The organism is Klebsiella sp. JB_Kp042, assembly GCF_040065275.1.
Taxonomy (GTDB): Bacteria; Pseudomonadota; Gammaproteobacteria; order Enterobacterales; family Enterobacteriaceae; genus Klebsiella; species Klebsiella quasipneumoniae.
Map to the genome: position 1 here is coordinate 1 of NZ_JBEAJL010000082.1, position 115,343 is coordinate 115,343.

Consider the following 115,343-nt stretch of genomic DNA (forward strand, 5'->3'; position numbering starts at 1 on the left):
GATGCGTGATCTGATCCTTCAACTCAGCAAAAGTTCGATTTATTCAACAAAGCCCCTTTCTGGCGCAAAAGGCGGTGATATCTATTCCTATCACGCCGCAGGTTACCGGAGTAGTTGACAGCGTCACCGACAAAGCGAATCAGCGCGTCAAAAAGGGCGAGGTGCTTTTTACTATTGACCCGGCGCGCTATCAGGCGCGGGTCGACCGTCTGCAGGCCGACCTGGTGACAGCGCTGCACAGTATTAACACCCTCAAGGCGCAGCTCTCTGAAGCCCAGGCCAACACCACCCGCGTATCGGCGGAACGCGATCGCTTATATAAAGACTATCAACGTTACCTGAAAGGGAGCCAGGCCCGGGTGAATCCGTTCTCAGAAAGCGACATCGATAACGCCCGGCAGAATTATCTGGCCCAGGACGCGCTGGTCAAGGCGTCGGTGGCGGAACAGGCGCAGATCCAGAGCCAGCTGGATAGCATGATCAACGGCGAGCAGTCGCAGGTGGTTAGCCTGCGCGCCCAGCTGGCGGAGGCGAAGTACAATCTCGACCAGACTACCGTGCGGGCGCCCAGCGATGGGTATATCACTCAAGTGTTGATCCGTCCGGGGACCTACGCTGCCTCGCTGCCGCTGCGGCCGGTGATGGTGTTTATCCCTGAGCAAAAAAGGCTGATCGTCGCCCAGTTCAGGCAAAATTCGCTGTTAAGGCTGGAGAAGGGCGACGACGCGGAAGCGGTGTTTAATGCCCTGCCCGGACAGGTATTCCACGGCAAACTGGTGAGCATTTTACCGGTGGTGCCGGGGGGAACCTATCAGGCGCAGGGGGCGTTGCAGTCGCTGACCGTGACGCCGGGCAGCGATGGCGTGCTGGCGACCATTGAGCTCGATCCGAATGCCGAAATCGATGCACTACCCGATGGCATCTATGCGCAGGTGGCGGTCTACTCCGACCATTTCGCCCACGTTTCGGTGATGCGTAAAGTGCTGCTGCGCATGACCAGTTGGATGCACTACCTCTATCTCGACCATTAATGCGATCGGCGGCAGGTTGAGCGGGATGCTCACCTGCCTTTTACCTCGCCCTGAGCCATACTCATATCTTTGTTGGCGATAAGGAGCAGGCTATGAAACTGATCGGCAGCTACACCAGTCCCTTTGTGCGCAAAATATCGGTGATCCTGCTGGAAAAGCGCATCCCTTTTGAATTTGTCAACGAATCCCCCTACAGCGAAAGCAACGGCGTGTCGCGCTATAACCCGCTGGGCAAAGTGCCGGCGCTGGTGACAGATGACGGCGAATGCTGGTTTGATTCTCCGGTTATCGCGCAGTATCTCGAGCTGCTGGGCGTGGCGCCGCCGATGATTCCCGCCGATCCCAGAGCCGCTCTCAGGATGCGCCAGCTTGAGGCGCTGGCAGATGGGGTGATGGAGGCCGCCCAGGCGCTGGTGCGCGAAAAAGCTCGCCCTGCGGCCCAACAGTCAGAGCAAGAGCTGCTCCGCCAGCGGGAGAAAGTGGCGCGCGGCCTCGACAGGCTGGAAGCCTGCGCGGCGGACGGAACGCTACGCGGCGACGAGGTCAATCTGGCGACCATCTCTACGGCCTGCGCCATTGCCTACCTGAACTTTCGCCGGGTGGCGCCGGGCTGGTGCGCCACCCGGCCGCAGTTGGTGAAGTTGGTGGATGCGCTGTTCCAGCGCGCCAGCTTTGCGCGCACCGAACCGCCGCGGACTTGACCTAGGCAGGTAACAGTTTGCGCAAGGAGGCGTTACAATCGCCGCTGATTGTTGACTCCCTCTCCCGTCGGGAGGGGGGAAAATAACTTACTGCCAGGCCCATTCATGACTACCGAAATTCGTGCGCTTTATACCCGGCTTCCGGCCATTGACCGCTTACTCCGCGACCCCGCTTTTTCCTCCCTGCTGGCGCAGCACGGCCATTCGCAGGTGGTGACGCAGCTGCGCCAGATGCTGGACGAGGCGCGGGAACAGATCCGCCAGTGTCAGACACTGCCTGACTGGAGCCATGACTGGCTGAGTGCCTGCGCGCAGCGGCTGACCGCCAGCCGGCAGAGCGCCCTGCGTCCGGTGTTTAATCTCACCGGTACGGTGCTGCACACCAATCTCGGGCGCGCCATCCAGGCTGAGGCGGCGGTGGAGGCGGTCGTCAGCGCGATGCGCGCGCCGGTGACGCTCGAATATGATCTCGACGACGCCGGGCGCGGCCATCGCGATCGCGCTATTGCCGATCTGCTGTGCCAGATCACCGGCGCGGAAGATGCCTGTATCGTGAACAACAACGCGGCGGCCGTGCTGCTGATGCTGGCGGCCACCGCCAGCGGCAGGGAGGTGGTGGTCTCCCGCGGCGAGCTGGTGGAGATCGGCGGGGCGTTCCGCATTCCCGACGTGATGCGTCAGGCAGGTTGTCAGCTGCACGAAGTAGGCACCACCAACCGCACCCACGCCAAAGACTATCGCCAGGCGGTGAATGACAATACCGCCCTGCTGATGAAGGTCCACACCAGCAACTACAGCATTGAAGGCTTTACCAAAGCCGTCGACGAAGCGGAGCTGGCGGTCATCGGCCGCGAGCTGGACGTCCCGGTAGTGGCCGACCTGGGCAGCGGGTCGCTGGTGGATCTCAGTCAGTATGGCCTGCCGAAAGAGCCGATGCCGCAAGAGATGATCGCCGCCGGGGTGAGCCTGGTCAGTTTCTCTGGCGACAAGCTGCTCGGCGGCCCGCAGGCCGGAATTATCGTTGGCAAACGCGCGCTGATTGCCCGCCTGCAGAGCCATCCGCTGAAGCGGGCCCTGCGCGCGGATAAAATGACTCTCGCGGCGCTGGAAGCCACGCTGCGCCTCTATCAGCATCCGGAAGCGCTGCGGGAAACCTTACCGACGCTGCGCCTGCTCACCCGCCCGGCGGACGAGATCCGCCGGCAGGCTGAACGCCTGCAGCCTGCCCTGGCGGCACACTATGCTGATTTTGCCGTCAACGTGGCAGCCTGCCAGTCGCAGATTGGCAGCGGCTCGTTACCCGTCGACCGTCTGCCTGGCGCGGCGTTGACCTTTACCCCCCATGACGGCCGCGGCAGCCGGCTGGAGGCTTTGGCGGCCCGCTGGCGCAGGCTGCCATGCCCGGTGATTGGCCGCATTTATGACGGCCGGCTCTGGCTGGATCTGCGCTGTCTGGAAGATGAAACCCGGTTTATGGAGATGTTGTTACGATGATTATTGCCACCGCTGGACATGTTGACCACGGCAAAACGACGCTGCTGCAGGCGATAACCGGCGTGAATGCCGATCGTCTGCCGGAAGAGAAAGCGCGGGGAATGACGATCGATCTCGGCTATGCCTACTGGCCGCAGCTGGACGGGCGGGTGCTGGGGTTTATTGACGTGCCCGGGCACGAAAAGTTTTTGTCCAACATGCTGGCGGGGGTGGGTGGGATCGACCATGCGCTGCTGGTGGTGGCCTGCGATGACGGGGTGATGGCGCAAACCCGCGAACACCTGGCGATCCTGCAGCTGACCGGAAAGCCGACGCTGACCGTGGCGCTCACCAAGACGGACCGCGTGACGGCCGCCCGGGTGGCGGAGGTTCAGGCGGAGGTCGAGCAGGCCCTGCGCGAACTGGGCTTTGACGCCGCCGCTTTCTTCCCCACCGCGGCGGTGGAAAACCTCGGTATTGCCGAACTGCGCAGCCATCTGCTGCAGCTTGCGGAGCGCCCCCATCCGCAGCAGCGGCGTTTTCGCCTGGCGCTGGATCGCGCCTTTACCGTCAAAGGGGCGGGGCTGGTGGTCACCGGGACGGCGCTCTCCGGCGAAGTACGGGTCGGGGATACCCTGTGGCTCACCGGCGTCAACACGCCGATGCGCGTCCGCGGTCTGCATGCCCAGAATCAAGCGGTTGAGCAGGCGCACGCCGGGCAGCGCATTGCGCTGAATATTGTCGGCGATGCGCAGAAAGAGGCATTGCACCGCGGCGACTGGCTGCTCTCCTCACCGCCGCCGGAGCCTGCAGAGCGGGTGATTGTCGAACTGCAGTGCCATACGCCGCTCAGCCAGTGGCAGCCGCTGCATATTCACCACGCTGCCAGCCACATCACCGGCCGGGTGTCGCTCCTGGAGGGCGGCCTGGCGGAGCTGGTGCTGGATACTCCGCTGTGGCTGGCGGATAACGACCGGCTGGTGCTCCGCGATATCTCCGCTCGCTTGACGCTGGCCGGCGCACGGGTGGTGACGCTGGATCCCCCGCGCCGCGGCAAGCGTAAACCGGAGTATCTGCAGTGGCTTCACGCCCTGGCGGCGGTCGGCGCTGACGATGCGCAGGCCCTGGAGCTGCATCTGCAGCGGGACGCCGTCCGGCTTGAGCGCTTCGCCTGGGCGCGGCAGCTGAGTGAAGCCGGAATGGCGGCCTTGATCCAGCGACCGGACTATCTGCAGGCCGGACAGCGCCTGCTTAGTGCGCCGCTTGCCGCCCGCTGGCAGCGAAAATTGCTGGATGCCCTGGTGCGCTACCATGAGCAGCATCGCGACGAGCCGGGCCCTGGCCGGGAGCGCCTGCGTCGCATTGCGCTGCCGATGGAAGAGGAAGCGCTGGTGCTGCTGCTGATTGAGCAGATGCGCGAGAGCGGATTAGTCCACAGCCATCACGGCTGGCTGCATCTGCCCGAGCATAAAGCCGGGTTTACCGACGAGCAGCAGGCGGTCTGGCGGAAGGTGGAGACCCTGTTCGGCGATGATCCCTGGTGGGTGCGCGATCTCGCGCGCGAAGTCCATGTTGAAGAGTCCCTGATGCGCGCGGTGCTGCGCCAGGCGGCGCAGCAGGGGATGATTACCGCGATCGTCAAAGATCGTTACTACCGCAACGATCGCATTGTGCAGTTCGCCCAGCGGGTGCGCGAGCTGGATCAGCTGCGCGGCTCAACCTGCGCGGCGGATTTTCGCGATACCTTAAACGTAGGGCGGAAGCTGGCGATCCAGATCCTCGAGTATTTCGATCGGATTGGCTACACCCGCCGTCGCGGCAACGATCATATCCTGCGCGATAAGGCATTGTTTCTCTGATCGTTAACGCCTGCTCCCCGGCGGACAGCGAACGGTGTGTTGCCGGGGAAGAGGGGGGTCGCGTTGTGCCTGGCCTTATTCGGCTTCCCGAACCCAGATACGCATTTCGCCTTCTCCGCGGTTTGCCCAGCTAAACCAGGGAATAAAGGTCAACGTCTGGGAATGGGGGGTGGCCAGAGGGTGATCGTAGCTCCACAGCTTCTGCGCATCGGCGTTTTCTGCATGTTTTCTATAGCCTGGGGCCTGAATCAACATTTTGTGAGCAAACAGCCCCTTTCCTTCAAACACCGTGAACCTGGCATCGCGTGGCAGCAGTAGGTTATGCAGCGCCTCACCGTTATCAGCTTGTTCTAGACAATAAACCAGTGGACCGCGTTGCAGCGCCACCTGGCCTGCCTGGTGGCGAACCAGCGGATTACCATATACCCGGCGAACCGGCATCGGCAACGTTAGCATCAGGGTGTCGCCTTCCTGCCAGAGATGTTGGATATGCAGATAGCCCTGGCGTATATCCTGCGTGACCGGCGCGCCGTTCAGGGTGAGCTGTGCCCCCTCGCACCAGTCCGGGAGACGCAGCGCCAGCGTATGGTTCAATGCTGACGGAGACTCGATGACAATTTTGACCTGTTCCTGCCAGGGATAGTCACCGCTGATACGCAGACGTAACGTCTTTTCTCCTACCGGGATCTCAGCCTGATTACCGACGTAGAGATTGATATATAACGCCTCTTCGCGTGGCGTATAGATATAATGTCCCAGCGAGGTCAGGAGACGAGCGATATTCGGTGGGCAACAGGCACAGCCGAACCAGCGCTGACGAACAGGCTTAACATGGTCATAATTATGATTGAATTTTAAAGCCTTGGGCTGCACTTCCAGTGGGTTGACGTAGAAGAAATGTTTACCGTCCAGCGCCATACCGCCCAGGACGGTATTGTAAAGCGCGCGCTCCATCACATCAGCATATTGGCTGTCGGCTTCCAGTTCCAGCATGCGGCGCGCGAACATCATCAGCCCGATAGAGGCGCAGCTTTCCGCATAAACGGTATCATTCGGCAGATCGTAATCGCTGCTGAAGGCTTCCCCGCTGCTCTGTGAGCCAATGCCGCCCGTAATATACAACTGACGCTGGACCATGTTTTTCCATAACCGCAGGCAGTCCTGGCGTTTGCCTTCGTTCTTGCTCAGGCGTGCAAGGTGCGCTACGCCGGCCATTAAATAAACAAAGCGAACCGCGTGACCCACAGCGGTGGTCTGTTCGGCAAGCGGCAAATGCGCCTGGCTGTAGGGTTTATCCATCACCATCCACGCCGGCCCATAGGTATTCCAGAAGGAGGTTTTGCCGCGTTTTTCATATTCGATGTCATAGAAATGCGGCTGTGTCCCACGCTGTTCAACGAAGTAATTAGCCAGCGCCATATAGCGTGGTTCCTGAGTCACATCGTACAAACGCATTAACGCCAGCTCTATTTCAGGGTGTCCCGGGTAGCCGTGCAGTTGATTGCCGTCCGGACCAAAGACGCTGTCGATATGATCGGCGAGGCGACATACCACCTCCAGCAGGCGGCGTTTACTGGTTGCCTGGAAGAATGCCACCCCAGCCTCAATCAAGTGACCGGCACAGTACAATTCATGGCATTCGGCGAGATTAGTCCAGCGTTCCCCGGGCGCTTTCACCGTAAAATAGGTGTTCAGATAACCATCTTCACATTGCGCGGCGGCAATCAGCTCGATCACCTCGTCGGCGGTTTTTTCCAGTTCCGCATCTGGCTTCTGACACAATGACCAGGCGACTGCCTCCAGCCATTTCGCCACATCGCTGTCCTGGAACACCATTCCGTAGAATTCCCCTGCCTGCTGACCTGCGGCGATACGGAAGTTTTCTATCGCATGGCTGGGTTCAGCCTCGGCGATCCGGTCATTGAGGGCATCCCACTGATAGGGAATGACGACATCACGCACCAGTTGCTGATACTGACCCAGAAACGGATCGTTAACTTTCAGTTTGTGCAGATCGACTTCCATGATTTCTCCTTAAGACTGAATGTGACGTGCGCGCAGATCGGTTGCAATGCGCGACATCATGGGATTGTTGAGCTTACAGGCGCGGATAGCGAAGGCCAGCAACAGATGGAACAGCGCGGGCAGCAGGGTTTCCATCGCCGTGATCCCCGATAGTGAGGATGGAGTCTGGTTGCTGGCGCCGGGTTGATAAGCAACGTAGATAAATACCAGGCTGATAATGCCCGCACTGGAGGCCCATGCCAGCTTGATAAAGAACAGGTTGAAAGCAAAGTTCATCCCTGACGAACGGACACCCGTCTTCCATTCACCATAATCATCAGAGAAGGCCATCAACGAAAAATGCAGCGGTAGGGTAAAGCCCAGGATGATGCCATTGCCGAGAATGACCGCCAGCCATAGCGTTTGCCAGGACGGACCGGTTGGCAGGAACCACATCCCCACCGCCAGTAAGGCCAATACCAGATTGGTGTAGTAATAGAGCTTGACGGTATCAACGTGGCGCGACAGCCAATTGACGATCGCGGCGCCCAGAATCGAGGAAAAGGTGACCATGGTGAAAAACAGCGATGTATAGCCAGTAGAGCCGCCCAGTACATAGGTAATAAAGTACATGTAGCCGCCACCGCGAATATTAAACACGTTGATCAACAGGAATGACATCGCCAGCATGAGTAACAACTGATCGTTTTTACGCAGACCGGCGATATGTTCGCGCAGGGTGAATTTGCCGAGCATCTCCAGGGAAACACGCTCACGTACCCAGAAAAAGCAGCACAAAAACATCACCGCCGCGATGGCGCAGAGTACGCCGACACCATACTGATAACCCTGGGCGGTATTCCCCTGACCGAGCGCTTTAACCAACCACGGCAGGCCCACGGAGACCAGGAATCCTGCCACGCCGCACAGTACAAAGCGCCATGCCTGGCAGGATATCACCTCGCTATGGCGAGTGGTCATCGTATTAATGAGCGCGCAGTAGGGGACGTTAATCGCGGTATAGCTGACTGAAAGCAGCAGGTAAGTGCCGAAGGCCCAGGCGATTTTTACCCCCATGCCGGCATCCGGCACGGTAAAGGTCAGCACCCCGATCGCTGCAATGGGAACCGCAATCCATAGCTGCCAGGGGCGAAAACGTCCCCATCGGCTTTGGGTCCGATCGGCGAGGACGCCCATGATCGGATCGGAAATAGCATCAAACACGCGCAGCGCAAGGAACAGAGTACCGACCAGCGCCGGGGTGAGCCCAAAGACGTCAGTATAGAAAAAAGTGAGAAAGTTCATGATCAGGCAGGTGATGACCGTTCCACCGGCGTCGCCCAGACCATAGCCTATTTTTTCACGGAGAGATAATTTGGCGTCCTGCACGTGCTTCGTGAGGTCGCTTGTCGTAATCGGAGCCGTAGTCATAAATAACTCCCGAAGATGATGTTCAGAATTATTCCGCTGTCTGACCGGCGGACATTTTTTGTCTTTTGCAAATACATTAATTATTTTGCACCGAATAAACGAGGCAACAAGGGAAGGGAAAAGTATAAAAAGAGGACGATTCCGACTTCGTCATAAAAGTGTGATTCCGATCCGGAAAGGCGTTAATTTATGATTAATAATCAATTGGAAAGAGATTTTTTATCGTTTCGTTAGCGGAAAATTAAATATATATGCTTGAATTATCCATGCCTCTCCCGATTCGCGTACAAAATGGCGGCTTATTTATTTCCCGTGGCGTCGGCAGTCATCCGGCGCGTAAACTGCAGTCCTGGGAAATTATTTTTGTCGAAAAGGGGACGTTAACGATTTGCGAGGAGGGTGAAATATTTAACGTTAATGCAGGGGAGAGTTTACTGCTGTGGCCAGTACGTTCTCATGTTGGGGTGGGGGAATTTCCCGCCGACCTGAAATTTTATTGGCTGCATTTTGAAGTACTGACGGAGAGTGTCCGGTCTCTGCCGCCTGCGCTGCTTAACGTTCCGCAACATACCCGCGTCAGCGATCCACAATACATTATTTCGCTGTTTCGCCAGTTTCTTCGTGAACAGGAGAATATTCACCGCAGCCTGGCGCTGGAGCTCCTGTTATTGCTGATACTGCAGCAGATTGCCGCGGCGGCAAGCGAAAAACCGGACGACAGTCCCGGCGCTGCGCTGGCCTGGAAAGCGCAGCAGATCATCCATACCCGTTACCACTTGCCTGTTTCAGCATCGACACTGGCGAAAGAGCTGCACTGTAATGCGGACTATTTAGGACGCGTCTATCGTCACGTTTTTCGCGTGACGTTGACCGAAGCGCTGCATCGTCAGCGGGTCAGAGCGGCGGAAAAGCTATTGATCAGTGATTCACTGTCGTTGACCGAAGTCGCGAGCCAGTGCGGCTTTAATGACGTCGGTTATTTTCGCAAGATCTTTCGCAAGCACACCAGCCTCACGCCTGCAGCCTGGAAGCGCCGCTACTGTAAGGAGCACATTAATTCAGCGTAATGAAAAATCACTTGTGCTAGTGACTAAAAACAGCGCTGATTCCATTCAGGATCAAAGCGCGGGCAGGGATTATTCTGGCACCCTGCGGTTTTATCCCCAGGGAGCAGAGGATGAACCGGTTTCTTATTGCCAATGCCCAGCAGTGTATTGGCTGTCGTACCTGTGAAGTGGCCTGCGCGGTGGCGCACCAGCAGGCGCAGGATGTCTCCATGCTGTCGACAGGCCATTTCACGCCGCGTATCCGGGTGGTGAAAAGCGGCGAGATATCAACGGCGACGGCCTGTCGGCAGTGCGAGGATGCGCCTTGCGCCAGCGTCTGCCCGCAGGGGGCGATTCGTCGGGAGGAGGACGTTTGGTGGGTCGATCAGCGCCGCTGCATCGGCTGTAAAAGCTGCATGGTGGCCTGCCCGTACGGCGCAATGACCGTCACGGTGGTGAACCAGCAGGCGCAGGCGCTGAAATGCGATTTATGCCACCACCGCGCCGAGGGGCCGGCCTGCGTAGCCGCCTGCCCGACGCAGGCGCTGCGGGTGATGGCTCCCGCGGAGCTGGAGGCGCTATGCGCGCAAAAACGCCAGCGGCTGGCGCTGGCGTGAGCGGGTCCGCTAACGGGCGTTAGCCGTCAGCGGCGTCAGGGATTAGGCTTCCTGTTCGCGCCAGGCGAATTCAACCTCTTCGGCGAGAATTTTCACCCCGGCCTCGATTTTTTGCGGGTCCGGCACATAGTTCATGCGCATGCACTGGTGAGTATGCGGCCACGGTTTATCGAGTCCCGGGAAGAAGAAATCCCCCGGCACCATCAGCACGCCGCGCTTTTTCAGCCGCTGATACAGCAGCTCGGTGGAGATCGGCAGATCCTTAAACCACAGCCAGAGGAAGATCGCCCCCTCCGGTTTGTGAATAAGGCAGCGCTCCTCCGGCAGATAGCGGCGAATAATGGCGATGGTCTCCTGCACCCGCTGGTAATAGAAGGGTTTGATCACTGTCTCTGACAGGCGCAGCAGATCCTGACGTTTAATCATTTCACACATCATTGCCGGCCCGATACCGCCGGGCGCGAGGCTGATAATGCCGTTCATGTTGCTGATGGCGGTGATGATTTTCTCGTTGGCGATGATAATCCCGCAGCGGCTGCCCGGCAGGCCCAGCTTGGACAGGCTCATACACAGCACGATGTTCGGATTCCACAGCGGTCGGGCGTCGCTGAAAATAATGCCCGGGAACGGCACGCCGTAGGCGTTATCAATCACCAGCGGGACCCCATGCTGATTCGCCAGCGCATCCAGTTTGATCAGCTCTTCATCAGTGATGACGTTGCCGGTCGGGTTGGTGGGACGCGAGACGCAGATCATCCCGGTCTCTTCCGTCACCTGCAGATGCTCAAAATCAACGTGGTACTTGAACTGGCCTTCCGGCAGCAGTTCGATATTCGGCCGGGTGGCAACGAACAGATCCTCTTCCAGGCCGGCATCGGCATAGCCGATATATTCCGGCGTCAGCGGGAACAGCACCTTACGGGTGGTGCCATCTGCCCGACGGCCTGCGAACAGATTAAACAAGTAGAAAAATGCGCTCTGACTGCCGTTTGTTAGCGCAATATTCTGTGGTTCGATCTCCCAGCCCAGCTCGTCGCGCAGCATCTTCGCCAGCAGGCTCAGCAGCTCGCTTTTGCCCTGCGGACCATCATAATTACAAAGCGCATCAAGGGCTTTGCCATTATCCAGCATGTCGGAGAGCAGCTGCTGGAAGTAGTCATTCATCTCCGGGATCTGAGCGGGGTTGCCGCCGCCCAGCATAATAGCGCCCGGCGTGCGCAGACCGTCATTAAGGTCTTCCATCAGGCGGGTAATGCCTGAATGACGGGTGAATTTGTCGCCGAAAAGGGAAAATGTCATCGCGAATCGTCTGTCGGTGGTTCTGGAAAGTGGCTAACCATAACGCCAGCGCCAGCGTGGTGCAAATCGAAGGGAAGGGGGATGTTTTTGTTTTTATCCTGTGAATCGATCTTTTATCAGCGTATTGTGCTGACTGGCTCCCCGCCGGGCAGGGAGCCACTCCTGCTTTACTGCTGTTGTCCGGCCCAGATGACCATCACTTTGTCTTCACCGCTCTCGCGCACGAATCCGTAACCTCGCGGCATTGACAGCGTTGTCTGTTTGCCCATACCGATCGCCGGATGGCGCGCGCGGAACTGGCCGATCTTCTGCCAGTGGGTAACGCTGCGGGCCGCTTTACCGTTGACATCCTGCCAGTTCATCTCTGAACGGGTGCCCTGCAGCGGGTCCGAGCCGGTGGGGCCGAACGGGCGCGACGACTCGTCACCATAGAAGATCTGCACGGCGCCAGGGGCCAGCAGCAGCAGCTCTGCCGCCGTGGTGCCGCCTTCGCGGAACAGGCGCGTATCGTGCGAGGAGAGGTAGCTCAGGACGTTAAAGCTCTGCAGCTTGTCCGCCATTTGCTGCCAGGTGAGGTCAATGTTGGCCATGCAGTTAGCCGCTTTCGCCGCCTGGTCCTGGTAGTCGAAATTGATCATCGCATCAAAACCGTGGCGATAGTAATCGCTCTCCATCACCCCGTGTCCCCAGGCTTCCCCGGTCATCCAGAACGGCGCCGCATCCAGCGCTTTATCCGGATTGGCTTTTTTCCACTCCGCCAGCGCGGCGGTGGCCTGGGTTTTTAACTGCTGCCAGGCATCCATCTCCACATGTTTAGCGGTATCGACGCGGAAGCCGTCGATGCCGTAGTCGCGCACCCACTGGCTCAGCCAGTGCGTCAGGTAGTCGCGCGGCGTATAGCCCGGGATCGCCTTCGCCGCAGTGTCCGGTTTATGGCTATAGAAGTTCGGCAGGCCCGACGCCTCCTTCGATTCGGTTTTCAGGTCCGGCAGGAAGGCCAGCGACATGGTGAGGTCGTCATAGCCCGGGTTGTCGTAATCGCCGATATCGGTGCGGATCCACTTCTTACCCCACCATTTCTCCCAACCGGCCTTGTCGCTGAAGTTGATATAGTCGTTAAAGCTGTGCCAGGTCTGGCCCGCGCCGGGCTTCCAGTCCGTCCAGCGCTCGCCGAGGGTTTTTTTCAGCTCATCCCCTTGCAGATACAGGGAGCCGAACTGGAACTCCTGCATGTCGGCCAGGGTGGCGTAACCGGTATGGTTCATCACCACGTCGAACAGAATACGTATTCCGCGCTTATGCGCTTCATCCACCAGCCGGCGGAGATCCGCTTCGGTCCCCATGTTGGCGTCCAGTTTCGACCAGTCCTGAGTGTAATAGCCGTGGTAGGCGTAGTGCGGGAAATCGCCTTTCGTCCCACCGCCGACCCAGCCGTGGATCTGCTCGAGCGGGGAGCTGATCCACAGGGCATTGACCCCCATCTGCTGCAGATAATCCAGCTTGCTGGTTAATCCCTGCAGGTCGCCGCCGTGGAAGGTGCCGATCTCCTGCATGCCGTCTTTGTGTCGGCCATAGCTATTGTCGTTGGCCGGATTACCGTTCACGAAGCGGTCGGTCAGGACGAAGTAGACGGTGGCGTTGTGCCAGTCGAACGGCGCCGGCGCGGCCGTCTCGGCGCGCTCGAGCAGCAGCAGACCATTGCTGCCGAAGGCGGGCTGCAGCGTGATTTTGCCGCCGCTGACGGTCGCGACATTGCCGCTGTAGAAATCGCGAACTTTGCTGCCCTCGGGGAAGGTTTTACTAACGTCGAGGGTGAGAGGTTTTCCATCCCACTTCGGACACTGGCGGATCTGCGGCGCCGCGGCGCTGGCCTCTTTTTCTTCCAGCGAAATCATCATCGTCGGCGTGCCGGAGCGGGTATCCACTTCCAGGGTATACAGACCCTGGCGGAAGATGCGCCATTGCGGCGGCGTGCCGCGACAGGGTTCCATGGAGAGCATCTGGTTGAGCTTAATGCCGCCGGAAGGCTGCCAGCACTGTTGGTCAAAATTTAGCTGCAGGGGACGTGTACCCTTCTCAACCACTTTCTGGCTGATGAAGCGACCCGTCCCTTCTTCGGTAAAAGCAGGGAAGTCGGCGGTAGTCCAGGCGGCAAAGGCCATCCCAGGCACGAATAACGTGGCAAGCGCAGCGAGTTTCATTGCGGGATCCTTGAGCGGTTTTTAGCTAGTGTGCCTTGTTGCCGCGCGAGTGAACTCCTCCCGGCGAACGTTTTACCAGGAGGATGAAAAGGGGTGAGTGACACCGCTCAAAAAATAGGCTAAAAATGAGACGAAGCTAGCATTTTCGCGCTAGCGATGCGGCGCAGAAACCGATTTCAGATGACAGCAATTCGGAATTGGACTATTTCTGTTGATGCTCTCAGTGCGTATTTTTGATACTATTAGCGATTCAGCTATCGTTTTTTTGTGAAAAACAAGGTGTTGGAATGCATATATCCGACCAGGAGACCTGATGATATCGAATCCCATACGACGATATGGGGCCGCCATACTTATGTTACTAACCTGCGTCTTTTCAGGTAGTGTGTTGGCAACAACGCACACAGCAACAAAGAGTCATAAAGCCCCAACGGTTAAGAAGATAAGTAGTACTAAGGTAAGCAGTAAACAAGAGTATTCTCGCAATAGTGTAAAGAGCAGTTCACTTCCTGACTTGCGAAAATACCCTTCCGGAACACCAAGGAAAAAAGCGTTTCTCCGGACGGTCATGCCTTATATTACCAAGCAGAATCAGGCGATTACTGCGGATCGTAACTGGCTTGTATCCAAGCAGTACGATGCTCGCTGGTCGCCGAGTGAAAAGGCGCGCCTGAAAGACATCGCGACACGTTATAAGGTGAAGTGGTCAGGCAATACGCGTCATGTGCCCTGGAACACGCTACTTGAGCGTGTCGACATTATTCCGAACAGCATGGTCGCGACCATGGCGGCGGCGGAAAGTGGCTGGGGTACTTCCAAGCTGGCGCGTGAGAACAACAATCTGTTCGGCATGAAGTGCGGCGCTGGTCGCTGCCGCGGCGCGATGAAAGGCTACTCGCAGTTTGAGTCGGTGGAGCAGTCGGTGCAGGCTTACGTCACAAACCTGAACACCCACCCGGCCTATTCCTCTTTCCGCAAATCGCGCCTGCAGCTGCGCAAGGCGGATCAGGAAGTAACGGCTAGTACCATGATTCATAAGCTGAAGGGCTATTCGACCAGAGGGTCGAGCTACAACAACTATCTCTTCGCGATGTATCAGGATAACCAGCGGTTAATTGCCGCGCACATGTAATGTGCTTATCTACGTGATTATTCATGCCCGGCGCGCAAGCCCGGGCATTTTTCTTTGCTCTCTACATCATGACTTCGCTGTGCCGGTCACGGTACTCCTTCGGCGTCACGTCGTACTCTTTCTTAAACACCGAATAGAAATATTGCAGCGACGGGTAGCCGCACATCTGTGAAATTTCATTGATCGACAGGCTGGTGGACACCAGCAGGCTGCGCGCCTTTTCCAGTTTCTCGCTGTGGATCACCGTGTGGATGGTCTCTCCGACCTCCTCTTTAAAGCGTTTCTCCAGGTTGGAGCGTGAAATGCCGACGGCGTCGAGCACCTGCTCCACCTTGATGCCTTTGCAGGCATTGTTGCGAATGTAATGCATCGCCTGAATCACGGAGGGATCGTTTAACGACCGGTAGTCGGTGGAACGTCGTTCAACGACGCGCATCGGCGGGATCAGCTGGCGCTGCAGCGGGAGCGCCTCGTTATTCAGCAGCCGGTGGAGCAATTTTGCCGCCTGATAACCCATCTGGCGGGTGCCCTGGGCGACGGAGGAGAGGGCGACGCGCGAGAGGTAGCGGGTCAGCTCCTCATTATCGATGCCAATAACGCACAGTTTCTCGGGCACCGGGATATGCAGCAGCTCGCAGGCCTGCAGGACGTGGCGGGCGCGCGCGTCGGTGACGGCGATAATGCCGGTTTGCGGCGGCAGCGTTTGCAGCCAGTCGGCGAGCCGGTTTTGCGCGTGCTGCCAGTTTTCCGGCGCCGTCTCCAGCCCCTGGTAGACCACGCCGCGGTACTTCTCCTTCGCCACCAGCTGGCAGAAGGCATACTCGCGCTCTACCGCCCAGCGTTTACCGCTGGAGGTGGGCAGTCCGTAAAACGCGAAGCGGTGTACTCCTTTTTCCTTCAGATGAAGAAAGGCGCTTTCCACCAGCGCGGTGTTGTCCGTGGCGATATAGTGGACCGGCGGGTACTGCTCTGGCTGATGATAAGAGCCGCCGACGCCGACGATGGGGACGTTGACATCGGCCAGTAGCTTTTCGATTTCGGGATCGTCATAGTCGGCGATAACGCCATCGCCTAACCACTCTTTGATGTTTTCGATTCGTGCTCGAAAATCCTCTTCAATAAAGATATCCCACTCCAGCTGAGAGGCCTGCAGATACTCACCGACACCCTCAACCACCTGGCGGTCATAAGCTTTGTTGGCGTTAAATAACAGCGTAATACGGTGACGCTTTTCAAACATAGATGATGTTCCTGCTCTAACCCCGGTCATACCCCTTCATTCATGATGTTGCCGATGGCCTGGCTTTCTCATTCACCCCAGCCACGTACGCGATACGCGGCTGGGATGCGCCGTCTGCAACCCGAATGCTGTTGGGTATACACTACCGGCTAATGCCCGAGATATTTCAAGCGCCTTATGGCGAAGTTTGGTGGTAGCGCAAAGAATTCAGACATTCTTCAGAGAGCGCTTCCTTACGCGCGCCGCTTGGTGGCGGAGTCCATCCACACCGCCAGCAGCAAAATGGCGCCTTTGACGATATATTGCCAGAAGGTGGCAACGTCCATCATGCTCATGCCGTTATCCAGGGCCGACATAATAAACGCCCCCATTACCGCCCCGGCGACACTGCCGATACCGCCCGCCAGGCTGGTACCGCCGATGACGCAGGCGGCGATGGCGTCCAGTTCGGCGATGTTGCCCGCCGAGGGGGAGCCCGCGCCAAGGCGCGAGCTGAGGATCAGTCCGGCAATGGCGACCATCAGGCCGTTAATGGCAAACACCGCCAGCTTGGTACGCTCGACGTTAATCCCGGACAGGCGTGCCGCCTCCAGGTTGCCGCCGATGGCGTAGATGCGGCGGCCAAAGGCGGTGCGAGTGGCCATGAACAGGCCTGCCAGCAGCAGGGCGGCGAGGATCAGTACCGGCGTCGGCACGCCGCGATAGTCATTGAGCAGCCAGATTGCGCCCAGCACAATCACCGCGGTAATGGCCTGGCGGCCAACGGCCGCGGTGGAGGACGCGGTCGCCAGACCTAACGCCTGCCGACGCATCCGTCCGCGCCACTGCCAGATAATGAACGCCGCCATGCCGACAACGCCGATGCCAAAGCCAATGCCATCTGGCAGGTAGCTTTGGCCGATCTGCGCCATCGCCGGGCTGGTGGGCGAGACGGTGGTCCCGTTGGTGATGCCGATCAGAATGCCGCGAAACGCCAGCATCCCGGCGAGGGTGACGATAAACGAGGGGACCTTGCGATAGGCCACCCACCATCCGTTCCACGCGCCGAGCAGCAGCCCCATCACCAGCGTCACCAGAATGGTGAGCGGCAGCGGCCAGCCGAGCCAGACGTCAAAGATCGCCGCGGCGCCGCCCAACAGCCCCATCATCGAGCCGACGGAGAGGTCGATTTCTGCCGAAATAATCACAAACACCATGCCGACGGCGAGGATGCCGGTGATGGCCGTCTGGCGCAGCAGGTTGGAGATATTGCGCGCGCTCAGGTAGGCGCCATCGGTAACCCAGGTGAAAAACAGCATAATGACGACGATCGCGGCGATCATCACGAAGACCTGGAGGTTAAGCCCCTTCAGCGCCGGCAGGGCGGTGGGGGCGGTTGGGGTAAGTTTGATTTCAGACGACGTGTTCTTCGACATGGCGTTCGCTCCTCAGCGCGGCTTCCATCACCTGTTCCTGGGTCAGATGTTGATTAACCAAATTGGCTTTTAGCCTGCCTTCGTGCATGACCAGCACCCGATCGCTAAGACCAAGCACCTCGGGCAGTTCGGATGAAATGACAATGACCGCGATGCCCTGCTGCACCAGCTGGTTAATCAGTTTATAAATTTCATACTTCGCCCCGATATCGATGCCGCGGGTGGGTTCGTCGAGGATCAGAATGCGTGGATTCAGCAGCAGACAGCGGGCCAGAATCGCCTTTTGCTGGTTGCCGCCGCTCAGGCGGCCAATCGCCAGCTCCGGCGAGGAGGTTTTAATTTTCAATCGCTGAATGGACTGCTCAATACAGTGCTGCTCGGCGGCGTCGTCCAGGCTGCTCATCGCGCCGGTGAACTGGCTGAGCGCCGCCAGGGTAATGTTCTTACCCACCGCCATCACCGGCACGATACCGTCTTTTTTGCGGTCTTCCGGCACCATGGCGATGCCGTGGCCAATGGCCTGCTGACAGTTAGTGATGCTGACCGGCTGGCCATCAATGAAGATCTCCCCCTGCCAGCGCCCCGGCCAGACGCCGAACAGGCACTGCACCGCCTCGGTCCGTCCGGCGCCGACCAGCCCGGCGATGCCGAGGATCTCCCCGCGATGCAGGGAAAACGAGACGTCGTTGACCCGTTTAATATGACGGTTTACCGGGTGCCAGGCGGTTAAATGTTCGACCCGCAGGATCTCTTCGCCGTGGGCGTGCGGTTCGCTGGGATAGAGCGCGGTGAGCTCCCGCCCAACCATCATGGTGATGATGTCGTCTTCGCTCATGCCGCTGGCGTCGCGGGTGCCGATATGCTGGCCATCGCGGATCACGCAGATCGTATCGGAGATCGCTTTGACCTCATTGAGCTTGTGCGAAATATAGATGCAGGCGATATCGTGGTTTTGCAGATCGCGAACGATCGCCAGCAGCGTCGCGGTCTCTTGTTCGGTTAAGGAGGCGGTTGGTTCGTCGAGGATCAGCAGGCGCACCTGTTTATTCAGCGCCTTGGCGATCTCCACCAGCTGCTGCTGGCCGAGGCCGAGGTCGCCGACGCGGGTGTCGGGCGAAATGGGCAGATTGACCTGCGCCAGCAGCTTCTGGCAGCGCAGCGTCATGGTTTCATAATCCAGCAGGCCGTGGCGGGATATTTCGGCGCCGAGGAAAATGTTCTCCAGCACGGTGAGATGTTTCACCAGCGCCAGCTCCTGATGAATAATGGCGATGCCTTTACGTTCGGTATCGCGAATATGGTTTGCCTGCAGCGTTTCGCCGGCAAAAATAATCTCGCCCTCATAGCTTCCGTGCGGATAGATACCGCACAGCACCTTCATCAGCGTCGATTTTCCCGAACCATTTTCACCGCATAACGAGACCACCTCGCCAGCGTTCAGGCGCAGGCTGACATTATCCACGGCCTTAACGGCGCCGAAGGTTTTGGTGATGTTCTTCATTTCGAGTAGCCAGGCCATAAAGACTCCGCAAAAGTGATATCCGGCGGGATGAAAATGACGCCCCTTAGCGGGGCGTCAGCCATTACAGTTCACTCTTTTTATGGAAACCGTCTTTTATCACCGTGGCGTCGATATTCTCTTTATTCACTTCAATTGGCGTTAACAGGCGCGAAGGGACATCTTTTAAGCCGTTATTCAGCGTGGTGTCAGACTTCGGCTGCTTATCGTTGCCCAGCTCAACGGCGATTTCGGCGGCGTTGGTGGCCAGGGTGGTAATCGGTTTATAGACGGTCATCGTCTGGGTACCGGAAATAATGCGCTTCACGCCCGCCAGGTCAGCATCCTGACCGGAGATCGCCACTTTGCCTGCCAGCCCCTGGGCGGTTAAGGCCTGGATGGCGCCGCCGGCGGTTGCGTCATTGGAGGCCACCACGGCATCGATTTTGTTATTATTCGCCGTCAGCGCGTTTTCCATTATTTTCAGCGCGTTTTCCGGCAGCCAGCCGTCAACCCACTGATCGCCGACAATCTTAATTTTGCCCTCATCGACATACGGCTTGAGGATCTTCATCTGGCCGGCGCGGAACAGCTTGGCGTTATTATCCACCGGCGAGCCGCCCATCAGAAAATAATTACCCTGCGGCACTTTGTCGACCAGGCTTTGCGCCTGCATTTCGCCGACTTTTTCATTGTCGAAAGAAATATAGAAATCAATATCGGCATTATTAATCATGCGATCATAGGCCAGCACTTTAATACCTTCCTGCTTGGCCTCTTTAATAACGTTACTGAGCACCTGACCGTTATAAGGAATAATCACTAAGACATCGACGCCGCGGTTGATCATGTTTTCAATTTGCGACATCTGCGTTTCTTCATTGCCATTGGCGGACTGGACAAAAACTTTGGCGCCTAAGGATTCCGCTTTATTGACGAAAATATCGCGGTCTTTCTGCCAGCGTTCCAGACGCAGATCGTCGATGGCCATGCCAATCTTCACTTCTTTCGCCATCCCCGCCATGCTGGCGAGCAGGAGGGAGCTGGCGCAAAGCGTAAGGCAAAGGTTCTTTATCTTCATAATAACGATACCTTTTTTGTAAGGGTAGGTAAGACGAACGGAAAAATAATGTTTGATACATGAGGTTGCGGATACGTTACAGATTCTTAACGCGGAAAGCAGGGCTGGCAATTACCGGTTCTTATTTTGCGGTTATGAAATTTCGTTTAATGCGCAAATTATGACGGCGATCGTATTTTATTCATGCACACTCTTATTATTGCACTGGACCTCTCTGACAGGACGGCAGAAGAACGCGCCGATATTATTTTTTGCGAGCTGGCGCACGTTTGTGGATTCTCTCAATGGCGGTGTGAAATAACGTAATTGAGGAAAATGAAAGCGAAATTCTATATTGGCTTAAACCCGTCATACTTCAAGTTGTAGGTGTGTTGGTGACATTCGTTGCTTCGCCCCCTGGTTATCGGGGACTCGCGCTCCTGCCGCCTTCCTGCAACTCGAATTATTTAGGGTACCTGATTGGTTATTCGCCGCATCTCTGAATATGGAGTTCTCTATGCAGACCTATTTCGATCAACTCGATCGCGTTCGTTACGAAGGCCCGAAATCCGCTAACCCGCTGGCTTTCCGTCATTACAACCCGGATGAACTGGTGCTGGGCAAACGGATGGAAGATCATCTGCGTTTTGCGGCCTGTTACTGGCACACCTTCTGCTGGAATGGCGCCGATATGTTTGGCGTGGGCTCCTTCGACCGCCCATGGCAGCAGCCTGGCGACGCCCTGGAGATGGCCAAACGCAAAGCCGATGTGGCGTTCGAATTTTTCCATAAACTCAACGTGCCTTACTACTGCTTCCACGACGTTGACGTCTCGCCGGAAGGGAGTTCGCTCAAGGAGTACAGCAATAACTTCGCCCGGATGGTCGAGGTGCTGGCGGAGAAGCAGCAGCAGAGCGGCGTCAAGCTCCTGTGGGGGACCGCAAACTGCTTCACCAACCCGCGCTACGGCGCCGGCGCGGCCACCAACCCGGACCCGGAAGTGTTTAGCTGGGCGGCCACCCAGGTGGTTACCGCCATGAATGCCACCCATCAGCTGGGCGGCGAAAACTATGTCCTGTGGGGCGGTCGCGAGGGCTATGAAACCCTGCTGAATACCGACCTGCGCCAGGAGCGTGAACAGATAGGGCGCTTTATGCAGCTGGTGGTGGAGCATAAGCATAAAATCGGCTTTAAAGGCACGCTGCTGATCGAGCCCAAACCGCAGGAGCCTACCAAGCATCAGTATGATTATGACGCCTCTACCGTGTACGGCTTCCTCAAGCAGTTTGGTCTGGAAAAAGAGATTAAACTGAACATTGAAGCCAACCATGCGACCCTTGCCGGCCACTCGTTCCATCATGAGATCGCGACGGCCATCGCGCTAGGGCTGTTCGGTTCCGTCGACGCCAACCGCGGCGATCCGCAGCTGGGCTGGGATACCGACCAGTTCCCGAACAGCGTCGAAGAGAACGCGCTGGTGATGTATGAAATTCTCAAAGCGGGCGGCTTCACCACCGGCGGCCTCAATTTTGATGCGAAAGTGCGCCGTCAGAGCACCGACAAATACGATCTGTTCTACGGCCATATCGGCGCGATGGATACCATGGCGCTGTCGCTGAAGGTCGCGGCGCGGATGATCGAAGACGGTGAGCTGGATAAACGCGTGGCCAAACGCTACGCCGGCTGGAACGGCGAGCTGGGGCAGCAGATCCTTAACGGGCAGATGACCCTCAGCGACATTGCCCAGTACGCCGCTCAGCATCAGCTGGCGCCGCAGCATCGCAGCGGCCAGCAGGAACAACTGGAAAACCTGGTCAACCATTATCTGTTTGACAAGTAATCATGCGGCGGCGCCCGGCGTGACCGGGACCGCCACCAGGATGCTCTGTTCGCGCCACGCTCAGCCGTGGCGCGCGTTTAAGGAGAGGTAGTATGTATATCGGCATCGATCTGGGGACATCGGGCGTCAAAGCCATTCTGCTCAATGAGCAGGGTGATGTGGTGGCATCGCATACCGAAAAACTCACCGTCTCGCGTCCGCATCCGCTGTGGTCGGAACAAGATCCCGAGCAGTGGTGGCAGGCTACGGACACGGCGATGAAAGCCCTGGGCGCGCAGCATAGTCTGCGCGACGTGAAGGCGCTGGGGATCGCCGGGCAGATGCACGGCGCCACCCTGCTGGATAAATCGCTACAGGTGCTGCGTCCTGCCATTTTATGGAATGACGGCCGCTGCGGCGAAGAGTGCCAGCTGCTGGAGGAAAAAGTCAGCGCTTCCCGGCAAATCACAGGCAACCTGATGATGCCGGGCTTTACGGCGCCGAAGCTCTTGTGGGTGCAGCGCCACGAGGCGGCGGTGTTCAGCCAGGTCGATAAAGTGCTGTTGCCGAAGGATTATCTGCGTCTGCGGATGACCGGCGAGCTTGCCAGCGATATGTCTGACGCCGCCGGTACCCTGTGGATGGATGTCGCCCGACGCGACTGGAGCGATGAGATGCTCGCCGCCTGCGATCTCAGCCGGGACGCGATGCCGGCGCTGTTTGAAGGCAGCGACGTCACCGGGCAGCTGCGTCCGGAGGTGGCGCAGGCGTGGAATATGCCACAGGCGCTGGTGGTGGGGGGCGGCGGCGACAACGCCGCCGGCGCGGTCGGGGTCGGCATGGCCGATGCCGGTCAGGCGATGCTGTCGCTGGGCACTTCTGGTGTGTATTTCGCGGTCAGCGAAGGGTTCCTCAGCAAGCCTGAAAGCGCAGTGCATAGCTTTTGCCATGCGCTGCCGGGCCGCTGGCATCTGATGTCGGTGATGCTCAGCGCGGCCTCCTGTCTGGACTGGGCGGCGAAATTAACCGGTCTCGCCAGCGTGCCGGCGCTGATTGCGGCGGCGCAGTCAGCCGTCGAGAGCGCCGGTCCGGTGTGGTTCCTGCCCTATCTGTCGGGCGAACGCACGCCGCACAACAACCCGCAGGCCAAGGGCGTCTTCTTCGGCCTGACGCATCAGCATGGGCCGGCAGAGCTGGCGCGGGCGGTGCTGGAGGGGGTGGGCTATGCGCTGGCGGACGGCATGGACGTGGTTCACGCCTGCGGCATCAAGCCGCAGAGCATCACCCTTATCGGCGGCGGGGCGCGTAGCGCTTACTGGCGACAAATGCTGGCGGATATCAGCGGCCAGCAGCTCGATTATCGTACCGGGGGCGACGTCGGCCCGGCGCTGGGGGCGGCCAGGCTGGCGCAGCTGGCGGTGCACGGCGAAGCCGACCGCGCCGGGCTGTTGTCGCCGCTGCCGCTTGAGCAAGCGCATCGCCCGGACGATCGCCGAGTGGCCCACTATGCGCCACAGCGGGAAACCTTCCGCCAGATTTATCAGCAGCTGAAACCGCTGATGTCATAGCCTCAGTCCGTCCGGCAACGCCGGGCGGATTACTTCCCTGAATGTCCCGGCTACATCCATCCCAAAAAGCGTATTTGTTTATTCCGAAATCTCCGTTTGGCCGTGCGTAACCTGAGGCATCGCCGGGGGAGTCGGTCATAATCAGCCCCTGTCGACCAGGGAGGTGAGATGAACACAAAACGCAATATTGCCAGGGTGATGATGGCAGCAGGATCGCTGGTTTATCTGCTCGGTATCTGGCGAACCTGCCCGTTGTTTAGCGGTAAAGGTTATTTTCTCGGCGTACTGGTGATGGGGATGTTTGCCGTCCTCGCCCATCAGCGCGCCAGACGGTGGCAGGAACAGGACGACGGTTTTATTGCCTTATGCCGGTTGGTGCTGCTGCTATCGGTCGGCCTGCTGCTGGTGGGCGCCTGGTATGTGCCGGCAGGCTGGCATGAAAAAGCCGTCTATATCGCGGCATGGTTTGTCTGCTTATATGGCGCATCGGCAACCCCCGAACGGATCCGCGTCGCCTGCGCGATGCAAAAAACGGAATAAGCGCCATCCGTGGGCGCGTAAGAGGTAAAAGTAATGGAAAACAAGCACGCGACGTATTCTCCGGCCTTTCATTTAATCTCCTGGATTGCCCTGATCGGCGGCATCGCCACCTATCTGGTCGGCCTGTGGAATGCGGATATGCAGTTGAATGAAAAAGGCTATTATTTTGCTGTCCTGGTGCTGGGGTTGTTTGCCGCAGCGTCTTATCAGAAGACGGTGCGCGATAAATATGAAGCCATTCCGACCACCGCGCTGTACTACACCACCTGTCTGGTGGCCTTCGTCATCGCCGTTGGCCTGCTGGTTATCGGGTTGTGGAACGCCAGTCTGCTGCTCAGCGAGAAAGGGTTCTATGGACTGGCGTACTTTTTGAGCCTGTTTGGCGCCGTTGCGGTGCAGAAAAACGTGCGTGATGCCTGGGACCCGACCCGTGTAAGAGAGCCTCTCAGCGTGCCGGAAGAGGGGCCTGAACTGTGAGTCAGGCCCGCTCTCGGCGGCAGGTCGTTAACTGACCAGCCGCCGGCTATCAACCCGCTGCACCAGGCCGGACAGCAGCAGGCTGCCGAGCAGGGCGGCGCTGAAAATCCACACAATATCCAGCAGCGGCCAGCGGCTCAGTTCCAGATGGCTGGCGCGCAGCGCATGCACAATCAGGGCATGGAAGCCGTAAATTCCCAGAGAATGACGTGCAATACATTCGATACCGGGCAGGGGACGCGCGTTCAGCCAGTTTTTGGCGAGCGTCAGCAGGGCGACCGCGCAAACGAACACCGCCGGCCCGCAGTAGAGATACCAGGTGTCGCCGAAGTCCCCGCGCCAGCGCAGCTCATGCAGCGTGCCGCGGGAGATGACCCACACGGCGGCGAGGAACAGCGCGGCGCAGAGCGGGGTCAGCCATTTTTTATCGGTATCCAGGGTGCCAATAGCCCTGCCCAGCACGCCGTAGAGCACGTAATAAAAGGTGTCGCCATTGATATAGAGGTTGACCGGCAGCCACTCAATCCCGGCGGCTTTGACGCCAACCATGTTGGGGTTGGCCAGAATGCCGAGGATCGCCATCAGCGCCAGCAGCATTTTGCCGTTGACGGATTTAACCTGAATAAGCGGCGAGAGCAGATAGATAACGGCGATAGCAAAGAAAAACCACAGGTGGTAGAAGACAGGCTTCTGCAGCAAATTCTTTAACGACAGCCCGACGTTGATATGGGTAAACAGCGCGATATACAGCAGAGACAGCGCGCTATAGAACGCAATGCACAGGCCAATCCGCCAGAAATGGCGGGGCTGAGCGCTGCGTTCCCCAAAAAACAGATACCCCGAGATCATAAAAAACAGCGGCACGCTGACGCGGGAGGCGGAATTGAGCAGATTGGCGATATCCCATTGCAGCAGGGTAATCGTATGCGGATGAGTGATATACCAGCTGGTACTGTGGATCATTACCACCATCATGCAGGCAATGCCGCGCAGGTTGGTGATCCAGTGTATCTTTTCTTGCATCAGTCCCTCAAAGTCTACTGGCGATATAAGGTCTGACCCGCCTTATGCCCCGGTGTCGCACGAGATTAGTCTGAGTTTTTGATCACAGACTTGTCGCTGTTTCATGATATTCGCAAAATACCTGTAATACTGGATCTTTGCGATAACAACTTGCTGACAAGGCGGTGGAGGAGAACGTGGTGAAAGGTGTCGTTTCCATAATGCTGGCGCTGCTCCTTGCGGGCTGCAGCGAGACCGTTTCCCCGCCGGCGCAAAAGGCGCAGCGCGCGCATATTACACCGCAAACTACGCTCAATATGGCGCAGCTTTGCAAGGATCAGGCCGCTATCCGCTATAACACGCAAACGCAGTTAGTTGACGTGAACCATCTTGAACAATTCCAGGCGAGCTATGAGCTGTCGGGTCGTACCGGCAAGAATGAACGTTTCATCTGTTCCTTTGACCCCGACGGCCAGTTTATGCATCTTTCGATGCGCTGAATCGACCCCGCCTGGCGTAAATTTCGTCCGTTTTCCTGAAACTACGCCGTTTCGTACTGTATATCTCGCAGCCAGCGGGTATACTGACTCCTTCCTTTAAATCCACACGTATCCAGCACGAAATCATATGCAAAAGTTTGATACCAGGACCTTCCAGGGCCTGATCCTGACCTTACAGGATTACTGGGCTCGTCAGGGCTGCACCATTGTTCAACCACTGGACATGGAAGTCGGCGCCGGCACCTCTCACCCGATGACCTGCCTGCGCGCGTTAGGGCCGGAGCCGATGGCGACCGCCTACGTACAGCCTTCCCGTCGTCCAACCGATGGCCGCTATGGCGAAAACCCGAACCGTTTACAGCATTACTATCAGTTCCAGGTGGTGATTAAGCCTTCTCCGGACAACATCCAGGAGCTGTACCTCGGGTCGCTGAAAGAGCTGGGTATGGACCCGACCATTCACGACATTCGCTTCGTCGAAGACAACTGGGAAAACCCGACGCTGGGGGCCTGGGGTCTGGGTTGGGAAGTGTGGCTCAACGGCATGGAAGTGACGCAGTTCACTTACTTCCAGCAGGTGGGCGGCCTGGAGTGTAAGCCGGTGACCGGCGAGATCACCTACGGCCTGGAGCGTCTGGCGATGTATATCCAGGGCGTCGACAGCGTCTACGACCTGGTCTGGAGCGATGGCCCGCTGGGTAAAACCACTTACGGCGACGTGTTCCACCAGAACGAAGTGGAGCAGTCCACCTATAACTTCGAATACGCCGACGTCGATTTCCTCTTCTCCTGCTTCGAGCAGTATGAGAAAGAGGCCCAGCATCTGCTGGCGCTGGAGACCCCGCTGCCGCTGCCGGCCTACGAGCGTATTCTGAAAGCGGCTCACAGCTTCAACCTGCTGGATGCGCGTAAAGCCATCTCCGTCACCGAGCGTCAGCGCTATATCCTGCGCATTCGCACCCTGACGAAAGCAGTGGCGGAAGCGTACTACGCTTCCCGTGAAGCGCTCGGCTTCCCGATGTGCAACAAGAATAAATAAGAGGCGGCCATGTCTGAGAATACTTTTCTGGTGGAAATCGGCACTGAAGAGCTGCCACCAAAAGCGCTGCGCAGCCTGGCGGAATCTTTTGCTGCGAACGTGACCGCGGAGCTGGATAACGCCGGCCTCGCGCACGGTAAAGTGGAATGGTTTGCCGCCCCGCGTCGTCTGGCGCTGAAGGTGGCCAACCTGGCGGCGGCGCAAGCCGATCGCGAAGTGGAAAAACGCGGCCCGGCCGTTGCCCAGGCGTTCGATGCCGAAGGCAAGCCAAGCAAAGCGGCCGAAGGCTGGGCGCGCGGCTGCGGTATTACCGTCGATCAGGCCGAACGTCTGACTACGGACAAAGGCGAGTGGCTGCTGTATCGCGCCCATGTGAAGGGCGAAAGCACCGAAGCGCTGCTGCCGAACATGATTGCCAGCTCGCTGGCGAAGCTGCCGATCCCGAAACTGATGCGCTGGGGCGCGTCTGACGTCCACTTCGTGCGCCCGGTTCACACCGTCACGCTGCTGCTGGGCGACAAGGTGATCCCGGCTACTATCCTCGGTATCCCGTCCGATCGCGTGATCCGCGGCCATCGCTTTATGGGCGAGCCGGAATTCACCATCGACCATGCCGACCAGTACCCGCAGATCCTGCTGGAGCGCGGTAAAGTCATCGCCGATTACGAACAGCGTAAAGCCAAAATCAAAGCCGATGCGGAAGAGGCGGCGCGTAAGATTGGCGGTCAAGCCGATCTGAGCGAAAGCCTGCTGGAAGAAGTCACCTCGCTGGTGGAATGGCCGGTGGTGCTGACGGCGAAGTTCGAAGAAAAATTCCTCGCGGTGCCGTCTGAAGCGCTGGTTTACACCATGAAGGGCGACCAGAAGTACTTCCCGGTTTACGACAACGCCGGTAAGCTGCTGCCGAACTTTATCTTCGTCGCCAACATCGAGTCGAAAGATCCGCAGCAGATCATCTCCGGTAACGAGAAGGTGGTCCGTCCGCGTCTGGCCGACGCCGAGTTCTTCTTCAACACCGACCGTAAAAAACGTCTGGAAGACAACCTGCCGCGTCTGGAAACCGTGCTGTTCCAGCAGCAGCTGGGTACGCTGCGCGACAAGACCGATCGCATTCAGGCGCTGGCGGGCTGGATTGCCGAGCAGATTGGCGCTGACGTGAACCACGCGACCCGCGCGGGCCTGCTGTCCAAGTGCGACCTGATGACCAACATGGTCTTCGAGTTCACCGACACCCAGGGCGTGATGGGGATGCACTACGCGCGCCACGATGGCGAAGCGGAAGATGTGGCCGTGGCGCTGAACGAACAGTATCAGCCGCGCTTTGCCGGCGACGCGCTGCCGTCTAACCCGGTGGCCTGCGCGGTGGCGATTGCCGATAAGATGGACACCCTGGCGGGTATCTTCGGTATCGGCCAGCACCCGAAAGGCGATAAAGACCCGTTTGCGCTGCGCCGCGCCGCGCTGGGCGTCCTGCGTATCATCGTCGAGAAGAACCTGAACCTCGATCTGCAAACGCTGACCGAAGAAGCGGTGCGTCTGTACGGTGAGAAGCTGACCAACGCCAACGTGGTTGATGACGTGATCGACTTTATGCTGGGCCGCTTCCGCGCCTGGTATCAGGACGAAGGCTACGGCGTCGACACTATCCAGGCGGTACTGGCGCGTCGTCCAACCCGCCCGGCGGATTTCGATGCGCGCATGAAAGCCGTATCGCACTTCCGTACCCTGGAAGAGTCCTCCGCGCTGGCGGCGGCGAACAAACGTGTCTCCAACATCCTCGCGAAATCCGACGAGACGCTGAACGACATCGTTCACGCTTCCGTGCTGAAAGAAGCGGCGGAAATTAAGCTGGCGGGCAATCTGGTGGTGCTGCGCGACAAGCTGCAGCCGTACTTCGCCGCAGGCCGCTATCAGGATGCGCTGATTGAGCTGGCCGCCCTGCGCGAGCCGGTGGATGAGTTCTTCGAAAACGTGATGGTCAACGCCGAAGACAAAGATGTCCGCATCAACCGTCTGACGCTGCTGTCCAAACTGCGTGAACTGTTCCTGCAGGTGGCGGATATTTCTCTGCTGCAGTAAGCGTATCGGTAATAAAAAAACCTGCCTCAGGGCAGGTTTTTTTATACCTGAAATATAAGTAGTCGAACCGCTAATAATTCAGGCGTTGATATTTTCATTATTTTCATTGATCAATAAAAAATATTTTAAGAATATATAAACATAATTCCGCAAGTTATTTACGCTAGAATGGCGGCGGGTGCTTGAGACTGTGTGTCTCAGGTATTCAGCGGGAGACAGACAGAGAAAAGCCCCACCTGATAGTCATCAAAGTGAGGCTCCCCTAATGCATGAACACCATAAGCGTAGCCTCTTACTTGTTGAAAATCAACACGGGAGGCGAGGAGTGTCGCGAAAGTATCTGTTGTTTGGCTTAATAGTGATTTGCTTCACTGTTTTATTATTGACCTGGATGGTTCGTGATTCGCTATGTGAATTACAGCTCAGGCAGGGAAATAGTGAGCTGGTGGCATTCTTAGCCTGTGATAGTAAACAGTAAGAGCATCTGGTGGGGATCTATCCCCACTATGCTTGCAGTGTCAGGCATTCTCAATGCACCCTTTCATTGTTCACCAAATAAATCATTTGCCTCCTGATATCAGGAAGCCTTTTTATTTTTAAACGATTGTTGAATTAAACGGGCTTGAAATTCATAGCGGAGTGTGGCTATCCTATGCCCCGACGAATCCCTCGTCTCACTGGAGCGCGCCCTACAAATGAACAAACACGACTGATGAACTTCACGCCTTACCTCGCAGACGTTGCGGGTAGGGGAGTATTGATTTCATTCAGGAGTGCTTATGGCTCATTGCGCCCACATCCCCGCTTTTGTTTTACATCAGGTCACCTGTCAGTTTGCGACGGGGCAGACCCTGTTTGGTCCTCTCAACGTCTCGCTGGAACCGTCCCTTTGCGGTCTGGTCGGCCGGAACGGCGTCGGTAAGTCGCGTCTGTTGCGCCTGCTGGCGGGCCTGGATTCTCCTGCCGGTGGCCATATCGAGCGCGCGGCTTCCATTGCCTGGGTGGCGCAGCAGCCGACGCTTACGCCGGAGACCACCCTCGCTACGCTGCTGGGCTATGCGCCGGTCTTTGACGCCTTGTTCCGCCTTGAGCAGGGCCATGGACTGGCCGACGATTTCGAGCTATTGGATGGCCACTGGGATCTCCCCGATCGGCTGAGTTTAGCTTTCCGTGATGCCGGTCTCCCGCCGTTCTCTGCCGATCGTCCCGCTTTTTCACTCAGCGGCGGCGAGCGGATGAAGGCCCTGCTGTGCGGCGCCTTCGTCTCGGGCGCCGATTATCTGCTGCTGGATGAGCCCACCAACCATCTGGACAGTGAGGGGCGAGAGTGGCTCTATCAGCAACTGGAAAACTGGCACGGCGGAGCTTTGATCGCCAGCCACGATCGTCAACTGCTGGCGCGGATGCCGAGGATCATCGAGCTGACGCCGACGGCGCTGCGCAGCTACGGCGGCAACTATGACGAATATCAGCGGCAGCGCGAGGCGGAGCAGCAGGCGGCGCGCGCGGCGCTGGACCATGCGACGACCGAGCGGCGACGCACCCGCGCGCGAATGCAAAAAGAGCATGATGCTGCCCAGCGGCGCTCGGCGCAGACACTGCGTACCGTTGATACCCTGAATATCGCCTCTTTCGAACGCGTGAAGTACAAAGGCGCGGCAAAAGAGCGTCCGGGAACGCTGCGCCGTCAGCATCGTGAACAGAACAGCAGTCTGAATGGCGCTGTGCAGCAGGCGCGAGAGCGGGTGGAAGAGGATACGCCGGTGATGTTCACCCTGCCAGGCAGCGAAGTGGCGGCGGGCAAGCAGGTGCTGGTCGTGGAAGCATTGCAGCTCGCCCATTCCCCCGCTGCGCCGCTGGACTGGCGCATGGATGGTCCGATGCGCGTTGCGCTGCGAGGGCCGAACGGCTGCGGCAAAACTACCTTGCTGAAAACGCTGCTGGGGCTGGAGCAGGCCGCCTCAGGCGATGTCCGGCTGTCGGTGAGCGCCGCTTATCTGGATCAACATCTGACGCAGCTGGATCTGTCGTTATCGGTGATAACGCATCTGAGCCTGGAAGATACTCCGCTGGATGAGGGGCTGCTGCGGACCCGTCTGGCGCAGCTGCAGCTGGGCGCCGATAAGGTCAACCTGCCGCTGGCGGCGCTCAGCGGCGGCGAACGCCTGAAAGCGGCCCTGGCCTGCGTGCTCTGGCGACGCGATCCGGCCCAGCTGCTGTTGCTCGATGAGCCGACCAACCATCTCGATTTAGCGTCGACACAGGCCATTGAGTGTGCGCTGGCGACGTTTCCCGGCGCGTTGGTGGTGGTGTCGCATGACGAGGCGTTTCTGCAGGGGTTGAAACTCACCCACAGCCTGACGTGGGGGGAAACGGGCTGGCACGATACCCGACTCTGAATGCCCGGCAGCCGCCATCGTATGCTGGCGGCGGCTGGCGACAGATAAAAAAAATCCCCGCCATCAGGCAGGGATTCTCGATTCTTAGCGGCTTGAACTTACAGAGAAGTTACGTTGCCAGCTGCCGGGCCTTTAGCGCCGCTTTCGATGGTGAAGGAGACTTTCTGACCTTCGTCCAGGGATTTGTAGCCATCGTTCTGGATAGCAGAGAAGTGTACGAACACGTCTTTAGAGCCATCGTCAGGAGTGATGAAGCCGAAGCCTTTGTCAGCGTTGAACCATTTTACGATACCAGTCATTTTACCGGACATAGTGAATTACCTTTAAAAAAATAAGTGAGCCTTGCGGCGTAGCGGTCTGGACTACAGATTTAAAGCGATAAAGGGAAAGTTCACTACGGGGGTATCTTTGGATAACCTTAGAAGGACTGCTCTATTCGACTGCTCTGTGGTCTGTACATCAAACCTGCGAGCATTAACGCACGTTCAGCACCTGATAGCAAACTTTTTTTTACGGCGCAGCGGCAAAAGCTCCCTTACTGGCCCTTGCCGCTGCGCGCTGGATTAATCGAGTAACTGTCTTGAAAGCTGCGGATTGGCCTGAATCAGGCGCATTAATTTCAGCTCTGTGGGGGACGGTCTTACCCGTCTCGACTCCCACTCTCTTACCATGGCGACGCTCACGCCCATGGCGTTGGCGAAGTCGTCAATCTTAAGTCCAGTGCCTTTACGCAGCTGTTCAAATTCACTAAACACAGTGGACTTACGGTTTGAGGTAAGTGTCTGATTATCGTCCTTAAAAACGATGTGTTCCAGGCTGCTCAGCAGTTCAAACACGGGATCTTTATATTCCATTGAGAACTCCTTTTATCACACAGCGGAAGAGATTTTTCTAAAGCTCTTTAAGAATAGTCAGAAAAAGGCGTAAAGGATGGTAACGTCCGTGATTATTTGCCAGCAGGTTATCGAATCGGCCCCGTCAGCCAAACGGCAACGGGGCCTAAGAGAATGATTACTAACGCGATGGCGTGGCTTCGAAAATTTTTGTAAACGGATAAGAAAAAAGCGGCAAAGCCGGCGCGGGCCGCCGGCTTATCGATCAGGCTTTCTGCAGACCTCTCGCGTCCTCTGTCGCCACGGGCGCTGATTTACTGACCCGGTATTTAATCAGCAGCGCGATGGCTGACAGGAACGCCGGGATGGCCAGCAGGGTGAAAATGGTCTCAAAAGAGAGCTGGGCCTGCATCAGGAAGGCGCCGCTGAACGCACCGAGGATCCCGCCGAAGCGGCCGATACCCAGCATCCAGGCGACGCCGGTGGCGCGCCCTTGCGTCGGGTAGAAGCCTGCCGCCAGCGCCGGCATCGACGACTGCGCGCCGTTCATAATACTGCCGGCGATAAACACCATCACTCCCATCAGCGCCAGGCTGCTGGTGGAGAAGCCGACCAGACAGACGAAAACGCCGGTCAGCAGCCAGCCGACGGCCACCACCTTATTGGGGTTGATCTTGTCCATCAGGGCGCCGAGGATCAGCACGCCAATTCCGCCGCCGAGCGGGAACAGAGCGGTGATAATTGAGGCCTGACTCATCGATGCGCCGGTTTCACGGATCAGCAGCGGCAGCCAGCTGGTCAGGAGATAGAAGATCAGCAGACCCATGAAGTAGGTCAGGCACAGCATCACGGTACCCACTGCGTAGCGCGGGGAGAAAATGACGCCGATAGCCGACTTCTCTTTCACCTGGCCTGCTTCGCGCAGCTCAAATTCCACCGCCTCCGGCAGCGGCGCGATACGCCGCAGGATGGCGGCAATGCGCTGCGCCGGCTGACGCTTCACCACCAGATAGCGGGCGGACTCCGGCAGCAGAAAAATTAAAGCCACCGCCAGCAGGAGAGGCATCACGCCGCCCAGCACCAGCACGCTCTGCCAGCCATAGTGCGGGATCATCCAGGCGGATAAAAAGCCGCCCAGCGACGATCCCATCGGAAAGCCGACGAACATCAGGTTCACCAGCAGCGCCCGACGGCGCTCCGGCGCATATTCGCTCATTAACGTGGCGGCATTGGGCATCGCTGCGCCAAGGCCCAGGCCGGTCAGAAAGCGCAGCAGCGTCAGCTGGTTAAGGCTGGTGGCAAAGGCGGTGAGCAGGCTGAATCCGCCGAACACCACGATCGACATAATCAGCACTTTCTTGCGGCCGATACGATCAGCCAGCGGTCCCGCGGTTAACGCGCCGACGGCCAGGCCCACCAGCGCGGCGCTCATCACCGGGCCGAGGGCGGATTTTTCCACGCCCCACTCCTGGACCAGGTCGGAGGCGATGAATCCGATGATCGCGGTGTCGAACCCGTCCATCGCGACGGTGATGAAGCAGAGCGCGAGGATCATCCACTGGTAGCGGGTGAAGGGGTGCTCGTTGATAAAGGCCTGAATGTCGATGGTTGTCTTAGTCATACGGCTTTCCTGGCAGACTGAGCGAGGGACAGAGGTTTGTTATTATCGTCGCCTTCGCGTCATTGAGTTTGATTTGTGCGATAATCGAACGCATCGCCGTTAATCGCTCATTCATCAAATCATTGAAGCGCTGACCAGGCAATCCGGGCGCGCGCCAAAGCGTGCGATTATCGTCCGCTTCCGGGCGAGGCGCCGGTTGATGGATTTTTTGTTTAAAGAATATCAATAAGTTACGTGATATGCGTCGGCCTGATTTAAAGCGCATATTTGTGATGCGCATAACAGACGCGCCAGGCGGCGATAGCGGCGTATGGAATGGCGTTTTTCCTGCGTAAGATTAGCAGTAAAGGGTATCCTGCGAGGCCGAGCTGGACTATCCTTGTCAGCGTCTGGCACGTGTGTGTCTTTGTGCGCTTTTTTTGGCTGAAAGGAGTAAAAAAATGGCGACAGGAAAGTCCTGCTCTCGCTGGTTTGCGGCTATGGCGGCCTTATTAATGGTGGTTAGCCTGAGTGGGTGTTTTGATAAAGAGGGCGATCAGCGCAAAGCGTTTATCGACTTCCTGCAGAATACGGCGATGCGTAGCGGTGAACGACTGCCGACGCTGACCGCCGATCAGAAAAAACAGTTTGGGCCGTTTGTCTCTGACTACGCGGTGATCTACGGCTACTCGCAGCAGGTGAGCCAGGCGATGGACGCTGGTCTGCGCCCGGTGGTGGATAGCGTCAATGCGATCCGCGTTCCGCAGGACTATATGACCCAGCGCGAGCCGCTGCGTCAGGCGAACGGCGCGCTGGGCGTGCTCAGCCAGCAGCTGCAGAATGCCAAAATGCAGGCTGATGCCGCGCATGGCGCTCTGAAGCAGGCTGACGATCTCAAGCCGGTCTTCGATCAGGTATACGCCAAGGTCGTCACCGCGCCAGCCGACGCGCTGCAGCCGCTGATCCCGGCCGCGCAGATCTTTACCCAGCAGCTGGTTCAGGTGGGGGATTTTGTCGCTCAGCAGGGGACCCAGGTGAGCTTTGTGGCCAACGGCATTCAGTTCCCGACCTCGCAGCAGGCCAGCCAGTATAATGCGCTGATTGGGCCGCTGGCGGCGCAGCATCAGGCGTTTAATCAGGCATGGACGGCGGCGGTGAACGCCACCCGCTAATGCCCCGTCTGGCTGACGTGAGCTGCGGCGAACGGGCTGGATGACGGACAGAATGCAAAAAGAACCCGGGGAGGGCGATGGCCGCCGCTACCCGGGTTTTTTTATGGCTTATTTTACCTGCGGATTGACGCAGTTTTTCTCGACCTTGCCGTTCAGGGCATCGATCAGGTTATCCACCGCGCAGGCCGCCATGTTGTAGCGCGTCTCATGGGTGGCGGAGCCGATATGCGGCAGCGCGACGACGTTCGGCAGGCTCAGCAGCGGCGAATCTTTAGCCAGCGGCTCGTGCTCGAAGACATCAAGGCCGGCAGCGTGTATCTCCCCCGCCTGCAGGGCGGCGATCAGCGCCTGCTCATCGACCACCGGGCCGCGCCCGGCGTTAATAAAGATGGCGGAAGATTTCATTTTGGCGAACTGCGCCTGACCGAACAGATGGTGGGTCTCTTCGCTCAGGGGCAGGATCAGGCAGACAAAATCGGCTTCCTGCAGCAGGGTATCGAGATCGCAATAGCGGGCGTTGAAGCGCTCTTCTGCCTGCGGATGCTGGCGGCGCGCGTTGTACAGGATCGGCATGCCGAACCCGAAGTGGGCGCGCTGCGCCAGCGCCATGCCGATGCGGCCCATGCCGACGATACCTAAGGTTTTATGGTGTACGTCGGTGCCGAACCAGTCTGGCCCAATGCTCTTCGTCCACTCGCCCGCTTTGACGCGCTCCGCCACTTCCACCACCCGGCGGGCGGTGCTCAGCACCAGCGCCATGATCGTATCGGCGACGGTCTCGGTCAGCACGGTCGGGGTATGCATCAGCAGCACCCGGCGGGCGTTCAGCGCCTCGACGTCGAAGTTGTCATAGCCAACGGACACGGTGGAGGTCGCACGCAGCTTCGGCATCTTCTCCAGCAGCGCGGCGTCAACCTTTTCGCTGGAGCCCAGCAGGCCCTCAGCCTGGGCGAAGGCCTCAGCGTGCTGCGAAACGGTCTCCGGCCGCAGGTTTTTCACCTGAGTGACGGAAAAGTGCTCCTCCAGACGCTGTAGCAGGTCGTCGGGAAGCGTTTTATAGAGAATGACAGACGGCTTCATGCGAATCTCCGTAGTGTGAGTCGTTCAGGCGTGATGAGCGCCAAGTGGAAGGTTTTGATTATTAGCAGGCTTAACAATCAAAGTCAGCCATACTGAGGCGAAAAGCGCCACCCCCATAAAAATATAGGAAGCTGCGGGGCTGCCGGTGGCGCCGTTCAGGTAGCCGACAAACCACGAGCCGCAGAAGGAGCCCAGGGCGCCCATGCTGTTGATCAGCGCCATCGCGCCGCCGGCGACGTTGCGTGGCAGCATTTCCGGAATAATGGCGAAGAAGGGGCCGTAAGGCGCATACATTGCCGCACCAGCCACCACCAGCAGGGTGTAAGAGACCCAGAAGTGGTTGGCGCCGACCGCCCAGGAGCCGATGAAGGCCAGTCCGCCAATCAGCAGCAGCGGCCAGACGAACAGCTTACGGTTCTGCATTTTATCGGAGGCCCAGGAGACCACGATCATGGCGATAGTCGCCGCCAGGTACGGAACCGAAGAGAGCCAGCCCACTTCCACCATCCCCATATTTTCGCCGCCGCTGCGGATAATCGACGGCAGCCACAGTACAAAGCCGTACACGCCGATGCTCCAGGCAAAGTACTGAGCGCAGAGCAGGATCACGTTGCGGGAGCGGAAGGCCTCGCCATAGTTACGCACCGCTTTGATGCCCTGCTGTTCACGATCCAGTTGTTCCTGCAGCGCGGCTTTTTCACTCTCCGCCAGCCAGGATACCTGCGACGGTTTATCTTTCACCAGCACCCACCAGCAGAAGGCCCAGATCACCGCCGGCACCCCTTCGATGATGAACATTTCCCGCCAGCCGAAGGCCTGAATCAGGTAGCCGGAGACCACCGACATCCACAGGACCGTCACCGGGTTGCCGAGGATCAGGAAGGTGTTGGCCCGCGAGCGCTCGGATTTGGTGAACCAGTTGCTGATATAGATCAGCATCGCCGGCATCACCGCCGCTTCGACGACGCCGAGGATAAAGCGAATGGCCGCCAGCGCCGGGATATTATGCACAATCCCGGTCAGGGAGGCGCAGCCGCCCCACAGGATCAGGCAGATAAAGATCAGTTTGCGAACGCTGCGGCGCTCCGCATAGATAGCGCCGGGGATCTGGAAGAAGAAGTAGCCGAGGAAGAACAGGGCCCCCAGCAGGGAGGAGATCCCCTTGGTGATGCCCAGGTCTTCGGTAATGCCTGCCGCGGAGGCGAAGCTGAAGTTGGCGCGGTCGAGGTACGCCAGGCTATACGTGATAAACACGATAGGCATGATGTACCACCAGCGTTTCGTTGCATTTGTTGAGCTATTCATAGGCTTGCCTCTGTCAATGAGGTGACATACGCCCGTCGAAACGGACGCTGCTGTGCCGCGCTGCAGGTAGGGTACAGGACGGCTGTTATGGTTGCGTATAAATGTTATTCGCCCAGCGCGTCGCGGGTGGGCAGCCCCTCGCTGTCGCCCTGGACCTGAATGGCCAGCGAACCGATTTTATTGCCGCGGTTCACCGCCTGAAGCAGGGTTTTGCCTTCCAGCATGGCGCTAATCACCCCGACGGCAAAGCCGTCGCCGGCGCCGACGGTATCGACGACGTTTTCGACTTTGATGGCATCAACCGTTCCCTGTTCGCCGCTGGCGCTCTTGAACCAGGCGCCGTCGCAGCCGGTTTTAATGACCACCGCCTTGACGCCGCGCGAGAGATAGAAATCGGCGATCCCCTCCGGGGTCTGCTGGCCGGTGAGGATGACGCCCTCTTTTAAGCCTGGCAAAACCCAGTCAGCCTGGAAGGCGAGACGGTTGAGTTTCTCCACCATCTCGGCTTCGCTTTTCCACAGCACCGGCCGCAGATTGGGGTCGAAAGAGAGGGTTTTGCCCTCGGCTTTCATGACCTTCGACGCATGCTCCAGCAGCGCATATGAGCTTTCAGAGAGCGCGGCGGCCACACCGCTCAGGTGCAGATGACGGGCGCTGGTGAAGTAGTCGGCGCGAAAATCGTCCGGCGACAGATGGCTGGCGGCAGAACCTTTACGGAAATATTCCACAATGGGATCGGTTCCATTTTCGACTTTCGATTTCATCTGGAAACCGGTAGCGAAGCGGTTGTCGACGGCGACAGCGTGGCTATCGATCCCCTCTTTCGCCAGCGATTGCAGTACGAAGCGGCCAAAGCTGTCGTTGCCGACGCGGCTGACCCAGCCGACCTTCAGACCCAGGCGCGCCAGGCCGGTGGCGACGTTCAGCTCAGCGCCGGCGACACGTTTCATAAAATGCTCCACCTCGGCCAGATCGCCGGTTTCGGTGGCGACAAACATGGCCATAGCTTCGCCGATGGTGATGACATCTAAATTTTCCACGGCTTATTCCTCGCGTAACAGGTTGACGTAGCGGCGGGTCACGGCCGTCAGGTCATGGCCAGTCAGCGGAAACTCGATTCCACGCGGCGCGTCGGCGGGAAGATTATCGAGCAGGGCCAGCCAGCGGTCGGCGGCCTGATCCGGCGGCACAGCGCGGAATTTCTCCTGATGAGGCTCCGCCGCTTTTACATGAATATAGCTGACCGCCGGCGCAAGATGGCGGGCGGCCTCTTCCGGCGAATCGCCGACCCACAGCCAGTTGCCCATATCAAACGTTAAGGTGATCGGCAGCTGATGGACCCGACAGGCGGCTTTGAAGCGCTGCATCGGCGCCAGCTGGCCGCAGTCGGTCTGGTCATTCTCCACCACCAGCGCCATGCCGCTGTCGCTGAGGATATCGCGCAGTTCGTCGAGCTGCTGGTTGTGGCGGAAATGGCCAAGGGAGAGCTTCAGCCACAGGGCGTTAAGGGTCTGCGCTTCCGCGAGCAGCGTCGGGAGATGCGGGTTAAGCTCGCCGTTGTCGGCGAACAGCGCCTGGGGCGCGGAGTAGCAGGCCAGCAGGCCGTGGCGCTCAATGGTGGCGGCCAGCGTCGGCAGGGCGTTGAGCTCTTCGGCGCTGAACAGCTCGCGGCGGATTTCGACGCCGTCCGCGCCGGCGTCGGCGATAAACGGCAGGACGGCGGCCTGGCCGCCTAAGGATTTAACATGGTCATTACCATACGCAGCGGTAACGACAATAATTTTTCTGGCCATCGCGCTCTTACTCCCGGCGTTTGTTGCTTAATCTCCTTATTACGCTAGATGGTATCGGTTCCATAAGAAAGGGCGAGATGTTTAATTTATGATCGGCATCACGAAGGATCGTTAACGGGAAGTTGATCCGCGGACGATAAGCTCGCCGGAGAAGACCCGCTCGCAGATGGGGTCGTTACTGCCAGCAATGCGCCGAATCACCTGTTCCACCGCCGCGTAGCCGATCTGCCACGTCGGCTGTTTGAGGGTGGTGATGCCGACGCCAGCCAGCTCCGCCCACTCCAGTTCGTCGAAGCCCAGCAGGCCGATATCGCTGCCCCAGATCAGGCCGACGCGTTTCAGGGCGCGGGCTACCTGCAGCGTCAGCGCGCCGTTGGCGGAGATCACCGCTTTGCGCATCCCGCGGTGGCGGGCGTGGAACTGGCGCAGGACGTTGTCCATCATCGCGCCGTCGTTGAGCTGCACTTCGGCGTTTTCGGCCACCACGCCGTGGTGGCGGGTGAGCGTGGCGCGGAAGGCGCTCAGGCGCTCGCGGCGGGTATTGACCGACCCCAGCGGTTCGCTAAGAAACAGGATGGCCTCGAAGCCTTTCTCCACCAGGTGTTCGGTGGCGGTGGTGGCGGCCTGGGCGTTATCAAGCCCGACCACATCGCAGGCGAAATCGGGGATTTTACGGTCAATCAGCACCATCGGCAGGGCCGACTGCTGCAGGCGGTTCAGGCCATCCTCCCGCATGCCGACCGCGTTGACGACGATGCCTTCCACCTGGTAGCTGCGCAGCAGGTCGAGGTAGTGCAGCTCCTGATCCAGCTCGTTATTGGTGTTACACACCAGCAGAGTGAAGCCCTTTTCCCGGCAGGCCGCTTCAATGCCGCTCATAACGTTGACCGAATAGGGGTTGGTGATATCGGCGATGATCAGGCCGATGAGGCGGGTTCGGCCGTGCTTGAGGCCGCGGGCCATCAGGCTGGGGCGGTAGTCGAGTTCGGCAATGGCTTGTTCAATACGTGATAACAGATCGTCGGAAAGCAGATGCTTCTCGCCGTTAAGATACCGTGAAATGCTGGTTTTGCCGGTCTTTGCGGCTTTCGCCACATCGCTAATGGTTGCACGCGCCGCTTTCGCCATGGTGGCTTCCTTTGCTGAAAATCTGCCAACACCTTAGCGCGAAAAATAGCGATATCAAGCATTTTGCCCGGCAGAGGCGCGGCCGGGCAACATGAGGATGCGCTTATTGCAGCGGGCTGAGGGTGATTTCCACGCGACGGTTCTGCGCCTTGCCTTCCGCCGTGCTGTTGCTGGCGATGGGGTTCGCCGGGCCCATGCCGGTGGTGCGAATGCGGTTGGCCGCCACGCCCTGGGTGATCAGCGCGCTGGCGACGCTGTCAGCACGCTGCTGCGACAGACGCATATTCAGGTCCTTACTGCCGGTGCTGTCGGTGTAGCCGACGACGTTAACGGCGGTTTTCTCATACTCTTTCAGTACCATGGCCACGCCGGTCAGGGTGTTGGCGCCGGCCGGTTTCAGGTTGGCGCTGTTGCTGTCGAAAGTGACGTTATTCGGCATGTTCAGCACGATGTTGTCACCATTTCGCGTCACGCTGACCCCGGTTCCCTGCATTTTGTCGCGCAGCTTCGCTTCCTGCACGTCCATGTAGTAGCCAATGCCGCCGCCCAGCGCCGCGCCTGCCGCTGCGCCAATCAGCGCGCCTTTGCCGCGGTCGTGTTTGGAGGAGGAAAGCGCGCCGACGCCAGCGCCCACTAAGGAGCCAATACCTGCGCCAATACCGGATTTGCCTGCTTCACGCTCACCGGTATAGGGGTTGGTGGTGCAGCCGGAAACGGCCAGGGTGCCGCTGACCAGAGCCGCAATCATAAGTACGCGTTTTTTCATTTAATGTCCTTAATCCTTTTTATTCTTTGCCACAGCGAACGTGACGGTTGATTATGACGCGCGAATACGTAGAAAATTCCCCGCATACCATCTCATTTTGTAAATAACATTGAACGGCGCCGATTCGCGCCGTCACCACACCTGCCTTCGCTGACCAGGAGCCGCCTTTGCCAACCTCATCTGCAACCAAAACCATTTTAACCGCCGCCCACTGGGGACCGATGCTGGTGGAAACGGACGGGGAAAACGTCCTCTCCTCCCGCGGCGCGCTGGCGACGCCGTTTGCCAATTCGCTGCAAACGGCGGTGCGCGATCAGGTGCACAGCAAAACCCGCGTGCGCTACCCGATGGTGCGCAAAGGCTTTCTCGCCTCTCCGGACAAGCCCCAGGGGGTCCGCGGTCAGGATGAATTTGTGCGGGTGAGCTGGGAGCAGGCGCTGGATCTGATCGATGCCCAGCATCGTCGGATCCGCGAAAGCTACGGACCTGCCTCCATTTTTGCCGGATCCTACGGCTGGCGTTCTAACGGCGTCCTGCATAAGGCGGCCACCCTGCTGCAGCGCTATATGAGCCTGGCGGGCGGCTACACCGGCCATCTCGGGGATTACTCCACCGGCGCGGCGCAGGCGATCATGCCTTACGTCGTGGGGGGCAATGAGGTGTATCAGCAGCAGACCAGCTGGCCGCTGGTGCTGGAGCACAGCGAGGTAGTGGTGCTGTGGAGCGCCAACCCGCTGAACACGCTGAAAATTGCCTGGAACGCCTCCGACGAGCAGGGTATCCCGTGGTTCGACCGGCTGCGCCAGAGCGGAAAGCGCTTGATCTGCATCGATCCGATGCGATCGGAAACGGTCGATTTCTTTGGCGATTCGATGGAGTGGATCGCGCCGCATATGGGCACCGACGTCGCGTTGATGCTGGGTATCGCCCATACGCTGGTGGAGAATGGCTGGCAGGACGACGAGTTTCTTGCCCGCTGCGCCAGCGGCTACGAGATTTTTGCCCGCTATCTGACCGGCGAAAGCGACGGCGTGGCGAAAACCGCCGACTGGGCGGCGGCTATTTGCGGCGTCTCAGCAGATAAGATCCGCGAACTGGCGAAACTTTTCCACGAAAACACCACCATGCTGATGTCTGGCTGGGGCATGCAGCGCCAGCAGTATGGCGAGCAGAAACACTGGATGTTGGTCACCCTGGCCGCGATGCTGGGGCAGATTGGCACCCCGGGGGGCGGGTTTGGACTTTCCTACCATTTCGCCAACGGCGGCAACCCGACCCGCCGCGCGGCGGTGCTGGGCTCGATGCAGGGGAGCGTGGCCGGAGGCGTGGACGCCGTGGAGAAGATCCCGGTCGCGCGGATTGTCGAGGCGCTGGAGCATCCGGGTGCGGAGTATCAGCACAACGGCATGGCGCGGCGCTTCCCCGATATTCGCTTTATCTGGTGGGCCGGCGGCGCCAACTTTACCCATCACCAGGATACCAATCGCCTGATTCAGGCCTGGCAGAAACCAGAGCTTATCGTCATCTCCGAATGCTTCTGGACCGCCGCCGCGCGTCATGCCGATATCGTTCTGCCGGCGACCACCTCGTTTGAGCGCAACGATCTGACGATGACCGGGGACTACAGCAATCAGCATCTGGTGCCGATGAAGCAGGTGGTCGCCCCGCGGGGTGAAGCGCGCGATGATTTCGCGGTCTTTGCCGACCTCAGCGAACGTTGGGAGGCGGGCGGCCGCGAGCGTTTTACCGAAGGGAAGAGCGATCTGCAGTGGCTGGAGACCTTCTATCAGATGGCCGCCCGGCGCGGCGCCCAGCAGCAGGTGACGCTGCCGCCGTTTGCCGAATTCTGGCAGGCTAACCAGCTGATTGAGATGCCGGAGGCGCCGGAGAATGCCCGTTTCATCCGCTTCGCCGCCTTCCGCGACGATCCCCTGGCCAACCCGCTGAAAACGGCGAGCGGTAAAATTGAGATCCACTCGCCGACCATCGCCGCCTTTGGCTACGCCGACTGCCCGCCGCACCCGATGTGGCTGGAGCCCGACGAGTGGCATGGCAACGCCGAGGCGGGGCAACTGCAGCTGCTGTCGGCCCATCCGGCACACCGTCTGCACAGTCAACTGAACTACTCCGCGCTGCGCGAACGCTATGCCGTCGCCGGACGCGAACCGTTGACTATTCATCCGCAGGATGCCCGGGCGCGGGGGATTGCCGATGGCGATCTGGTGCGGGTGTGGAACGCCCGCGGTCAGGTGCTGGCTGGCGCGGTGGTGACGGAGGGGATCCGCCCGGGGGTGATATGCCTGCATGAAGGGGCGTGGCCCGACCTGGATCCGGTGGCGGGCATCTGCAAAAACGGGGCGGTAAACGTCTTAACCAAAGATATCCCGACATCCCGTCTGGGCAACGGCTGTGCCGGGAACACCGCCCTGGCATGGCTGGAGAAATATACCGGCCCGGCGCTGCCGCTTACAGCATTTGATCCGCCGGCCAGCGCATAATCCAGGTGGGGTGCTGAGTATCATCCTGCCATGCGCAATCTTCAATGCGGAAGCCTTGCGCATGGTAGAAACTGACCGCTGATTCGTTTTTCTGATAAACCTCAAGGCTAAGCCAGGCGTAGTGCTGCTTGACTTCATCCAGCAGCGCCCGGCCAATGCCCTGGCGAATGGCGTCCGGCGCGACGAACAGCGCGCCGACGAAGCGGGACTCCAGCACGCTGACAAAGCCTTTTAGCTCTCCGTCGCGCTCCCAGACCCAGGTGCTGGCGGCGGGAAGATAGACGTCCCGTACCACCGCGACGCTGTCGCGCCAGTAGCTTTCGCTGATAAAGGGATGGGCATGGATCGTACTATCCAGCCACAGGGCCAGCAGCGGTGTATTATCTTTAGCGACCCACTTGCGGATCATCCTGACCTCCCGGGTGACAGAAGCAGCCGGTGACATGGTCGTTGACCAGCCCGCAGGCCTGCATAAAAGAGTAACAGATCGTCGAACCGACAAACTTAAAGCCGCGTTTTTTCAACGCTTTAGAAAGCGCATCAGAGGCCGGCGTCGTGGTCGGGATCTCCGCCAGCGTCGCCGCGCGGGTGACCTGCGGCGCATTGTCGACGAAAGACCAGACAAAATCAGTGAACGACTCGCCATTTTCCTCCATCGCCAGATACGCCCGGGCGTTGCCGATAATGGCCTGGATTTTTCCCCGATGGCGGATAATTCCGGCATCCTGCAGCAGCCGCTCGACATCATCGTCCCCCATCGCCGCCACGCGCACCGGATCGAACTGGTGAAAAGCCTGGCGATAGTTCTGCCGTTTTTTTAACACCGTGATCCACGACAACCCGGCCTGCTGGCCTTCAAGGCAGATCATTTCAAACAGCCGCTGGGACGCTTTTTGCGCGACACCCCATTCGGTATCGTGATACTCGATATATAACGGATCCTGACTCACCCATCCGCAACGCTGCATAGCTATTTCTCCCTCTGCGCTAAAAAAGTGGACGCCCCGGCTTGACGACTGAAAGATAAAGATAATAGTTAATACAGGGAAATCGTATCCCCAAAAAAACACAGCAATAATGCCGATTCGGCTCTTTTCTGGAGTCGCATTAATGATAATAAAGAAATGCAATGGCCTCCGGGGGTTCTTGTTCCCGGTGTGCGTATCCGTCTGGGTATCGTGTGTCTCTGGAGCGAATGCCTGGCAACAGGAATATATCGCTATCGATACAAAAAGTAATACGTCGGAACGTTATACATGGGATAGCGATCACCAACCACGCTATGAAGATATCCTCGCCGAGCGGATGAAGTCGTCTGAAACGCCGGGCGGACTGGCGTTAAACCAGGGGCTGGCGCCGCCGGACAGCAGCCGGGGGATGAGCGTCGGCTGGAATTATCTGCTGGCAAACGGCATGACCTCCGGGCCGGTGGCCAGCCTGCGCAGCGACTACAGCGCGCCGGCGACGAAAAGCGTTGGCGAGACGGGATATGTCAACACGCTCGGCTGGCGTATGGATTATCAGTCGCTGTGGGGCGTGCACCCCTGGGCTCAGGTGAGCTATAACCAGTCGCTCGCCAGCGATGCCTGGTCGCCGACCACTCGCGCCAGAGAGGGCGGCTGGAGTGATGTCACCCTGGGCGCCGATATGCCGCTGGGATCGCATGTGGCGGCATGGGCCACCCTGTCGCAGGCGGATAATGTCCCGTCGGGGGAAAATACGCTCTATCTGATGGGGGTCAGCGCCAACTTTTGAGCGGGGATTGTTACGTGTTTGAAACGATGCGGTTATTGTTAAATCTCAGTAATGGCGCATTTCTGTGAGATAGCGCACACTAACTTTTTTGCTGATATTCGCGGAATGAATGTCATGCAATGCCATTCATTCCGCCATTAATGCATTTCATTCCCTGCTGATGGCAGTTCATGCCTTTTTCCCCACTGGATGAGGGGCCTTCGCTATTGTGGCGGCAGTTAATTTATCAGGACAACTGCTATGAACGCTGCAAACCGTCAATCGACCCGCTGGCTTACGCTTATCGGCACCATCATCACCCAATTCGCTCTCGGTTCGGTTTATACCTGGAGCCTGTTTAACAGTTCACTGTCTGACAAACTGGGCGAACCGGTCAGCCAGGTCGCCTTCTCCTTTGGCCTGCTGAGCCTCGGGCTGGCGCTCTCCTCGTCGGTCGCCGGCAAGCTGCAGGAGCGTTTCGGCGTGAAGCGCGTCACCATGGCCTCCGGGATCCTGCTCGGACTGGGCTTCTTCCTGACCGCGCACTCCAACAGCCTGATGATGCTGTGGCTGAGCGCGGGAGTGCTGGTGGGGCTGGCGGACGGCGCCGGTTATCTGCTGACCCTGTCGAACTGCGTGAAGTGGTTCCCGGAACGCAAAGGGCTGATCTCCGCCTTCTCCATCGGTTCCTATGGTCTCGGCAGCCTGGGGTTCAAATTCATTGATACTCATCTGCTGGCCACCGTCGGTCTGGAAAAAACCTTCGTCATCTGGGGCGCTATCGTGCTGGTGATGATCGTCTTTGGCGCGACCCTGATGAAAGATGCGCCAAATCATACGGCGACCACCGCGGCCAACGGCGTCGTGGAAAACGACTTTACTCTCGCCGAATCGATGCGTAAACCGCAGTACTGGATGCTGGCGGTGATGTTCCTGACGGCCTGCATGAGCGGTCTGTATGTGATTGGCGTGGCGAAAGATATCGCGCAGGGGATGGTCCATCTGGATGTCGCCACGGCGGCTAATGCGGTAACGGTTATCTCAATCGCTAACCTTAGCGGTCGCCTGGTGTTAGGTATCCTGTCCGATAAAATCTCCCGCATTCGCGTGATCACCCTCGGTCAGGTGGTGTCGCTGGTGGGGATGGCCGCGCTGCTGTTCGCTCCGCTGAATGCCATGACCTTTTTCGCCGCGATTGCCTGCGTCGCCTTTAACTTCGGCGGAACCATCACAGTCTTCCCGTCGCTGGTCAGTGAATTCTTCGGTCTGAACAACCTGGCGAAAAATTATGGCGTCATTTATCTGGGCTTTGGTATCGGCAGCATCTGCGGTTCCCTCATCGCTTCGCTGTTCGGGGGCTTCTACGTCACCTTCTGCGTGATCTTCGCTCTGCTGATTATTTCGCTGGCGCTTTCCACCACCATTCGTCAGCCGAAAGGCAGTGTCTATAGCGAGGCGCACGCCTGAAACCTACAGCGTGAAACGTGCCCCTGATTAATACCCTAAGCAAATAGTGCCAATCCAGCCAAATGTTTTGTAAATGTTTGGCTGGATCACATTCCCTCCTGATACTTTTCCCGTTCCCTGTGGTCTACTTATCGCGCTTTGTAGAGGTTTCTGATAACCAACCCTAACGCACCCTATTAGCCTACTGACTCATGCCACAGCGTCAGGCGGTGTTTTATTCTTCTTTTTCCAGGTTTGCTTGCATGAAATATATTAGAACGATGACGCAGCAGAAGCTTAGTTTTTGGCTGGCGCTGTACATCGGCTGGTTTATGAACGTCGCCGTTTTTTTTCGGCGTTTCGATGGTTATGCTCAAGAGTTCACTTTCTGGAAAGGGCTTTCCGGTGTCGTTGAACTGGTGGCCACGGTCTTTGTCACCTTCTTCCTGCTACGTCTTCTGTCGCTGTTCGGCCGCCGTATCTGGCGCATTCTGGCGACGCTGATTGTTCTGTTTTCCGCCGCCGCCAGTTATTACATGACGTTCCTCAACGTGGTGATTGGCTACGGGATTATCGCCTCGGTGATGACCACCGATATCGACCTGTCGAAAGAGGTCATCGGCTGGCATCTGATCCTCTGGCTGGCGGCGGTGAGCGCGCCGCCGCTGCTGTTTATCTGGAGCAACCGTTGCCGTCATACGCTGCTGCGCCAACTGCGTACCCCGGGCCAGCGGGTTAAAAACGTGCTGATCGTGGTGCTGGCCGGCCTCATCGTCTGGGGCCCCATCCGCCTGCTTGAGCTGCGCCAACACGATGTAGAGCGCCATTCTGAAGTGGATATGCCGAGCTACGGCGGGGTGATCGCCAACTCCTACCTACCATCGAACTGGCTGTCGGCGCTGGGGCTGTACGCCTGGGCGCAGGTGGATGAATCCTCAGACAACAAATCGCTGATTAACCCGGCGAAGAAATTTACCTACGTCGCCCCGGAAGGGCTCGATGACACCTACGTGGTGTTTATCATTGGCGAAACCACCCGCTGGGATCATATGGGCATCCTCGGCTATAGCCGCAACACCACGCCAGAGCTGGCGAAAGAGAAGAATCTGGTCGCCTTCCGCGGCTACTCGTGCGATACCGCCACCAAGCTGTCGTTACGCTGCATGTTTGTGCGTCAGGGCGGGGCAGAGGATAATCCGCAGCGGACCCTCAAAGAGCAGAACGTCTTTGCGGTGCTGCATCAACTGGGCTTCAGCGGCAATCTGTACGCCATGCAGAGTGAGATGTGGTTCTACAGCAACACGATGGCTAACAATATCGCCTATCGCGAGCAGATTGGCGCCGAACCGCGTAACCGCGGCAAGAGCGTTGATGATATGCTGCTGGTGGATGAGATGAAGCGCGGTATGGCGCAGGGCAACGCCTCCGGTAAGCACCTGATCATCCTCCATACTAAAGGCTCGCACTTTAACTATACCCAACGCTATCCGCGCAGCTTCGCCCAGTGGAAGCCGGAGTGTGTCGGCGTCGACAACAAATGTTCTAAAGCGGAGCTGATTAACTCCTACGACAACAGCGTGACCTATGTCGATCACTTTATCGTCAGCGTCCTCGACCAGCTGCGGGATAAGAAAGCGATTGTCTTCTATGCCGCCGACCATGGCGAGTCGATTAACGAGCGCGAACATCTGCACGGTACGCCGCGCAAGATGGCGCCGCCGGAACAGTTCCGTGTGCCGATGATGGTCTGGATGTCGGATAAATATCTGGAGAATCCCGATCATGCCGCCGCGTTCGCCCATCTGCAGCAGCAGGCCGCGATGAAGGTGCCGCGACGCCACGTCGAGCTGTACGACACCATTATGGGCTGCCTCGGCTATACCTCGCCGGATGGCGGGATCAACGAGAACAACAACTGGTGCCGCGTGCCGGCTTCGAAGAAAGCGGCGAAGGAATAGCAATAGTGGCGAGATTCTCGCCGCTTGATTGATTTTTTGCTAATAAGGCATTGACGGGGGTGCATCCCAGCAGTAAGATGCGCCCCGCATTCGGTGATTGGCGCAGCCTGGTAGCGCACTTCGTTCGGGACGAAGGGGTCGGAGGTTCGAATCCTCTATCACCGACCAAATTCAAAAAGCCTGCTCAATGAGCAGGCTTTTTTGCATCTGCGGCCAGTGAGGATGAGAACCTCCGGGGGGAGGAGGTTCGACTTGTGTTCCGTAGGCCCGCGCAAGCGCAGCGCCGCCGGGCACATCATCAGTGGCAACTGGCCAAAACCCCATCAAAATCACAAAAAACGTCTTTATCCCCATTTCCAGCCAGCTGTTCGCTATTTTGTGACATCTTCCATTGCATTTTTTTATCGATGAACAGATCTTTTTTCGCGAAGCTTATGGCTAAATGCAGCATTTTCCGCTGTGCGTTTTAACGTTCACGCTATTAATCGCTCACATATTGGTCACATAGTAAGAAATTTTTCTCATTTGCTGGCATTGTTTCCCACTGGGTGTCGCACCTTAATAAGGTCTTTATTCTGCATATTCGCCTGTAGCATAAATTTCTCTGCTGAAAATAGCGTCTTGAAGTTTTTTTAATCTTTGCCTGCCGTTTCTCACGCTGGATGTAAAACCCGGCTGGCTGTATTGACGTTTCCCCATTCTGTTGACAGATTGTAGGGCATGAGGGGCATTTCATGGAGAATCCGTACTGCAACTCAGTCGTTTTTGCGAAAGGAATCCCCATCTCTCTCTACGCCTTCGGGCACCACCGACCGGACCGGGTATATTCTAAATAGTTCGCGCTGCGGGAAGGCGGCAAGTTTGCGAATCCCCAGGAACATAGATAACGATGTGACTGGGATAATCGAGCGCAGCCAACGCATCCGTGGTTCGAAATATGACGAATAAAAATAAATAAAGGTCTGGCGGATATATGCAAACAACATCACAGTTTTGGAGCAGAATAATGAGTATTTCCTTGAAGAAATCAGGGATGCTGAAGCTTGGTCTGAGCCTGGTCGCCATGACCGTCGCCGCCAGCGTGCAAGCGAAAACCCTGGTTTATTGTTCAGAAGGCTCGCCGGAAGGCTTTAACCCACAGCTCTTCACCTCTGGCACCACCTATGACGCCAGTTCCGTACCCATCTACAACCGCCTGGTCGAATTCAAAACCGGTACGACGGAAGTTATTCCGGGACTGGCTGAGAAATGGGAAGTTAGTGCGGACGGAAAAACCTATACTTTCCACCTGCGTCAGGGCGTGAAGTGGCAGGATAATAAAGACTTTAAGCCAACCCGTGACCTGAACGCCGATGACGTGGTGTTCTCCTTCGATCGACAGAAGAATACCAATAACCCGTACCATAAAGTTTCTGGCGGCAGCTATGAATACTTTGAAGGGATGGGGTTACCAGACCTGATTAGCGAAGTGAAGAAAGTGGACGATAAAACCGTCCAGTTCGTCCTGACCCGCCCGGAAGCGCCGTTCCTCGCTGACCTGGCCATGGACTTCGCTTCCATTCTCTCTAAAGAGTATGCCGACAACATGCTGAAAGCCGGCACGCCGGAAAAAGTAGACCTCAATCCTATCGGTACCGGTCCATTCCAGCTGCTGCAGTACCAGAAAGATTCCCGCATTCTGTATAAAGCCTTCCCGGGCTACTGGGGCACCAAGCCGAAGATCGATCGTCTGGTCTTCTCCATCACCCCGGATGCCTCCGTGCGCTACGCCAAGCTGCAGAAAAATGAGTGCCAGGTGATGCCGTATCCTAACCCGGCGGACATCGCGCGCATGAAGGAAGATAAAAACATTACCCTGCTGGAACAGCCGGGTCTGAACGTCGGTTATCTCTCCTTCAACACCGAGAAGAAACCGCTGGACGATGTGAAAGTTCGTCAGGCGCTGACCTACGCGGTTAACAAAGAAGCGATCATCAAAGCGGTTTACCAGGGCGCAGGCCAGGCGGCGAAGAACCTGATCCCGCCGACCATGTGGGGCTATAACGACGACGTCAAAGACTACACCTACGATCCGGAGAAGGCGAAGCAGCTGCTGAAAGAAGCGGGCCTGGAAAAAGGCTTCACTATCGACCTGTGGGCGATGCCGGTACAGCGTCCGTATAACCCGAACGCCCGCCGTATGGCGGAGATGATCCAGGCCGACTGGGCCAAGATTGGCGTCCAGGCCAAGATCGTCACCTACGAGTGGGGCGAGTATCTGAAACGCGCGAAAGCGGGCGAGCACCAGACCGTCATGATGGGCTGGACCGGCGACAACGGGGATCCGGATAACTTCTTCGCGACCCTGTTCAGCTGCGCCGCGGCGAAAGACGGCTCCAACTACTCGCGCTGGTGCTATAAGCCGTTTGAAGATCTGATTCAGCCGGCCCGCGCCACCGACGACCACAACAAGCGTATTGAACTGTACAAACAGGCTCAGGTAGTGATGCATGACCAGGCTCCGGCGCTGATCATCGCTCACTCCACCGTTTACGAGCCAGTGCGTAAAGAAGTCAAAGGCTATGTGGTGGATCCGCTGGGTAAACACCACTTCGATAACGTCTCTGTCGAATAATAAGCACGATGCCTGACCCCCTCTCCCCGTGTGGGAGAGGTGGGGGGCGTATTCCCGCTATTCCGGGGAATGCTTTTGTGAGCAATACAGACGCCCTGTCGCCAGGCGGGGCGTCACTAGAGAGAATCCGGGTTATGTTGCAGTTTATTCTCCGACGTCTGGGACTTGTCATCCCGACATTTATCGGTATCACCCTTCTCACCTTTGCCTTCGTCCATATGATCCCCGGCGATCCGGTGATGATTATGGCGGGCGAACGTGGTATTTCCCCCGAACGTCACGCGCAGCTGCTGGCCGAAATGGGCCTTGATAAGCCGCTGTGGCAGCAATATGCCCACTATATCTGGGGCGTGCTGCACGGCGATTTAGGCATCTCGCTGAAAAGCCGCATTCCCGTGTGGCAGGAGTTTGTCCCACGCTTTAAAGCCACCCTTGAGCTGGGCGTCTGCGCGATGATCTTCGCCGTCGCCGTCGGCATTCCGGTGGGCGTGCTGGCTGCAGTAAAACGCGGCTCCATCTTTGACCACACCGCGGTGGGCCTGGCGCTGACCGGCTACTCGATGCCTATCTTCTGGTGGGGCATGATGTTGATTATGCTGGTTTCGGTACAGCTGAACCTGACGCCGGTCTCCGGGCGCATCAGCGATACGGTGTTCCTTGACGATACCCTGCCGCTGACCGGCTTTATGCTGATCGACACCGCCATCTGGGGCGAGCAGGGCGACTTTATTGACGCCTTAATGCATATGATCCTGCCCGCCATCGTGCTGGGCACCATTCCGCTGGCGGTGATCGTGCGTATGACCCGGTCGTCGATGCTGGAAGTGCTCGGCGAAGACTACATCCGTACCGCGCGCGCCAAAGGCCTGACCCGGATGCGGGTGATTGTGATCCACGCGCTGCGTAACGCGATGCTGCCGGTGGTCACGGTGATTGGCCTGCAGGTGGGCACGCTGCTGGCGGGCGCCATCCTGACGGAAACCATTTTCTCATGGCCTGGTTTAGGCCGCTGGCTGATCGACGCGCTGCAGCGTCGCGATTATCCGGTGGTGCAGGGCGGGGTGCTGCTGGTGGCGACGATGATTATCCTCGTCAACCTGCTGGTCGACCTGCTGTACGGCGTGGTGAACCCGCGTATCCGGCATAAGAAGTAAGGGGCCATCATGTCACAAGTTACTGAAAATAAAGTTATCGCTGCGCCGGTGCCCATGACCCCGCTGCAGGAGTTCTGGCACTATTTCAAGCGCAATAAAGGGGCGGTGGTCGGTCTGGTGTACGTGGCGGTGATGATCATTATCGCCGTGTTCGCCAACTTCCTCGCCCCGTATAACCCGGCGGATCAGTTCCGTGATTCGCTGCTGGCGCCCCCGTTCTGGCAGGAGGGCGGCAGCCTGGCGCATCTGCTCGGCACTGACGACGTGGGCCGCGATATTCTGTCTCGCCTGATGTATGGCGCGCGCCTGTCGCTGTTGGTGGGCTGCCTGGTGGTGGTCCTGTCGCTGATCCTCGGCGTGGTGCTCGGTCTGGTGGCGGGCTATTTCGGCGGGGTGGTGGACTCGATCATCATGCGCGTCGTCGATATTATGCTGGCGCTGCCGAGTCTGCTGCTGGCGCTGGTGCTGGTGGCTATCTTCGGGCCCTCCATCGTCAACGCCTCGCTGGCGCTCACCTTTGTGGCGCTCCCGCACTATGTGCGTCTGACGCGCGCGGCGGTGCTGGTGGAGGTCAACCGCGACTACGTGACCGCCTCCCGCGTGGCGGGCGCCGGGGCGATGCGCCAGATGTTCGTCAATATTCTGCCTAACTGTCTCGCGCCGCTGATCGTTCAGGCGTCGCTGGGCTTCTCTAACGCCATTCTCGACATGGCCGCGCTGGGGTTCCTCGGCATGGGCGCGCAGCCGCCGACGCCGGAGTGGGGCACCATGCTCTCCGACGTATTGCAGTTCGCACAGAGCGCCTGGTGGGTGGTGACCTTCCCGGGCGTGGCGATCCTGCTGACGGTGCTGGCATTTAACCTGATGGGTGACGGTCTGCGTGACGCGCTCGATCCCAAACTGAAGCAGTAAGAGGTTCGAGATGGCGTTATTGAATGTAGATAAATTATCGGTGCATTTCGGCGATGAAAACGCGCCGTTCCGCGCCGTGGACCGCATCAGCTATAGCGTGAAGCAGGGCGAAGTGGTCGGCATCGTCGGGGAGTCTGGATCCGGTAAATCCGTCAGCTCGCTGGCGATTATGGGCCTGATTGATTACCCCGGCCGGGTGATGGCGGACAAACTGGAGTTTAACGGCCGCGATCTGCAGCGCATCTCTGAAAAAGAGCGGCGCCAGCTGGTGGGGGCGGAGGTGGCGATGATCTTCCAGGATCCGATGACCAGCCTCAATCCGTGCTATACCGTCGGCTACCAGATTATGGAAGCGATTAAAGTCCATCAGGGCGGCAATAAGCAAACCCGCCGCCAGCGGGCCATCGACCTGCTGAACCTGGTGGGCATTCCCGATCCGGCGTCGCGGCTGGACGTCTATCCGCATCAGCTTTCCGGCGGGATGAGCCAGCGCGTGATGATCGCGATGGCCATCGCCTGTCGGCCAAAACTGCTGATTGCCGATGAACCGACCACTGCGCTGGACGTGACCATTCAGGCGCAGATCATCGAGCTGCTGCTGGATCTGCAGCAGCAGGAGAATATGGCGCTGGTGCTGATCACCCACGACCTGGCGCTGGTGGCCGAGGCCGCGCATAAAATTATCGTTATGTATGCCGGTCAGGTGGTGGAGACTGGCGATGCGAAGGATATTTTCCGCGCGCCGCGCCATCCATACACCCAGGCGCTGCTGCGCGCGCTGCCGGAGTTCGCCCAGGATAAAGCGCGTCTGGCGTCGCTGCCGGGCGTGGTGCCGGGGAAATATGACCGTCCCAACGGCTGCCTGCTGAACCCGCGCTGCCCCTATGCTACGGATAAATGTCGTAGTGAAGAGCCGGCGCTCGCGGATCTCACTGGCGGCCGCCAGTCTAAATGTCACTACCCACTCGATGATGCCGGGAGGCCTGGATTATGAGTACGCAAAAGGCCGCCACGCCACAACCGCTGTTGCAGGCCATTGATCTGAAAAAACACTACCCGGTGAAGAAGGGGTTATTCGCCCCGGAACGGCTGGTGAAGGCGCTGGACGGCGTCTCCTTTACCCTTGAGCGCGGTAAAACGCTGGCGGTGGTGGGGGAGTCGGGCTGCGGTAAATCGACCCTCGGTCGTCTGCTGACGATGATTGAAATTCCCACCGGCGGCGAGCTCTATTATCAGGGGCAGGATCTGCTTAAGCACGACCCGCAGGCGCAGAAGCTGCGGCGGCAAAAAATCCAGATTGTGTTCCAGAACCCCTACGGTTCTCTGAACCCGCGTAAAAAAGTGGGGCAGATTCTGGAAGAGCCGCTGCTGATTAACAGCAGCCTGAGCAAAGAGCAGCGCCGCGAAAAAGCGCTGGCGATGATGGCGAAAGTGGGCCTGAAAACAGAGCATTACGATCGCTATCCGCATATGTTCTCCGGCGGTCAGCGCCAGCGTATCGCCATTGCCCGCGGGCTGATGCTCGATCCGGACGTGGTGATTGCCGATGAGCCGGTCTCCGCGCTGGACGTTTCGGTACGCGCTCAGGTGCTGAACCTGATGATGGATCTGCAGCAGGATTTAGGACTGTCCTACGTGTTTATCTCCCACGACCTGTCGGTCGTCGAGCATATCGCTGATGAAGTGATGGTGATGTATCTCGGCCGCTGCGTGGAGAAGGGCACCAAGGAGCAGATCTTTAACAATCCGCGTCATCCATACACCCAGGCGCTGTTGTCGGCGACGCCGCGTCTGAACCCGGACGACCGTCGCGAGCGGATTAAGCTGACCGGCGAGCTGCCGAGCCCGCTGAATCCGCCGCCGGGCTGCGCCTTCAACGCGCGCTGCCGCCGGCGCTTCGGCCCCTGCACCCAGCTTCAGCCGCAGCTGAAGGATTACGGCGGCCAGCTGGTGGCCTGCTTTGCCGTCGACCAGGATGAGAATCCGCAAAAGCCCCACGCCTGATGGCACGCTCCCGGTCCGATGACCGGGAGCTTCTCTCCCGCCGGAGATGAAATCCGACGATATCGCCTTTTATCGCAGTGAATGCCACGCTCTCGGAGCATTCTTCGTCGATTATCCGAAAAAATAAGACTTTCAGTCCATTTTTATAGAATTAAAGAGAAATTAAAATGGTTCAGGTTTATTCTTTCGCTTATCTGACGCTATGATTCTATCATCGCGAAATACCTTTATATAAAAACGAATGGGAAGCGCGGTGGTTGCGGGGCTTGAGGATGTACGCATACCTAAAAAATGGGGCTATTCTTCTCAAAGGGAAATGTTAGTGTAGCGATACTTCTGCCGTGGAATCACACCGAAAATCAAAATCTAAACTATTATAACCCTGTCAATCGTGTGTATTGGTACGTCTCCACCGGCGCTTTTTCTGCCATACCAGAGACGTCACGATATTTTAAATATACCCAGAAAATAACAAAAAACTTAATATGAAATTTTTAAAATCATGAGGTTATCAATGAACCATTATGATGATCTGCAGCGCTTTCAGGAAAAAACGCGGACGCAAAACCTCAAATTTCAGGATCTTTCATCGCAAGCCGCCACGCGGGAGCATGGAGACTGGGCGATCCTCAATCAGCTGAATCCCGACGCAGAGAAACCCTCGTCCCTGGCGCTGGGAGGCTCGGTCTCCGCGCCGTTGCCGCAGTCGGTGCCTGCGGATCTGTTCCGCCAGGTAGAGGCGGCCGTAGCAGCGGCGCCAGCCTCTGATCCTGTTGCGTCTGCCGCGCCAGCGGCCCCGCAGCCGGTCGTGGAGATCGCCGCAGCCGCGCCGGAGCCGGTCAGGCAGGAGCCTGCGGTGGCCCCTGCGCCTCCCATCCCGGCGCCTGAACCGGCAATGGCTCCGCCGCCGAGAATAGCCCCCCGACCCGCGCCCGCCGCCGAGAACTATGCCCATCTGTTCGCGGCGAAAAGCGCAGAGCCGGTGACGAAAAATAAAGACCAGCCTTTGAAATCACTTCTGGAAAGGATCGCAACATGCCGTTGATTTGCGTCTGTTCACCGAAAGGTGGCGTAGGGAAAACGACCCTGGCGGCCAATTTAGCCTATGCGCTGGCGCGGACCGGCAGCAAAGTTCTGGCGCTGGATTTTGACGTCCAGAACGCCCTGCGTTTGCATTTTGGCGTGCCGCTGAACGATGAGCGCGGCTACGTGGCGAAGGCGCTGGAAATGCACGACTGGAGCCAGTGCGTGCTGAGCGCCGGCAGCAATATTTTCGTCCTGCCGTATGGCGAAGTGAGCGAAGCGCAGCGTCAGGCGTTTGATGAGCAACTGACTCACAACGACCATTTTCTCCAGCGCGGTCTCTCCGCGCTGCTGAATTATCCCGGGCTGATCACCATCGCCGATATGCCGCCAGGGCCTTCGCCGGCGCTAAAGGCGCTGACGGGTCTGGCGGACCTGCATCTGATCCCGCTGCTGGCGGATACCGCCTCGATGTCGACCCTGGCGCACGTGGAAAAACAGCGCCTGACCGGCGCGGCGCTGAATCACAAGCATGGGCACTATTTCGTCATTAACCAAAGCGATAGCCGTCGCCAGGTCAGCCGGGACGTCACCAGCCTGATGGAAGAAAAACTGGGCGAACGACTGCTTGGCATTGTCCATCGTGATGAAAGCGTGGTGGAGGCCAATGCGTCGCAGAAGTCGATTCTGGACTTTAACGCCTCCTCGGCAGCGGCCTTCGATATTGAAATTATTGCTAAAAAAATATCTTCGCTGTTGGGTATCCATATTGGCGATGGCACGGTGCACAGCCAGCCACGCATGTCAGGGCTTTAACTTATTGCAGGGCTGCTGAATGAAAAAATCTCTTTTTTGGTTGCTGGCGCTGGTGCTCTCTCCGGTCGCCGTGCTGGTAGTGATCACGCCGATGGACAGCCAGAAGCAGTACATCTTTGGTCTGCTGAGCATTGGTATTCTGTTTCTGATTGGTTTCAGCAAACGGCGCAGCATCTCGGTGATTATGGTCGTCACTTCGCTGCTGATGTCCACCCGTTACATGTATTTTCGCCTCACGCAGACCCTGCACTTCAACTCAGCCATTGAAACCATTCTCGGCATGGGGCTCTTTCTGGCGGAAGTCTATATCTGGGTGATGCTGCTGCTTAACTATCTGCAGACGGTCTGGCCGCTGAAGCGCGGCATTGTTCCGCTGCCGGATGATATGAGCAAGTGGCCGACGGTCGATATCTATATTCCGAGCTATAACGAACCGCTGGAGGTGGTGCGTGACACCGTCCTCGCGGCACAATGCATTGATTATCCAAAAGATAAAATGAAAATCTATCTTCTGGATGACGGTAAGCGCAGCGAGTTTGCCGTGTTCGCCGCCGACGTCGGGGTGGGCTATATCACCCGCAACGACAACAAGCACGCCAAAGCGGGGAACCTTAACCACGCGCTGACCCTGACCCAGGGAGAGCTTATCTGCGTCTTCGACTGCGACCACGTCGCCACGCGCGTGTTTCTGCAGGCCACCGTCGGCGGCTTTCTGAAAGATCCGATGCTGGCGCTGGTGCAGACGCCGCACTACTTCTATTCCCCGGATCCGTTCGAGCGCAACCTCTCCGTCGGGCGCAATATTCCGAACGAAGGGATGCTGTTCTATGGCCCGATTCAGCAGGGTAACGATAACTGGAACGCCACCTTTTTCTGCGGCTCCTGCGCGGTGATCCGCCGCGAGGCGCTGGCGCAGATCGGCGGTTTCGCCGTCGAAACGGTCACCGAGGACGCCCATACGGCGCTCAAGTTCCAGCGCCTTGGGTGGAAATCGGCCTTTCTCGATATTCCGCTGGCGGCTGGCCTCGCCACCGAGCGCCTGGTGGTGCACGTTATCCAGCGTACCCGCTGGGCGCGCGGAATGACGCAGATTTTTCGCGTTGATAACCCGCTGTTTGGCCGTGGGCTGACCTTCCAGCAGCGCTTGTGCTATCTCAGCGCCATGCTCTACTACCAGTTCGCGCTACCGAGGGTGGTGTTTGTCACCGCCCCGCTGGCTTACCTGCTGTTTAACCTCAATATTATTTACTCATCAGCGAGCCTGATCGTCTCTTATGCGCTGCCGCACCTGTTTCTCGCCATCTACGTCGGTTCGCGAATGAACGGCCGCTATCGCTACAGCTTCTGGGGGGAAATCTACGATATTGTGCTGGCTTTCCACCTGGTGCTGCCGACCCTGGTGACGATGATTTTCCCCAAGCGTGGCAAATTCAACGTCACCGATAAGGGCGGCCTGCTGGACGTCGGCTACTTCGATTTCACCGTGGTGCGCCCGCATCTGGTGGTGGCCTGCCTGCTGGCGCTGGGGGTGATCGTCGGCATCGTCCGGGCGATTGGCCATGACTACTTTGGCTCGGACCCCAACGTTATCGCCCTCAACGTCGGATGGGGGATCTACAGTCTGATCTTCCTGCTGGCGGCGATTGCCGTAGCGCGCGAAACGCGGCAGGTGCGCAAAACCATTCGTATCGATGTCGATATTCCGGTGGTGATCCATTACGCCAGCGGCATCGTTTCCCGCAGCCATACCGAGGATCTGTCGATGGGCGGCTGCCGCGTGGTGGCGCCGGATACGCGCCATCTGGAGGATGATATCGAAGAGATTGAGCTGATCCTGCAGTCCGGGGCTATTTCGATCCCGGCGCAGCTGGTCACCTCTGACGAGCGCTTCCTGCGCCTCAAGTTTGATGAAGATATTCCGCTTTCGCGCCGCCGTGAACTGGTGCGCGTGGTGCTGGCCCGCGCGGATGCCTGGATTAATCCGCCGCGCCCGCAGGATAACCCGTTCCGCTCCTTCTTCACCATTTTACGCTGCGTGTTCGAACTGTTCTGGCTGACGTGGAAAACCCGTCGCAGCCAGCGCAATCGGGCAACAGTGGCGAAAACGGCGCAGGAGGATGGCACGTTATGAAGCGATTAACGACGCTGGCGCTGCTGGCAGGGATGCTCTCTGCGCCTGCGCTGCACAGTGAAGAACCGGGCGCTGCCGCCCCGCTGAGCTTCCCGCAGCTCAACGGCGCGGCGGACAGCGAGCCAGGCGACGAACCCCCGGCTGCCTCGCCGGAGGAGGGCGCCTCTCCGGCAGCCCCCGCCACCGACGGCGATGCGGCGGCGACGGCCCCTGCGCCGGAGATGCCGGACTTACCCCCGCCGGTGAGCGGTACGGCCGCGCCGGAGGTCATTCCTGTCGCCCCGGTCTGGGGAGGCGACCTGAATCTGGCGCAGATGGGGATGCCGGACGGCATTATCCTCAGCGGCGGTCAGCGGCAGGGGGGCGTCAGCTTTACCCTGCCTTCCGATCAGGTGGTGATCCATTCGCAGCTCAGCCTTGCCGTTCGCGTATCGCCGGAAATGGCGAGCCGCAACGCCACCCTACAGCTGATGCTCAACGGTCAACCGCTCGGCACCCTGCCGCTGGGCGCCGATGGCGAGGATGTCTCCCATTATCAGCTGGATATCCCGCCCGCGCTGATGGTCTCCAGCAATAACCTGAGCGTGAAGATCAACGATGGCGATACCCTGCAGTGCCAGCGTGACATTCATGATTCGTCGCGGGTCACGGTGCTGCCCACGTCGCATTTCAGCTGGGAAAGCCAGCAGTTGAACATCAGCGACGATCTGAGCCACTTCCCGCGTCCCTTCTTCGACAGCATGCAGATGACGCCGGCGGACATCGCCGTTTCCTATGGAGCGAAGCCGTCGGCCGACGTCTTCAGCGCCGCGGCGCTGGTCTCCTCCTGGCTGGGTATCCAGGCGGACTATCGCGGCATCGCCTTCAGCGCGCTGCGCGACCGTCTGCCGGAACGCCATGGCATCGTGATTGGCCATCCGGGCGAGCAGGTGGGCGGTATGACGCTGCCGGAAACCGATAAGCCGCTGCTGCGCATCATCGCCAATCCCGCCAATCCGGCCTATAAGCTGCTGTTGATCGTCGGCAAAAACGATACCGCGCTGCGCATGGCTGCCTGGCGGTTAACCCGCGGTAACTTTGCGCCGCAAACCGCGACGCTGGATGTCGAGCCGCAGACCATCCCGGTTGGCAAAGCGTATGATGCCCCGCGCTGGATCCCCACCGATCGTCCGGTCAGGCTCAGCGAACTGCTGCGTAAGGATCAAAGCCCGACCGTCAGCGGCGTCTGGCATGAACCTTTACGTATCGCCTTCCGCGCCGCCCCGGACCTCTATCTGTGGGATGGCGAGACGATCCCGCTGCAGGTTGGCTACCGCTTCCCGTCGGAAAACTGGATCAATGAGGATAAGTCCCTGCTGAGCGTCACGCTCAATGGCACCTTCCTCAACAACCTGCCGATGAACAAGCAGGGGCCGCTGGAGAAAGTCTGGCGCCACCTCGGCGGCGATGCGCGCCAGGAGCGCTTTACCATCCCGCTGGCCCCCTACCTGATCTACGGCGATAACCAGCTGTCGATGTACTTCAATGTGGTGCCGAAGGACGATGTTCCGTGCCAGGTGCTGCTGAATAACAATATCAAGAGCCGCATCACTGACGACTCCTGGATTGATTTGAGCAAGACGCGACACTTCTCGCTGCTGCCAAACCTCTCCTATTTCGTCGGCGCCTCGTTCCCCTTCTCGCGGCTGGCGGACTATTCGCAAACGACGCTCCTGCTGCCGGCGGAACCGTCTGAGACCCAGGTGGCGACCCTGCTGAATCTGGCCGCGCGCTCCGGGAACGCGACCGGCACCGCGCTGGCGAATAACCGCGTCGTTCTCGGGATGCCCACCGGCGGCGGGGATTTGCAGTCGCTGCGCGAACGTGACGTGCTGGCGGTCACCGCTCTCGATCAGCAGGCCTTCAACCAGAGCCTGCTGGCCGATTCACCCTACCGCCCGGTGGATAATGTGCTGAGCGTCCGCGAGCCCGATCTGTGGCAAAAAGCGCAGCGCCGGCTCACCGGCGACTGGACCTCCGCCAGCCTCGACGCCGATCGCTACTTCTCGTCCAGCAGCGCCTGGCGCGGGTTTATCAGCTATCGTTCGCCGTGGAACCCCGCCCGGCTGGTGGTGGTGGCGATGGCCAGCAATGATGATCAGCTGGCGCGACTGAAAAACGATCTGGACTCGCCGCGCATCAACGCCGGGATCCGTGGCGATACCGCGGTGATCACCAGCGATAACGGGGTGCGCAGTTTCCAGGTGAGTACGCCGTTCCCCAGCGGTCAGATGCCGTGGTACATGATGGCGGTCTGGTATGCCAGCCAGCACTCCGGTTTCCTCGCCCTGCTGGGGCTGATTGCCACCTCGATAATGGGACTGGCGCTGACCGCGATGTTTAAACGTCACGCCCGTAAGCGTCTGGGTTCGGGGGATAACCAATGAAAAGAAAGATAACGATAACGATGAAAAGCTCCCGGCGGCTCACCACATTCTGCCTCACCGGCGCCCTGGCTCTCGGCGCCTCTGGCGGCGCGCTGGCGGCGGGTAACGACGCGGCGCTGCAGGCGCTGTTCGCCCAGGCCAACTACTGGCATGAGAAATCCCATGACGAGCTGGCGATGGAGTCCCTGCAGAAGGTGCTCTCGGTGGATGCCAACAACACCCAGGCGCTGTATCTGATGGCGCTCTGGTCGCAGCAGGGCGGCGATATGCAGGCGGCGGCGCAGTGGCGCGCGCGGCTGGCGAAAGCGGCGCCGGATAGCCCGGGCCTGCAGGATCTGGACAACGCCAAAAAGATGTCGCAGGTGCCGCAGGGCCAGCTCAGCCTGGCCCGCCAGCAGGCGCGCGGCGGCAATATCCCCGGGGCGCTGGCGACCTGGCGCAGCATGTTCAATGGCAATACGCCGCCTGCCGGGCTGGCGGCGGAATATTACCTGACCATGGCCAGCGACAAATCGCTTTATCCGCAGGCCATCAGCGAACTGCGGCAGTACGTGGCGCAGCATCCGCAGGAGAACGCCCCGCGGGTGGCGCTGGGCAAAGCGTTAACCTGGCGGGAAGAGACCCGTCGGGAAGGGATCGCCCTGCTCGAACCGATGGCCAGCGGCAATAAAGAGGCGGACAGCGGCTTGCGTCAGGCCTTGCTCTGGCTGGGCCCGCAGGCCGGGGATGAGCAGTATTACGATACCTGGATGCAGCGGCATCCGCAGGATAGCGAAGTTCAGAATTACTTTCGTGAACGGCGCAGCGGTCAGGCGCGCGGCCAGGGCTACGCCAATCTCAACAGCGGCAATACCGCTGCCGCGAAACAGCAGTTTGAAGAGGTATTGCAGACCAACCCGCAGGATGCCGATGCGCTGGCGGGCATGGGCTATATCGCCCAGCGCAGCGGCGACTACCAGGCCGCGTCACAATATCTGAGCCGGGCGGCGGATCTCGGCGGCGACGCCTCGGCGACCCGCCGTCAGCAGGCGGCCGATGCCTTGTTCTACGGCCAGCTGGCGCAGGCCCAGCAGGCCTATAAGCAGGGCAATATCAGCCAGGCGCTGGCGCTCTCCGCGCCGCTGGCGCAGCAGAGCGGGGCGCGGGGCGCCTCGGCGAAGCTGTTTCGCGCCGATGTGCTGCGGCATAACAAAGATTTACCCCAGGCCGAGCAAACGCTGCGCTCACTGTTAAACGACGATCCGCAGAATGCGGCGGCGCGGGAAAACCTATACTACGTGCTGCGCGAGCAGAATAAATCCGCCGAGGCGCAGGCGATGCTGCAGACGCTGCCGCAGAGTCTGCAGCAAAAACTGCAGCCGCGAGTGGTGGCCGGCGTCCCGGGCGACGCCCTGCGCCGTCAGGCCCAGGCGCAGGTCAGCAGCGGTAACCCAGCCGGCGCCATTGCCACCCTGCGCCAGGGCGTCGCCCGCTATCCGGACGATCCCTGGCTGCGTCTCGATCTGGCCCGACTGCTGCAAAAATCGGGTAACACCAGCGAGGCCTCTTCGCTGATGTCGGCGGCCTATCGCCCCGGCGCCAGCAACAGCGCGCTGTATGCCGCCGCGCTGTTCGCCAGCGAAAACGGCGCCTGGCAGCAGGCGCAGACGCTGCTGTCGCGCATTCCCGGCGGCAGCCAGACCAGCGACATGCGCGATTTACGTCAGCGGGTGAACTACAACCTGCAGCTGGTGACGGCCGAAAACTACCTGGCGCAGGGCAATACCATCGCCGCCAGCAATACCCTGCGGGCGATGGCCTCTACGCCGCCGAAAGCACCGGCGGACGCCGGCAAGCTGGCGCGGCTGCTGGCCGAGAGCGGCGACCTGACCACCGCGGTATCGCTGGTGCGCAACAATATCAGCGGCGGGGTGTCCGGCAACGCCGGCGATTACGCCGATCAGATCGCCGTCCTGAACCAGGCCGGGCTGACCGGCGAGGCGCAGAACCTGATCAGCAATCCGCAGCTGCAGGCCAGCAGTACGCCGACGCAGCTGGCGAGCATTCGCAATGGCTATGTGATCAACGAGGCCGATCGCCTGCGCGAGCAGGGCAATTACGCCGCGGCGTATGACAAGCTGATCCGCGCCATGCAAAGCGATCCGCAAAACACCGATCTGATGTTCGCCATGGCGCGGCTGTACCAGAGCGGCAAAATGAACAAAGAGGCCGGGGTGGTCTATGACTACCTGATGACGCGCGATACGCCGAACCAGGATGCGCGCGCCGGGGCCATCGACGTGGCGCTGTCGGCGGGGAACAACGATCGCGCTGAACAGCTGGCCGGCGGCTTGCGTCAGGATAACTCCCCGGATCGCCTGCTGCTGCTGGCGAGAGTGGCGGAGGCCCAGGGTCATCATCAGCAGGCGATGACCTACCTGCGCAGCGCCCGCGGCAAACTGCTGGGCATGCAAAGCACCAACAGCAGCGAAACGCCGACCGTCGGCGGGGTGCTGGCGGCGGATAACCCCTTTATCGGCGTGTCGCAAACGTCGGCGCCGACGCGGACGGCCTCCGCCTACGGCCAGTATATGCCGTGGCAGGTCGCCCAGTCGGCCGCCGCGCCCGGCTCCTCGCTGCCGGGGATCCAGCGCACCGATTTGCCGGTGGACACCGCCCAGACGCGGATGCTGCGCCAGGTGGACACCATGATGGAGTCGCTGCAGGAGAAAACCGGCAGCTGGCTGCAGGGAGGAATGGACGTGCGCGGACGCGACGGCGAATCGGGCACCAGCAAGCTGACGGAGCTCAGAACGCCGCTGACCTGGTCCTCCTCGCCGTTTGGCGACTCGCGCTTTGACTTTACCGTCACCCCGGTGTCGTTAAACGCCGGGACCGCCAGCGGCGACGCCTGGCGTCGCTACGGCGCCAACCCGCTGGCCAATGCGGTCTCCAATATGGTGAGTACCGCCACCAGCGAGCAGGCGGCGATCGCCGCGATGACCGAGGCGGAGCGGACGGCCTATTTTGCCAGCAATCCGGGCGCTGAGGCGTTAAGCGGCCTCGGCACCCTGAACGCGGCGGATTTCAATCCGACCACCAGCAGCGGGATGGAAAACCTGGCCAAGCTCGGGAGCTATGATTCGGGGCAGGTGGCCAGCTATCTCTCCTCGTCCAGCCGCAAGCCGAACGTTGACCAGACCAGCGGCTCGACCGATTCGCAGAAGGCCAACGGCGTCGAACTGGCGCTGGCGCTAAGCGGCGACGATTACCGGGTCGATATCGGCAGCACGCCGCTGGGCCAGGATCTTAATACCGTTGTCGGCGGGGTGAAATGGTCGCCCAAGCTGACCAACTATCTGTCGCTGATCCTCACCGGCGAACGCCGCTCGCTGACCGATAGCCTGCTTTCTTATGTCGGTCTGAAGGATGCCTATTCCGGGAAAAACTGGGGGCAGGTGACGAAAAACGGCGGCACCCTGCAGCTGAGCTATGACGACGGCGATGCGGGCTTCTACGTTGGCGGCGGCGGATACAGCTATCTCGGACAGAACGTCGCCAGCAACACCAGCATCAATGCCAATGCCGGGGTCTATCTGCGGCCCTATCATGACGAATACCGCCAGCTGCAGGCCGGGTTGAGCATGAGCTATATGGATTACTCCAAAAACCTCAGCTACTTCACCTATGGCCAGGGGGGCTACTTTAGTCCGCAGAACTACGTCAGCGTGTCGCTGCCGGTCAGTCTGACGGAGAAATATGATAACTGGACCATGAAGCTCGGCGGCTCGGTGGGCTACCAGTCTTACAGCCAGGATAAGAGCGCCTATTTCCCGACCAATTCGGAGTGGCAGCAAACCCTGGAGACGGCGGTAAGCAACGGGTTTGCCAAGGAAGCCTACTATTCCGCGACCTCGAAGAGCGGCATCGGCTATACCCTGCGCGCCGGGGCGGATTACAAGGTCAACAAACAGATGACGCTGGGGGGCCAGATTGGCTATGACACCTTCGGGGATTATAACGAAAGCACCGCCGGGCTCTATATTCGCTATATGTTAGGAGATCATTGATGATGACGGAGAACAATAACCCGGTGGTGATGACCTGGTTTCAGCAGCAGCAGACGCCTGCCGGATGGTTCGATCTGTTGATTATTATGGTCGAAGGTATGCTCAATAATGCCGGCGAGCTGGAGAGCCAGCCGTTCCTGCGTCAGATGGGCGCTTCGCTGGCGGAGGCCCATCCGCTGCCGGCGTCGGAGACCGTCGGGGAGCTGGAGGCGAATATCAACCGGCTGCTGACCCATTTCCACTGGGGAGTGGTGACCATCGACGTCGGCGAGGACGGCCTGCGCCTGCGCCATCAGGCGTTGCCGGTCAGCCGCGACGACGCGGGGCGCGTGCGCTGGTGCAACGCGTTCTGTGCCATACTCGAGGGGTTATATTCTCGCTGGCTGCAGAGTCAGGGAGGCAGTGCTCACGTGATATTGCAGCGTGAGCGGGTGTTCTCCGTCTCTGACGTTCAGTTTCTTTACTACCATCCATAAAGAGTGAATTTATGCCCCTGCGTGCTTTAGTGGCGGTGATAGTGACAACGGCAGTGATGCTGGTGCCCCGGGCGTGGGCGGATACGGCATGGGAGCGCTATAAGGCCCGTTTTATGATGCCGGACGGTCGTATCATTGATACCGCCAATGGCAATGTGTCGCATACGGAAGGCCAGGGCTTCGCCATGCTCCTGGCGGTGGCGAATAACGATCGCCCGGCGTTCGACAAACTGTGGCAGTGGACGGACAGCACCCTGCGCGACAAGTCTAACGGGCTGTTTTACTGGCGCTATAACCCGGTGGCGCCGGACCCGATCGCCGATAAAAACAACGCCACCGATGGCGATACCCTGATCGCCTGGGCGCTGCTGCGCGCGCAAAAGCAGTGGCAGGACAAGCGCTACGCGACGGCCTCCGATGCCATCACCGCCTCCCTGCTGAAATATACGGTGGTGACTTTCGCCGGTCGCCAGGTGATGCTCCCGGGGGTGAAGGGGTTCAACCGCAACGACCACCTGAACCTTAACCCCTCCTATTTCATCTTTCCGGCCTGGCGCGCCTTTGCGGAGCGGACGCACCTGACCGCCTGGCGGACATTGCAGAGTGACGGGCAGGCGCTGCTGGGGCAGATGGGCTGGGGGAAATCGCACCTGCCCAGCGACTGGGTGGCGCTGCGGGCGGATGGCAAGATGCTGCCGGCCAAAGAGTGGCCGCCGCGGATGAGTTTCGATGCGATCCGTATTCCGCTGTATATCTCGTGGGTCGATCCGCACAGCGCCTTGCTCGCGCCGTGGAAAGCCTGGATGCAGAGTTACCCGCGTCTGCAAACCCCGGCGTGGATCAACGTTAGCACTAACGAGGTCGCCCCGTGGAATATGGCCGGCGGCCTGTTGGCGGTGCGTGATTTAACGCTTGGCGAACCGCAGGAAGCGCCGCAGATTGACGACAAGGATGATTATTACTCCGCCAGCCTCAAGCTGCTGGTCTGGCTGGCGAAACAGGATCAGCGCTAGCGCGGTGATGGCTTTGCAGGCCTCTCAGCCCGTATGCCTGCGGGCTGAGAGGGAAGAGCAGGAACGTCTCACGATGTCAGGCCGCCAGCATGGGCGGCCTTGTCGCTTATTGCGGATAAGGCACCCAGCTTCCGCCATTCAGCTGGACATACGGCTTGCCCTGATACTGGATAACGATGGCGTTGGCGTTTTCGGACACCGCCGCGCTCTGCGGCAGGTTGGCGACATACTGCTGCCAGTTGACGCTCTCTTCGCTGAACATTTTGCCGTCGAGGGCGCGCACCACCAGCTCCGACACCGCCAGGTAGCTGCTGGGCTGATCGATGATAATCGGCGCGCCTTCATGCGGCGCCTTCATGCCGAAGAATTTCACCGCCGTCGGGACGTTAGTGATCGACGGGCTCGGGATATCACGCAGGCCAGACACCTGCATCTTATCGCCCTTCAGCGCGCCGCCGTGTTCCGGCACCACCACCACCATCACCTTCCGCCCCGATTTTTCCAGCTCGGTGAAGAAGTTATCCAGGTCGTCAAACAGCTTTTGCGCGCGCACTTTGTAGTCCGCGGTTTTGCTTTGTCCCGGGAAGTGGTTGCCGTCATGCAGCGGCAGGGTGTTATAGAAGGTGGCGCTCCGCGGATTGCTGCTGGCCTCTTCGGTCTTCAGCCAGCGGTTGAGGACCGCCAGATCCTCGTACACCGGCGAGCCGTCAAACGCCTGCAGGCTGACCGGCAGACCGCTCTGGTCCATCAGCGGGCTCTGCATGCCGCCCAGTGAACGCAGCTCTTTCAGGAAGTCGCCGAACAGGCCGTTGTGGCCGAGCATCAGCTGCTGGTTGAAGCCGAGTTTCGCCAGGTTTTCAAACAGGTAGCAATCGGCGCCGGACGGCTGATACAGGTTGGTATGCGACAGCTGGCCGCAGCTGGCGCGCAGCAGGCGCACCGCCGCCGGTCCGCTGTAGGAGGTTGCGGAGTTAAAGTTTTTGAAGACGATATCGAAATGCTTCCACAGCGGGTGGTCCATCAGCCCGGCGGCTTCAATATCCGACCAGGAGAGCGAGCAGATATTGATCACCAGCAGGTCAAACGGCTGCGCATCCGCCGGCAGCTGGTCCGGGAACGGCGTCTTGCGCTTCTGCTCGGCGGCATAGAAACCGTTCAGCCAGTTGGTGAGGTTGGCCGAGGTCGGCGGCTCGGTCTGCGGCGGAATATCGCTGCTGGCCGGGCTGGCCGGGCTGGACGCGGCGCCAGCGGCGGCGTTGGTCCCGACGTTGGCCGGCGCGGTGGCGGCGGCGGTGGTGGGCTGACCGGCAGGCCAAATGGTAAAGGCCGGCAGCAACGGGCTGACCGCCTGCCAGACGACCATCGCGGAGACAAACACGGTAACGCGCAGCCACTGGCTGATAAACAGCCATAGCACCAGTAAAACAAAGAAGGCGCCGACCATGCTCCAGTTGATAAAGCGGACAATCAGATCCCAGATATAGCTGGCGCTGAAGCCGGCGATTTGCGAGCCCTGGCTAAGCAGCGTCTCCGGCCCGGGCAGCCAGGTATCATGCCAGAACAGCGCGAAGCCGAGCGGAATGGCGATCCAGTGGCGGATGCGGTGCAGCTTTTCACGCGGGATCGGCACCAGCAGAAAGGCGAGAAACACCAGGTTCAGCATCGGGTGGAAATTGAGATACCCGGCCCACAGCAGGGCAAACTTGACCAGAAAGTATAAGTTCCAGCCGCCAAGGCCGCGCCAGTACTGCCAGAGCGGAAGCGGTGCCGCGGTCGTTTTTTTATTTGTCATTTATTCGCTTTGCCTTGCTTAACCGTTGTTCCCCGGCGTAATACCCCTGCCGGTTTCACGTAACGGGGTTTAAAGAACATCAATCTTAATGTCGTGCGGATCCGGCGCTGATAGTGGCGCGTCAGGTAGCCCAGCGGAAAAAACAGCAGGGCGCAGAGCACCACCAGTTGCAGAATATCGGCGATAGACATCATCAGGCTTGCTCCTCACGGGTGGTTAACCGGTGTGGTTCGGGATAGCGTCGCCAGTGGCGTCCATCATGGGTGGCGTTGATGGTTTCGTTTTTACCGACCGAGAGGGGCAGCGGCGTGTTCCAGCGCGCCGGCTCGACGCCGCGCATGATCACGATTTCCGAGAGGATCTGTTTGTCTTCAAACCACACCATACGGTTAGAAAAAATATCGCCGGTCGGCAGCGGGAAAATATGATTTAGCGCGGTGTCGAGGTCATTGATTCGGCAAAATGACAAGAACAGCACCAGCCGGTTATTGCCGATGGTCATGATGTCGCCCATCCGGTTGGGTTTGCATAACGTCAGCGCCTGCTCGACGCGCAGCCCCGGCGCCGGGCGCAGGGCCACCATCACGCCTTTGCTGTCGGCCGGCAGCAGGGTATTGGTCATCACGTTGTGCACCGCTTCGCAAAAGGCGTCCCATTTCTGATAGCCCCGCAGCTTTAACGGCTGGCTCCAGGTGAGCAGGGTGGCAAAATCTTCCGGGATACGCCGGGAGAACTTTTGGTTCTGTACGCTTTCAATCAGCGTCAGGCAGCGGGAAAGCGACGCGCTGTTGGGGATCACCAGGCTGGCGCCGCTGCTGAGCAGCAGCCGCTCATCGGTCGCGCGCAGGCTGGGGGTTTGTTCGCGGACAATAATTTTCAGCGCGGTGCCGCGCTGACGACGCAGGGTATGAATATAGCGCCCCAGCTGTTCAATTTGCGTATTCTGGGTAATGGAGAAGAGGATCGTCGCCGCCTGCGCAGTGCGCCCGGCGTTGAAGACCTCGTCATTGGTATCGAACAGGGTCCAGTATTCCGAGAGCGGCGGGGCGCCTTCGAGGACGCGCACATGGCTGAGGATCGCTTTTTCGTCGCTACGCGGCTGCACGCTGGTTTCAGCATCCTGCGCTAATCGCCAGCCGGCGTCGTCGTGTTGCACCATCAGCTGCTGCTGGGCGCTGATGCCTTTATCGCTTCCCCACCAGGCAATATCAAAAAGATGGCGGTCGCCCTGGTAGCGAATACTTGCCAGACCGGAAAGGGATCGGTACGCGCGTAATAACGGGGTGAGCTGCCGATCGATATCCTGGGCGGGATTGATCGCTAAGAACGTGCAGCGATGATATTGCGCCCAGCGACTGGTTTTTTCCACCCAGGCGCATAACTTTTCATTATTTATATTTTGCCAGGCATTTTCAGCGCATAGCAGAATAAACAAATAATTGCCAGGCTCGAGGGAGCAGACTAAATCACGATGTATTTCTTCCAGCGCCTCCGGGCGATTCGGCAGGGTAAACAGCGCGATATTATTCGGGCCATGAATGCTATCTAATGAAATGATATCATCAGGTTTATCACCCATGACCAGCGCGGCAACTTTGCTGTTTTTCGCCTGCGCGGCCAGCGTCTGATTAACCAGACTGACGGCATCGGCATAACGGTCAACGTTGAGCCACCATACCCCGCCGACCGGCATATGGCACACTTCATCCCATAATGATGAAATACCCAAAGTAAATACACTATCCACGGCATCCCTCGTGCGCCCTGATTCACACTGGATAAGTTTACTAGCGAAACTGACAGAGTAAACCTAACATTGAAATTAAAGGTCATCAGTTTTAGCATGTACACCTGCTTTTTAAGGAAGCGCTGTATACGTCCTCTGGTTTAATAATAAATTTCGAACGGACAGAGATATGCCAGCAAAAGATCCTGTCGTACCCACGGACGCCACGCTGGGGTACACCTTTCAAAATGATTTTTTGGCGCTAAGCCGGGCATTTTCCCTGCCGGATATTGATTATCATGATATTTCGAGGCGTGAACAGCTGAACGCAGCGCTGAAGCGCTGGCCGCTGCTGGCAGAGTTTGCAGAGAAAAAATAAGGAAGCCGGAGATGGCTATTCTGGGGTTACAGGGTGTGCGCGGGGGAACTGGCGTTACGTCCATTACGGCTGCACTCGCCTGGGCGCTGCAATTGCTCGGTGAAAGCGTGCTGGCGATCGACGCCAGCCCGGATAATATGCTGCGCTTTTTTTTCAACACCGATATCCATCATCAGGACGGCTGGGCCCGGTCGCTGCTTGACGGCCGTGACTGGCGCGACGCGGGTCTGCGCTATACGCAACATATCGATCTGCTGCCGTTTGGCCAGCTCAGCGCGGGCGAAAGAGAAAACGTCGACCAGCTGCTGCCCACCCTGGGAGCGATGACGGAGGCGGTACAGCAGCTGCAGGGCCAGTACCGCTGGCTGCTGCTGGATCTGCCGGCGGGCTATTCGCCGTTGACCCGCGAGCTGCTGACGCTCTGCGACCGCTCGCTGGTGGTGGTCCATCCCGACGCCAACAGCCATATCCGTTTGCACCAGCAGCCCTTTCCGGCCAACAGCGATATTCTGATTAACGATCTGCGGGTCGGCAGCCAGCTGCAGGAAGATCTCTACCAGCTGTGGCTCGAGAGCCAGCCGCGGATCCTGCCGGTGACCATTCACCGCGACGAGGCGATGGCCGAGTGCCTGGCGGCGAAACAGCCCCTTGGGGAGTATCGCCAGGACTCTCTGGCGGCGGAAGAGGTGCTGACCCTGGCGAACTGGTGCCTGATCCACTATGCCGGCGGGAGGGCGGTATGATCCGCCTCAGCACGCTGCTGTTGGCCCCGCCGGTGGGGGAACGGCTGCGCGCGCTATGACGATTACCGGCAGCATGGCGCCTCCTGGCTGTCGGCGTCGCTTGGCTGCCTGTGGGCATCGCTGGTCTGGGCGCTCATGCCGCTGGAGACGCCGCGCTGGCAGGCGATTCTGGCGCACCATGACACCTATTTCCCCCATATTAATCCGCACCGGCCACGGCTCCTGGATCCGCTGCGCTATCTGTTGCAATCCCTGTGGCTGCTGGCGACCCGCGTGCCGGAGCCGGAGAAAAAGGTCAACTGGCGTTCGCTGGCGGCGCTGGAAGGGGTGCATGGTCGCTACGCGCAATGGATGGAGAAACTGCCTGAGCAGGTTAACGCCCGCACCCGCCATCTGGATAAACAGAAAGAGCTGGCGCACCTCAATCCTAAACTGCGCCGGACAATCCTCGGAGTGGTGACTTGCTGCTCGCTGGTGCTGGCGCTGATGTGTATTACGCAGCCCTTTAACCCGCTGTCGCAATTTATCTTCCTGATGCTACTGTGGGGCGTGGCGCTGCTGGTGCGGCGCATCCCCGGCCGCTTCTCGGCGCTGATGCTGATCGTGCTGTCGCTGACGGTCTCGTGCCGCTATATCTGGTGGCGCTACACCTCGACGCTGAACTGGAACGACCCGGTAAGCCTGGTGTGCGGGATTATTTTGCTGTTCGCCGAGACCTACGCCTGGGTGGTGCTGGTGCTGGGCTACTTCCAGGTGGTCTGGCCGTTGAACCGCCAACCGGTGCCGCTGCCGGAGGACATGGATCTGTGGCCGACGGTGGATATCTTCGTCCCCACCTACAACGAAGATCTCAACGTGGTGAAAAACACCATCTATGCCTCGCAGGGCATCGACTGGCCGAAGGACAAGCTCAACATCTGGATCCTCGACGACGGCGGACGGGAAGCGTTTCGCCAGTTTGCCAAAGATGTCGGGGTGCACTACATCGCCCGTACCAGCCATGAGCACGCCAAGGCCGGTAACATCAACAATGCGCTGAAATACGCCAAAGGGGAGTTTGTCTCGATCTTTGACTGCGACCACGTGCCGACGCGCTCGTTTCTGCAGATGACCATGGGCTGGTTCCTGAAAGAGAAAGAGCTGGCGATGATGCAGACCCCGCACCATTTCTTCTCCCCAGACCCCTTTGAGCGCAACCTTGGCCGTTTTCGCAAAACGCCGAACGAAGGCACCCTGTTCTACGGCCTGGTACAGGACGGGAACGATATGTGGGACGCCACCTTCTTCTGCGGCTCCTGCGCCGTGATCCGCCGCGGCCCGCTGGATGAGATTGGCGGCATTGCCGTCGAAACGGTGACCGAAGATGCCCACACCTCGCTGCGCCTGCACCGACGCGGCTACACCTCCGCCTATATGCGTATTCCGCAGGCGGCGGGGCTGGCGACGGAGAGTTTGTCGGCGCACATTGGCCAGCGCATCCGCTGGGCGCGCGGCATGGTGCAGATTTTCCGTCTCGATAACCCGCTGTTTGGCAAGGGGCTGAAGCTGGCGCAGCGCGTCTGCTACGCCAACGCCATGCTCCACTTCCTCTCCGGTATTCCGCGCCTCATCTTCCTCACGGCGCCGCTGGCCTTTTTGCTGCTCCATGCCTATATCATTTATGCGCCGGCGCTGATGATCGCGCTGTTCGTGCTGCCGCATATGATCCACGCCAGCCTGACCAACTCGAAGATTCAGGGCAAATACCGCCATTCGTTCTGGAGTGAAATCTACGAGACGGTGCTCGCCTGGTATATCGCGCCGCCCACCTTTGTGGCGTTGATTAACCCGCATAAAGGCAAATTCAACGTCACCGCGAAGGGTGGGCTGGTGGAAGAGGAGTATGTCGACTGGGTGATCTCCCGGCCCTATATCTACCTCGTGCTGCTCAACCTGGTCGGCGTCGCGGTGGGGATCTGGCGCTTTATGTACGGCCCGGAAAACGAAATTCTCACCGTCTGGGTGAGTATTGTCTGGGTGTTCTACAACCTGATTATTCTTGGCGGCGCGGTGGCGGTCTCGGTCGAAAGCAAGCAGGTCCGCCGGTCGCATCGTGTCGAAATGAGCATGCCGGCGGCCATCGCCCGCGATGACGGCCATCTGTTCTCCTGCACCGTTCACGACTATTCCGACGGCGGGCTGGGGATCAAAATTCACAGCGACGCGCAGGTGCTGGAGGGGCAGAACGCCAGGCTGCTGCTCAAACGGGGACAGCAGGAGTATGTCTTCCCGGTGCGGGTCGCGCGGGTAAACGGCAACGAAGTGGGATTGCAGCTGCTGCCGTTGACCAACCAGCAGCATATCGATTTTGTGCAGTGTACGTTTGCCCGCGCCGATACGTGGGCGCTTTGGCAGGATAGCTTCCCGGAAGATAAGCCGATGGAAAGCCTGCTGGATATCCTCAAGCTGGGATTCCGTGGTTACCGTCACCTGGCGGAGTTTTCGCCGCCGTCGGTGAAGGTCATTTTCCGCGCGCTCACCTCGCTGGTGGCATGGATAGTGTCGTTTGTACCCCGACGCCCTGAACGCGCCGCGCCGACGCTCTCCGCAGACCCGGCAATGGCTCAACAATGATGATAATGCGATGAAAAGAAAACTTTCCTGGATGTGTGCAGTAGCGGTGGGCATGTGCAGCTGGTATCCGCTGGCCTCTTACGCGGCGCCGGCCGCCGTGGTGAACCCGGCTCCTGGCGTTCAGCCGCAGGCGGCCACCCCGCCCGCGCCGGTGACGATTGGCGAGCCGACGGCGACCCTCGCCGAACCGACCGCTCCGGCGGTGGTCGCCGAGAATATCCCGCAGCGGGAGGTGAAGCTGACCTTTGCCTCCATCGCGCCGCCTCCGGGCTGCATTGTGCTGCGCGGCTCACGGCCTGACGCCTCGGTCGAATTCGGCATGCGCAGCGATGAGCTGGTCGCCAACGCGCTGCTCAATCTGGAATATACCCCGTCGCCCTCACTGCTGCCCGTGCAGTCGCAGCTGAAAGTCTATCTCAACGATGAGCTGATGGGCGTTCTGCCCGTCACCAAAGAGCAGCTGGGGAAAAAGATCCGTGCGCAGCTGCCGATTGACCCGCTGTATATCACCGACTTCAACCGCATACGGCTGGAGTTTGTCGGCCACTATCGCGATGTCTGCGAAAACCCGGCCAGCAGCACGCTGTGGCTGGACGTCGGGCGCGAAAGCTATCTGGATCTCACCTACCAGTCGCTGAAGGTGCATAACGATCTGTCGCACTTCCCGGTACCGTTCTACGATCCGCGCGACAACCGCCCGCTGACGCTGCCGATGATTTTCCCGGGTTCGCCGGCGGTGGCCCAGCAGCAGGCGGCGGCGATTATCGCCTCATGGTTCGGCAGCAAGGCCGGCTGGCGCGGCCAGCAGTTCCCGGTCTATTTCAACGAACTGCCGGATCGTAACGCCATTGTCTTCGCCACCAACGACAAGCGTCCGGATTTCCTGCGCGATCATCCGCCGGTCAACGCGCCGACCATCGAAATGATCGACAACCCGAACGATCCTTACGTCAAGCTGCTGGTGATTTTCGGCCGCGATGATAAAGACCTGCTGCTGGCGGCGAAGGGGATTGCCCAGGGCAATATTCTGTTCCGCGGCAGCAGCGTCACCGTGGACGGCATCAAAACCCTGCAGCCGCGGCAGCCATACGATGCGCCAAACTGGGTGCGCACCGACCGCTCGGTCACCTTTGCTGAGCTGAAAACCTATGAGCAACAGCTGCAGTCCAGCGGGCTGGTGCCGGATGCCATCACCGTGGCGCTTAACCTGCCGCCGGATCTCTATCTGCTGCGGGCCAACGGCATCGATATGGATCTGAAATATCGCTACACCATGCCGCCGGTGAAGGACAGTTCGCGGATGGATATCAGCCTCAACGACCAGTTCCTGCAGTCGTTCAGCCTTAACAGCTCCCAGGACGTGAACAAACTGATCCTGCGCCTGCCGGTGCTGCAGGGGCTGCTGGACGGCAAATCGGAGGTCACCATCCCCGCGCTGCGTCTTGGGGCGGTGAACCAGCTGCGCTTTGACTTCCAGTACATGAACCCGATGCCCGGCGGCTCCATCGACAACTGTATTACCTTCCAGCCGGTGCAGAACCATGTGGTGATCGGCGACGATTCGACCATCGACTTCTCGAAGTATTATCACTTTATTGCGCTGCCGGACCTGCGCGTCTTCGCCAATGCGGGCTTCCCTTACAGCCGAATGGCTGACCTCGCTGACACCCTGGTGGTGGTGCCGAAGGCGCCGACCCAGGGCCAGGTGGCGACGCTGCTGCAGGCGCTGGGCGGCATCGGTTCGCAGACCGGCCTGGCGGCGATTAATCTGCAAATGACCGACGATGGCAACCAGATCAAGAATAAAGACGCGGATCTGCTGCTGATCGGCGCGATCCCTTCGTCTCTCAAGGACGATACCAAAATCAACCTGCTGGTCGAGGCGACCAAAAGCTGGGTGAAAATGCCGATGCGCCACTATGACCTGGCGAGCATTTATCCCGATGACGAGGCCCGCACGCCCAACACCCGCACCGACATCACCTCTTCCGGACCGATGGCGGCGGTGATTGGCTTCCAGTCGCCCTACAACGATCAGCGTAGCGTGGTGGCCCTGCTGGCCGACAGCCCGCGCGGTAATGAATTGCTGACCAACGCCCTCAACGACAGCGGTAAGCGGGCGGCGATGTTTGGCTCGGTGGCGGTGATCCGCGAATCCGGCGTCAACAGCCTGCGGGTGGGCGATGTTTACTATGTCGGCCATCTGCCCTGGTTCGAGCGCATCTGGTTCGCGCTCTCTAACCACCCGATACTGCTGGCGATCTTCGCCGCGGTCAGTATCGTGCTGCTGGCGTGGGTGCTGTGGCGCATGCTGCGCATTATCAGCCGCCGCCGCCTTAGCCTGGATGATGAATAAACGATGATGAAAGTACTTTGCGGCGCGGTGCTCTCCGCGCTGGTACTGGCGGCGGGCCAGGCGAGCGCCGCTTGCCAGTGGCCCGCCTGGGAGCAGTTTAAGAAAGCGTACGTCAGCCCCGAGGGGCGGGTGATCGACCCCAGCGATGCGCGCAAAATTTCCACTTCCGAAGGACAGAGCTATGGCCTGTTCTTTGCCCTGGCGGCCAACGATCGCGCGGGGTTCGACAAGCTGCTGACCTGGACGCAGAACAACCTGGCGGAGGGCGACCTGCGGCAGCATCTGCCGGGCTGGCTGTGGGGGAAAAAGGACGACGAACAGTGGACGCTGCTGGACAGCAATTCGGCATCCGACTCGGATCTGTGGATAGCCTGGGCGCTTCTGGAGGCGGGGCGCCTGTGGCAGCAGCCGCAGTACACCGAGACCGGGAAAGCGCTGCTGGCGCGGATTGTTGACGAAGAGACGGTGGCGGTGCCGGGCCTTGGCACGATGCTGCTGCCGGGAAAAGTCGGTTTTGCCGACGACAGCGGCTGGCGGTTTAATCCCAGCTATCTTCCGCCGCAGCTGGCCACCTATTTTGTGCGTTTTGGCGCGCCGTGGCCCACCCTGCGCGACACGAACCTGCGTCTGCTGCTGGAGACCGCGCCGAAAGGCTTTACCCCGGACTGGGTGCGCTATGAGAAAGGGAAAGGCTGGCAGCTGAAAACGGAGAAGCCGCTGATCGGCAGCTATGACGCGATTCGGGTCTACCTGTGGGTGGGCATGCTTCATGATGGCGATAAGCAAAAAGCGCGTCTGCTGGCCCGCTTTGCGCCGATGGCGGCGCAGACCACGGAGCAGGGGGTACCGCCGGAGAAAGTGAATATCGCCACCGGTAAAACCAGCGGCCAGGGGCCGGTGGGCTTCTCCGCGGTGATGCTGCCGTTTTTACAGAACGACGAGGCCCGGTCGGTGCAACGACAGCGCGTCGCCGATAACTATCCCGGCGCGGATGCCTACTACAGCGCGGTCCTGACGCTGTTCGGTCAGGGTTGGGATCAACACCGTTTTCGTTTCACTGCGGGTGGCGAATTACAACCTGACTGGAACCAGGAATGCGCAAGCTCTCACTAAGTTTACTCACGCTGTCCCTCGGCGTTGCGCTGCTGCCGTTAGCGCAGGCGGCGACGACGCCCGCCCAGGAACATCTGCTGGAGCAGGTGCGCCTCGGCGAGGCCAGCAATCGTGAAGACCTGGTGCGTCAGTCGCTATACCGTCTGGAGCTGATCGACCCCAACAACCCGGACCTGATTGCCGCGCGGATGCGCTATCTGCTGCGCCAGGGGGATACCGCCGGGGCGCAAAAAGAGCTGGAGCGACTGACGAAGCTGGCGCCGGATTCCCCTGAGCTGAAGGCGTCGCGCAATGAGATGAAAAGCAACACCGGCGAGGGCCGTCAGGCGCTGCAGCAGGCGCGCCTGCTGGGCGTGGCCGGGAAGGTCGATGAAGCCATCGCCGCCTATGAAAAACTGTTCGGCGGCGTGCCGGATGATGTTGATGCCGCTATTGAATACTGGACGCTGGTGGCGCGCCTGCCGGCCCGTCATAGCGAAGGCGTCAGCCAGCTGAAAAAACTGAACGCCAGCGCGCCGGGCAACGTCAGCCTGCTGACGGCGCTGGCGAAGCAGATGTTTGCCGATAACAAACCGCAGGAAGGGTTCGCCTATCTGGCGGAAATGGCCCGCTCAGCCTCAGGACGCGGTATCGCCGCCGATATGTGGTTCAGCGAAGTGAAAAGCATGCCGGTGAGCAAGGCCAGCGTGCAGGCGTTGCAGCAATTCCTGCTGCAGTTTCCTACCGGCTCGGTGGCGGCGAACGCCCGCGTCCTGCTTGACCAGCAGCAGGCGCAGCTGCAGGATCCGACGTTCCGCGCCCGCTCGGAAGGGCTGGCGGCGGTCAAATCCGGAAATACCTCGCAGGCGGTGGCGGATCTGCAGAAAGCCGTTCAGGCCGACAGCCGCGACAGCGATGCGGTGGGCGCCCTCGGCCAGGCCTATTCCCAGCGCGGCGACCGCGCGCGCGCGGTGGCCCAGCTCAATAAAGCGATTGCCATGGATCCCGACAGCCCGAATCGCGGCAAATGGGACAGCCTGCTGCAAACCAACCGCTACTGGCTGCTGATCAAGCAGGGGGATAACGCCCTGAAGGCCGGTCAGCTTTCACAGGCGCAGAATTATTATGCCCAGGCGCAGCGGGTCGATCGGACCGACAGCTATGCCGTGCTGGGGCTGGGCGACGTCGCGGCGGCGCGCAAAGAGGCGGCGGCGGCGGAGCGCTATTACCAGCAGGCGTTGCGCCTGGATCGCGGCAATAACCTGGCGGTGCGCGGCCTGGCCAACCTCTATCGCGCCGAATCGCCGGAGAAAGCCAGCGCCTGGATCGCTGGTCTTCCTGCCGCCCAGCGGCGCAGCATCGATGATATCGAGCGCAGCCTGACCAACGACCGGCTGGAGAAACAGGCGCAGGCCCTGGAGAGCCAGGGCAACTGGGCGCAGGCGGCGGAAGTTCAGCGTCGGCGCCTGGCGCTCGAGCCGGACAGCGTGTGGATAACCTACCGTCTGGCGCGGGATCTGGTCAGCGCCGGTGAGCGCCAGGAAGCCGATGCGCTGATGCGGACGATGGTCAACCGCCAGCCGCAGGATGCCGAACGGGTCTACGCCTCGGGGCTCTATCTGTCGGGGAACGACCAGGACGATCTGGCGCTGGCGCAAATCGCCGCTCTGCCGCGCAGCGCGTGGACGGATAACATTCGTGAACTTGAGGCGCGTTTGCAAAGCGACCGGGTGCTGCGCCAGGCGAACCAGCTGCGCGACAGCGGCGAGGAAGCGCAGGCGATCGCCCTCATCAAACAGCAGCCGGCCTCGGTGCGCTATGACCTGACGCTGGCCGACTGGGCCCAGCAGCGCGGGGACAACCAGACGGCGATTGCCGACTATCAGCGGGTGCTGCGTCAGGAAGCCGACAACGGCGATGCGCGCCTCGGCCTTGCGGAAGTCTATCTGGCCGAGGGCGATAAACAGGCCGCCCGGGCGCAGGTCATGCAGCTGAAAGGCGCAGAGGCCGAATCCATGAATATGCAGCGGCGGGTCGCCCTGGCGCGAGCTGGCCTTGGCGATACCGCGGACGCCCAACAGATTTTTAACCAGATTGTGCCGCAGGCGAAGGCGCAGCCGCCCTCGATGGAGAGCGCGCTGGTGCTGCGCGATGCCGCGCGCTTTGCCACCCGGAACGGGGAGCCGCAGCAGGCGCTGACCCACTACCGGGAGGCGATGGTGGCCTCCGGCATCACCCCCGCGCAGCCGCAGGATAACGATACCTTTACCCGGCTGACGCGCAACGACAGCCGGGATGACTGGCTGAAGCGCGGGATCCGCAGCGATGCCGCCGACCTTTATCGCCAGCAGGATCTGAACGTCACCCTGGAACACGACTTTTGGGGATCCAGCGGCACCGGCGGCTATTCCGACCTCAAGGCGCATACCACCATGCTGCAGGTGGATGCCCCGCTGGCGGATGGCCGGATGTTCTTCCGCACCGACCTGGTCAATATGGATGCCGGCAGCTTTTCCACCCACAGCGACGGGAGCTACTCGCCCAGCTGGGGCACCTGCGGGGAGATCGCCTGTACCAGCGGCAGTAAAAATCAGACCGACAGCGGGGCCAGCGTAGCGGTCGGCTGGAAGAATGACACCTGGAGCGGCGATATCGGCACCACGCCGATGGGCTTCAATGTCGTCGATGTGGTCGGCGGCCTGAGCTACAGCAGCGACGTCGGGCCGGGGGGGTACACGGTCAACGTGCACCGGCGGCCCATCTCCAGCTCGCTGCTCTCCTTTGGCGGGCAGAAAGACAGCAACAGCCACACTGGCACCACCTGGGGCGGCGTTCGCGCCGACGGCGGCGGTGTGAGCCTCAGCTATGACCGGGGCGAAGCGCACGGTATCTGGTCCTCGCTGGGGGCCGACTCGCTGACCGGTAAAAACGTGGCGGATAACTGGCGCGTGCGCTGGATGACCGGCTACTACTATAAGGTGATTAACGAGAATAATCGTCGCGTCACCGTCGGCCTCAACAATATGATCTGGCACTACGACAAAGATCTCAGCGGCTACACCCTCGGCCAGGGCGGCTATTACAGCCCGCAGGAGTATCTCTCGTTCGCTGTGCCGGTGACCTGGCGTCAGCGCACGGAGAACTGGTCCTGGGAACTCGGCGGATCGGTCTCATGGTCCCATTCGCGTACCCAGACGCAAGCCCGCTATCCGCTGCTGAACCTGATCCCGTCCGACTACCGGCAGCGCGCCAGCGAACTGACGGAGGAGGGCGGCAGCAGCCAGGGATTCGGTTACACCGCCAGAGCGCTGGTGGAGCGGCGGGTGACCAGCAACTGGTTCGTTGGCGCCGCGGTCGATATTCAGCAGGCGAAGGACTACACCCCGAGCCATGCGCTGCTTTACGTGCGCTATTCGGCGGCCGGCTGGCAGGGGGATCTGGATATGCCGCCCCAGCCGCTGGTGCCTTACGCCGACTGGTAGCAGAATAGGCTGAATTACGTCACAGAGCACCACTCCACGGCGCGCTTCGCGTATACTCGTGAGGCGTTGCCCACCGTCGGCCGCCGGGGAGGTCTCTCCGGCGTCTGCGCCACCGCGCGGAGCTATCCCGTCACTTCATCCCTCGCGGGCGTGGGCGAAGGATTTAAGTATATAATCAGCCTGAAACGACCGGGATTGAAGGATTAATGCCGGGTATGCATTCAGTATCAGTGGAGAACACCGTTGCGCGTCAGCCGTTCACTTACAATCAAACAGATGGCGATGGTCGCGAGCGTGTCCATGGCCTTTGTATTGGTTTTTTGCACTATTTTGCTGTTTCACTTTGTGCAACAGAGTCGCTTTACCACGGCCACGCAGTTAGAAAGTATCGCGCGATCCGTTCGCGAACCGCTGTCTGCGGCTATTCTGAAAGCCGATATTCCGGAAGCGGAAGCCATTTTAAGCCGTATCCAGCCTGCTGGCATCGTCAGCCGGGCGGATGTCGTCTTGCCCAACCAGTTCCAGGCGCTGCGGATGCGGTTTATCCCTGAGCGGTCGGTGCCGGTGACCATCACCCGGCTGTTTGAGCTGCCGGTGCAGATTTCGCTGCCCATTTATTCGCTGGAGCGGCCGGCCAACCCGCAGCCGCTGGCCTATCTGGTGCTGCAGGCTGACTCCTATCGCATGTATAAATTCGTCATGAGCGCCCTTGCTACGTTGGTGACTGCTTACTTACTTCTGGTGCTGATGCTAACGGTGGCGCTCACCTGGTGCATCAACCGGCTGATGGTTCGCCCCCTGCGGCGTATCGCCCGCGAGCTGAACGATCTCTCCCAGCAGGAGCGTCTTGGCCATCAGCTGACCCTCCCGCGCCTGCACCATGACGACGAGATCGGCATGCTGGTGCGCAGCTATAACCGCAACCAGCAGAGTCTGGTGCGCCAGCATGATGAGCTGTCCATCCAGTCGACCCGCTTCCCGGTCTCCGAGCTGCCGAATAAAGCCTTTTTGCTGGCGATGCTGGAGCAGACGGTGGCCCGCCCGCAGAGCGCCGCGCTGATCGTCGTCGCCTGTGAAACCCTGCAGGACGCCGCCGGCGTGCTCAAGGAGAGCCAGCGCGAAATGCTGCTCCTGACGCTGGTGGAGAAGCTGCGCGCCGCGATCCCGCCGCAGATGGTGCTGGCCCAGGTAAGCGGCTATGACTTCGCCATTCTCGCCGATGGCCTCGCCGAATCCTGGCAGGCGGTGACGATAAGTAAGCAAGTGCTCACTATTATTAATGAACGTTTACCGCTGCATGGTCTGCAGCTGCGGCCCTACGCCAGCGTCGGGATCGCCATGTTCCACCCCGGTCTCAGCGCCGAACAGTTTTACCGGCGCGCGGTCTCGGCCGCGGTCACCGCAAGACGCAAAGGTAAAAATCAGATTGAGTTCTTCGATCCCGAGCAGATGGAAAAGGCTCAGCGCCGCCTGATGGAAGAGCACGAAATTATGACCGCCCTCGACAACCAGCAGTTCGCGATCTGGCTGCAGCCGCAGGTGGCCTGCGCCAGCGGCGAGCTCTGCGGCGCCGAGGTGCTGCTGCGCCAGCGGCAGGCGGATGGCAGCTGGTCGCTACCGCCGGCGCTGATTGAGCGCATTGAGTCCTGCGGGCTGATTATCCCGGTCGGCTACTGGGTGATGGAAGAGGCCTGCCGCCAGCTGGCCGCCTGGCAAAGCCAGGGCATTATGCTGCCGCTGTCGGTCAATGTTTCCCTGCTCCAGCTGCTGGAGCACGACCGTGGCGAGGAGATGCTGAAGCTGATCGCCCGCTACCGCATTGCGCCGGGCACCCTCATCCTTGAGGTGACGGAGAGCTGCCGGATGGACGATCCGCAGGATGTGATGGCGCGGTTGCGGCCTCTGCGCGAGGCCGGCGTGCGGATTGCGCTGGATGATTTTGGCATGGGTTATGCCGGGTTGCACCAGCTGCAGCAGATGAAGGCTCTGCCGGTGGATATTCTGAAAATTGATAAGGTATTCATCGATATGCTGCCGGAGGATGTCAGCATGGTGCCGGCGATCATCCAGCTCGCGCGCGGCCTGTCGCTGCGCATTGTGGCGGAAGGGGTGGAAACGGAAGACCAGTATCGCTGGTTGCAAGCCGCCGGCGTCGAGGTGCTCCAGGGCCACCTGTTCGGTTGCGCTTTACCGCAGGAGGCGTTCAGCGCCCGCTATTTATCCCCGGTCCGCGAAGATGCAAATTTGTAAATGTTTTGTTGACTTGTGCGAGTCAGCTCAAAGATTTTAACAATCGCGTTGCACTTTCGACGTTAGTTATTTCTGAAATGTTTCCAGGGTGTTATTTTTAAGCCACAGACGCCAAATATCCCTTCTTGCTCTGTGGTTATTCCCAAAGGACACCCTATGAAAACCTCTATCTTTAAAAGCCTCTATGTCCAGGTTCTGACGGCCATAGCGATCGGTATTCTGCTGGGCCATTTTTACCCGGAACTGGGCGCGCAAATGAAACCCTTCGGCGACGCCTTCGTTAAGCTGATTAAAATGGTGATTGCTCCGGTTATCTTCTGTACCGTCGTGACGGGGATCGCCGGAATGGAGAGCATGAAAGCCGTTGGCCGTACCGGGGCGGTGGCGTTGCTCTATTTCGAAGTGGTCAGCACCATCGCGCTGATTATCGGTCTGGTTATTGTCAACGTGGTGCAGCCGGGGGCCGGGATGAACGTCGACCCGTCGACGCTCGATGCGAAAGCGGTGGCGGTGTACGCTGAGCAGGCGAAAGACCAGGGGGTGGTGGCCTTTTTACTGGATGTGATCCCGGGCAGCGTCATTGGCGCCTTCGCCAGCGGCAACATCCTTCAGGTTCTGCTGTTCGCCGTTCTGTTTGGCTTTGCCCTGCATCGTCTGGGCAGTAAGGGCCAGCTGATTTTCAACGTCATTGAAAGTTTCTCGCAGGTCATCTTCGGCATCATCAATATGATCATGCGCCTGGCGCCGATCGGCGCCTTCGGGGCCATGGCCTTCACCATCGGTAAATATGGCGTCGGCACCCTGGTGCAGCTGGGCCAGCTGATCATCTGCTTCTATATCACCTGTATCCTGTTCGTGGTGGTGGTGCTGGGGTCAATCGCCAAAGCCACCGGCTTCAGCATCTTTAAATTTATCCGCTATATCCGCGAAGAGCTGCTGATCGTGCTGGGGACCTCTTCATCCGAATCGGCGCTGCCGCGCATGCTCGACAAGATGGAGAAGCTCGGCTGTCGTAAATCGGTGGTGGGCCTGGTGATCCCGACCGGCTATTCGTTCAACCTCGACGGCACCTCTATCTATCTGACGATGGCGGCGGTCTTTATCGCCCAGGCGACCAACAGCCATATGGATATTTTCCATCAAATCACCCTGCTGGTGGTGCTGCTGCTCTCCTCGAAAGGGGCGGCGGGAGTGACCGGCAGCGGCTTCATCGTGCTGGCGGCGACCATCTCGGCCGTCGGGCATTTGCCGGTGGCTGGCCTGGCGCTGATCCTCGGTATTGACCGCTTTATGTCCGAAGCCCGTGCGCTGACTAACCTGGTGGGTAACGGCGTCGCTACGGTGGTGGTCGCGAAATGGGTTAAAGAACTCGATGCCAAACAGATGGATGATGTGCTGAATAACCGTGTTCCCGCGAACAAAACGCACGAATTATCCTCTTAAATCCTCCTCTTAGGCCCGTACTCCCTTGCTGGAGTACGGGCTCCTGCGCATAATTAGAGGTCATTTCCGCCCGGCGGGAATGACACGAAATGATTATTTTACGTTGTCATGCGACATTTTCGTCTCCGTGTGGTCTAACCGACGTATTTCACTCTCACTTTTTTCGGCAGCCCGTCAGTGGGATGCTGTTGTAACCAGGAATGTTCATCAGGGGTTCACATGCAGGGCACAACAATTAAACTCTTAACGGGCGGTTTGCTGATGGTAGCGGCGGCCGGTTATGTGCAGGCAGAAGCGCTCCAGCCTGATCCGGCCTGGCAACAAGGGACCTTAGCGAATGGGTTGTCGTGGCAGGTGCTGGCCACGCCGCAGCGTCCCAGCGACCGTATCGAAGTCCGTCTGTCCGTGAATATTGGCTCGCTGAGCGAAAGCACTCAGCAGAGCGGCTTCAGCCGTTTTATTCCCCGTCTGGCGTTGACGCAAAGCGGCAGCCTGCCGACGATGCAGGCGCGCTCGCTGTGGCAGCAGAGTATTGACCCGAAGCGTCCTCTGCCGCCGGCCATCGTCTCCTACGATTACACGATGTTTAATCTCAGCCTGCCGAATAACCGCAACGATCTGCTGAAAGAGGCGCTGAGCTGGCTGGCGGACGCCAGCGGTAAACTGACCATTACGCCTGAATCGATCAATCACGCGCTGCAGGGCAACGACATGGTGGCGACCTGGCCGCTGGATACCAAAGAGGGCTGGTGGCGCTATCGCCTCAAGGGCTCCACCATGCTGGGCCACGATCCCGCCGCGCCGCTGAAGCAGCCGATCGACGTGGCGCATCTGAAAGACTTTTATCAAAAATGGTACACCCCCGACGCCATGACGCTGATCGTGGTGGGTAACGTCGACAGCCGCAGCGTCGCTGAGCAAATCAGCAAAACCTTTGGCGATCTGAAGGGCAAGCGGGAAACGCCCGCGGCGGTGCCGACCTTATCGCCGCTGCCCACCGTGCCGGTCAGCATCATGACCAGCGCCGTGCGCCAGGACAAACTGTCCATCATGTGGGACGCCCCCTGGCAGCCGATCCGCGACTCCGCGGCGCTGCAGCGCTACTGGCGCGACGACCTCGCCCGCGAAGCGCTGTTCTGGCACGTGCAGCAGAGCCTGAGTAAAAATAACGTCAAGGATATTGGTCTTGGTTTTGACTGCCGGGTGCTCTATCAGCGCGCGCAATGCGCCATCAACATCGAATCGCCGGGCGAGCGCCTGAATAACAACCTGAGCGTGGTCTCGCGCGAGCTGGCGAAAGTGCGCGACAACGGCCTGCCGCAGGAGGAGTTTGACGCGCTTATCGCTCAGAAAAGCCTCGAGCTGCAGAAGCTGTTTGCCACCTATGCGCGCACCGATACCGACATTCTGATGAGCCAGCGCATGCGCTCCCTGCAAAATCAGGTGGTGGATATCGCGCCGGAGCAGTACCAGAAGCTGCGTCAGGAGTTCCTCAACTCCCTGACGGTGGACATGCTGAACCAGTACCTGCGTCAGCAACTGTCTCAGGATATGGCGCTGGTGTTGCAGCAGCCGAAAGGCGAACCGGAATACAACATGAAGGAGCTGCAGGCCACGTGGGAAAAACTGATGGCGCCGAGTCCGGCGACCGCAGCGACCAGCGGCAGCGCCGATACGGTTGACGCCCACAGCGAGGCCAGCGACATCCCGTCGGGGCAGTAACCTGACGCCTCTCCGGCGCGCCAGCGGCGGCCGGAGAGCGCTTACAGGTGAGGATTATTGCGGCATTGCTTCCCGGGGGATGATCGCCCCGCGATACTGGATCACCGTGCTGGCGGTCAGATGTCCGCGTCTGGCGGCGGATTCAGCATCGCCGCCGGTCAGGCGCACGGCCAGATAGCCGGCGCTGAAGGAGTCGCCGGCGGCAGTGGTATCCACCACTTTCTCTTTGGCCAGCTTGACGGCCGGCACTTCTCGCAGCGGTTGCCCGCTCACCGAGACCAGGCAGGCATCCGCTCCGCGCTTCACCACCACCTCTTCCACGCCGGCGGCGTGGGTGCGGGCGATCACCTCGGCGACCGGTTTTTCCCCCCACAGCGCGTCTTCATCATCGAGGGTCAGAAACGCGATATCGGTGCAGGCGAGCATCTCCTGATAGACCTGCTGCGTCTCCGCCTGGCTGGCCCACAGGCGCGGGCGATAGTTGTTGTCGAAGATCACCTTGCCGCCGTTGCCGCGGCACTCACGCAGCAGCGTGAACAGCCTGGCACGACTGGCCGGGCTGAGAATGGCGAGGCTGATGCCGCTCAGGTAGAGATAGTCGAACGTGGCCAGCTCTTCGCAAATCGCCGCCGCGCGATCGCTCTCCAGCCAGAATTTTGCCGCCGCCTCGTTGCGCCAGTAGTAGAAGGTGCGCTCGCCGGCGTCATCGGTTTCAATGTAATACAGCCCCGGCAGGCGGTCGGCCATCCGCTGGATCAGGCTGGTGTTGACGTTTTCCTGCTGCCAACTGTCGAGCATCTGCTGGCTGAACGCATCGGTTCCCAGCGCGGTGACGTAGTGGACGCTCAGCGCGCTGGCATCCGTCTGCCGCGCGATATAGACCGAGGTGTTTAAGGTATCGCCGCCAAAGCCGCGGTTAACGGCCCCGTTCTTCTCTGACAGCTCAATCATGCATTCGCCAATGACGGCAATTTTTTTAGACATAGCCAGAACCTGCAATGGAATCGATATAAGCGCTAGTGTGCGCTGCGCTGTTTTGCTGGTCAATCATATTAAAACATCGTTCCATTATTTTTTTGACCTGACGCGCGTAATGTGACGAAAAGCGCATTTCCAGGAGAAACGCCGCTTTTTGACTATATTCAGGACTGACGTGATGCAAAAGGAGCGGAGTAGGGATGAGCAGAACCCGTAAAACGTTGGTTATCATCACAGGAACGATACTGTTGCTGATCGTTCTCTTTTTTATCGTGTTGGCCACCTTCGACTGGAACCGGCTGAAGCCGACGATTAATCAGAAAGTGTCTGCCGAGCTGAACCGCCCGTTCGCCATCCGCGGCGATCTCGGCGTGGTCTGGGAGCGGCAGCCGGAGGAGCGCGGCTGGCGCAGCTGGATCCCGTGGCCCCATGTGCACGCGGAAAATATCGTGCTGGGCAACCCGCCGGCCATTCCCCAGGTGACCATGATCCACCTGCCGCGGGTGGAGGCGACCCTCGCCCCGCTGGCGCTGCTGAGCAAAACGGTGTATCTGCCGTGGATCAAGCTGGAACAGCCCGACGTGCGGCTGATCCGCCTGGCGGAAGACAACAATAACTGGACCTTTCAGCTGGCTGGCGATCAGCGTGCCGCGGGGGACAGCGCCCCCTCCAGCTGGTCTTTCCGCCTCGATAACATTCTCTTCGATCGCGGGACTATCGCCATTGATGACAAGATCACCCGCAGCGATATCACCATCCTCGTCGATCCCCTCGGCAAACCGCTGCCGTTCAGCGAAGTCACTGGCACGAAGGATCGGCATAGCGCGGCGAAACCAGGCGACTACGTCTTTGGCCTGTCGCTGAAGGGCCGCTATAAGGACCAGCCGGTCACCGGCAACGGTAAAATCGGCGGCATGCTGGCTCTGCGCAGCGCAAGCACGCCTTTCCCGCTGCAGGGCGACTTCCGCTCCGGCAATACGCGGGTGGCGTTCAGCGGCACGGTCAGCGATCCGCTCAACGTCGGCGGCATTGACCTGCGGCTGAAATTCGCCGGCGATTCGCTGCGCGATCTCTACGACCTGACCGGCGTGCTGCTGCCGGAGACGCCGTCGTTCTCCACCGACGGCCGTCTGCGCGCCGACTTTAAGCAGAAAAACAGCATGCGCTTTGACTATCAGAATTTTAACGGCCGGATCGGCGATAGCGACATTCATGGTTCCCTGACCTATACCACTGGCAAACCGCGGCCGAAGCTCAGCGGCGACATGGAGTCGAAGCAGCTGCGGCTGGCGGATCTCGGGCCGTTAATCGGCGTCGACTCCGGCAAAGGGACGAAGAAAAGCGCTGCGCGCCAGGCGGGCGATCGGCCGCAGCCGGCGGGTAAAGTGCTGCCGGCGGACCGCTTTGAAACCGATAAATGGCAGGTGATGGATGCCGATGTACGCTTTAAGGGCCGGAGAATTGAGCACGGCGGTACGCTGCCGATCAGCGATCTGGCGACCCACGTGATCCTGGAGGATGGCGACCTGCGCCTGCAGCCGGTGCGCTTTGGCCTGGCCAACGGGTCGATTGCCGGCAGCGTGCACCTGCAGGGCGATAAAAAGCCGCTGCAGGGTGAGGCCAATCTGCAGGCGCGGCGCCTGAAGCTGAAGGCGCTGATGCCGAACGTCGAGATGATGCAGAAAACCCTCGGCGAGATGAATGGCGACGTTCAGCTGCGCGGCAGCGGCAACTCGGTGGCGGCCCTGCTCGGCAACAGCAACGGCAACCTGAAGCTGCTGATGAATGACGGCCTGATCAGTCGCAACCTGATGGAAATTCTCGGCCTTAACGTCGGCAACTACCTGATCGGCCAGATTTTTGGCGATGAGGAGGTTCGGGTGAACTGCGCGGCGGCCAATATCGACGTGACCAACGGCGTCGCCCGGCCGCAGATTTTTGCCTTCGATACGGAAAACGCGCTGATCAATGTGACCGGGACCGCCAGCTTCGCCTCCGAGCAGCTGGACCTGACCATCGATCCGGAAAGCAAAGGCTTTCGGGTGATCACTCTGCGTTCCCCGCTGTATGTTCGCGGCACCTTTAAATCGCCGCAGGCGGGGGTGAAGGCCGGGCCGCTGATTGTCCGCGGCGCGGTAGCGGCGGCCCTGGCAACCCTGGTGACGCCGGCTGCCGCGCTGCTGGCGCTGATATCCCCGGCGGAGGGCGATAGCAACCAGTGCCGGACCATATTGTCGCAGATGAAAAAGTAGGGGAGAGCCCTGACGCCAGCGGCGTCAGGGCGAAGGATCACAACGACTGGTGGCGGGTCTCGTGGGTCAGCAGCAGGGCGATCAGCGTCAGCGCCGCCATCGCCGCCAGATAGGTGCCGACCGCCGCGAGGCCATAGTTGCCCTGCAGCCAGGCGGCAATGTACGGCGCGACCGAGGCGCCGAGGATCGACGACACGTTATAGGAGAACGACGCCCCGGTGTAGCGCACTTCCGTCGGGAACAGCTCCGGCAGCAGCGCGCCCATCGGGCCAAAGGTCAGTCCCATCAGGCTTAAGCCCAACAGCAGGAAGGCAAAGACCAGCAGCGGGTTACCGGAACCCAGCAGCGGTTTAAAGGCGAACAGGGCGAACAAAATAATCATCGTGGTGATGATAATCATGCTCTTACGACGACCAAAGGCGTCCGCCAGCAGGCCGGCGATCGGCACCATCACGCCAAAGCCAATCACCGCCATCATCAGCATCCACAGTACTTCGTTACGCGGCAGGCCCAGGCCATTCGGCGCCGCGCCGGTGCTGAAGGTCATCGAGTAGACGGTCATGATGTAGAACAGGGTATAGGTTGCCAGCATGATGAAGGTGCCCAGCACCGTCACGCGGACGTGTTTGGTCAACAGGGTACCCAGCGGGATTTTGACCTGTTTTTTCGCCGCCGCCACTTTGGCGAAGACCGGGGTCTCATGCAGCGAAACGCGAACATACAGACCGATGATCACCAGCACCGCGGAGAAGATAAACGGCACGCGCCAGCCCCACTCCATAAACTGCTGATCGGTTAACAGCCAGGAGAGCAGCAGGAAGGTGCCGTTGGCGAAGAAGAAGCCGATCGGCGCGCCCAGCTGCGGGAAGGAGCCATACAGGGCGCGCTTGCGCGCCGGGGCGTTTTCCGTTGCCAGCAGCGCTGCGCCGCCCCACTCCCCTCCGAGGCCAAGTCCCTGACCGAAGCGCGCCAGCGCCAGCAGCATCGGCGCGACAATGCCAATGCTTTCATAGCCGGGCAGCAGGCCGATCACCACAGTGGAGATCCCCATGGTTAACAGCGAGGCCACCAGGGTGACCTTCCGGCCGACGCGATCGCCGAAGTGGCCAAACAGCGCGGAGCCGATTGGCCGGGCGACGAAGGCGATGGCGAAGGTGGCCAGCGACTGCAGGGTGGCCGCGGCGGCATCGCCCTGCGGGAAGAAGATATGCGGGAAGACGATGACCGCGGCAGTGGCATAGATGTAGAAGTCGAAAAACTCAATGGCGGTGCCAATGAGCGAGGCGACAACGACTTTATTGCGTGAGTTGACCGGGGCGGTTTCCTGCGTGTTTTCGAGTGTGGTGGCTGTGGCTTGCATAGATCTTTCTTATTTTTGCGCGAACGAAAAGCCATATAGCCACAGCCACCGGGACATTTCAATCTGTAACAAACGCGGAAAATGAGCAAAAAAGAGGCAAAAAGCGGATAATTTTTACGCCAGAAAAAATAGTTCTATGAAATGCTTCACACAATTAAAAAGATAGAGAATAAAACCAGTTTTTCGTTAAATAAAAGTTACGTCCTGGATTTATCTGCTGAAATCAAGCGCGAGGATGAATTTTGCCTCTTTTATTCATCCTCGCAATACCTCAGCGGTGGGTTTTGCCCGGCATCCGCCGGTCGTCTTTATACTCCGCGGTGGCGATCCACGCGGCGCAGAACAGCGTCAGGCGGGCAAAGAAATAGAAAAAGGCCATCAGCCCCAGCACCGATCCGAACGCTGCCCCGGAAGGGGATTTCACCAGCGCCGGCAGCGTCCAGGTCATGACGATTTTGATGATTTCAAAGCCAATCGCCGCGATAAGCGTGCCGCGAAACAGGGCTTTGCGCCGCGGACGGTGGCGCGGCAGCCGCCAGAAGATCCAGAAAAAGAGCAGATAGTTGGCAAAAATCGAGATGGCGAGACCGATCAGCCGCCAGGCGGGTTTCAGCCATTCAATATTGTCCAGATACAGCGCGGAGATAATCAACTGCTGGGCGGAACCGGCGACAGAGGTGATCGACAGCGTAATAATCAGCGCCACCAGCAGACCGATCAGCGAGATAAGATCGCGGAAGTATTTTATCCAGATTTTCTCCTCGTCCTGCGGCCGGCGCTCCCAGACGTCGCGCGACTGAGCGCGGATCGCTTCGCGCAGGTTGCCCATCCAGTTAATACCGGAATAGAGCGCCACCAGCAGGCCGACGAGGCCGACGGCGGTGCGCTGCTGCACCGCGGTGTTGATGGTGTTTTTCAGCGTCGCCGCCAGCGTCGGGTCGCTGACGTTTTGCAGAATTTTGTCGAAAATGTCCTGCAGCAGGGTCGGATGCCAGGCCAGCACGAAGCCGGCGGCGGCAAACGAGACCATCAGGATCGGGATCATCGACAGGAACGAGAAGTAGGTGATGGCCGCGCCGAACTGATTGCCCAGCCGGTCGTTGAAGCGCTCTGCGGCGCGTATCAGGTGGGCGATCACCGGGTTGCGCTGCACTTTGGCCGCCGTTCCGGTGACGGTCTTCAGCGCCTGGCTGGCTTTTTGCCCGACGGCCGTGTCATTGAGAGCGTCGAGGGGGCTTTTGTTTTTCTCCGGCTGCGTGTCCGGTTCCTGTGGGGGGCGTCGATCGTCGTTTTCCGGCGTCATACGTGATTTCTTCCTTTTTTACCGCGAGATTCAGCAAAAAGTATACCTTAAATGCCGTATCCTGCAGGAACGCATCTGCCCGCCCCCCGTTCACCCTCCGCGCGGATCAATCGACGTAATCTTTCATCAGCCCGCCCAGCCACTCCATAAACAGATGCACGCGGCGGGAGAGATTGCGCCGGTGCGGGTAGATAAGCGAGACCGGCAGCGGCTCAGCGCGGTACTGGGGCAGGATCTCAATCAGTTCGCCGGCGCGTAACGCCTCGCGCACGCCGGTGCGTGGCACCTGAATAATTCCCAGCCCGGCGATACAGGCCGCCTGATAGGTTTCCGTGCTGTTGACCGTCAATATGCCGCCGCTTTTTACCCAGCGCACGGCGCCGTCGATCACCACCTCGAAGCCGGAAGGACGGACCCCGAGGGTGCTGGCGTAGTGGATCAGGGCATGATCCGCCAGATCCTCCAGGGATTGCGGGTAGCCAAAACGGGTCAGGTAGTCCGGGCTGGCGCAGTTAATTTGCGTCAGCTTGCCCAGCGGGCGGGCGATAAGCCCGGAGTCTTTGAGCGCGCCGACGCGCACCACGCAGTCAAACCCCTCGCGGATCACGTCCACCAGCCGGTCGCTGCTGCTCAGCTCCAGTTCGATGCCCGGATACTGCTGCAAAAAAGCCGGCAGGTGCGGGATCACCAGCTTTTTGGCAAAACCGACCGGCATATCCACCCGCAGCCGGCCGCTGATGCTCGCCGGATCGTGCTGGAACATACCGTCCAGTTCGTCGAGGTTGCTCAGCAGATCCTTCGCCCGCTCGTAGTAGACCATTCCATCCTGGGTGAGCTGAACCCGGCGGGTGGTGCGGTGCAGGAGCCGCACGCCAAGATGGCTTTCCAGAGCCTGAATCTGCCGCGAGACGCTGCCTTTCGGCAGCGCCAGGGTCTCGGCGGCGCGGGAGAAACTCTCCAGATCCGCTACGCGAATGAATAACTGCATTGCATGAATTTTATCCATGCCGATGGCCTATTGTTGTTGTGAATGAAACAGTAAAACGTAATGTAGCGTATTTATTGTTTCACTGGCAGTTAATAAGCTGGAACACAATCACAACGCAACCTGAAAGGGGTCTTCTGATGACACAACGTATCGCTTTAGTGACCGGCGGCAGCCGCGGTCTGGGTAAAAACGCCGCGTTGAAGCTGGCGGCGAAGGGAACCGACATTCTTCTGACCTATCACAGCAACCGCCAGGCGGCGCTCGAGGTGGTGGCGGAGATTGAGCAAAAAGGGGTGAAGGCGGCAGCATTGGCGCTGAACGTCGGCGATCCTTCAACATTCGACGCTTTCGCCAGCGAGGTGGCGCAGGTGCTGGCGCAGAAGTGGGGACGCACCACCTTTGATTATTTACTGAACAACGCCGGGATCGGCCTCAACGTCCCCTTCGCCGAGACCAGCGAAGCGCAGTTTGACGAGCTGATGAACATCCAGTTCAAAGGCCCGTTTTTCCTGACCCAGCGGCTGCTGCCCCTCCTGCAGGACGGGGGGCGCATCCTCAACGTTTCCAGCGGCCTGGCGCGCTTTGCCCTGCCGGGCTATGCGGCCTACGCCGCGATGAAGGGGGCGATGGAGGTTCTGACCCGCTATCAGGCGAAAGAGCTGGGCGGACGGGGGATATCGGTGAACATCATCGCGCCGGGGGCCATTGAGACCGACTTTGGCGGCGGGGTGGTGCGCGATAACGCCGAGGTGAATCGGCATATCGCCGCCCAGACCGCGCTGGGGCGCGTCGGGCTACCGGATGATATCGGCGACGCCATCGCCGCCCTGCTCAGCGATGAGCTGGCGTGGATGAACGCGCAGCGCGTGGAAGTCTCGGGAGGGATGTTCCTCTGAACCCCGCTGTCGTCAGACCGTGAGCGGCGGTGCGCTAGGGCGCATCGCCCTCCGCGCGCAGCCGACCAAACAGCCAGTCGTTGTGCCAGCGCCCGTTGAGCCAGTAGTTCTCACGCAGCTCCCCCTCCAGCCGGAAGCCGGCTTTGAGCAGTAACTGCTTGGACGCCTCGTTGCCGGCGGTGACGCTGGCGGTCAGGCGGCGGACGCCGCCGGTGGTGAAGGCGTAGTCGCACAGCGCGCGCAGCGATTCGTAGCCGTAGCCACGACCCTGCGCCGCCGGAGCGAAGAGAAAGCCGACCTCGGCAATGTCGCGCTGATGATGTTGGTAACCGGTGAGGCCGAGCGGGGTATGGGTCAGCCTGTCGCGCACCACCAGGCACAGCCAGTGTTCATCCCCGGGCGTCCACGGCGGCAGCCGCGAATCGAACGCCTCGCGGATGGCCGCCTGCGGCCTGGGGTCGGCCACGTAAAGCATGACCTGCGGATCCTGCTGCAGGGAAAGAAAAAACGACCAGTCGTCCAGCTGCAGCGGTGAGCAGCGCAGGCGCGGCGTCAGAAGTTCAGGCATAAGCGTCATTCCGGGCAGGGCGAATCCTCTGAACATAGCAGGAGAAGGCCGCCGGGAACAGCCCGACTAGGTTGGCTCGCCGTAGAGGCCAATCAGCCGGCGCACGACGCCGTTGGTCCAGCCGAAGCCATCCTGCAGGGGATACTCCCCGCCGCCGCCCTCATGCGGAACGCCGGTGGCGATGTGGTATTTCTCAATCAGCTTGTGGTGCTGCTTGTAGAAGTGGTTGACCGTCTGCAGCCAGCTCCAGGCGATCTCATCGCCCAGCGGATCCTGGCCGTAGCGTTTAAATCCCTGCACCGCCATCCACTGCAGCGGCGCCCAGCCGTTGGGTTTATCCCACTGCTCGCCGCTCTCGTATTCGGTGGCCATGATCCCGCCGGGGGTGAGCAGGCGGGCCCGCACCGCATCGGCAAGGCGTTCCGCCTGTTCGTGGGTCGCCAGGCCGACGTAAAGGGTGACAATGCTGGCGGCGGAAAACAGCGCCAGCTGTTCGCGGCGCCAGTCATAATCGCGAAAACAGCCGTTCTCATCGTCCCACAGATAGCGGTTAACCGCCGCCCGCCGATCCTGAGCCTTCTGGCGGAAGGCTGCTTCCGTCTCGCGATCGCCCTTCAGGCCGGAGAGGTTGGCGATGGTCGTCTCCAGCTTGAACAGGAAGGCGTTCAGGTCGATGGGGATAAACTGCGTGGTGCGGATACTGGCCAGTCGCGTGATATCCCGCAGCCAGCGGCTGGAGTAGTCCCAGCCGGACGCGGCGCCCGCCCGCAGGTCGCGGTAGACTTCATTGGCCGGCCGTCCGGAGTGTCGGGCGGTCTCCACGTCCTCGCGCCATGATTCATCCCGCGGCGTGTCCCGGTCGTCCCAGTAGCGATTGAGCAGGGAGCCATCCGGCATGCGCACCACGTGCCGATACGCCTGATGCGGGATCAGCGACTCGGCGCCGTCCATCCAGAAGGCATGCTCCATCTTCAGATGATCCAGATAGCGCTTCGCGCCGCGCACGCCGTCCTCTTCAAAGAGTTCGACCATCAGGGCGAACACCGGGGGCTGCGAGCGGCTGAGGTAGTAGGTGCGGTTGCCGTTCGGAATGTGACCGTAGGTTTCAATCAGCCAGGCGAAGTTATCGGCCATGCATTTCAGCAGATCTTCCCGGCCGCTCTCCGCCAGCCCCAGCATGGTGAAATAAGAGTCCCAGTAATAGGTTTCGCTAAAGCGACCGCCGGGCACGATATAGGCCTGCGGCAGCGCCAGCAGCGATGACCAGGGGATATGATCCTGAGGCTCGCGGGTCAACACCGGCCATAGTTTATCGATATGCTCTTTCAGCGTCAGGCTGGGGTCGGAGGTGTAGACGTCGGTATGGCTCTCCGGCAGCCAGAAATTATCCTCAACGAACTGCCGCAGGTCGAAATCGGGCTGGCGTTTGACCTTCCGGTAGTTCCGCAGGATGTCCAGCGGGTCGTGTTTCGGCGCGCAGTCGGGAAAAGTTTTGCTGTCGGCAAAAATGCGTGATTTCTGCACGTTGGTAAACAGCTCAAGATAGCGATCCGCCGGGGTGAGGGCATCGGAGGCCGGAAGCCCCTCGATCACCTCAGGCTCCGGTTCAGCGTCAATCATCTCATCCAGCTTTAATTCGTACGGATCGGCTTCGTAGCAGGGATCGATGTCGATCCTTAACTCGTCGTCTTCAACGTGGCGTAATTTCTGGCTGAACATAGCGATACGGACCTCCGGATAGCGTGAGTTCGCGGCCGGGCGTACCCGGCCTTGTCATTTAAGCGTAGACAGTCGCTTCGGTGAGTGTGAAGTAAACTGTGCGTTAGATCACGCTTTTTCGCCTGCAGGGGACGCGGTGATTTCTAATTAACACATTGATAAATAATTAATAAGTCCGCGATTAGGTGAAGATAAAATTCGGAGCATTCATTATGCAACAAAATTTTATCCCGGCGCGCTCACTCCCACGCCGCCTCCAGCATCTTCAGCAGCTGTTCGCTGCTCAGGCTGACCGGATTAGCCTTCATCGACGAGGAGGTGCTGGCGGCCAGCGCCGCCGGCTCCAGGGCGTCGCGCGCCACGCCGAGGTCGCGCAGGGTGCCGAGACCGGCGCGATGGCTCCATTCCCGCAGGCTGTCCCAGACCCGATCCGCCGGGACCTCCAGCCCCTCGGCCAGCCAGCGGCGAACGTCGTTGAAGCGCTGGCGCAGGGCGGGGTCGTTTATCTGCGACTCATTCAGCGCCAGCCCAAACGGCAGCAGGCTGCCGCATAAGGCGCCGTGCGAGGCGCGGCTCAGGCCGCCCAGCGGGCCGGCGAGGCCGTGGATCACCCCCAGCCCGGCGTTCGCCAGCGCCACTCCGCCGCACAGGCTGACCCAAGCCATCTCGTCGCGGCTGGCCGGGCACTCTTTTTCCATCAGAACCTTCAGCGCGCGGATGCCGCGCGGGATCGCCTGCTGACAGAGGGCGTCGGTGAAAGGGGTGGCCCGGCTGCAGAGCCAGGGCTCGATCACCTGGGTCAGGGCGTCGAGGCCGGAGCTCAGGGTGATGCTGCGCGGCGCGTTGTCGGTTAGCGCCGGGTCGACAATGGCCAGGTCAGGCAGCATCCGGTCGTCGCGCAGGCTCACTTTCCGCTGCTGTTCCACGACGTTGATCACCGCATTTTTAGTGACTTCCGCGCCTGTGCCCGCGGTGGTGGGGATCGCCACGAACGGCAGCGGGCTGGCTTCCAGCTGACGGCCGGTTCCCACGACTTCCAGATAGTCGACCAGCGGGCCGGTGGCGGGCGCCAGCGCCGCAATCGCTTTACCGGCGTCAATCACCGCGCCGCCGCCGAGGCTAACCACTGCCCTGATCCCTTTCTCGCGCGCCAGCTGGACGCCCTGCTCAATATCGATAAGCCAGGGTTCGCGGCTTATCGCCAGCGTCGTGACCGCCAGCTGCAGCGCCTCCAGCTGATGGCGGAGAAACGCCGCCCGCTGCGGGCTGGCGCCATGCACCAGCAGAACTGGACCGCCCTGCTGCGCCAGCCAGGGGGCGGCGCTCTGGGCCTGACCGCGGCCAAAACGAATATTTTCAGGCATCAAAACGGTAAAAGGGGTCAACATGTCGGGTTCCTTTTCGGCAAACAGGCTGGAATCAACTATACACATTATCCAGCGCTCTGCCTTGTTGCTGGCTGGCAATAGAGTAGAGTGAATGAACTCTCTTTTATGGCTGAGGAATCGCTGACGATGCTAACAATTCTGGGCAAACGCTCTTCAATCAATGTACGGAAAGTGCTGTGGACCTGCGAGGAGATCGGGCTGGCGTACCAGCAGGAGGATTACGGCAGCGGGTTTAAGCCCCTGGACACCCCCGAATTTCAGCGCCTGAATCCTAACAGCCTGGTGCCGGTGCTGCTGGACGATGACTTTGTGCTCTGGGAGTCGAACAGTATCTGCCGCTATCTGGCGCGAAAAGCGGAGCGCTGGGATCTGCTGCCCGCCGGGCCGCAGCCCGCCGCCGAGGTGGAGCACTGGATGGACTGGCAGGCGACCGAGTTCAATAATGCCTGGCGCCATGCTTTTATGGGGCTGGTGCGTAAAGATCCCCGCTTTCAGGATCCGGCGGCGATTAAAGAGAGCATTGCCGCCTGGACCCACTGCGTGCGCATTGTCGAAGCGCAGCTGCAGCGGACCGGGGCGTGGGTCGCCGGCGAGCGCTTCACCCTGGCTGATATTGTGCTGGGCCTGTCGGTGCATCGCTGGAAGATGACGCCCTTTGCCCATCCGGAAATGCCGGCCGTGGAGCGCTGGTATATGGCGCTCAATCAGCGCCCGGCGTTTATGCGCCATGGAAATAACGGCGTGGCGTAGCGAACGGGCCAGGGCCTTATCGATTTTTCAGCGTATTCGCTTTGCACTGGCGGGGTAATGCCGCTACGATCCCGCGTCTGTTTTTTTATCCCATCCCAAATAACGTGTGGCAGGCAGGTGCAGTTTGAAAAAACGGTTAGGCCTTGTGCTACTGGCATTACTGTTGATTTCAGGCTGTTCCGGCACGCTGTCGCAAATGAGCCCGCCCAGCAATGAAACCAGTCTGACAGGGCGCAACGGTCAGCGGCTTTCCGTCGATGATTATGTCAGGCATTACATGCGCGAGAAGCAGGTCAGCGGCATGGTGGTGGCAATTATTCATCATAACGGCCCGGCGGAGTTTCACTGCTTCGGCGTGACCGATGACCAACATCGCTACCCGATAACCCCGCATACGCTGTTTGCCCTCGGCTCGCTGAGCAAAGGGGTTACCGCCGAAGTGGTCACGATGCTGGTGAACGAAGGCCGTTTCCACTGGCACGACACGCTGCAGACCCTGCTGCCGCCGGGTACCGCGCTGAGTGAGGATGCCCGTAAGATAACCTTGCTGCAGCTGGTGACGCATACCTCAGGGCTGCCGCGGCAACCGATGAATATGCTGTCGCTTGAGCACCTGCTGGCCTATCTCAACGATGGCGAGAACTTCTACCATGAGCTCGATGCCGATGGCGTACTGAGTTATCTGCAGCATTTCCAGGCCCCGGCGGAACCGGCGCCGAGTTACTCCAACCTCGGCTACGCGATCCTCGGCTATCTTCTCCAGTACCAGACTGGCGAATCGATTGAGACGCTGGCCTCGCGGATGATCTTCCGCCCGCTGGCGATGGGGAACACCAGCTTCCTGCCGCAAACGCTGCGTGATTATCCGTGGCGGGCGCTGGGCCATGCTGGCGATCAGCCGAAGTTTAAACCCCGCGGCGCGCTGACGCCGGACTGGCAGTTCCGTCATAACATGGTCGGCGCGGCGAGTTTGTACAGCGACGCCGGGGATCTGATTCACTATGCCCGCGCCCACTTCGCGCCCACCGGTCAGGCGGCGCTGGACCAGGCGTTCCGCGACGTTAGCGTCGACTATTATCCGCGACGGATTGAAGCGGCGAATATCGCCTGGGTAACAGACACGTTCGGCGAGCAGCAATTAACCTATCAGGTGGGGTACATCGGCGGCTATTCGAGCTATATCGGTTTTGATAAAGCGAATCAGAATGCGGTGGTGGTGCTGCAAAACAGCTTTAACTGGAGCAATTATATCGGCCACCAGATCCTGCGTCACCTGGCGGCGCAATAAAAAAGCCCCGTCCGGAGACGGGGCTGCGCGCCTTAGCGCATGGTGACAAACTCTTCTGCCGCCGTTGGGTGAATAGCGACGGTGTTGTCGAAGTCTTTTTTGGTGGCGCCCATCTTCAACGCCACCGCAAAGCCCTGCAGCATCTCATCCATTCCGAAGCCGATGCCATGGATACCGACAATCTTCTCTTCCGGGCCGACGCACACCAGCTTCATGCGGCACGGCTGGCGGTGCGAGGTGACGGCGGTGTACATCGCGGTGAAGGAGGATTTGTAGACCTTCACGGCGTCGTCGCCATACTGCTCGCGCGCCTGCGGCTCGGTTAAGCCGACGGTGCCGATAGGCGGGTGGCTGAAGACCACGGTCGGAATGTTGCTGTAGTCCAGATGCTCTTCCGGTTTGTTGTTAAACAGGCGTTCGGAGAGACGACGGCCTGCGGCCACGGCCACCGGGGTCAGCTCAACGGCGCCGGTGTTATCGCCCACGGCGTAGATGCCCGGCACGCTGGTGTTCTGGAACTTATCGACGACGATGTAGCCTTTATCGTCAGTTTTCACGCCGGTAGCCGCCAGGTTGAAGTTATCGGTCGCCGGTTCGCGGCCAATCGCCCAGATCAGGCAGTCAACGGTCTGGCTGCGGCCATCTTCCAGCTCAAGGGTCAGGCTGCCGTCGGCATGCTTCACCACCGCTTTCGGGATGGCGTTGGTATGCAGCTGCGGTCCTTCGGCGTTCATCACTTCCACCAGCGTTTCGACGATCAGCGGATCGAAGCTGCGCAGCGGCGCGTGCTTGCGCACGAACAGGTGGGTTTCAGCGCCGAGGCCGTTAATCACCCCCGCCAGCTCAACGGCGATGTAGCCCGCGCCGACCACCGCCACGCGCTTCGGCAGCGCCGGCAGTTCGAAGAAACCGTCGGAATCAATACCGTATTCCACGCCCGGAATGGTCGGGTGGCTCGGACGGCCGCCGGTGGCGATCAGGATATGATCGGCCGTAATGGTCTCGCCGTTCACTTCCACGGTGTGGGCATCGACAAAGCGCGCAAAGCCTTTAATCACGTCGACGTTGTTCTTACCCAGCACGTTGTCGTAGGAGGTATGAATGCGGTCGATATAGGCGCTGCGGCTGGCGACCAGCTTCTCCCAGTCGATATGGTTGATGGTGGTATCGAAACCGTAGTCCGGGCCGTAAAGATGAATCGCTTCGCGGATCTGCGCCGCATGCCACATCACTTTTTTCGGCACGCAGCCGACGTTGACGCAGGTGCCGCCCAGCGCTTTGGCTTCAATCAGCGCGCACTTTTGGCCGTACATGGCCGCACGGTTAATCGAGGCGATACCGCCGCTACCGCCGCCGATGGCGAGGTAATCATAATGTTTGCTCATGCCCATATGTCCTTAATCGTTGATTGCCGCGATTGTAACGCGAGGCGTAAAAGGTTCCACCGATGGTTGCGATTACTCCGGCACGATCCAGCTGACGGTCGTGTGACCTGTACCGGCCGGCACCAGCTTGCTGTGCAGCCACGGCAGCACATTGTTCATCTGCTGCTCCAGCTTCCACGGCGGGTTGATGACGATCATCCCGGAGGCGGTCATGCCGCGCTGGTCGCTGTCAGGACGTACCGCCAGCTCAATCTGCAGAATCTTGCGAATGCCAGTGGCTTCTAAGTCTTTGATCATGCGTTTGATCTGCGCGCGCAGCACCACCGGGTACCACAGCGCGTAGGTGCCGGTGGCGAAGCGTTTGTAGCCTTCGTTAATTCCGGTCACCACCGCCTGATAGTCGGTTTTAATTTCGTACGGCGGGTCGATCAGAATCAGACCGCGGCGCGAGACCGGCGGCAGTTTGGCTTTCAGCTGCTGGTAGCCATCGGCTTTATCGACGCGCGCGCGGCTGTCTTTCTGAAACTCGGCGCGCAGCAGCGGGAAGTCGCTCGGGTGCAGCTCGGTCATCTGCAGGCTGTCCTGCTCGCGCAGCAGCTGGCGGGCGATCAGCGGAGAACCCGGGTAGTAGCGCAGCTGGCCGTTACGGTTGAAGTGTTCGACCACCGAAATATAGGGCTCAAGCTCTGCCGGCAGGTCGTCCTGCTGCCAGATGCGGGCGATGCCTTCGAGGTACTCGCCGGTACGCTCGGCGTGCTCGCCGCTCAGCTGATAGCGGCCCGCGCCGGCGTGGGTGTCCAGGTAGAGAAACGGTTTTTCTTTCTCTTTCAGCGCTTCAATGATCAGGCTCTGAACGGTGTGTTTGAGGACGTCGGCGTGGTTGCCTGCGTGAAAGCTGTGGCGATAACTGAGCATGGATGCAGAGATTCCGGGAAATAAACAAGTTAACCGATAGTTTACCGCAGATCGGCCGAGATTACCGCTGCGCCGCCGCGCTGTTTCATTTCTGCCAAAAGCGTTGCAAAACATAACGCTGTCATAAAAGCGTCAAACGGCCGCGCTAGCGTCGGAGACAGGCAAGGTAATTGTTTGAATAAAAGGAAAAATAATGAAAAAGCAACTCTCGCTGCTGGCCGTCGCGCTGCTGCTGGCGCAACCGGTTCTGGCTAAAGACATCCCGCTGAACAGGGCGGCGGCCGTCGTCAATAGCGTGACGCTGGCTGCCTCCAGCCAGGCGTATGACGATCTTGAGCAACAGGCGCTGGCGCAGTTGCGCCACGCGCTGCAAGGGGATGCCGCGACGCTGACCCGCGATCGGCTGGCGCACACGAAACAAAACAAAACCCAGGCCGATACCGCCTGGCTGAAGGCCAGCGGCTACGACTTCCAGACCCGGGCAAACCAGCAGGCGGATATTGCGCTATTGTCGGCGTTCAGCAGTCTGCCGGAGACCGTCGTGAAGCAGAACCTGGCGACGGTGACCGCCATCAACCGCGACGCCGTACAGACCACCCGCCGTCAGGCGCTGGCCGATGCGCAAGGGATTAGCTACCTCTATTTCCTCAGCGACGCGCTGGGGCCTCGTCTGGGCAACGCGTTTCTGACCGCCTATGACCAGGGCGCGCTGGGGAAAGCGGCGGCGCTGATCAAAGCCTCGGAAGTCAGCACCGGCGAGGCGAAAAAGCACTTCCACAATCCGCGGCCGTTCCTGGTCCAGGGCAACACCATTCACCTGGTGCCGGACGACGTGGTGGTGAAGGATAACCAGCCCTATACCGCCGACGGCGGCTCGTTCCCCAGCGGCCACACCAACACTGGCTATACCGATGCGCTGCTGCTGGCGGCGATGATCCCGGAGCGCTACGACGCGCTGGTGGCGCGCGGCGCCCGCTATGGCTACTCGCGCATTGTGCTGGGCGTCCACTATCCGCTGGACGTGATCGGCTCGCGGATGGTGGCCGAGCGCAACGTGGCCCATTATCTTAACGATCCGCGCTACCGGGTATTATTTAACGAAGCCCGCGATCAGCTGCGCGCCGCGCTGGCGAAAGCCTGCGGTACGTCGCTTGCCGAGTGCGCGAAGAGCAGCGTGAAAGACGATCCATGGCGCGATCCGGCGATGCGTGATTTCACTCGTTTCGCCATGACCTACGACCTGCCGCGGCAGAAGGGTCCGCAGCCGCGCCTGCAGGCGCCGGAGGGGGCGGAAGTGCTGCTGGAGGCTGCCCTGCCGCAGCTGTCTGCGGCCCAGCGCCGGGCGCTGATGGTCAACACCGCGCTGCCGGCGGGCTACCCGCTGTCCGGCGCCACCCCCGAACAGCAGTTCTGGCAGCGGTTGAATCTGTCGGCGGCCTGGGAGATGGCGCAAAAAAGGCATTAATGCGGTTTCCGGCACGCTGCGCCGCGTGTCGCGCTTTTCCGGCAACGGGCGGACTTATCGCAGCAATACCCAGGCTGACGCACCGCCCGTCATTGAAATTCCCCCAACTATCCCCCATTCTAGATCTCATGCATAAGCGCCGGACGCGCGCTTCACTCACCCTTTTCAACAGGACAGCGCATATGACCAATCCATTACTGACGCCTTTTTCCCTGCCGCCTTTTTCTGCGATCAAACCAGAGCACGTGGTCCCTGCGGTCACCAAAGCGCTGGAGGATTGCCGGGCCGCGGTGGAAAGCGCGGTGGCGCACGGCGCGCCGTATAGCTGGGAAAATCTTTGCCAGCCGCTGGCGGAAGTGGACGATGTACTGGGACGCATCTTCTCGCCTGTCAGCCATCTCAATTCGGTAAAAAACAGCCCGGAACTGCGTGAGGCCTACGAACAGACGCTGCCGCTGCTCTCCGAGTACAGCACCTGGGTCGGCCAGCATGAAGGCCTGTATAAAGCCTACCGCGATCTGCGCGATGGCGATAACTACGCCACGCTGAATACCGCGCAGAAAAAAGCGGTGGATAACGCGCTGCGCGATTTCGAATTATCCGGTATTGGCCTGCCGCCGGAGGCGCAGAAACGCTACGGTGAAATCGCCGCGCGCCTCTCTGAGCTGGGCAACCAGTACAGCAACAACGTCCTTGACGCCACCATGGGCTGGAACAAGCTGGTGACCGACGTCGCCGATCTGGCCGGTATGCCGGAAAGCGCGCTGGCCGCCGCTCAGGCGCAGGCCCAGGCCAAAGAGCAGGAAGGGTATCTGCTGACCCTGGATATCCCGAGCTACCTGCCGGTGATGACCTACTGCGACAATCAGGCGCTGCGCGAAGAGATGTACCGCGCCTACTCCACGCGCGCCTCCGACCAGGGGCCAAACGCCGGTAAATGGGATAACAGCCCGGTGATGGCGGAGATCCTCGCCCTGCGCCACGAGCTGGCGCAGCTGCTGGGCTTTGACAGCTACGCCTTTAAATCCCTCGCCACCAAAATGGCGGAGGATCCGCAGCAGGTGCTCGATTTCCTCACCGACCTGGCAAAACGCGCCCGTCCGCAGGGCGAAAAAGAGCTGGCCCAGCTGCGCGCTTTCGCTAAAGCCGAGTTCGGCGTCGAAGAGCTGCAGCCGTGGGACATCGCTTACTACAGCGAAAAACAGAAACAGCATCTCTACAGCATCAGCGATGAGCAGCTGCGCCCCTATTTCCCGGAAAACAAAGCCGTTAACGGTCTGTTTGAAGTGGTGAAGCGCATTTACGGCATTACCGCCAAAGAGCGTACCGATGTCGACGTGTGGCATCCGGAAGTGCGCTTCTTCGAGCTGTATGACGAACACGACGAGCTGCGCGGCAGCTTCTATCTCGACCTGTATGCCCGCGAGCACAAGCGCGGCGGGGCGTGGATGGACGACTGCGTCGGCCAGATGCGTAAGCTGGATGGTTCCCTGCAGAAGCCGGTCGCCTACCTGACCTGTAACTTCAACCGTCCGGTCAACGGCAAACCGGCGCTGTTCACCCACGACGAAGTAATCACCCTGTTCCACGAGTTCGGCCACGGTCTGCACCACATGCTGACCCGCATCGATACCGCCGGGGTTTCCGGCATCAGCGGGGTGCCGTGGGACGCGGTCGAGCTGCCGAGCCAGTTTATGGAAAACTGGTGCTGGGAGCCGGAAGCGTTGGCCTTTATCTCCGGTCATTATGAAACCGGTGAACCGCTGCCGCAGGCGCTGCTGGAGAAAATGCTGGCGGCGAAAAACTACCAGGCGGCGATGTTTATTCTGCGCCAGCTGGAGTTCGGCCTGTTCGATTTCCGCCTGCACGCGGAGTACAAGCCGGAGCAGGGGGCGAAAATCCTTGAGACCCTCGCGGAGATTAAAAAGCAGGTCGCCGTGGTGCCGGGCCCAACCTGGGGCCGCTTCCCGCACGCCTTCAGCCATATCTTCGCCGGCGGTTACGCGGCGGGTTACTACAGCTACCTGTGGGCTGACGTGCTGGCGGCAGACGCCTTCTCACGCTTCGAAGAAGAGGGGATCTTCAACCGTGAAACCGGTCAGTCGTTCCTCGATAACATCCTGAGTCGCGGCGGTTCTGAAGAGCCGATGGTGCTGTTCAAACGCTTCCGCGGGCGCGAGCCGCAGCTGGATGCGATGCTGGAGCATTACGGGATCAAGGGTTAAGTCTGCGGTGAAGATCTGCTTAATTGATGAAACGGGCGCCGGAGACGGCGCCTTATCTGTTTTAGCCGCCCGCTGGGGGCTGGAGCAGGATGACGATAACCTGATGGCGCTGGTGCTGACCGCTGAGCATCTGGAGCTGCGTAAGCGCGATGAGCCCAAACTCGGCGGTATCTTCGTCGATTTCGTCGGCGGGGCGATGGCCCACCGGCGCAAGTTTGGCGGCGGCCGCGGTGAAGCGGTGGCCAAAGCGGTCGGTATTAAAGGCGATTATCTGCCGGATGTCGTCGATGCCACCGCCGGCCTGGGGCGTGACGCCTTTGTGCTGGCGTCGGTCGGCTGTCGCGTGCGGATGCTGGAGCGTAATCCGGTGGTCGCCGCGCTGCTCGACGATGGCCTGGCCCGCGGCTATGCCGATGCGGAAATCGGCGGCTGGCTGCAGGAGCGGCTGCAGCTGATCCACGCCTCCAGCCTGACGGCGCTGACCGATATTACCCCGCGTCCGCAGGTGGTCTACCTCGACCCGATGTTCCCGCATAAGCAGAAAAGCGCGCTGGTGAAGAAAGAGATGCGCGTCTTTCAGTCGCTGGTGGGGCCCGATTTAGACGCCGATGGCCTGCTGGCCCCGGCGCGCCAGCTGGCGACCAAACGGGTGGTGGTGAAGCGCCCGGATTACGCGCCGCCGCTGGCGGAAGTCGCCACGCCGAACGCGGTGGTGACCAAAGGGCATCGGTTTGATATTTACGCCGGCACGCCGGCGTAATATTACGCCGTGGTGGTATCTCCCGGATAGCGGCGCAACGCGCCTTATCCGGGCTACCGCATTGTAGCCCGGCTCAGCGTAGCGCAAGCCGGGAACCGTAATATTTGAACAAACGGCGCCAGTGCGGATCGGCCATCTTAAACGGTTACTCGGCGCTGGCCGGGGTATTAATCATCCGGTTCAGCCACGGCACCATCAGCGCCATCACCACCGTGACCCCCAGGGTCACCAGGCCAATTTTACTGAACACGCTGGTGTAAACGGGCAGCGTCTGCAGCGGGTCGGTGATATTTTCCGGCACCGCGGTGAAGGTCGCCACATAGCCGCCGAGCAGGAACGCGGCGGCCTGGGTCAGGAACCACATCCCCAGAATAAAGCCCATCAGATGCTGCGGCACCAGCGCGGCGACCATCGCCAGCCCCAGGGCGCTGATCAGCAACTCGCCCAGGCTCTGGAACAGATAAACCAGCACAATAAACCACGGCGAGGTTAATCCCTGGGCGTCGGCGAACCACATCCCGGCGGCCGCGGCGGTAAGGAAGCCCAGCGCGCAGAGGAACATCCCGAGGGTAAATTTCACCGGCATGGTCAGGTCTTTACCCTTGTGGCCGAGATGGGTGTAGATCGCCGCCAGCACCGGGCTGGCCACCACCACCCAGAAGGGGTTCAGGGCCTGGAAACTGACCGGGTTGATGGTAAAACCCAGGATCTGATGATGGACGTTATTGATGGCGAAGAAGTTCAGCGAGGTCGGCATCTGGGCGTAGAGAATGTAAAACAGCACCGCCTCGATCATCAGGATAAAGGCGACGAACATTTTGTTGCGGCCGGTTTTATCAAGGCGAAACGCCTCGCGGAAAAAGAACGCAATGACCACGACCGACAGGACAATCAGCACCAGGTTGGCGATCATCACGTTATGCATCAGCCAGGCGCAGAGAAAAATCATTACCACCGTACCGGCCAGCACCAGCGCCAGATTGCGCAGGCTGAGGGGGCGATGATCGGGCTCGGAACCAATCTCTTTCACCATCCCGCGGCAGGCGAGGTAGACCAGCAGCGCGATAATCAGCCCCGCGCCGCACAGGTTATAGGTCACCGCGTAGCCAAACTTTTCCGCGATCACCGGCGCCAGCGACAGCGACAGCAGCGAACCGATGTTTATCGACATATAAAACAGGGTAAACGCCCCGTCGAGACGGGCATCCTTCGGCGGATAGCATTTTGACAGCAGGCTCGCCGGGTTGGCTTTAAACAAACCGTTGCCGACGGCGATGGTGCCGAGGGCGATAAAGATCAGCTGCGGTTTCAGCAGCGACATCCCGGTCATAAAGTAGCCGATGGCCAGCACAATCGCGCCGAGCACCAGCGTGCGTTTGGTCCCCAGCAGATGGTCGCCCACGTAGCCGCCGATGGAGATCAGCCCGTAAACCAGCGCCGCGAAGGCGCCGAAGGTGATAAAGGCCTGTTCCTGAGAGAAGCCCAACTGTTTAACAAAGAAGACCGCCAGGATCCCCTGAACGCCGTAATAGCCAAAACGTTCCCAGAGCTCCACAAAGAAGATCATAAAGAACGGACGAGGTTGCTGCAGCAAGCCCGTAGGTGCAGTTGTATTCATATTCCTTCGCCTTGTATTACTTTCCCAAAAAGTATGAACGCGTATGCCAGAACGCGCCGAAAATGTCTGATAACTCGCCATGCTGCGGTTATTGGCTTATTGAATAGATTATTATATAGATGTTTTAGTGAATAACTGGTTGATCACACTAATTGAATGGCTTTTTTATGGAGTTAAGCTCTATTGTCTGGCGAGGCGGAAGCGAAAATAAAAACGCCCGCAGCGGCGGGCGTCTGGCATGACACAACGGGACGGTTATTCGTCTTCTTCGTCGCGTAGCGGGACAATCAGCATGTCGACATGGACGGTGTTGATCAGCTGACGGGCAGAGGACATCAGCTTGCTCCAGAAGTCCTGATGGTGGCCGCAGACCACCAGGTCCATATCATATTTTTTAATCGCATCGACCAGCACCTGGCCCAGGTCGCCGCTGCCGCTCAGGGTCTCGGTGATCGGGTAGCCGGCGTTGGTCGAGAGCTCGGTCAGCGCGTGATGGGTCTCTTCGGAGATGCGTTTTTGCATGTCGCCGAGGTTCACGTCAATCAGCCCGGTGTAGAGGTCGGAGTAATTCACATCCACATGGATCAGGGAGACTTTCGCGTTATACGGGCGGGCCATAGAAACGGCTTTTTCAACCAGTACTTTACTCTCCGGGGACAGGTCTACTGCAATCAGAATATGTTTGTAAGCCATAGTGTTACTCCTTCCATAAGTTTGTCGATGACCATTGGACCTGACAGCTGGCGCTGCCGTTTCGCCCGCGTCCTGCGTGCTACATTCGCGGGAGGGTAGCCTTTAAGGACTTCATTGTAGAAGATATTTCTTACCTTATAGCGCCCCCCGCACTCCGTCAATGCACTGGGTTCACCTAAAAGTTAAACAAATTTATCCGTCTTACGTATTGATAACGAATAACCTTGTGGTAAAAAAATTAATGGATCTCCTACACTATTTAATGAGCCGGTCGGAAAAATAAATGTGATCGGAATCGCACTCTTTACGGTATTGTCGTCGGTTATTTGGGGAGCGGTAGCCGCGGAGGGTTTCTCCGTGGGCGGGTCGCCGGGGAGGAGGTATGATCAGCACTATTGCGCTGTTTTGGGCCCTGTGTGTCGTTTGTGTGGTGAATATGGCACGCTACTTCTCATCGTTGCGTGCATTATTGGTTGTGCTACGTGGTTGCGATCCCTTGCTCTATCAGTACGTCGATGGCGGCGGCTTTTTTACCTCGCACGGGCAGCCCAGCAAACAGATGCGCCTGGTGTGGTATATCTATGCCCAGCGCTACCGTGACCATCATGACGATGAATTTATTCGTCGCTGCGAACGTGTTCGTCGCCAGTTTATTCTGACCAGCGCCCTGTGCGGCCTGGTGGTGGTGAGCCTGATTGCGTTGATGATCTGGCACTGACGGCATCTTCGGGATAAAAAAACGGGCCAGCAAGCTGGCCCGTTTTGAACGAATAGCGCTTAAATCAGCTTCAGGGAGAGCCAGTAAAGGACGCCTGAAAGGATAATCGCTGCCGGCAGGGTCAGTACCCAGGCCATCAGAATGCTCGTCACCGTCTTTTTCTGCAGACCACCGCCATCCACCAGCATCGTCCCCGCTACCGAGGAGGAGAGTACGTGGGTGGTGGAGACCGGCATCCCGGTGTAGCTCGCCAGACCGATAGAGACCGCCGCGGTCATCTGCGCCGACATCCCCTGGGCGTAGGTCATGCCCTTCTTACCAATCTTCTCACCGATAGTGGTCGCCACGCGGCGCCAGCCGATCATGGTGCCAATACCCAGCGCCAGCGCGACCGCCATGATAATCCAGATTGGCGCGTACTCGATGGTGCTCAGCATATCGGTTTTCAGTTTCTTCAGCAGACGCTGGTCGTCAGCGCTCACGTCCGGCAGTTTCGCCACTTTGTCGGTAGTGTCGGAGATGCAGAGCATGATGCGACGCAGCTGGCCGCGCTGTTCCGGTTTTAGCGACTCGTAGTTCTCAACGCCGGTCAGCATGGTCTTCACGCGGTCAAGGGCGTTGATGGTGTTCGCCGGATGACAATGAAACTCGCCGTTGGCCGCGGTATTGGTGTCCGGAGAGGGAACCAGCTGGTCAACGCCGGTGGCTTTCTTCAGCAGGTCAGGGCGCTGCTGGAAGAAGGTTTCCACGTTGTTGACCGCATCGCGGGTACGGGTGATTTCGTAACCGGAGGCGTTCATATTCACCACGAAGCCCGCCGGGGCGACGCCGATCAGGACCAGCATCACCAGACCAATGCCTTTCTGTCCATCGTTAGCGCCGTGAGAGAACGACACGCCGATAGCGGACAGGATCAGGGCGATACGGGTCCAGAACGGCGGCTTTTTCTTGCCGTCTTTCTTTTCACGCTCCGCTGGGGTCAGGTGGATACGCGCCCGTTTCTTGGTGCCGCTCCAGTAGCGACGCAGCAGGAAAATCAGGCCGCCCGCGATCACCAGGCCGACGATAGGCGAGATAATCAGCGATCCAAAAATGCCGATGACTTTCGGGATATTCAGCGCGTCAACGACCGACGTACCGGTCATTAAGGCATTGGTGAGACCGATCCCGATGATAGCGCCGATCAGCGTATGGGAACTGGATGCCGGCAGACCGAAGTACCAGGTGCCGAGGTTCCAGATGATCGCCGCCAGCAGCATAGAGAACACCATGGCGAGGCCATGTGCGGAACCCATGTTAAGCAGCAGATCGGTCGGCAGCATATGCACGATGGCATAGGCTACGCTGAGACCCCCCAGCAGAACGCCGAAGAAGTTGAAGAGCGCCGCCATCGCCACAGCGAGCTGTGAGCGCATAGCGCGAGTGTAGATAACCGTAGCCACCGCGTTTGCGGTATCATGGAAACCGTTAATCGCTTCGTAAAACAGTACAAAAGCTAAAGCAAGCAATAATAATAGTCCGGTATGTAAATCCAGACCGGCAAATAAATGTAGCATAGGACGTTACGCCATTTTGAGGACATGAACGCGGCGCATTATCAGTGACTTTAGCGGCGCGGGCAAAGTGAAATATAGACTTTTTTTGATTTTCTTCCTGTTTAGGTTTTACCCTGTTGGGAGTAATCCTATATCTTTCAATGATGTATCTAATGCGGGATTTTTCCCGCTGGTGTGACCAGAGTGAAATATTTACAAAACCCGACAATTGGGGAACGAGGAATGCGCTGTGGAAAGGTTTGATGCCATTGTCGTTGGCGCCGGAGCGGCGGGAATGTTTTGCGCAGCGCAGGCGGGGCAGCTCGGCTGTCGCGTTCTGCTGCTCGACAACGGCAAAAAGCCGGGGCGAAAAATTCTGATGTCCGGCGGCGGTCGCTGCAACTTTACCAATATGTATGTTGAGCCGGCGGCCTATTTGAGCCAAAACCCGCATTTTTGCAAATCTGCCCTGGCGCGCTACACCCAGTGGGACTTTATCGAGCTGGTCGGCAAATATGGCATCGCCTGGCATGAGAAAACCCTCGGTCAGCTGTTTTGCGATGATTCGGCGGAACAGATCGTCAATCTGTTGCTGGCGGAATGCGAAAAGGGCGGTGTGCAGATCCGCCTGCGCAGCGAAATCCTCAGCGTCGAGCACGACGAGCAAGGCTACCGGCTCCAGGTGAACGGCGAAACGCTGGCGACCAAAAAGCTGGTGATCGCCTCCGGCGGCTTGTCGATGCCGGGCCTTGGCGCCTCGCCGTTCGGCTATAAAATCGCCGAACAGTTCGGCCTGAAGGTGCTGCCGACCCGTGCGGGTCTGGTGCCGTTTACCCTGCACAAGCCGCTGCTTGAGCAGCTGCAGGTTCTCTCCGGCGTCTCGGTGCCGTCGACCATCACCGCCGAGAACGGCACCCTGTTCCGCGAAAATCTGTTGTTCACCCATCGCGGCCTTTCCGGACCGGCGGTGCTGCAAATTTCCAGCTACTGGCAGCCCGGCGAGTTCGTCACCGTGAATCTGCTGCCGGACTGCAATCTTGAAGACTTCCTTAACGAGCAGCGCGGCGCGCATCCCAACCAGAGCCTGAAAAACACCCTCGCGATGCAGTTGCCGAAGCGGCTGGTGGAGTGCCTGCAGCAGCTGGGGCAAATTCCTGATGTCGCGCTGAAGCAGCTGAACGTTCGCGACCAGCAGGCGCTGGTGGAGACGCTGACCGCCTGGCGCGTGCAGCCGAACGGCACCGAAGGCTACCGGACGGCGGAGGTGACCCTCGGCGGCGTGGACACCAATGAGCTCTCGTCGCGTACTATGGAGGCGCGCAAGGCGCCGGGCCTCTACTTTATCGGCGAAGTGATGGACGTCACCGGCTGGCTCGGCGGGTATAACTTCCAGTGGGCGTGGTCAAGCGCCTGGGCCTGCGCGCAGGCGCTGGTGGACGCTTAAACTAAGGGCCCGGGCATTCGGCGCCCGGGCGTGTAGGTTAGTTCAACCCAAGAAAATACTGGGCGATTTTGAAATAGATGATCAGTCCGGTGCCATCGATCAGCGTGGCGATAAACGGCGCGGAAACCACCGCCGGGTCGATGCCGATCCGTTTAAGCACCATCGGGATGACCGACGAGACAATCGCGCTCCACAGGGTAATGCATACCAGCGTCAGGCTGACGATCAGCGTGATTTCCATGCCGATGCCCATCATCCAGGCGCGCAGGCAGCCCGCCAGCCCCAGCGTTAAGGCAATCAGAAACGAGGTCGATACCTCTTTGCGGATCACCCGCCCCATATCTCGCAGCCGTACTTCTCCCAGCGCCATCGAGCGCACCAGCGTCGAGGTGATCTGCGTTCCGCTGTTGCCGCCGGTACCGATGAGCAGCGGAATAAAGAAGGCCAGCGCGATGGCCGATTCCAGCGCCTCTTCAAAATGCTGCAGCACGCTGCTGGTGTAGGCTTCGGCCACGAACAGCAGCAGCAGCCACACCGAGCGTTTCTTCCACAGCGTCCAGGGGCTGATGTCCAGATACGGTTTTTCCAGCGGCAGGGTCGCCCCCTGCAGCTGGGCGTCCTCGGTGACGTCATCCTCCAGCAGATGGGCGATCTCCTTTTCCATCAGGCAGCCGACCAGCTCGCCTTTATCGACGACGGGAACCAGGTCGAGGCCGCGCTCGTTGAGCTCGGCTATCACCTGCGGGCGTTCATCGTCAGGTTTGACGCGGAACAGGCAGCTGTCCATCAGGTAGCGGATAGACTGCCCGACATCCCCTTCCTGCAGTAGCTTTTTGACCGACAGGCTGCCGCGCAGCTTCTTGCCGGCGACCACAAACACCTGGCCGGGAATATCATCGCTGGTGAGCTGTGAGATAAAGTGCTCCCGCGCCTCATGGACGCTGAGATGTTCCTGCAGCGTAATAAAGTCGGTACGCATGTACTGGGCGATGGCATCGCCGTCGAAGCCAGAGGTCGCCTGATGGGCGGCGCAGAGTTGAATGGAAGACATGATTAAAATCCCTATAAAAAATCACTCATAGGGGCGAACAAGACAGGGTTAGCGCAGGCAGATCCCTACGTCCTGGTTTTAGCACTGCATAACGTATCTGTACGGTCATGACCGCCAGAAGTTACCTTGGCAACACCTTGATTCGATGGAAGCCTGTATTTCCCTGAGTGGTCTCTCTCGATACCAACAGGGCGGTAACTTGTATTTATGCAGGAGCCTCGCCATAACGAGATCGTTAAATGAGGCGCCATTATTGGCGAAGAGGGATAATTCACAAAGCGTATAGTTTAGGTGGTTTATCAACTGTTGATAAACCACCCACTCATTTTCAAATAGTTAATCATCCGCTAAACACTGCAAATGCCCATGGCGCACACCGCGCTGGGCAATCACGTCGTCGGCAAAATGCTGCACCTCGGCCATGTCTCCCTTCAGCACCGCAATCTCCAGGCAGTCGTCATGGCTGATATGCACATGCAGCGTGGCGACGGAGAGATCGTGATGATGATGCTGGGTGGCCACCAGCCGGCTCGCCAGTTCGCGTTTTTCATGCTCGTAGACATATGACAGGACGGCATAACCGCGCCGCGGCTCCGACGGCGCGGGATCCTGGTTGAGGGCGTCGCGCAGAATATCGCGTACCGCCTCCGAACGGTTGTGGTAGCCGCGGCGGGCGCTGAGCGCATCGAGAGCGGCCAGCAGGTCATCATCAAGGGTCAGGGTTACGCGCTGCATGGCATGGCCTCGTTGAGCAGAGTGGCAGGAAAAGGTGGCAGCACCGCCTGCTGGAGCGTCTGTCCGGCAGGGGAGCGCAGGCGCAGCGGTAGACTGACCGTTGCGGTTTCGACGATGCGTCCGTGCTCCATCACCAGCACCCGCTGGCAAAAGCGCTCCACCAGCCGCAGGTCGTGGGTAATGAACAGGCAGGCGGTGCCAAACCGGGCCTGCAGGCGCTTCAGCAGGGCGATAATCTCCGCCTGCAGCAGCAGATCGAGATTCGAGACCGCTTCATCCAGGATCAACAGCTGCGGCCGCACCGCCAGGGCGCGAGCCAGGCAGACGCGCTGCAGCTGTCCGCCGCTGAG

General features: G+C 59.5%; 87 protein-coding genes, 1 tRNA gene, 4 pseudogenes and 1 riboswitch (1 of these 93 running past the window's edge). Of the genes and pseudogenes, 53 read left to right on the forward strand and 39 right to left on the reverse strand.

What is annotated here, in order from left to right:
* Positions 1 to 56: 56 nt before the first annotated feature.
* The 4 genes and pseudogenes from ABLV54_RS13290 to selB all read left to right on the forward strand — a co-directional run.
* Positions 57 to 1,031 (forward strand): annotated as a pseudogene (locus ABLV54_RS13290) (HlyD family secretion protein); the annotation flags it as partial.
* Between the two features lie 92 nt (positions 1,032 to 1,123).
* Positions 1,124 to 1,732 (forward strand): glutathione S-transferase, encoded by a 609-nt coding sequence (locus ABLV54_RS13295; protein WP_017900037.1) that lies wholly within the window; start codon positions 1,124 to 1,126, stop codon positions 1,730 to 1,732.
* Positions 1,733 to 1,837: 105 nt separating this feature from the next.
* A complete protein-coding gene (selA, locus tag ABLV54_RS13300) occupies positions 1,838 to 3,226 on the forward strand; it encodes an L-seryl-tRNA(Sec) selenium transferase (protein WP_004205032.1) in 1,389 nt (462 codons plus the stop codon).
* On the forward strand, positions 3,223 to 5,064 hold the full coding sequence (gene selB / locus ABLV54_RS13305) for a selenocysteine-specific translation elongation factor (protein WP_050533475.1): 1,842 nt from the start codon (positions 3,223 to 3,225) through the stop codon (positions 5,062 to 5,064). The genes selA and selB overlap by 4 nt, the downstream gene beginning before the upstream one ends.
* A gap of 75 nt (positions 5,065 to 5,139) precedes the next feature.
* Here the strand turns inward: selB and ABLV54_RS13310 are convergent, their stop codons facing one another.
* Both ABLV54_RS13310 and ABLV54_RS13315 read right to left on the reverse strand, forming a co-directional pair.
* Entirely contained in the window at positions 5,140 to 7,089 is a 1,950-nt protein-coding gene (locus tag ABLV54_RS13310; protein WP_050533474.1) for a glycoside hydrolase family 127 protein, read from the reverse strand.
* 9 nt (positions 7,090 to 7,098) lie between these two features.
* Positions 7,099 to 8,499, reverse strand: coding sequence for an MFS transporter (locus ABLV54_RS13315; protein ID WP_032454349.1), 1,401 nt, complete (start codon positions 8,497 to 8,499; stop codon positions 7,099 to 7,101).
* A 251-nt stretch (positions 8,500 to 8,750) separates the two neighbouring features.
* On the opposite strand from ABLV54_RS13315, the gene ABLV54_RS13320 reads away from it, so the two are divergent.
* Together ABLV54_RS13320 and ABLV54_RS13325 are read left to right on the forward strand one after the other, a co-directional pair.
* Entirely contained in the window at positions 8,751 to 9,566 is an 816-nt protein-coding gene (locus ABLV54_RS13320; protein ID WP_248860971.1) for a helix-turn-helix domain-containing protein, read from the forward strand.
* A 110-nt stretch (positions 9,567 to 9,676) separates the two neighbouring features.
* Positions 9,677 to 10,162, forward strand: a complete 486-nt coding sequence (locus ABLV54_RS13325; RefSeq protein ID WP_032454347.1) for a 4Fe-4S dicluster domain-containing protein — start codon at positions 9,677 to 9,679, stop codon at positions 10,160 to 10,162.
* Positions 10,163 to 10,204: 42 nt separating this feature from the next.
* Here ABLV54_RS13325 and avtA read toward each other — a convergent pair whose 3' ends face one another.
* On the reverse strand, positions 10,205 to 11,461 hold the full coding sequence (gene avtA, locus ABLV54_RS13330) for a valine--pyruvate transaminase (RefSeq protein ID WP_023291339.1): 1,257 nt from the start codon (positions 11,459 to 11,461) through the stop codon (positions 10,205 to 10,207).
* Positions 11,462 to 11,628: 167 nt separating this feature from the next.
* Positions 11,629 to 13,662 carry an alpha-amylase gene (locus ABLV54_RS13335; RefSeq protein ID WP_044525030.1) on the reverse strand — a complete coding sequence of 678 codons (2,034 nt, stop codon included), beginning with the start codon at positions 13,660 to 13,662 and terminating at the stop codon, positions 11,629 to 11,631.
* A gap of 313 nt (positions 13,663 to 13,975) precedes the next feature.
* On the opposite strand from ABLV54_RS13335, the gene ABLV54_RS13340 reads away from it, so the two are divergent.
* Positions 13,976 to 14,794: a protein bax gene (locus ABLV54_RS13340; protein WP_060589859.1), complete on the forward strand. Its 819-nt coding sequence runs from the start codon at positions 13,976 to 13,978 to the stop codon at positions 14,792 to 14,794.
* 61 nt (positions 14,795 to 14,855) lie between these two features.
* Here ABLV54_RS13340 and xylR read toward each other — a convergent pair whose 3' ends face one another.
* The 4 genes from xylR to xylF form a co-directional block, all read right to left on the reverse strand.
* Positions 14,856 to 16,034, reverse strand: a complete 1,179-nt coding sequence (gene xylR / locus ABLV54_RS13345; protein ID WP_023291336.1) for a D-xylose utilization transcriptional activator XylR — start codon at positions 16,032 to 16,034, stop codon at positions 14,856 to 14,858.
* Between the two features lie 233 nt (positions 16,035 to 16,267).
* Positions 16,268 to 17,449: a xylose ABC transporter permease XylH gene (xylH, locus tag ABLV54_RS13350; protein ID WP_017900029.1), complete on the reverse strand. Its 1,182-nt coding sequence runs from the start codon at positions 17,447 to 17,449 to the stop codon at positions 16,268 to 16,270.
* Complete coding sequence (locus ABLV54_RS13355) at positions 17,427 to 18,968, reverse strand: xylose ABC transporter ATP-binding protein (RefSeq protein WP_044525029.1); 1,542 nt, start codon at positions 18,966 to 18,968, stop codon at positions 17,427 to 17,429. Before ABLV54_RS13355 ends, xylH begins: the two co-directional genes overlap by 23 nt.
* Positions 18,969 to 19,032: 64 nt before the next feature.
* Positions 19,033 to 20,028, reverse strand: coding sequence for a D-xylose ABC transporter substrate-binding protein (gene xylF / locus ABLV54_RS13360; RefSeq protein WP_023291333.1), 996 nt, complete (start codon positions 20,026 to 20,028; stop codon positions 19,033 to 19,035).
* 496 nt (positions 20,029 to 20,524) lie between these two features.
* Here xylF and xylA point away from each other — a divergent pair, with 496 nt between their 5' ends.
* The 4 genes from xylA (at position 20,525) to yiaA (ending at position 24,411) form a co-directional block, all read left to right on the forward strand.
* Positions 20,525 to 21,847 carry a xylose isomerase gene (xylA, locus tag ABLV54_RS13365; RefSeq protein WP_023291332.1) on the forward strand — a complete coding sequence of 441 codons (1,323 nt, stop codon included), beginning with the start codon at positions 20,525 to 20,527 and terminating at the stop codon, positions 21,845 to 21,847.
* A 92-nt stretch (positions 21,848 to 21,939) separates the two neighbouring features.
* Positions 21,940 to 23,394 (forward strand): xylulokinase, encoded by a 1,455-nt coding sequence (gene xylB, locus ABLV54_RS13370; protein WP_050533473.1) that lies wholly within the window; start codon positions 21,940 to 21,942, stop codon positions 23,392 to 23,394.
* A 168-nt stretch (positions 23,395 to 23,562) separates the two neighbouring features.
* Positions 23,563 to 23,934 carry an inner membrane protein YiaB gene (yiaB, locus tag ABLV54_RS13375; protein ID WP_032454341.1) on the forward strand — a complete coding sequence of 124 codons (372 nt, stop codon included), beginning with the start codon at positions 23,563 to 23,565 and terminating at the stop codon, positions 23,932 to 23,934.
* Between the two features lie 33 nt (positions 23,935 to 23,967).
* A complete protein-coding gene (gene yiaA, locus ABLV54_RS13380) occupies positions 23,968 to 24,411 on the forward strand; it encodes an inner membrane protein YiaA (protein ID WP_032454340.1) in 444 nt (147 codons plus the stop codon).
* A 27-nt stretch (positions 24,412 to 24,438) separates the two neighbouring features.
* On the opposite strand, the gene ABLV54_RS13385 is transcribed toward yiaA, so the two are convergent.
* Positions 24,439 to 25,434, reverse strand: coding sequence for an acyltransferase (locus ABLV54_RS13385; protein WP_032454339.1), 996 nt, complete (start codon positions 25,432 to 25,434; stop codon positions 24,439 to 24,441).
* 179 nt (positions 25,435 to 25,613) lie between these two features.
* Between ABLV54_RS13385 and ABLV54_RS13390 the strand changes: the two genes are divergently transcribed.
* The 5 genes from ABLV54_RS13390 (at position 25,614) to ABLV54_RS13410 (ending at position 31,430) form a co-directional block, all read left to right on the forward strand.
* Complete coding sequence (locus ABLV54_RS13390) at positions 25,614 to 25,913, forward strand: YsaB family lipoprotein (RefSeq protein WP_072096573.1); 300 nt, start codon at positions 25,614 to 25,616, stop codon at positions 25,911 to 25,913.
* A gap of 127 nt (positions 25,914 to 26,040) precedes the next feature.
* Positions 26,041 to 26,952, forward strand: coding sequence for a glycine--tRNA ligase subunit alpha (glyQ, locus tag ABLV54_RS13395; RefSeq protein ID WP_023291326.1), 912 nt, complete (start codon positions 26,041 to 26,043; stop codon positions 26,950 to 26,952).
* 9 nt (positions 26,953 to 26,961) lie between these two features.
* Positions 26,962 to 29,031 carry a glycine--tRNA ligase subunit beta gene (glyS, locus tag ABLV54_RS13400; protein ID WP_023291325.1) on the forward strand — a complete coding sequence of 690 codons (2,070 nt, stop codon included), beginning with the start codon at positions 26,962 to 26,964 and terminating at the stop codon, positions 29,029 to 29,031.
* Between the two features lie 325 nt (positions 29,032 to 29,356).
* The gene (gene hokA / locus ABLV54_RS13405) at positions 29,357 to 29,509 is read left to right on the forward strand and encodes a type I toxin-antitoxin system toxin HokA (RefSeq protein WP_032454338.1); all 153 of its coding nucleotides are present in this window, start codon (positions 29,357 to 29,359) and stop codon (positions 29,507 to 29,509) included.
* A 301-nt stretch (positions 29,510 to 29,810) separates the two neighbouring features.
* The gene (locus ABLV54_RS13410; protein WP_050533472.1) at positions 29,811 to 31,430 is read left to right on the forward strand and encodes an ATP-binding cassette domain-containing protein; all 1,620 of its coding nucleotides are present in this window, start codon (positions 29,811 to 29,813) and stop codon (positions 31,428 to 31,430) included.
* Between the two features lie 98 nt (positions 31,431 to 31,528).
* On the opposite strand, the gene cspA is transcribed toward ABLV54_RS13410, so the two are convergent.
* The 4 genes from cspA to ABLV54_RS13430 form a co-directional block, all read right to left on the reverse strand.
* Positions 31,529 to 31,741, reverse strand: a complete 213-nt coding sequence (gene cspA, locus ABLV54_RS13415) for an RNA chaperone/antiterminator CspA (RefSeq protein WP_000014594.1) — start codon at positions 31,739 to 31,741, stop codon at positions 31,529 to 31,531.
* 252 nt (positions 31,742 to 31,993) lie between these two features.
* Positions 31,994 to 32,284, reverse strand: a complete 291-nt coding sequence (locus ABLV54_RS13420) for an HTH-type transcriptional regulator (protein WP_004205010.1) — start codon at positions 32,282 to 32,284, stop codon at positions 31,994 to 31,996.
* A gap of 244 nt (positions 32,285 to 32,528) precedes the next feature.
* Positions 32,529 to 33,884, reverse strand: a complete 1,356-nt coding sequence (locus ABLV54_RS13425; protein ID WP_023291321.1) for an MFS transporter — start codon at positions 33,882 to 33,884, stop codon at positions 32,529 to 32,531.
* Positions 33,877 to 34,164, reverse strand: a complete 288-nt coding sequence (locus ABLV54_RS13430) for a hypothetical protein (protein WP_064158052.1) — start codon at positions 34,162 to 34,164, stop codon at positions 33,877 to 33,879. Before ABLV54_RS13430 ends, ABLV54_RS13425 begins: the two co-directional genes overlap by 8 nt.
* 160 nt (positions 34,165 to 34,324) lie before the next feature.
* Between ABLV54_RS13430 and ABLV54_RS13435 the strand changes: the two genes are divergently transcribed.
* Positions 34,325 to 35,035, forward strand: coding sequence for a DUF3053 domain-containing protein (locus tag ABLV54_RS13435; RefSeq protein WP_002921929.1), 711 nt, complete (start codon positions 34,325 to 34,327; stop codon positions 35,033 to 35,035).
* Between the two features lie 108 nt (positions 35,036 to 35,143).
* On the opposite strand, the gene ghrB is transcribed toward ABLV54_RS13435, so the two are convergent.
* From ghrB to ABLV54_RS13465, 6 genes are all read right to left on the reverse strand, one after another.
* Positions 35,144 to 36,115, reverse strand: a complete 972-nt coding sequence (ghrB, locus tag ABLV54_RS13440) for a glyoxylate/hydroxypyruvate reductase GhrB (RefSeq protein WP_023291320.1) — start codon at positions 36,113 to 36,115, stop codon at positions 35,144 to 35,146.
* 24 nt (positions 36,116 to 36,139) lie between these two features.
* Positions 36,140 to 37,420: an MFS transporter gene (locus ABLV54_RS13445; RefSeq protein WP_004205006.1), complete on the reverse strand. Its 1,281-nt coding sequence runs from the start codon at positions 37,418 to 37,420 to the stop codon at positions 36,140 to 36,142.
* Positions 37,421 to 37,524: 104 nt separating this feature from the next.
* On the reverse strand, positions 37,525 to 38,460 hold the full coding sequence (locus tag ABLV54_RS13450) for a sugar kinase (protein WP_050533471.1): 936 nt from the start codon (positions 38,458 to 38,460) through the stop codon (positions 37,525 to 37,527).
* A gap of 3 nt (positions 38,461 to 38,463) precedes the next feature.
* Positions 38,464 to 39,213 carry a xylose isomerase domain-containing protein gene (locus ABLV54_RS13455; protein ID WP_049013063.1) on the reverse strand — a complete coding sequence of 250 codons (750 nt, stop codon included), beginning with the start codon at positions 39,211 to 39,213 and terminating at the stop codon, positions 38,464 to 38,466.
* A gap of 111 nt (positions 39,214 to 39,324) precedes the next feature.
* The gene (locus tag ABLV54_RS13460) at positions 39,325 to 40,341 is read right to left on the reverse strand and encodes a LacI family DNA-binding transcriptional regulator (protein ID WP_023291318.1); all 1,017 of its coding nucleotides are present in this window, start codon (positions 40,339 to 40,341) and stop codon (positions 39,325 to 39,327) included.
* A 103-nt stretch (positions 40,342 to 40,444) separates the two neighbouring features.
* Entirely contained in the window at positions 40,445 to 41,107 is a 663-nt protein-coding gene (locus tag ABLV54_RS13465; protein WP_023291317.1) for an OmpA family lipoprotein, read from the reverse strand.
* A gap of 167 nt (positions 41,108 to 41,274) precedes the next feature.
* On the opposite strand from ABLV54_RS13465, the gene ABLV54_RS13470 reads away from it, so the two are divergent.
* Complete coding sequence (locus tag ABLV54_RS13470) at positions 41,275 to 43,605, forward strand: molybdopterin guanine dinucleotide-containing S/N-oxide reductase (protein ID WP_050533470.1); 2,331 nt, start codon at positions 41,275 to 41,277, stop codon at positions 43,603 to 43,605.
* On the opposite strand, the gene ABLV54_RS13475 is transcribed toward ABLV54_RS13470, so the two are convergent.
* The gene (locus ABLV54_RS13475) at positions 43,574 to 44,014 is read right to left on the reverse strand and encodes an N-acetyltransferase (protein ID WP_032454332.1); all 441 of its coding nucleotides are present in this window, start codon (positions 44,012 to 44,014) and stop codon (positions 43,574 to 43,576) included. The genes ABLV54_RS13470 and ABLV54_RS13475 overlap by 32 nt on opposite strands.
* The gene (gene tag, locus ABLV54_RS13480; protein ID WP_044525019.1) at positions 43,992 to 44,573 is read right to left on the reverse strand and encodes a DNA-3-methyladenine glycosylase I; all 582 of its coding nucleotides are present in this window, start codon (positions 44,571 to 44,573) and stop codon (positions 43,992 to 43,994) included. Before tag ends, ABLV54_RS13475 begins: the two co-directional genes overlap by 23 nt.
* Positions 44,574 to 44,715: 142 nt before the next feature.
* On the opposite strand from tag, the gene ABLV54_RS13485 reads away from it, so the two are divergent.
* The 17 genes and pseudogenes from ABLV54_RS13485 to ABLV54_RS13565 all read left to right on the forward strand — a co-directional run bounded on the left by ABLV54_RS13485 (position 44,716) and on the right by ABLV54_RS13565 (position 67,361).
* Complete coding sequence (locus ABLV54_RS13485) at positions 44,716 to 45,360, forward strand: lipase (protein WP_023291313.1); 645 nt, start codon at positions 44,716 to 44,718, stop codon at positions 45,358 to 45,360.
* Between the two features lie 240 nt (positions 45,361 to 45,600).
* Entirely contained in the window at positions 45,601 to 46,806 is a 1,206-nt protein-coding gene (locus ABLV54_RS13490; protein ID WP_023291312.1) for an MFS transporter, read from the forward strand.
* A gap of 242 nt (positions 46,807 to 47,048) precedes the next feature.
* Positions 47,049 to 48,743 (forward strand): kdo(2)-lipid A phosphoethanolamine 7''-transferase, encoded by a 1,695-nt coding sequence (gene eptB / locus ABLV54_RS13495; RefSeq protein WP_023291311.1) that lies wholly within the window; start codon positions 47,049 to 47,051, stop codon positions 48,741 to 48,743.
* 91 nt (positions 48,744 to 48,834) lie between these two features.
* Positions 48,835 to 48,911 (forward strand) — tRNA-Pro (locus ABLV54_RS13500).
* Between the two features lie 838 nt (positions 48,912 to 49,749).
* Positions 49,750 to 51,357: a dipeptide ABC transporter periplasmic-binding protein DppA gene (gene dppA, locus ABLV54_RS13505; protein ID WP_032454329.1), complete on the forward strand. Its 1,608-nt coding sequence runs from the start codon at positions 49,750 to 49,752 to the stop codon at positions 51,355 to 51,357.
* Between the two features lie 134 nt (positions 51,358 to 51,491).
* The gene (gene dppB, locus ABLV54_RS13510) at positions 51,492 to 52,511 is read left to right on the forward strand and encodes a dipeptide ABC transporter permease DppB (protein WP_002921786.1); all 1,020 of its coding nucleotides are present in this window, start codon (positions 51,492 to 51,494) and stop codon (positions 52,509 to 52,511) included.
* 9 nt (positions 52,512 to 52,520) lie between these two features.
* Positions 52,521 to 53,423, forward strand: coding sequence for a dipeptide ABC transporter permease DppC (gene dppC / locus ABLV54_RS13515; RefSeq protein ID WP_032454328.1), 903 nt, complete (start codon positions 52,521 to 52,523; stop codon positions 53,421 to 53,423).
* 10 nt (positions 53,424 to 53,433) lie between these two features.
* Entirely contained in the window at positions 53,434 to 54,417 is a 984-nt protein-coding gene (gene dppD, locus ABLV54_RS13520; protein ID WP_023291308.1) for a dipeptide ABC transporter ATP-binding protein, read from the forward strand.
* A complete protein-coding gene (dppF, locus tag ABLV54_RS13525) occupies positions 54,414 to 55,427 on the forward strand; it encodes a dipeptide ABC transporter ATP-binding subunit DppF (RefSeq protein WP_023291307.1) in 1,014 nt (337 codons plus the stop codon). Before dppD ends, dppF begins: the two co-directional genes overlap by 4 nt.
* An 18-nt stretch (positions 55,428 to 55,445) precedes the next feature.
* Positions 55,446 to 55,625 (forward strand): annotated as a pseudogene (locus ABLV54_RS13530) (hypothetical protein).
* A gap of 316 nt (positions 55,626 to 55,941) precedes the next feature.
* Positions 55,942 to 56,472 carry a cellulose biosynthesis protein BcsO gene (locus ABLV54_RS13535; protein ID WP_348814181.1) on the forward strand — a complete coding sequence of 177 codons (531 nt, stop codon included), beginning with the start codon at positions 55,942 to 55,944 and terminating at the stop codon, positions 56,470 to 56,472.
* 1 nt (position 56,473) lies between these two features.
* Positions 56,474 to 57,266, forward strand: a pseudogene (locus ABLV54_RS13540) (cellulose synthase operon protein YhjQ/BcsQ).
* Between the two features lie 19 nt (positions 57,267 to 57,285).
* Positions 57,286 to 59,397: a UDP-forming cellulose synthase catalytic subunit gene (gene bcsA / locus ABLV54_RS13545; protein WP_117134151.1), complete on the forward strand. Its 2,112-nt coding sequence runs from the start codon at positions 57,286 to 57,288 to the stop codon at positions 59,395 to 59,397.
* The gene (bcsB, locus tag ABLV54_RS13550) at positions 59,394 to 61,823 is read left to right on the forward strand and encodes a cellulose biosynthesis cyclic di-GMP-binding regulatory protein BcsB (RefSeq protein WP_023291303.1); all 2,430 of its coding nucleotides are present in this window, start codon (positions 59,394 to 59,396) and stop codon (positions 61,821 to 61,823) included. Before bcsA (ABLV54_RS13545) ends, bcsB (ABLV54_RS13550) begins: the two co-directional genes overlap by 4 nt.
* Entirely contained in the window at positions 61,820 to 65,872 is a 4,053-nt protein-coding gene (locus tag ABLV54_RS13555) for a cellulose biosynthesis protein BcsC (protein ID WP_060589827.1), read from the forward strand. Before bcsB (ABLV54_RS13550) ends, ABLV54_RS13555 begins: the two co-directional genes overlap by 4 nt.
* Positions 65,872 to 66,348, forward strand: a complete 477-nt coding sequence (bcsD, locus tag ABLV54_RS13560) for a cellulose biosynthesis protein BcsD (RefSeq protein ID WP_023291301.1) — start codon at positions 65,872 to 65,874, stop codon at positions 66,346 to 66,348. Before ABLV54_RS13555 ends, bcsD begins: the two co-directional genes overlap by 1 nt.
* Positions 66,349 to 66,359: 11 nt before the next feature.
* The gene (locus tag ABLV54_RS13565; protein WP_023291300.1) at positions 66,360 to 67,361 is read left to right on the forward strand and encodes a glycosyl hydrolase family 8; all 1,002 of its coding nucleotides are present in this window, start codon (positions 66,360 to 66,362) and stop codon (positions 67,359 to 67,361) included.
* A 106-nt stretch (positions 67,362 to 67,467) separates the two neighbouring features.
* Here ABLV54_RS13565 and bcsG read toward each other — a convergent pair whose 3' ends face one another.
* From bcsG to bcsE, 3 genes are read right to left on the reverse strand one after another with little or no spacing between them, the layout of a single operon-like run.
* Positions 67,468 to 69,153: a cellulose biosynthesis protein BcsG gene (gene bcsG, locus ABLV54_RS13570; protein WP_048298548.1), complete on the reverse strand. Its 1,686-nt coding sequence runs from the start codon at positions 69,151 to 69,153 to the stop codon at positions 67,468 to 67,470.
* Positions 69,150 to 69,347, reverse strand: a complete 198-nt coding sequence (bcsF, locus tag ABLV54_RS13575) for a cellulose biosynthesis protein BcsF (RefSeq protein ID WP_004204976.1) — start codon at positions 69,345 to 69,347, stop codon at positions 69,150 to 69,152. The genes bcsG and bcsF overlap by 4 nt, the downstream gene beginning before the upstream one ends.
* Entirely contained in the window at positions 69,347 to 70,900 is a 1,554-nt protein-coding gene (bcsE, locus tag ABLV54_RS13580; protein WP_023291298.1) for a cellulose biosynthesis protein BcsE, read from the reverse strand. The genes bcsF and bcsE overlap by 1 nt, the downstream gene beginning before the upstream one ends.
* A 169-nt stretch (positions 70,901 to 71,069) precedes the next feature.
* On the opposite strand from bcsE, the gene bcsR reads away from it, so the two are divergent.
* The 9 genes and pseudogenes from bcsR to ABLV54_RS13625 all read left to right on the forward strand — a co-directional run bounded on the left by bcsR (position 71,070) and on the right by ABLV54_RS13625 (position 86,959).
* Positions 71,070 to 71,258: a cellulose biosynthesis protein BcsR gene (gene bcsR, locus ABLV54_RS13585; protein WP_023291297.1), complete on the forward strand. Its 189-nt coding sequence runs from the start codon at positions 71,070 to 71,072 to the stop codon at positions 71,256 to 71,258.
* Between the two features lie 11 nt (positions 71,259 to 71,269).
* Positions 71,270 to 72,001 (forward strand): cellulose biosynthesis protein BcsQ, encoded by a 732-nt coding sequence (gene bcsQ / locus ABLV54_RS13590; RefSeq protein WP_072421040.1) that lies wholly within the window; start codon positions 71,270 to 71,272, stop codon positions 71,999 to 72,001.
* A pseudogene (gene bcsA / locus ABLV54_RS13595) lies at positions 71,998 to 74,614 on the forward strand (UDP-forming cellulose synthase catalytic subunit). Before bcsQ ends, bcsA (ABLV54_RS13595) begins: the two are co-directional and overlap by 4 nt.
* A gap of 10 nt (positions 74,615 to 74,624) precedes the next feature.
* On the forward strand, positions 74,625 to 76,970 hold the full coding sequence (gene bcsB, locus ABLV54_RS13600; protein ID WP_348814182.1) for a cellulose biosynthesis cyclic di-GMP-binding regulatory protein BcsB: 2,346 nt from the start codon (positions 74,625 to 74,627) through the stop codon (positions 76,968 to 76,970).
* A 3-nt stretch (positions 76,971 to 76,973) separates the two neighbouring features.
* Positions 76,974 to 78,083 carry a cellulose synthase complex periplasmic endoglucanase BcsZ gene (gene bcsZ / locus ABLV54_RS13605; RefSeq protein ID WP_023291293.1) on the forward strand — a complete coding sequence of 370 codons (1,110 nt, stop codon included), beginning with the start codon at positions 76,974 to 76,976 and terminating at the stop codon, positions 78,081 to 78,083.
* Positions 78,065 to 81,544: a cellulose synthase complex outer membrane protein BcsC gene (gene bcsC / locus ABLV54_RS13610; RefSeq protein ID WP_101881349.1), complete on the forward strand. Its 3,480-nt coding sequence runs from the start codon at positions 78,065 to 78,067 to the stop codon at positions 81,542 to 81,544. The genes bcsZ and bcsC overlap by 19 nt, the downstream gene beginning before the upstream one ends.
* 243 nt (positions 81,545 to 81,787) lie before the next feature.
* Entirely contained in the window at positions 81,788 to 83,794 is a 2,007-nt protein-coding gene (hmsP, locus tag ABLV54_RS13615; RefSeq protein WP_044525008.1) for a biofilm formation regulator HmsP, read from the forward strand.
* A gap of 156 nt (positions 83,795 to 83,950) precedes the next feature.
* On the forward strand, positions 83,951 to 85,237 hold the full coding sequence (locus ABLV54_RS13620; protein WP_023291290.1) for a dicarboxylate/amino acid:cation symporter: 1,287 nt from the start codon (positions 83,951 to 83,953) through the stop codon (positions 85,235 to 85,237).
* A 219-nt stretch (positions 85,238 to 85,456) separates the two neighbouring features.
* On the forward strand, positions 85,457 to 86,959 hold the full coding sequence (locus ABLV54_RS13625; RefSeq protein WP_023291289.1) for a pitrilysin family protein: 1,503 nt from the start codon (positions 85,457 to 85,459) through the stop codon (positions 86,957 to 86,959).
* Between the two features lie 54 nt (positions 86,960 to 87,013).
* On the opposite strand, the gene ABLV54_RS13630 is transcribed toward ABLV54_RS13625, so the two are convergent.
* A complete protein-coding gene (locus ABLV54_RS13630; RefSeq protein ID WP_044525007.1) occupies positions 87,014 to 87,943 on the reverse strand; it encodes a sugar kinase in 930 nt (309 codons plus the stop codon).
* 194 nt (positions 87,944 to 88,137) lie between these two features.
* Here ABLV54_RS13630 and ABLV54_RS13635 point away from each other — a divergent pair, with 194 nt between their 5' ends.
* Complete coding sequence (locus ABLV54_RS13635) at positions 88,138 to 90,189, forward strand: AsmA family protein (protein WP_050534345.1); 2,052 nt, start codon at positions 88,138 to 88,140, stop codon at positions 90,187 to 90,189.
* A gap of 37 nt (positions 90,190 to 90,226) precedes the next feature.
* On the opposite strand, the gene ABLV54_RS13640 is transcribed toward ABLV54_RS13635, so the two are convergent.
* From ABLV54_RS13640 to ABLV54_RS13650, 3 genes are all read right to left on the reverse strand, one after another.
* The gene (locus ABLV54_RS13640) at positions 90,227 to 91,549 is read right to left on the reverse strand and encodes an MFS transporter (protein ID WP_017900001.1); all 1,323 of its coding nucleotides are present in this window, start codon (positions 91,547 to 91,549) and stop codon (positions 90,227 to 90,229) included.
* Positions 91,550 to 91,820: 271 nt separating this feature from the next.
* Positions 91,821 to 92,852, reverse strand: a complete 1,032-nt coding sequence (gene yhjD, locus ABLV54_RS13645; protein WP_012967097.1) for an inner membrane protein YhjD — start codon at positions 92,850 to 92,852, stop codon at positions 91,821 to 91,823.
* Positions 92,853 to 92,958: 106 nt separating this feature from the next.
* Positions 92,959 to 93,858, reverse strand: a complete 900-nt coding sequence (locus ABLV54_RS13650) for a LysR family transcriptional regulator (RefSeq protein ID WP_023291285.1) — start codon at positions 93,856 to 93,858, stop codon at positions 92,959 to 92,961.
* Between the two features lie 119 nt (positions 93,859 to 93,977).
* Between ABLV54_RS13650 and ABLV54_RS13655 the strand changes: the two genes are divergently transcribed.
* The gene (locus ABLV54_RS13655; RefSeq protein ID WP_023291284.1) at positions 93,978 to 94,736 is read left to right on the forward strand and encodes an SDR family oxidoreductase; all 759 of its coding nucleotides are present in this window, start codon (positions 93,978 to 93,980) and stop codon (positions 94,734 to 94,736) included.
* A 34-nt stretch (positions 94,737 to 94,770) separates the two neighbouring features.
* Here ABLV54_RS13655 and ABLV54_RS13660 read toward each other — a convergent pair whose 3' ends face one another.
* From ABLV54_RS13660 to ABLV54_RS13670, 3 genes are all read right to left on the reverse strand, one after another.
* Positions 94,771 to 95,304, reverse strand: a complete 534-nt coding sequence (locus ABLV54_RS13660; RefSeq protein WP_023291283.1) for a GNAT family protein — start codon at positions 95,302 to 95,304, stop codon at positions 94,771 to 94,773.
* Between the two features lie 66 nt (positions 95,305 to 95,370).
* Positions 95,371 to 97,023, reverse strand: coding sequence for an alpha,alpha-trehalase (locus ABLV54_RS13665; RefSeq protein WP_023291282.1), 1,653 nt, complete (start codon positions 97,021 to 97,023; stop codon positions 95,371 to 95,373).
* A gap of 239 nt (positions 97,024 to 97,262) precedes the next feature.
* On the reverse strand, positions 97,263 to 98,411 hold the full coding sequence (locus ABLV54_RS13670; RefSeq protein WP_248861029.1) for an iron-containing alcohol dehydrogenase: 1,149 nt from the start codon (positions 98,409 to 98,411) through the stop codon (positions 97,263 to 97,265).
* Between the two features lie 126 nt (positions 98,412 to 98,537).
* Here ABLV54_RS13670 and ABLV54_RS13675 point away from each other — a divergent pair, with 126 nt between their 5' ends.
* Positions 98,538 to 99,161, forward strand: a complete 624-nt coding sequence (locus ABLV54_RS13675) for a glutathione S-transferase (RefSeq protein ID WP_023291280.1) — start codon at positions 98,538 to 98,540, stop codon at positions 99,159 to 99,161.
* A 196-nt stretch (positions 99,162 to 99,357) separates the two neighbouring features.
* Positions 99,358 to 100,449: a serine hydrolase domain-containing protein gene (locus tag ABLV54_RS13680; protein ID WP_065882861.1), complete on the forward strand. Its 1,092-nt coding sequence runs from the start codon at positions 99,358 to 99,360 to the stop codon at positions 100,447 to 100,449.
* Positions 100,450 to 100,481: 32 nt separating this feature from the next.
* On the opposite strand, the gene gorA is transcribed toward ABLV54_RS13680, so the two are convergent.
* Together gorA and ABLV54_RS13690 are read right to left on the reverse strand one after the other, a co-directional pair.
* Complete coding sequence (gene gorA / locus ABLV54_RS13685; protein ID WP_050534347.1) at positions 100,482 to 101,834, reverse strand: glutathione-disulfide reductase; 1,353 nt, start codon at positions 101,832 to 101,834, stop codon at positions 100,482 to 100,484.
* A gap of 72 nt (positions 101,835 to 101,906) precedes the next feature.
* A complete protein-coding gene (locus tag ABLV54_RS13690; RefSeq protein WP_004204945.1) occupies positions 101,907 to 102,749 on the reverse strand; it encodes a 23S rRNA (adenine(2030)-N(6))-methyltransferase RlmJ in 843 nt (280 codons plus the stop codon).
* 193 nt (positions 102,750 to 102,942) lie between these two features.
* Between ABLV54_RS13690 and ABLV54_RS13695 the strand changes: the two genes are divergently transcribed.
* The 3 genes from ABLV54_RS13695 (at position 102,943) to rsmJ (ending at position 107,199) form a co-directional block, all read left to right on the forward strand.
* A complete protein-coding gene (locus tag ABLV54_RS13695; RefSeq protein WP_050534348.1) occupies positions 102,943 to 104,214 on the forward strand; it encodes a phosphatase PAP2 family protein in 1,272 nt (423 codons plus the stop codon).
* Positions 104,215 to 104,396: 182 nt separating this feature from the next.
* A complete protein-coding gene (gene prlC / locus ABLV54_RS13700) occupies positions 104,397 to 106,439 on the forward strand; it encodes an oligopeptidase A (RefSeq protein ID WP_050534349.1) in 2,043 nt (680 codons plus the stop codon).
* Positions 106,440 to 106,446: 7 nt separating this feature from the next.
* Positions 106,447 to 107,199: a 16S rRNA (guanine(1516)-N(2))-methyltransferase RsmJ gene (rsmJ, locus tag ABLV54_RS13705; protein ID WP_032429010.1), complete on the forward strand. Its 753-nt coding sequence runs from the start codon at positions 106,447 to 106,449 to the stop codon at positions 107,197 to 107,199.
* Between the two features lie 145 nt (positions 107,200 to 107,344).
* On the opposite strand, the gene dtpB is transcribed toward rsmJ, so the two are convergent.
* Both dtpB and uspA read right to left on the reverse strand, forming a co-directional pair.
* The gene (gene dtpB / locus ABLV54_RS13710; RefSeq protein ID WP_049013010.1) at positions 107,345 to 108,817 is read right to left on the reverse strand and encodes a dipeptide/tripeptide permease DtpB; all 1,473 of its coding nucleotides are present in this window, start codon (positions 108,815 to 108,817) and stop codon (positions 107,345 to 107,347) included.
* Between the two features lie 255 nt (positions 108,818 to 109,072).
* The gene (uspA, locus tag ABLV54_RS13715; protein ID WP_004145166.1) at positions 109,073 to 109,510 is read right to left on the reverse strand and encodes a universal stress protein UspA; all 438 of its coding nucleotides are present in this window, start codon (positions 109,508 to 109,510) and stop codon (positions 109,073 to 109,075) included.
* Between the two features lie 382 nt (positions 109,511 to 109,892).
* Between uspA and uspB the strand changes: the two genes are divergently transcribed.
* Positions 109,893 to 110,228: a universal stress protein UspB gene (gene uspB, locus ABLV54_RS13720; RefSeq protein ID WP_002921203.1), complete on the forward strand. Its 336-nt coding sequence runs from the start codon at positions 109,893 to 109,895 to the stop codon at positions 110,226 to 110,228.
* Positions 110,229 to 110,287: 59 nt separating this feature from the next.
* Here uspB and pitA read toward each other — a convergent pair whose 3' ends face one another.
* Positions 110,288 to 111,784 (reverse strand): inorganic phosphate transporter PitA, encoded by a 1,497-nt coding sequence (pitA, locus tag ABLV54_RS13725; protein ID WP_004204940.1) that lies wholly within the window; start codon positions 111,782 to 111,784, stop codon positions 110,288 to 110,290.
* Between the two features lie 229 nt (positions 111,785 to 112,013).
* On the opposite strand from pitA, the gene ABLV54_RS13730 reads away from it, so the two are divergent.
* Positions 112,014 to 113,207 carry an NAD(P)/FAD-dependent oxidoreductase gene (locus ABLV54_RS13730; protein WP_348814183.1) on the forward strand — a complete coding sequence of 398 codons (1,194 nt, stop codon included), beginning with the start codon at positions 112,014 to 112,016 and terminating at the stop codon, positions 113,205 to 113,207.
* A gap of 37 nt (positions 113,208 to 113,244) precedes the next feature.
* Here the strand turns inward: ABLV54_RS13730 and ABLV54_RS13735 are convergent, their stop codons facing one another.
* The 3 genes from ABLV54_RS13735 to nikE all read right to left on the reverse strand — a co-directional run.
* Positions 113,245 to 114,258, reverse strand: coding sequence for a magnesium transporter (locus tag ABLV54_RS13735; RefSeq protein ID WP_023291272.1), 1,014 nt, complete (start codon positions 114,256 to 114,258; stop codon positions 113,245 to 113,247).
* Positions 114,259 to 114,314: 56 nt separating this feature from the next.
* Positions 114,315 to 114,496, reverse strand: a riboswitch (M-box (ykoK) riboswitch).
* 98 nt (positions 114,497 to 114,594) lie between these two features.
* Entirely contained in the window at positions 114,595 to 114,993 is a 399-nt protein-coding gene (nikR, locus tag ABLV54_RS13740) for a nickel-responsive transcriptional regulator NikR (RefSeq protein WP_023291271.1), read from the reverse strand.
* Positions 114,981 to 115,343, reverse strand: partial view of a nickel import ATP-binding protein NikE gene (gene nikE / locus ABLV54_RS13745; protein ID WP_050534015.1) — the 3' portion only. 429 nt of this gene lie beyond the right edge of the window; 363 of the gene's 792 nt are visible here — the last part of the coding sequence; its start codon lies off the right edge, out of view; its stop codon occupies positions 114,981 to 114,983. Before nikE ends, nikR begins: the two co-directional genes overlap by 13 nt.

Excerpts from the sequence above, each read along its gene's own strand:
- ABLV54_RS13295 (WP_017900037.1), top strand. The coding sequence starts at position 1,124 with ATGAAACTGATCGGCAGCTACACCAGTCCCTTTGTGCGCAAAATATCG.
- selA (WP_004205032.1), top strand. The coding sequence starts at position 1,838 with ATGACTACCGAAATTCGTGCGCTTTATACCCGGCTTCCGGCCATTGAC.
- selB (WP_050533475.1), top strand. The coding sequence starts at position 3,223 with ATGATTATTGCCACCGCTGGACATGTTGACCACGGCAAAACGACGCTG.
- ABLV54_RS13310 (WP_050533474.1), bottom strand. The coding sequence starts at position 7,089 with ATGGAAGTCGATCTGCACAAACTGAAAGTTAACGATCCGTTTCTGGGT.
- ABLV54_RS13315 (WP_032454349.1), bottom strand. The coding sequence starts at position 8,499 with ATGACTACGGCTCCGATTACGACAAGCGACCTCACGAAGCACGTGCAG.
- ABLV54_RS13320 (WP_248860971.1), top strand. The coding sequence starts at position 8,751 with ATGCTTGAATTATCCATGCCTCTCCCGATTCGCGTACAAAATGGCGGC.
- ABLV54_RS13325 (WP_032454347.1), top strand. The coding sequence starts at position 9,677 with ATGAACCGGTTTCTTATTGCCAATGCCCAGCAGTGTATTGGCTGTCGT.
- avtA (WP_023291339.1), bottom strand. The coding sequence starts at position 11,461 with ATGACATTTTCCCTTTTCGGCGACAAATTCACCCGTCATTCAGGCATT.
- ABLV54_RS13335 (WP_044525030.1), bottom strand. The coding sequence starts at position 13,662 with ATGAAACTCGCTGCGCTTGCCACGTTATTCGTGCCTGGGATGGCCTTT.
- ABLV54_RS13340 (WP_060589859.1), top strand. The coding sequence starts at position 13,976 with ATGATATCGAATCCCATACGACGATATGGGGCCGCCATACTTATGTTA.
- xylR (WP_023291336.1), bottom strand. The coding sequence starts at position 16,034 with ATGTTTGAAAAGCGTCACCGTATTACGCTGTTATTTAACGCCAACAAA.
- xylH (WP_017900029.1), bottom strand. The coding sequence starts at position 17,449 with ATGTCGAAGAACACGTCGTCTGAAATCAAACTTACCCCAACCGCCCCC.
- ABLV54_RS13355 (WP_044525029.1), bottom strand. The coding sequence starts at position 18,968 with ATGGCCTGGCTACTCGAAATGAAGAACATCACCAAAACCTTCGGCGCC.
- xylF (WP_023291333.1), bottom strand. The coding sequence starts at position 20,028 with ATGAAGATAAAGAACCTTTGCCTTACGCTTTGCGCCAGCTCCCTCCTG.
- xylA (WP_023291332.1), top strand. The coding sequence starts at position 20,525 with ATGCAGACCTATTTCGATCAACTCGATCGCGTTCGTTACGAAGGCCCG.
- xylB (WP_050533473.1), top strand. The coding sequence starts at position 21,940 with ATGTATATCGGCATCGATCTGGGGACATCGGGCGTCAAAGCCATTCTG.
- yiaB (WP_032454341.1), top strand. The coding sequence starts at position 23,563 with ATGAACACAAAACGCAATATTGCCAGGGTGATGATGGCAGCAGGATCG.
- yiaA (WP_032454340.1), top strand. The coding sequence starts at position 23,968 with ATGGAAAACAAGCACGCGACGTATTCTCCGGCCTTTCATTTAATCTCC.
- ABLV54_RS13385 (WP_032454339.1), bottom strand. The coding sequence starts at position 25,434 with ATGCAAGAAAAGATACACTGGATCACCAACCTGCGCGGCATTGCCTGC.
- glyQ (WP_023291326.1), top strand. The coding sequence starts at position 26,041 with ATGCAAAAGTTTGATACCAGGACCTTCCAGGGCCTGATCCTGACCTTA.
- glyS (WP_023291325.1), top strand. The coding sequence starts at position 26,962 with ATGTCTGAGAATACTTTTCTGGTGGAAATCGGCACTGAAGAGCTGCCA.
- ABLV54_RS13410 (WP_050533472.1), top strand. The coding sequence starts at position 29,811 with ATGGCTCATTGCGCCCACATCCCCGCTTTTGTTTTACATCAGGTCACC.
- cspA (WP_000014594.1), bottom strand. The coding sequence starts at position 31,741 with ATGTCCGGTAAAATGACTGGTATCGTAAAATGGTTCAACGCTGACAAA.
- ABLV54_RS13420 (WP_004205010.1), bottom strand. The coding sequence starts at position 32,284 with ATGGAATATAAAGATCCCGTGTTTGAACTGCTGAGCAGCCTGGAACAC.
- ABLV54_RS13425 (WP_023291321.1), bottom strand. The coding sequence starts at position 33,884 with ATGACTAAGACAACCATCGACATTCAGGCCTTTATCAACGAGCACCCC.
- ABLV54_RS13430 (WP_064158052.1), bottom strand. The coding sequence starts at position 34,164 with ATGCGCATCACAAATATGCGCTTTAAATCAGGCCGACGCATATCACGT.
- ABLV54_RS13435 (WP_002921929.1), top strand. The coding sequence starts at position 34,325 with ATGGCGACAGGAAAGTCCTGCTCTCGCTGGTTTGCGGCTATGGCGGCC.
- ghrB (WP_023291320.1), bottom strand. The coding sequence starts at position 36,115 with ATGAAGCCGTCTGTCATTCTCTATAAAACGCTTCCCGACGACCTGCTA.
- ABLV54_RS13445 (WP_004205006.1), bottom strand. The coding sequence starts at position 37,420 with ATGAATAGCTCAACAAATGCAACGAAACGCTGGTGGTACATCATGCCT.
- ABLV54_RS13455 (WP_049013063.1), bottom strand. The coding sequence starts at position 39,213 with ATGGCCAGAAAAATTATTGTCGTTACCGCTGCGTATGGTAATGACCAT.
- ABLV54_RS13460 (WP_023291318.1), bottom strand. The coding sequence starts at position 40,341 with ATGGCGAAAGCGGCGCGTGCAACCATTAGCGATGTGGCGAAAGCCGCA.
- ABLV54_RS13465 (WP_023291317.1), bottom strand. The coding sequence starts at position 41,107 with ATGAAAAAACGCGTACTTATGATTGCGGCTCTGGTCAGCGGCACCCTG.
- ABLV54_RS13475 (WP_032454332.1), bottom strand. The coding sequence starts at position 44,014 with ATGATCCGCAAGTGGGTCGCTAAAGATAATACACCGCTGCTGGCCCTG.
- tag (WP_044525019.1), bottom strand. The coding sequence starts at position 44,573 with ATGCAGCGTTGCGGATGGGTGAGTCAGGATCCGTTATATATCGAGTAT.
- ABLV54_RS13485 (WP_023291313.1), top strand. The coding sequence starts at position 44,716 with ATGATAATAAAGAAATGCAATGGCCTCCGGGGGTTCTTGTTCCCGGTG.
- ABLV54_RS13490 (WP_023291312.1), top strand. The coding sequence starts at position 45,601 with ATGAACGCTGCAAACCGTCAATCGACCCGCTGGCTTACGCTTATCGGC.
- eptB (WP_023291311.1), top strand. The coding sequence starts at position 47,049 with ATGAAATATATTAGAACGATGACGCAGCAGAAGCTTAGTTTTTGGCTG.
- dppA (WP_032454329.1), top strand. The coding sequence starts at position 49,750 with ATGAGTATTTCCTTGAAGAAATCAGGGATGCTGAAGCTTGGTCTGAGC.
- dppB (WP_002921786.1), top strand. The coding sequence starts at position 51,492 with ATGTTGCAGTTTATTCTCCGACGTCTGGGACTTGTCATCCCGACATTT.
- dppC (WP_032454328.1), top strand. The coding sequence starts at position 52,521 with ATGTCACAAGTTACTGAAAATAAAGTTATCGCTGCGCCGGTGCCCATG.
- dppD (WP_023291308.1), top strand. The coding sequence starts at position 53,434 with ATGGCGTTATTGAATGTAGATAAATTATCGGTGCATTTCGGCGATGAA.
- dppF (WP_023291307.1), top strand. The coding sequence starts at position 54,414 with ATGAGTACGCAAAAGGCCGCCACGCCACAACCGCTGTTGCAGGCCATT.
- ABLV54_RS13535 (WP_348814181.1), top strand. The coding sequence starts at position 55,942 with ATGAACCATTATGATGATCTGCAGCGCTTTCAGGAAAAAACGCGGACG.
- bcsA (WP_117134151.1), top strand. The coding sequence starts at position 57,286 with ATGAAAAAATCTCTTTTTTGGTTGCTGGCGCTGGTGCTCTCTCCGGTC.
- bcsB (WP_023291303.1), top strand. The coding sequence starts at position 59,394 with ATGAAGCGATTAACGACGCTGGCGCTGCTGGCAGGGATGCTCTCTGCG.
- ABLV54_RS13555 (WP_060589827.1), top strand. The coding sequence starts at position 61,820 with ATGAAAAGAAAGATAACGATAACGATGAAAAGCTCCCGGCGGCTCACC.
- bcsD (WP_023291301.1), top strand. The coding sequence starts at position 65,872 with ATGATGACGGAGAACAATAACCCGGTGGTGATGACCTGGTTTCAGCAG.
- ABLV54_RS13565 (WP_023291300.1), top strand. The coding sequence starts at position 66,360 with ATGCCCCTGCGTGCTTTAGTGGCGGTGATAGTGACAACGGCAGTGATG.
- bcsG (WP_048298548.1), bottom strand. The coding sequence starts at position 69,153 with ATGACAAATAAAAAAACGACCGCGGCACCGCTTCCGCTCTGGCAGTAC.
- bcsF (WP_004204976.1), bottom strand. The coding sequence starts at position 69,347 with ATGATGTCTATCGCCGATATTCTGCAACTGGTGGTGCTCTGCGCCCTG.
- bcsR (WP_023291297.1), top strand. The coding sequence starts at position 71,070 with ATGCCAGCAAAAGATCCTGTCGTACCCACGGACGCCACGCTGGGGTAC.
- bcsQ (WP_072421040.1), top strand. The coding sequence starts at position 71,270 with ATGGCTATTCTGGGGTTACAGGGTGTGCGCGGGGGAACTGGCGTTACG.
- bcsB (WP_348814182.1), top strand. The coding sequence starts at position 74,625 with ATGAAAAGAAAACTTTCCTGGATGTGTGCAGTAGCGGTGGGCATGTGC.
- bcsZ (WP_023291293.1), top strand. The coding sequence starts at position 76,974 with ATGATGAAAGTACTTTGCGGCGCGGTGCTCTCCGCGCTGGTACTGGCG.
- bcsC (WP_101881349.1), top strand. The coding sequence starts at position 78,065 with ATGCGCAAGCTCTCACTAAGTTTACTCACGCTGTCCCTCGGCGTTGCG.
- ABLV54_RS13620 (WP_023291290.1), top strand. The coding sequence starts at position 83,951 with ATGAAAACCTCTATCTTTAAAAGCCTCTATGTCCAGGTTCTGACGGCC.
- ABLV54_RS13625 (WP_023291289.1), top strand. The coding sequence starts at position 85,457 with ATGCAGGGCACAACAATTAAACTCTTAACGGGCGGTTTGCTGATGGTA.
- ABLV54_RS13630 (WP_044525007.1), bottom strand. The coding sequence starts at position 87,943 with ATGTCTAAAAAAATTGCCGTCATTGGCGAATGCATGATTGAGCTGTCA.
- ABLV54_RS13635 (WP_050534345.1), top strand. The coding sequence starts at position 88,138 with ATGAGCAGAACCCGTAAAACGTTGGTTATCATCACAGGAACGATACTG.
- ABLV54_RS13640 (WP_017900001.1), bottom strand. The coding sequence starts at position 91,549 with ATGCAAGCCACAGCCACCACACTCGAAAACACGCAGGAAACCGCCCCG.
- yhjD (WP_012967097.1), bottom strand. The coding sequence starts at position 92,852 with ATGACGCCGGAAAACGACGATCGACGCCCCCCACAGGAACCGGACACG.
- ABLV54_RS13650 (WP_023291285.1), bottom strand. The coding sequence starts at position 93,858 with ATGGATAAAATTCATGCAATGCAGTTATTCATTCGCGTAGCGGATCTG.
- ABLV54_RS13655 (WP_023291284.1), top strand. The coding sequence starts at position 93,978 with ATGACACAACGTATCGCTTTAGTGACCGGCGGCAGCCGCGGTCTGGGT.
- ABLV54_RS13660 (WP_023291283.1), bottom strand. The coding sequence starts at position 95,304 with ATGCCTGAACTTCTGACGCCGCGCCTGCGCTGCTCACCGCTGCAGCTG.
- ABLV54_RS13665 (WP_023291282.1), bottom strand. The coding sequence starts at position 97,023 with ATGTTCAGCCAGAAATTACGCCACGTTGAAGACGACGAGTTAAGGATC.
- ABLV54_RS13670 (WP_248861029.1), bottom strand. The coding sequence starts at position 98,411 with ATGTTGACCCCTTTTACCGTTTTGATGCCTGAAAATATTCGTTTTGGC.
- ABLV54_RS13675 (WP_023291280.1), top strand. The coding sequence starts at position 98,538 with ATGCTAACAATTCTGGGCAAACGCTCTTCAATCAATGTACGGAAAGTG.
- ABLV54_RS13680 (WP_065882861.1), top strand. The coding sequence starts at position 99,358 with ATGAGCCCGCCCAGCAATGAAACCAGTCTGACAGGGCGCAACGGTCAG.
- gorA (WP_050534347.1), bottom strand. The coding sequence starts at position 101,834 with ATGAGCAAACATTATGATTACCTCGCCATCGGCGGCGGTAGCGGCGGT.
- ABLV54_RS13690 (WP_004204945.1), bottom strand. The coding sequence starts at position 102,749 with ATGCTCAGTTATCGCCACAGCTTTCACGCAGGCAACCACGCCGACGTC.
- ABLV54_RS13695 (WP_050534348.1), top strand. The coding sequence starts at position 102,943 with ATGAAAAAGCAACTCTCGCTGCTGGCCGTCGCGCTGCTGCTGGCGCAA.
- prlC (WP_050534349.1), top strand. The coding sequence starts at position 104,397 with ATGACCAATCCATTACTGACGCCTTTTTCCCTGCCGCCTTTTTCTGCG.
- dtpB (WP_049013010.1), bottom strand. The coding sequence starts at position 108,817 with ATGAATACAACTGCACCTACGGGCTTGCTGCAGCAACCTCGTCCGTTC.
- uspA (WP_004145166.1), bottom strand. The coding sequence starts at position 109,510 with ATGGCTTACAAACATATTCTGATTGCAGTAGACCTGTCCCCGGAGAGT.
- uspB (WP_002921203.1), top strand. The coding sequence starts at position 109,893 with ATGATCAGCACTATTGCGCTGTTTTGGGCCCTGTGTGTCGTTTGTGTG.
- pitA (WP_004204940.1), bottom strand. The coding sequence starts at position 111,784 with ATGCTACATTTATTTGCCGGTCTGGATTTACATACCGGACTATTATTA.
- ABLV54_RS13735 (WP_023291272.1), bottom strand. The coding sequence starts at position 114,258 with ATGTCTTCCATTCAACTCTGCGCCGCCCATCAGGCGACCTCTGGCTTC.
- nikR (WP_023291271.1), bottom strand. The coding sequence starts at position 114,993 with ATGCAGCGCGTAACCCTGACCCTTGATGATGACCTGCTGGCCGCTCTC.